Origin of the sequence: Pseudomonas sp. H3(2019) (genome assembly GCF_007713465.1) — a bacterium.
GTDB lineage: Bacteria > Pseudomonadota > Gammaproteobacteria > Pseudomonadales > Pseudomonadaceae > Aquipseudomonas.
In genome coordinates, this window is the sequence record NZ_VMSG01000006.1 from 115,344 (window position 1) to 227,672 (window position 112,329).

Below are 112,329 nucleotides of genomic sequence, written 5' to 3' on the forward strand. Positions count from 1 at the left end.
AAAAGCGTTTTGAAGACGAAGTTGATCTGCGTGTGGAAATCAATCGCCACACCGGTGCTTATGAAACTTTCCGTCGCTGGACGGTAGTCGAAGAAGCAGACCTGGATGATCCGGCTGTTGAAACCTGGCCGAGCAAGGTCCAGGAAACGCATCCTGGCGCGAAGGTCGGTGATGTTGTCGAAGAAAAAATCGAGTCCATCGAGTTCGGCCGTATCGCTGCGCAGACTGCCAAGCAAGTTATCGTGCAGAAAGTCCGTGAAGCCGAGCGTGCTCAAGTCGTTGATGCCTACCGCGAGCGTCTGGGAGAAATCATCTCCGGCACCGTGAAGAAAGTAACCCGCGACAACGTGATCGTTGATCTGGGTAACAACGCTGAAGCGCTGCTGGCTCGAGAAGACATCATTTCTCGCGAAACTTTCCGGGTGGGTGTGCGCCTGCGTGCACTGCTCAAGGAAATCCGCACCGAGAACCGCGGCCCGCAGCTGATTCTGTCGCGTACTGCGCCGGAAATGCTGATCGAGTTGTTCCGCATCGAAGTGCCGGAAATTGCTGAAGGCCTGATCGAAGTAATGGCTGCCTCCCGTGACCCGGGTTCGCGTGCCAAGATCGCGGTCCGCTCCAAAGACAAACGCATCGACCCGCAAGGTGCTTGCATTGGTATGCGCGGTTCGCGCGTCCAGGCAGTGTCGGGTGAGTTGGGCGGTGAGCGTGTGGATATCGTCCTGTGGGACGATAATCCTGCGCAGTTCGTAATCAACGCCATGTCCCCGGCTGAGGTTGCGGCAATTATCGTTGACGAAGATGCCCATGCAATGGACATCGCCGTTGGCGCAGACAATCTGGCTCAGGCCATCGGTCGCGGTGGTCAGAACGTGCGTCTGGCTAGCCAGTTGACTGGCTGGACCCTGAACGTGATGACCGAATCGGACATCCAGGCTAAGCAGCAAGCAGAAACCGGCGACATCCTGCGCAACTTCATCGACGAGCTGGAAGTCGACGAAGATCTGGCGCAGGTGCTGGTTGATGAAGGCTTTACCAGCCTGGAAGAGATTGCCTACGTACCGTTGGAAGAAATGCTCAACATCGATGGCTTTGACGAAGACACCGTCAACGAGCTTCGCGCTCGGGCCAAGGATCGTTTGTTGACTAAAGCCATCGCTACTGAGGAAAAGCTGGCAGACGCCCATCCGGCCGAAGACCTGCTCTCGCTTGAGGGTATGGACAAGGATTTGGCGATGGAACTGGCGGTGCGCGGCGTAATTACCCGCGAAGACCTGGCCGAGCAGTCTATTGACGACCTGCTCGACATCGACGGCATTGACGATGATCGTGCCGGCAAGTTGATCATGGCCGCCCGAGCCCATTGGTTCGAGTAATAGGCGCGGCCTGAGGAGAGAAGTGCATGACGCAAGTCACGGTGAAACAACTGGCCGATGAGGTCAAAACACCGGTAGAGCGCCTGCTGCAGCAGATGCGTGAGGCAGGTCTGCCGCACACCGCCGCCGAGGAACATGTGACCGACAGTGAGAAGCAATCTTTGCTGACTCACTTGAAAAGCAGCCACAAGGCGAAAGTGGAAGAACCGCGCAAAATCACGTTGCAGCGTAAAACCACCAGCACCCTGCGTGTTGCTGGCAGCAAAAGCATCAGCGTTGAAGTACGCAAGAAGAAAGTCTTCGTACAGCGCAGCCCGGAAGAAATCGAAGCCGAGCGCAAACGCGAACTGGAAGAACGTCGCGCAGTAGAAAATGCTGCACGTCAGAAGGCTGAAGAAGAAGCCAAGCGTCGCGCCGAAGAAGAAGCGCGTCGCCAGCCTGCTGCTGCGCAACCTGCTACTGAAGCTGTTGCAGCACCTGCTGCAGTTGCCGAGCCAGTGCGTGAAGCACCGGTTGTAGCAGCTGCGCCAGCGGCTGACACTCGCAAACGCGACGAACAGCGTCGTCCGGACAAACCACGTGCTGACGATAACAATCGTCGTGGCGCGGGTGATGGTGAGCGCAAAAACGCTCCACATCGCGCTTCGGTCAAGGAAAAGGCGCCAGCTCCACGTGTTGCGCCACGCACTACCGACGAAGAAAGCGATGGCTTCCGTCGTGGTGGTCGCGGCAAGGCCAAGCTGAAGAAACGCAACGCCCACGGTTTCCAGAGCCCAACAGGCCCTGTCGTGCGCGAAGTGAAGATCGGCGAGACCATCACTGTTGGCGATCTCGCTCAGCAGATGTCGGTCAAGGCTGCTGAAATCATCAAGTTCATGTTCAAACTGGGTACTCCAGCGACCATCAACCAGGTACTTGATCAGGAAACTGCTCAACTGGTTGCTGAAGAGCTGGGCCACAAAGTGACCCTGGTCAGCGACACCGCCCTGGAAGATTCCCTGGCCGAGTCCCTGAAGTTTGAAGGTGAGGCCTTCTCCCGTGCGCCAGTCGTGACCGTAATGGGCCACGTTGACCATGGTAAGACCTCGCTGCTCGACTATATCCGTCGTGCCAAGGTAGCGGCTGGCGAAGCCGGCGGTATCACCCAGCACATCGGTGCGTACCACGTTGAAACCGAACGCGGCATGGTCACCTTCCTCGATACCCCGGGTCACGCCGCGTTTACCGCCATGCGTGCTCGTGGTGCCAAGGCGACCGACATCGTGATCCTGGTGGTTGCAGCGGACGACGGCGTGATGCCGCAGACCATTGAAGCCGTACAGCACGCCAAGGCTGCCGGTGTTCCACTGGTTGTTGCAGTGAACAAAATCGACAAGCCGGGCGCCGATCTCGATCGCATCCGTAGCGAACTGTCGGTTCACGGTGTGACCTCGGAAGAGTGGGGCGGCGACACTCCGTTCGTATCGGTTTCGGCGAAAGTCGGTACCGGTGTAGACGAGTTGCTCGAAGCTGTTCTGCTGCAAGCTGAAGTTCTCGAACTGAAAGCGACCCCTTCGGCTCCTGGCCGTGGTGTCGTGGTTGAATCGCGTCTCGACAAAGGTCGTGGCCCGGTTGCAACCGTTCTGGTTCAGGACGGCACCCTGCGCCAAGGCGACATGGTGCTGGTCGGTTCGAACTATGGCCGCGTTCGCGCCATGCTCGACGAGAACGGCAAGCCAATCAAGGAAGCCGGTCCTTCCATCCCTGTCGAGATTCTCGGCCTGGACGGTACCCCGGACGCTGGCGACGAGATGAGCGTGGTTGCCGACGAGAAGAAAGCCCGTGAAGTGGCTCTGTTCCGTCAAGGCAAGTTCCGTGAAGTCAAACTGGCTCGTGCTCACGCAGGCAAGCTGGAAAACATCTTCGAGAACATGGGCCAGGAAGAGAAGAAGACGCTTAACATCGTCCTCAAATCCGACGTCCGTGGTTCGCTGGAAGCGTTGAACGGCGCCTTGAACGGCCTGGGTAACGACGAAGTGCAAGTGCGTGTAGTCGGTGGCGGTGTCGGTGGTATCACCGAGAGCGACGCCAACCTGGCACTGGCCTCCAACGCTGTACTGTTCGGCTTCAACGTGCGTGCCGATGCCGGCGCTCGCAAGATCGTCGAGCAGGAAGGTCTGGATATGCGTTACTACAACGTGATCTACGACATCATCGAAGACGTCAAGAAAGCCCTGACCGGTATGCTTGGCAGCGACGTTCGGGAGAACATCCTGGGTATCGCTGAAGTCCGCGACGTGTTCCGTTCGCCGAAGTTTGGCGCGATCGCCGGTTGCATGGTTATCGAAGGTGTTGTGCACCGTAACCGTCCAATCCGTGTACTGCGTGAAGACATCGTTATCTTCGAAGGCGAGCTGGAATCCCTGCGCCGCTTCAAGGATGACGCTTCCGAAGTACGTGCCGGCATGGAGTGCGGTATCGGCGTGAAGAGCTACAACGACGTCAAAGTCGGTGACAAGATCGAAGTCTTCGAGAAGGTTCAGGTTGCTCGCAGCCTCTAACTCGCGCACTTCAAGAGCCGTGATGGGCAGCCGCATGCAAATGCACAGCGCATCACCCGGACTCTAAACGCAACGCCCGGTCTGGCTTTTGTCAGGCCGGGCGTTTGCCGCTTTCAGACCACACGGGTTTCACCGTGAGGCAGTAACAGGTAACAAGACATGGCAAAAGAATACAGCCGTACCCAACGTATCGGCGATCAGATGCAGCGTGAGCTGGCACAGCTGATCCGTCGTGAAGTCAAAGACCCGCGCGTCGGCCTGGTCACCATTACCGCTGTTGAAGTCAGCCGTGACGTCGGTCACGCCAAGATCTTCATCACCGTAATGGGGCAGGACAGCGCAGACGATATTGCTCAAAGCATCAAGGTGCTGAACTCGGCTGCCGGTTTCCTGCGCATGCAGTTGGCTCGCGAGATGAAGCTGCGCAGCGTTCCTCAGCTGCACTTCCACTACGACGAAAGCGTCGTGCGTGGCGCTCATCTGTCGGCATTGATCGAACGCGCCGTGGCTGAAGACAATCAGCACCCGGTTGCGGCAGAACCCGTAGACACCAAGGAGTAATCGGTGGCTCAGGTCAAACGTATCCGTCGTAACGTCAGCGGTATCATCCTGCTCGACAAGCCGCTGGGGTTCACCTCCAACGCGGCGTTGCAGAAGGTTCGCTGGCTGCTCAATGCCGAGAAGGCCGGGCACACCGGCAGTCTTGATCCGTTGGCCACCGGCGTGTTGCCGCTGTGCTTCGGTGAGGCGACCAAGTTCTCGCAATACCTGCTCGACTCCGACAAGGGCTATGAAACCCTGGCGCAACTGGGCAAGACCACCACCACGGCAGACGCTGAAGGTGAAGTTTTGCAGGAACGCCCGGTGACCGTTGGTCGCGCCGATATCGAAGCGGTTTTGCCGAAATTTCGTGGGCAAATCAGTCAGATACCGCCGATGTACTCAGCCCTCAAGCGTGACGGTCAGCCGTTGTACAAGTTGGCTCGTGCAGGTGAAGTGGTGGAGCGCGAACCGCGTTCTGTTACTATTGCGCGCTTGGAATTGCTCGCCTTTGAAGGTGATACTGCGCGCTTCGCCGTAGATTGCAGCAAAGGCACCTATATCCGCACCCTCGTGGAGGATATTGGTGAAGCACTCGGTTGTGGCGCTTACGTTGCGCAGTTGCGACGTACCCAGGCCGGTCCGTTCAGCCTGGCCCAGACGGTCACGCTGGAAGAGTTGGAAGCAGTACATGCCGAAGGCGGCAACGAAGCGGTTGATCGCTTCCTGATGCCATCGGACAGCGGCCTGCTGGATTGGCCACTGTTGCAGTTCTCGGAGCACAGCTCGTTCTACTGGCTCAACGGCCAGCCGGTACGCGCCCCGGATGCACCGAAATTCGGTATGGTACGTGTACAGGATCACAATGGTCGCTTCATCGGTATCGGTGAAGTGAGCGAAGACGGGCGCATCGCGCCACGTCGACTGATTCGGTCAGAATGACCGGACGAGGGTGGCTGTTAACAGGCACGGTCACTACTCATTTTTAGATACAGGGATTTGTCCCTGGCCTGTTGAAACTGTTTCTTTGAAACAGTTTCCTGATAAAAGGATTGCCTCATGGCTCTCGACGTTCAAGAAAAAGCTCAAATCGTAGCTGACTACCAGCAAGCTGTTGGTGACACTGGTTCGCCAGAAGTGCAAGTTGCACTGCTGACCCACAACATCAACAAACTGCAAGGTCACTTCAAGGCCAACGGTAAAGATCACCACTCCCGTCGTGGTCTGATCCGCATGGTAAACCAGCGTCGCAAGCTGCTGGACTACCTGAAAGGCAAGGACGTGAGCCGTTACAGCGCTCTGATCGCTCGCCTGGGTCTGCGTCGCTAATAAGCGATTGCGCTAGAGGTTGGTTGTCTGTCGTGCGTCAGCGGGTTTCCCGCCGGCGCATGGCAGGCTCCCAGCCTCAAGTTTTATCTGGACAACAGTTTTATCTGGACAATCAAAGTCGGGCCGATTCCCGGCATTGCCCAAGAATTTCGCAAGAAAACCAGTTCCCCCAAGAGCCACAAAGAAGGTAGGACACCGTGAACCCGGTAATCAAAAAATTCCAGTTCGGTCAGTCGACCGTTACCCTCGAGACTGGCCGTATCGCCCGTCAGGCCTCCGGCGCAGTATTGGTCACCGTTGACGACGACGTCAGCGTATTGGTGACCGTAGTCGGTGCCAAACAAGCCGATCCAGGCAAGGGCTTCTTCCCTCTGTCTGTTCACTACCAGGAAAAAACTTACGCTGCCGGTAAGATCCCTGGCGGTTTCTTCAAGCGCGAAGGCCGTCCTTCCGAGAAAGAAACCCTGACTTCCCGACTGATCGACCGTCCGATCCGTCCGCTGTTCCCGGAAGGTTTCATGAACGAAGTGCAGGTTGTCTGCACCGTCGTTTCCACCAGCAAGAAGACCGATCCGGACATCGCTGCGATGATCGGTACCTCGGCTGCGCTGGCGATCTCCGGCATTCCTTTCGATGGCCCGATCGGCGCTGCCCGCGTTGCATTCCACGAAAGTACCGGCTACCTGCTGAACCCGACTTACGAGCAACTGAAAGCTTCGAGCCTGGACATGGTCGTTGCCGGTACTTCGGAAGCGGTATTGATGGTTGAATCGGAAGCCAAAGAGCTGACCGAAGACCAGATGCTGGGCGCGGTACTATTTGCTCACGACGAGTTCCAGGTTGTGATCAACGCTGTTAAAGAACTGGCTGCCGAAGCTGCCAAGCCAACCTGGACCTGGGCTCCTCAGCCTGAAGCCACCGCACTGCTGGGCGCTATCCGTGCCGAGTTCGGCGACGCGATCTCCCAGGCTTACACCATCACCGTCAAGGCCGACCGTTACGCTCGCCTGGGCGAACTGAAAGACCAGGTTGTTGCCAAGCTGTCCGGTGAAGAAGGCCAGCCTTCGTCCAGCGAAGTCAAAGCAGCTTTCGGTGAAATCGAATACCGCACCGTTCGCGAAAACATCGTTAACGGCAAGCCACGTATCGACGGCCGCGACACCCGTACCGTACGTCCGCTGAACATCGAAGTCGGCGTTCTGCCGAAGACCCACGGTTCGGCATTGTTCACCCGTGGCGAAACCCAGGCTCTGGTCGTTGCGACTCTGGGCACCGCCCGTGACGCACAACTGCTGGACACCCTGGAAGGCGAGAAAAAAGACCCGTTCATGCTGCACTACAACTTCCCTCCGTTCTCGGTGGGCGAGTGTGGTCGCATGGGTGGCGCTGGTCGTCGTGAAATCGGTCACGGCCGTTTGGCCCGTCGTTCGGTTCAGGCCATGCTGCCTGCTGCCGACGTGTTCCCGTACACCATCCGTGTGGTATCGGAAATCACCGAATCCAACGGTTCCAGCTCGATGGCATCGGTCTGCGGTGCTTCCCTGGCGCTGATGGACGCTGGTGTGCCAATGAAGGCGCCGGTTGCCGGTATCGCCATGGGCCTGGTTAAAGAAGGCGAGAAGTTCGCCGTCCTGACCGACATCCTGGGTGACGAAGACCACCTGGGCGACATGGACTTCAAGGTAGCCGGTACCTCCAAAGGTGTTACCGCGCTGCAGATGGACATCAAGATCAAAGGCATCACCGAAGAAATCATGGAAATCGCTCTGGGCCAAGCCCTGGAAGCGCGCCTGAACATCCTCGGCCAGATGAACCAGATCATTGCCCAGTCGCGTACCGAGCTGTCGGAAAACGCTCCGACCATGATTGCGATGAAAATCGACACCGACAAAATCCGTGATGTCATCGGTAAAGGCGGCGCAACCATTCGTGCGATCTGTGAAGAGACCAAGGCTTCGATCGACATCGAAGACGACGGCTCGATCAAGATCTTCGGCGAAACCAAGGAAGCAGCTGAAGCCGCTCGTCAGCGCGTCCTGGGCATCACCGCTGAAGCTGAAATCGGCAAGATCTACGTCGGTAAAGTGGAACGCATCGTCGACTTCGGCGCATTCGTCAACATCCTGCCGGGCAAGGACGGTCTGGTTCACATCTCCATGCTGAGCGACGCTCGCGTTGAGAAAGTGACCGACATCCTGAAAGAAGGCCAGGAAGTGGAAGTACTGGTACTGGACGTGGACAACCGCGGCCGTATCAAGCTGTCCATCAAAGACGTAGCAGCAGCCAAGGCTTCGGGCGTTTAATTACCCCGCAGCTTAAGCGCTGAACAAGCAAACGCCCCGACTGGTTCGGGGCGTTTTGCTGTGTGCTGTTAAATCAAAAGATCGTCTGAAGCAAATTGAGGGGCTTACCAAGTTGCCCGACCCCAAAGTCAGTGCTAGGTTTAGCCCACCGCCCGTGTAGCTCAGCCGGTAGAGCAGCGCACTCGTAACGCGAAGGTCGCAGGTTCGATTCCTGTCTCGGGCACCACTTCCCCTTATTTCACCTTACGGCTCAATTCCTCGACGGTGCGTTTGAGCTGATCCATCGCACGATCCTGATCGCTGATGGTCCGTTTCAGGTTCGAGATCTCGCTGCTGTTCGAGCTGGAGCTGGAGCCGCTGTTGCGATTGAGATCTTCCACCTGCCGACCAAGCTTATCCAGATCACGTTCCTGCTCTTTGACCTTGCTCTTGAGGTCGTCGATCTCCTTGCTGCTGGAGTTTGAGCTGGAACCGCTGCTGCGCTTGAGTTCTTCGATCTGGCGCGTCTGGTTGCTGATGGTTTCCTGCATCTTTTTCAGTTCGTCGATGCGCAAATCGCTTTTGACCAGAACGTCCTTGCCGTATTCATTATGGATGGCGGAGAGTTTGTCATCGTAGGACGGACTGCCGTTGCTCAGCTCAATGCCGGCCATTGCGGTGCCCGGCAGAGCCAGGACACCCAGCAGGGCGGTCATTGCGGTGGCGGACAGAACAGAGGAAAGCTTCGAAAAACTGCGCATCACTGAGGTTCCTTGTGAAGTACCGATATGGCACATTGCTATGACTTTGGATTTGAAATTATGTTCCCGAGGCTCTTGATGCACCCTGCATGAAACTTTTTGTGGGATAGATGTAAAGAGCCGTGTAAATCGTGGGCCAAACGTCCTATATTCGGTGCCTGCATGAGCACCGCCCAGCAGTTTTCAGATGATCCCGAATGGTTCTGAAGGCCAGATAAACCGGGCTTCAAACGGTTTTCTGCGTCAGAGAGATCCTTGATGATCCAGATCCATCTTCCATTCCCATGATCAGCGAGAACGCCATGACCGTGAACGAAATGACTCAAGAGCAAAGACACGAAGAGGCCCTCAAGAAGTACATGCTTGATGCGCCGGAATTGATGGAAGAGATCAAGAACCTGAGCGCCGACGATCAGAAAGATCAGATTCAGTGGGCGTTCGAGGACGAGGCAGAAGCGCAGGGCTTGCAGCCTTGGGAGCTGACGCTCAAGTACACCTCAACGCCGGAAGAGTACGAAGCGACGCGCCTTGCGTTGCACAAGGAAGCCGCCGAAGTGCTGGGCGTCGAGTGGGAAGAATATTGCGAGATGAACAATCTGGTGGTTTGAAAGCAGCTTCAAGCTACAAGCTACAAGCTACAAGCTACAAGCCAAGCGCGGAACCGCTTGAGGTTTGCAGCTTGCAGCTTGCAGCTCCTCAGATACTGAGGCGCATCGACAGGTCTACAGCCTTCACATCCTTGGTCATCGCCCCAATCGAGATGTAATCCACGCCCGTCTCGGCGATTGGCCGCAAGGTGCTTTCGTTGACGCCACCGCTGGCTTCGAGTTTCGCCTTGCCGGCATTCAGCCGCACGGCTTCGCGCATGTCGTCCAGGCTCAGTTCATCAAGCATGATGATGTCGGCGCCCGCCGCCAGGGCCTCCTTGAGCTCCTCCAGGCTTTCCACTTCAACCTCCACCGGTTTGCCCGGCGCGATCTTGTGCGCGGCGGCGATGGCTTGAGGGATACCACCGCAGGCAGCGATATGGTTTTCCTTGATCAGAAACGCGTCGTAAAGACCGATGCGGTGGTTGTGGCAACTGCCGCAGGTCACGGCGTACTTTTGCGCCAACCGCAGCCCAGGCAGGGTTTTTCGGGTATCCAGCAGTTTCACCTGAGTATCGGCAACGAAGTCGGCCAGGTACTGCGCGCGAGTGGCGACACCGGAAAGCAGTTGCAGGAAGTTCAGCGCACTACGCTCGCCGGTCAGCAGCGAACGGGCGGGGCCTTCGAGGTGAAACAACGCCTGATTGGGGCTCACGCGTTCACCGTCGCGCACTTGCCAGTGCACCGCGACCCGAGGGTCCAGCTGGCGAAACACCGCGTCGACCCAGGCGGTGCCGCTGATGACGGCCGCATCACGGGTAATGATCGTGGCTTTGGCCAGGCGTTCGGCGGGGATCAGTTGTGCGGTGATGTCGCCGCTGCCGATATCTTCAAGCAACGCACGGCGCACGTTGGCTTCGATTTCGGCGGTCAAATCGGCGAGGCGTAGATTCGGCATAACGGGCTCCACAAACAAAGTGCTCCGATTATAGGGCCATGCTGCAAGCGAACCCAAGGCGCCCACTACTTTCAGCGGGTTCTAAAACCTGCATTTGGTCGACTCGCCAGCATTATTCCTCCTGCGTGCTGGTCTGTGACCCTCGAAGCCAGCGCCCAGAGCCAGCCGTCGCAGCGGGCTGGCCCTGGAGTTTCGCCGTGGCGCGGTGCGCACGCTCGACGACACCTGATTGTTCGATCGGGCGCTGGAGTCGGTGATTGGCAACCTGCATCGACTCAATTGCGGCAAGTGATCGCAACCTGAGGGGTGATCACGGCATACTGGAGCCCATCAGAGCCGTCATTGAAGGAGCCTGTATGCAGTTGGACCCCGCGAGCGGTTGGTTTGAAGGCGTGCGCCATTGCCCGTCCCCCAACTTCAATGCGCGCCCCACGGGCGAAATCTCCTTGCTGGTGATCCACAACATCAGCCTGCCACCGGCGCAGTTCGCGACGGGCAAGGTGCAGGAATTTTTTCAGAACCGCCTGGATGTCACCGAGCACCCTTACTTTGAAGGGATTGCCGACTTGCGTGTGTCTGCACATTTTCTGATCGAGCGTGACGGCGCGATCACACAGTTTGTCTCTTGTCTTGATCGGGCGTGGCACGCAGGCGTTTCCCGGTTTGAGGGACGCGAAGGCTGTAACGATTTCTCCCTTGGCATCGAGCTTGAAGGCACTGATGATCTGCCGTTCACCGAGGCTCAATATCACGCGCTGATTGCCTTGACCCGCCAATTGCAGTCTACGTTTACAGCCATCACCCATTCACGTATCCAGGGGCATAGCGATATCGCACCCGGGCGCAAGACGGATCCGGGGCCGGCGTTCGACTGGGCACGCTATCGCGGGGCTCTGGAAAAAGGGGAAGCACAATGAGTTTTCTGGTGTTACTGCTGGCGGTCTGGATCGAGAAGTTTTCGGCCTTGCGTCATCAAGTTCAGCGCGACAGTGGATGGCTGCGGGAGCTGGCCAACTATGAAGCCAGCCCAAAGCTTGCGAATCGGCCTTGGCTGGTACTGGCATTGCTGGTGCTGTTCCCAGTGGCGTTACTCGGCCTTTTGTTGCTGGTACTGGAGCCGGTGGCCTATGGCTTGTTGGCCTTGCCGGTGCATTTGCTGGTGGTGATTTATAGCTTGGGCCGTGGTGATTTGCTCGGTGGCCTGGGACCGTTTCGTGATGCCTGGCGCCGGGAAGACCTGCAAGCGGCGGCGCTTGTCGCCAAACGTGACCTGGATATTTGCGCCGACAGCGGCGAGCAGTTGCTGCAGAAGGTTCAAGCCCATTTGCTGTGGCAGGCTTATCAGAGTTTTTTTGCAGTGATTTTCTGGTACTTCCTGCTCGGTCCGGTGGCGGCCTTGAGTTATCGCTTGCTGGCCCTGGCGGCCGAACATGGCAAGAACCCGACGGTGGTCGAGCGCGCCGCACACTTGCGACATGCCTTTGACTGGCTGCCGGTGCGTTTGTTGGCCGCGAGTTTTGCTTTGGTCGGCAACTTCGTCGCGGTCAGCCGGGTGATGCTCCATGAATTGTTGAACTGGAATATCAGCGCTGCGCAGCTGATCGAGAACGTCGGCGTGGTGGCGGGGGAGATTCCGGCACCTGTGGCGGGGCCTGAAGGGGTTCAAAACCTGGATCAGATCTGGGAACTGCTGCTGCGGGCGGCGGTGGTCTGGTATGCCGGATTTGCCATTTGGACCGTGCTGCCCTGATTTCTGTATAACCCCGAAAAGATCGCAGCCTTGTAGCAGCCTTCGGCGGCTGCTACAGGTGCGCGTGCGCTCTAGCTGTTAACCTTAAGTTACAAAACCTCCTTTCGATTTGAGCTATACAGAAGCAGCACGCCATAGTGGCTATCTGCTGCATCTGCGTGCCTGCCCAAAAAAATAAGAAATGAAAGGGGGACGTCCGTGAAGAGTTTGCTCTATCCCGCCGTTGCGCTGATGAATCGCCTGAACTTCGGCATGAAGTTCAGCCTGATCAGCGTGCTGTTTTTCTTCCCCATGCTGGTGACCAATTTCTATCTGGTTCGCGATTCGTATCGCGAATTCCAGGGCACCCAGGTCGAGTTGCAAAGCCTCGACCTGTTGGGCAGTGGGCAGACGCTACGGCGGGATCTGGAAACCCTGAACAACCTGGTACAGATCAACGCGACCCTCGGCCAGTCTGGCAAGGCGGGAGATACCGAGTCGAAAATCAGCGCCCTTGAGCGGAGCGTGCTAGCGCGCCTGCAAAGCCTGACCGCGACGACCATCGATCCTGAGCAGGTCAGCGTTTTTGATGGCAAGCGCGATGAAATGATTACCGCGTTCAAGGCTCAACAAGCGGAGACGTCCCTGCAGAGCAAAAGCGCGCTGATCGGCAAGCTGCTCGGCAATGCGCAGATTTTCAGTCAGATCATCGCCAGCCAGGCTGGCCTGAGTCGTGACAACCAGAGTGATTTGCGCCAATTGAGTGAGTTGATCACCAACGTTACCCCGCGTGTGACGCAAACCCTCGGCGAAGGCCGGGCGATGGGGGCCTACTCGCTGGGGCAGGGGTTTATCAATTCCGCTTCGAGCACCCGGTTCGATGAGCTGCTGGTGCAGATCGACAAGCTTCAGGCCGAATACGCCCTGAAGTTGCAGGACGCGCTGGCTGCCGGCAAAGCGGCGCGTGAGGTGCTGGAACCCTCGGCCAATGTCAGCAAAGCCACACTCAAGCAAGCCAGCGAGCTGTTTGAAGAGCAAGTGGTGGTGGCCGATACCCTCGATAAACCCTGGCAGGGTTTTTACGATCAGGTCACCGGGCTGATGGACAAGACCTATCAACTGAATGACGCGACGCTTAAGTTTCTCGGCGTTCAATTGCAGCAACGTCTGGAACAGAACCGCACGCACATGGTGCTGCGGGCGGTGGCACTGTCGGTAGTGTTCGTGCTGATTTTTTACCTCTACGGCGGTTTCTATGCCTCCACCCGCACCACCCTCAAGCGTCTCGGCGGAGTCATGGACAAGGTGGCGGCCGGTGACATGACCATCACGTTTACCGCCCACAGCCGTGATGAGTTGGGTGAGTTGGGCAACGTCTTCAATGGCACCGTGGCCAAGATCCATGACCTGATCGAGTTGGTTGGCAAGACCGTCAACGAGGTGGAGCGTCAGGCGAGTCAGGTGGAAACGGTGTCGGCCCGGAGCAATCAGGCGGTGGCTGGTCAGCGTACGCAGATCGAGCAAGTCGCTACGGCGATGAACCAGATGTCGGCCACCGCTCAGGAAGTTGCGCGCAGTGCGGCGGCTGCCGTCAGCAGCGCCCACAGTGTCAACGATGAAACCATTAGCGGGCGCGGGTTGGTCGAGTCGCAACAAGGCAGCATTGCGCAACTGGCCAGCGAGATCGACTCGTCAGTGCTGGTAATCAATCAACTGGCCAGCGACAGCCAGTCCATCAGTCGCGTGCTGGAAGTGATCAAGAGCATCGCCGAGCAGACCAACCTGCTGGCGCTCAACGCGGCCATCGAGGCCGCCCGTGCGGGTGAGCAGGGACGGGGCTTTGCGGTGGTGGCCGATGAGGTCCGCACCCTGGCCAAACGTACCCAGCAATCGACCGAAGAAATCGAGCAGATGATTACCAGGCTGCACGGTGGCGTTGGCGCCGCGGTGAAGGCCATGGGCGTCAGTCACCAGATGGCCAGTGGCACGGTCGGTCAGTCGGAAAAGGTCCAGCAAGCCCTGGAAAACATCCTCGGCGCGGTGGGCATGATCGTCGATCAGAATCAGCAAATTGCTGCGGCAGTCGAGCAGCAAACCGCGGTGGCCCACGATATCGACCAGAACATTGTCGAGATCAACCGGGCCGGCGAACGCACTGCCGAAGGTGCGCACCAGACCGAAAACGCCAGCCGTGCACTGTCGGCCCAAGTGGTGCAGTTGAAGCACTTGATCAGCGCGTTCAGGGTTTGACGATTACCGGCCGCCGCAAACCGACGGATTACCAGTTGAACAGCTCGCAGGCGTTGGCGGTGCTGGCGGCGGCCAGTTGTTCGGGGCTGATGGCCATGATCTGCGCCAGTGCCGCGCAAATCGCCGGCAGGTGAGCAGGGCTGTTGCGTTGTCCGGGGTACATGGCGGGCGCCATGTCCGGTGAATCGGTTTCCAGCACGACCGACTCCAGTGGCAAACCGGCGATCACTTTGTGCATGCGCAAGGCTTGTGGCCAGGTTGCCGCACCGCCCAATCCCAGTTTGAAACCGAGCTTGAGGTATTCGCGGGCCTCTTCCTGGCTGCCGGCAAAGGCGTGGATGATGCCGGCGCGTTTTAGCCTGAAGCGTTTCAAGGTCGCAATCACCGCCGCATGGCTGCGCCGCACATGCAGCAGGGCCGGCAACTGGAAGTCGGCCGCCAGTTGCAGTTGTGCGTCAAACAGCGCTTGCTGGCGTTCGCGGTCCAGGTCCTCAAGAAAGTAATCCAGGCCAATTTCGCCCACGGCGCACAGTTGCCGATGGCCGGCCAGACGCGTCAGCCAGTCCGCCAGCTCAGTCAGGTCAGCGGGACGATGCTCATCGACATAGACCGGGTGCAGGCCAAACGCGGCATGCAGGTCAGGATCGCTTTGCACCAGATCCCAGACCCGCTGCCAATTGCGCTGATAAACCCCCAGCACCACCATCCGCTTCACACCCAAGGCGCGGCTTTGAGCCAGCAGCGCCTGGCGGTCCGGGTCGAAATCCGGAAAGTCCAGATGAGTGTGGCTGTCGATCAGCTCCACGTTTCAGTCCTGGCGAATACGCTGTTTGAAGGTCCGCGCGATGGCCTGCACGCCGGGTTGGTAATGGTCTTCTTCAATCGCCGCGAGCGCCAGTTGCAGGACTTTATCGGCGATCAATTGATGCTGCTGGGCCATGGCGTTGACCGGCAGCGGCAGGAAGTCCAGCAACTGCGTGTCACCAAACGTGCCGAGGCGCAACGGGCGGGTTTTCAACGGGAAGTCGTGCAAGGCATCGAACACGCCTTGAAGCAGCACGTAGGACGTCGTCACCAACGCATCCGGCAAATGGCCGAGGCGTTGCAGCAATTCTTTCATCAGTTGTCGACCGCAGTCGCGGCTGAACGCCTCGCCGTGTTCGATCAGGACTTCGCCCTTGAAGTCGATCAGAGCCTGTTTGAAGCCGGCGGTACGCTCCTGGCTGATGCTCAGTTCGGGTCGCGCACCGATCAGTGCAATCTGCTTGGGCTGTGGCTGCAACAGGCTGCGGGTGAGGTTCAGGCTGGCTTCGCAATCATCGCTGATCACCGAGCAGAAATATTCAGGCTCCATGACCCGGTCAATGGCAATGATCGGCAAGCCCTTGGCTTGCAACTGGCGATAGCTGTCATCGCCGGCCGGCAGGCAGCTGGCGACGATCAATGCATCGCAACGCCGTGCGCGAAACAGCTTGAGCAACTGGCGCTCGCTCTCCGGCGCATCGTCGGAGCTGGCAATCAGCAACTGATAGCCACGTGCCCGGGCACCCTGTTCGAGGAGCTTGGCGATCCGCGCGTAACTGGGGTTTTCCAGGTCCGGCAGAATGAAGCCCAGGGTGCGGGTGTGCCGACTGCGCAACCCGGCCGCTTGAGGGTTAGGCGTAAAGCCATGTTGTTCGACCACCGCGCGCACGCGCTCGACGGTGGCGTTGCTGATGCGCTGTTGTTCGGCCTTGCCATTGATGACATAGCTGGCGGTGGTGACAGACACACCGGCCAACTGGGCGATATCACTGAGTTTCAACCGGGATTTCCTTGTTTTTTCGAGCTTGCCCCGACATTTTGTCCAATCCTACCCGATTACGGCAGGCGCCCCATGTCACAACGCATCCGACAAGTTGGACTTCAAGGTTGGGAGATTATCGAGTAACGTGCCAACTCATCTAGATTAAACGTTTCAGCAAGCGTATTTTCTTCGCTATTGGCTCTTTTTGCCGGTTCTGCCGCGAAACCGACGAAGGATGCTCTGAAAAAGAGTGCTCTGAATAAAGCCTAAACTGATTCAATCAAAACAATACCTGGCGCGACTCCGCGCCAAAAAGGAGAAAGCATGCTCGAGCTCACTATAGAGCAGATATCCATGGGCCAGTCGGCTGTGGATAAAGCCGCCGCATTGCGTTTGTTGGCCGACCAACTGGTCTCCGATGGCCTGGTGGCCGAGGGTTACCTCAGCGGCTTGCAGGCGCGTGAAGCCCAGGGTTCGACCTTTCTCGGCCAAGGTATTGCGATCCCCCACGGAACCCCCGATACCCGCGATCTGGTGCACACCACCGGCGTGCGTTTGCTGCAATTCCCCGAAGGGGTGGATTGGGGCGACGGTCACATCGTCTATCTGGCGATCGGTATCGCCGCCAAATCCGACGAGCATTTGCGCCTGCTGCAATTGCTGACCCGGGCCCTCGGCGAAACCGATCTGGGCCAGGCCTTGCGCCGCGCCAGTAGCGCCGAAGCCTTGCTGAAACTGCTGCAAGGCGCGCCGCAAGAGCTGGCGCTGGATGCGCAAATGATCGGCCTGGGTGTCTCCGCCGACGACTTCGAAGAGCTGGTCTGGCGTGGCGCACGGTTGTTGCGTCAGGCCGACTGCGTGAGCAATGGTTTTTCTGCAGTCTTGCAGCAGGTTGAAGCGCTGCCGCTGGGTGATGGCCTGTGGTGGCTGCACAGCGAACAAACGGTCAAGCGCCCGGGTCTGGCCTTCGTCACCCCGGACAAACCGATTCGTTACCTTGGCCAGCCACTGAGCGGGCTGTTTTGTCTGGCCAGCCTTGGCGAGGCGCATCAGGCCTTGCTTGAACGCCTTTGCGCCTTGCTGATTGAAGGCCGTGGTCACGAACTCGGTCGCGCCACCAGCCGTCGTGCGGTGCTGGAAGTACTGGGCGGCGAATTGCCGGCCGATTGGCCGAGTGCCCGTATTGCCTTGGCCAACGCCCACGGTTTGCACGCGCGGCCAGCGAAGATCCTTGCGCAATTGGCGAAGAGTTTTGAAGGCGAGATCCGCATCCGCATCGTCGACGGCCAGGACAGCGCCGTGTCGGCGAAGAGCTTGAGCAAACTGCTCAGCCTCGGCGCCCGTCGCGGCCAGGTGTTGGAGTTGATTGCCGAGCCGAGCATCGCCGCCGATGTGTTGCCGGCGCTGCTGAGGGCTATCGAAGAAGGCCTGGGCGAAGACATCGAACCGTTGCCGACGGTGAGTGCAAAGAGCGAGGTCATCGACGAAATCTCTGACGTCGTGGTTGCCCCCGCCTCCGGCAGCGTGATTCAGGCCATCGCTGCTGCGCCGGGGATTGCCATCGGGCCAGCGCATATTCAGGTGCAGCAAGCGATCGAATACCCGTTGCGCGGCGAGTCCACGGCGATCGAACGCGAGCGTCTGAAAACCTCCCTGGCCGATGTTCGCCGCGATATCGAAGGGCTGATCCAGCGCAGCAAGGCCAAAGCCATTCGCGAGATTTTCATCACCCACCAGGAAATGCTCGATGACCCGGAACTGACCGACGAAGTCGACACTCGCCTCAAGCAAGGCGAAAGCGCTGAAGCGGCGTGGATGGCGGTGATCGACGCGGCAGCCAGACAACAGGAATCCTTGCAGGACGCCTTGCTCGCCGAACGCGCAGCGGACTTGCGTGATATTGGTCGGCGGGTGCTGGCGCAACTGTGCGGCATCGAGACCCCGAGCGAACCTGATCAGCCATACATTCTGGTGATGGATGAAGTCGGACCTTCGGATGTCGCACGTCTTGATCCGACGCGGGTGGCCGGCATTCTTACCGCGCGCGGCGGTGCCACTGCCCACAGCGCGATCGTCGCTCGGGCCTTGGGTATTCCGGCGCTGGTCGGTGCTGGCGCGGCGGTGTTGCGGCTAGCGTCGGGCACGCCATTGCTGCTCGATGGCCAGCGTGGTCGGCTGCATGTCGACGCCGATGCGGCGACGTTGCAGCGTGCCTTTGAGGAACGTGACAACCGCGAACAACGCCTGCAAGCGGCCGCGGCCCAGCGTCACCAACCGGCGCTGACCACTGACGGCCATGCGGTCGAAGTATTCGCCAACGTCGGCGAAAGCGCCGGTGTGGTCAGCGCGGTCGAGCAGGGCGCTGAAGGGATTGGCCTGCTGCGCACCGAACTGATTTTCATGGCCCATCCGCAAGCGCCGGACGAAGCCACTCAAGAAGTCGAATACCGTCGGGTGCTCGATGGCCTGGCCGGGCGGCCGCTGGTGGTGCGGACTTTGGATGTTGGCGGTGACAAGCCGTTGCCGTACTGGCCGATTGCCAAGGAGGAAAACCCGTTCCTCGGCGTACGTGGCATTCGCCTGACGTTGCAACGTCCGCAGATCATGGAAGCGCAGTTGCGTGCCTTGCTGCGCGCCGCCGACAACCGCCCGTTGCGGATCATGTTTCCGATGGTCGGCAGTGTTGACGAATGGCGTCAGGCGCGGGACATGACCGAGCGCCTGCGTCTGGAAATCCCGGTGGCGGACCTGCAACTGGGGATCATGATCGAAGTGCCGTCGGCGGCCTTGCTGGCGCCTGTTCTGGCCAAGGAAGTCGACTTCTTCAGCGTCGGTACCAATGACCTGACCCAATACACCCTGGCCATCGACCGCGGTCATCCGACCCTGTCGGCCCAGGCCGATGGCTTGCACCCGGCGGTGTTGCAACTGATTGACATCACGGTGCGTGCCGCCCATGCCCATGGCAAATGGGTTGGCGTGTGTGGCGAACTGGCGGCAGACCCGCTGGCGGTACCGGTGTTGGTCGGCCTGGGTGTGGATGAGTTGAGCGTTTCGGCGCGCAGCATCGGCGAGGTCAAGGCACGGGTTCGTGAGCTGAGTCTTGCGCAGGTAAAACATCTGGCCCAACAGGCTCTGGCCGTGGGCAGCGCGAATGAAGTGCGCGCATTAGTGGAGGCTCTGTAATGGCCAAAATCCTAACCCTGACCCTAAACCCGGCGCTGGACCTCACCGTTCAGTTGCCGCGTCTGGAACCTGGTCAGGTCAATCGCAGCGACGCCATGCACACGCACGCCGCCGGCAAGGGCATCAATGTGGCGCAGGTGCTTGCAGACCTCGGGCATCAGCTGACGGTCAGCGGTTTTCTCGGTGAGGACAATCTTCAGGCGTTCGAAGCGCTGTTCGCCAAACGCGGGTTTGTCGACGCCTTCATCCGCGTTCCCGGCGAGACTCGCAGTAACATCAAACTGGCGGAAGCGGACGGACGCATCACTGACCTCAATGGTCCGGGGCCGGTGGTCAGTTCGGCCGCGCAGCAGGCGTTGCTCGATCGTCTGGATCAGATCACCATCGGCCATGATGCAGTGGTGGTCGCCGGCAGTTTGCCACGTGGTGTCAGCGCGCAGTGGTTGCACGGGTTGTTGCTGCGCCTCAAGTCGCGGGGTTTGAAAGTCGCCCTCGACACCAGCGGCGAAGCCTTGCGTGCCGGGCTGTCGGCGGGACCGTGGCTGATCAAACCGAACACCGAAGAGCTGTCCGAGGCGCTGGACCGCGAGGTGGTTTCGGTGGGGGCACAAGCCGAAGCGGCGAGTCGTTTGCACGCTCATGGTATCGAACACGTGGTGATTTCCCACGGTGCCGAGGGCGTCAACTGGTTCAGTGTCGGCTCGGCGATGCACGCCACGCCACCCAGGGTCAGTGTTGTCAGTACGGTGGGCGCAGGCGATTCGTTGCTGGCAGGCATGCTCCACGGATTGCTCAGTGCCGATACGCCTGAACAGACCTTGCGCACCGCCACCGCGATTGCCGCCATGGCCGTCACGCAGATCGGTTTCGGTTTCGGTATCGGTGACGCTGCGCAACTGGCGCAGCTCGAACAGGGGGTGCGCGTGCGCCCCCTGACAGAACAATAAGAGGGTTGGTCATGAAGTTAGCCATTGTTACTGCCTGCCCGAATGGCATGGTTACCAGTGTGCTGTGCGCGCGTTTGCTCGATGCCGCCGCGCAGCGTCAGGGCTGGATGACCTGCGTTGAAGTGCATGATGCCGCGCACCCGGAACGCCAGCTGTCCGCCGCGACCCTGGAAGACGCCGAGTGGGTGTTGCTGGTCAGCACCGGGACTGTGGATATGTCGCGGTTTGTCGGCAAGCGGGTGTTCCAGAGCACGCCGTCCCAAGCCCTGCAAGACGTCGATGCAGTGCTGCGCCGTGGTGCTGAAGCAGCCCAAATCTACGTCGCCCCGCAAGCCGTCGTCGAACCCGCAACTGTCAGCAAAACTGCGCCGCGTCTGGTGGCGGTCACTGCGTGCCCGACCGGTGTCGCCCATACCTTTATGGCGGCCGAAGCCTTGCAGCAGGCGGCCAAGCGTCTGGGTTATGACTTGCAGGTGGAAACCCAGGGCTCGGTCGGCGCCCGCAATCCGTTGAGCGCGCAAGCCATCGCGGATGCCGATGTGGTGCTGTTGGCGGCAGACATCGAAGTCGCCACCGAGCGCTTTGCCGGCAAGAAGATTTACCGCTGCGGCACCGGCATCGCCCTGAAACAGGCCGAGGCCACGCTCAACAAAGCGTTGGCCGAAGGCACGCAGGAAACCGCGTCGAGCGGCGCCCAAGGCCCGGCCAAGAAAGAGAAAACCGGGGTCTACAAACACCTGCTGACGGGCGTCTCGTTCATGCTGCCGATGGTCGTGGCCGGGGGGTTGATGATCGCGTTGTCGTTTGTCTTCGGCATCACCGCGTTCAAGGAACCGGGCACGCTGGCGGCGGCACTGATGCAGATCGGTGGCGATACCGCGTTCAAGTTGATGGTGCCGTTGCTGGCGGGTTACATCGCCTACTCGATTGCTGACCGTCCTGGCCTGGCGCCAGGGATGATCGGTGGCCTGTTGGCGAGTACCTTGGGCGCCGGTTTTATCGGCGGGATCATTGCCGGTTTCATCGCCGGCTATGCGGCGCAGGCGATCAACCGTTATGCACGCCTGCCGCAAAGTCTGGAAGCGCTGAAACCGATTCTGATCATCCCGTTGCTGGCGAGTCTGTTCACCGGCCTGGTGATGATCTATGTGGTCGGTAAACCGGTCGCCGGACTGCTGGAAAGCCTGACGCATTTCCTCGACAGCATGGGCACTACCAACGCGATCCTGCTGGGGGTATTGCTCGGCGGTATGATGTGCGTCGACCTCGGCGGGCCGATCAACAAGGCCGCTTATGCGTTCTCGGTGGGGCTGCTGGCATCGCAAAGTTATGCACCGATGGCCGCGACCATGGCCGCTGGCATGGTGCCGCCGATTGGCCTGGGTATCGCCACGTTCATCGCCCGGCGCAAGTTTGCCCAGACCGAGCGCGAAGCGGGTAAAGCTGCCTTGGTGCTGGGGCTGTGCTTTATCTCTGAAGGGGCGATTCCGTTCGCCGCCAAGGACCCGCTGCGAGTGATCCCGGCGAGCATCGCCGGCGGTGCACTGGCTGGTGCGCTGTCGATGTATTTCGGCTGCAAACTGATGGCGCCTCACGGTGGGCTGTTCGTGATGCTGATCCCGAATGCGATCAACCATGCGCTGCTGTACTTGCTGGCGATTGTTGCCGGGAGTTTGCTGACAGCGGTGGTCTATGCAGTGGTCAAGCGCCCGGAAGTCGCCGAGTTGGCGTTGGAACCGGCCAACGCATAGATCAAAAGATCGTCCGAACGCGGCCCGAACCTTCGGCAGCTCAAAGTACCCCTCAAGGAGCTGCCGCAGGTTCGGGCTGTCAGTAGACGTCGCGCCGATATCTGCCTTGCTCGATCAATCGCTCGACTTCATCAACACCGAGCACTTCGTTGAGCACTTGATCCACGCCTGACGCCATCCCTTGCAGGCTGCCGCAGATGTAGAGCGATGCACCGTCGGCCAGCCATTTTTTCAGCTCGATGGCGCGTTGGCGCAGGCGATCCTGAACGTAGATTTTCTCGGCCTGATCCCGCGAAAACGCCAGGTCCAGCCGCTCCAGATCACCTTCGATCAACCATCCCTCAAGCTCATCGCGACAGAGGAAGTCATGCTCGCGATTGCGTTCGCCAAACAGCAGCCAGTTGCGTGTCTGGCCATCGGCAATTCGTGCCTTGAGCAAGCTGCGCAGGCCAGCCAACCCAGTGCCATTGCCCAGCAGAATCATTGGCACGGGCGTGGCCGGCAGATGGAAGCCGCTGTTGCGCCGTACTCGCAGGCTGATGGCAGAGCCCAATGGCGCGTATTCGGTCAGCCAACCGGAGCCGACGCCCAGACGCCCATCCGTATGGCACTCCTGACGAACCAGCAGTTCGAGCACGCCGTCGGCGGCAATCGAGGCGATCGAGTATTCGCGCATGGCCAATGGCACCAGCGCGTCGACCAACGCCTGGGCATGCAGCCCGACCAGGTGCACGCGATTCTCCGGCAACTGACGGCTGGCCAAGGCGTGTTCAAGGGTTTCCTGCACGCCATTGATTTGCACCCGACTGTTGCCGGCGATGCCCAGTCCTTCAAGGAACTGTTCAATCGCGCCCCGGCAGTTGCGCGGTAACACTTCAACCAGGTCTCCGGCCAGCCAACTGCTGGTGTCAGGTGCCGTCAGGCCCAGCAGGTAAACGTCGGCGCCGCTGCTGTCGGGGTTGAGCAGTTCGCGCTTGCTCAAGGTCCAGTTGTTGTAGCTCGGGGCTTTCCAGGTATCGACTGGTGGCTGTCCGGTCAGTTGACAGAGTTGCTGCTGCCAATGACGCAGGGCGTACGGGTCGCCGCTGTCGACTTCCACCGGGGCGAACAGCGTGGTGCCACCGTGTTCCGCCAGCCAGCTGTGCAGGCGTTTGGCGAAGCCGCAGAAGTGTTGGTACTGTCGATCACCGAGGCCAAGCACGGCGTAGTTCAGGCGCGAAAGGCTCAGCGCCCGACCGAGTACCTTGCGCTCGAAACCACGGGCGCTGTCCGGTGCTTCGCCGTCGCCAAAGGTGCTGACCACGAACAGCGCATGGCTTGAATCGCGCAGGTCCTGCTCGCTGACGGCCGCCAGCGGTTGCACCTTTACCGGCAGCCCGGCGGCCTGCAATTGGCTGGCGGTCTGCCAGGCCAACTGTTCGGCAAAACCGCTCTGACTGGCAAAGCCGATCAGCCATGCCGGTACATCGCTGGTGGTTTGCACCAGGTCTTTACGGGCGTTTTTGATCTGACGTTTCTTGCGCCGACGGTCCAGGTACAACAACCAGCCAGTGATGAAGAACAGCGGCATGGTCAACGAAGCCAGGGTCAGCACAATTCGCCCAACGAGACCGAAGTAACTGCCAACGTGCAGCGCATAGAGGCTGGTCAACAGTTGTGCCTTGAAGCTCTTGTCGCCGTAGCGATCATGACGGCTGATAACACCGGTGGCCGGGTCGAGAGTGATCTGGTTCAGTGCCCGGTCATGGGGTGAGTTTTTCAACAGATAGAACACGGTGGCCGGTTGTCCGGCCACCGGTGGCATGCGCACGTTATAGGCGCTCAGGCCCGGCCCGGCGGCGCTGTAGATGCTGCTCCAGATTGCATTGTAATCGGCGGTCGGCGCGGGGCCGGCCGGTAGCGGTGCACCACGCCCCGGTCTGGCGCGTTCGTTTTGCGGTGCGTCGGACAGCAGTTTGCTCAGGCCCTTGTTGTACCACTCATAGGACCAGGACAGCCCGGTCAGCGCGGCCAACAAATAAACCAGCAAGCACCAGGTGCCCGCGACCGAGTGCAGGTCCCAGTTGAAGCTGCGACCTTTTTTCGCCCAGTCGAGGGTCAGCCAGGCACGCCAGCTCGCCACCTGACGGGGCCAGCGCAGGTAGAGCCCGGACAGGCAGAAGAAAATCAGAATCAGTGTGCAGGCACCGGTAATTTGTCGGCCGGTGTCGCCCATCGCCAGGAAACGATGCAGTTGCAGCATCAGGCCAAAAAAGTCCTGGCCGACGGCATCGCCCATGTAGTCGCCGGTATACGGGTCGACGTAGCGCATCTGGCCACGGCGCTCGCCCGGCGGCGGGGTGAAGAACACGCGTGCCGCAAAGCCGCTCTCGGTTTCGACCCAAAGCATCGCGACTTTCTTGCCCTCGGCAGCCTCGACCCTGGCCACCAGATCCGCCGGCGGCAGTACGCCGGCCACCTGCTTCTCGACCTGCAGGACCTGTGGGTTCAGTGCCCGCAGGATCTCATCCTGAAACGACACCGCCGCACCGGTAATGCCCATCAAGGCCAGCACCAGACCCGCACTGATGCCGAAGAACCAGTGCAGCTGGAACAGGGTTTTCTTCAACACGTCGACCGCCTTGTTCGTCTAAAACTGTTTGTTCAATAAGAAACGTCACGGCGCGCATTATGCCGTGAGTTGTCGAGAAACATTCTTTTTTACACGCAAAAGCCCCGCTCATTGTGATGGGCGGGGCTTGACGACTTCGTTCTTTGTCAGAAGTGGAAGTTGGTGGTGAGCAAGGCGGTACGGCCTGCCGCCTGGTTGGCGAAATGCGCCGCGTAGGCTTTGTCGTAGTACGTCACGTCCGTCAGGTTCTGCACGTTCAGCTGCAGGTCGACGTTTTTGGTCAGCTTGTAACTGGCCATGGCGTCGTATCGGGTATAGGACGGTACGTACACGGTGTTGGCGGTATCGCCGTAAACCTCGTCGACGTAGAAGGCGCCGCCACCGACGGTCAGCTTCGGCATTACTTCATAGGTGGTCCAGAGGCTGAAACTGTTCTTCGGCGTGTTCGGCATTTCGTTGCCTTTGGCCGATGCCGCGCCAGCCGTGATTGCACCGTTACGTCCGGTCAGACCTGGGTCGACCAACTCGCTCTTCAGGTAGCTGTAACCGGCGAACACTTGCCACTTGTCAGTGATCTTGCCGCTGGCCGACAGCTCAAGGCCGTCAACGCGTGAAGTACCGGCGTTTTCATAGGTGTTGTTGGACACCAGAACACGGGAGTTTTCTTTCTCGGTGCGGAAGATCGCAGCGGTCAGCGAGACACGGTTGTGGAAGACATCCCACTTGGTGCCCAACTCGTAGTTTTTGGTGGTTTCCGGTTCCAGGTCGCTTTGAAGGGTGCTGTTGCCAGCGGTCAGCGGGTTACCGTCGGAGCCTTCGTTGAGCATCGCACCTGGCGGTGTTGCGGAAGTGGCGTAGGACGCGTAGACACTGCCGTTTTCCAGTGGATTCCAGACCAGGCCCGCCTGCCAGTTCCAGAACTGGCTGTCGTTGCTGGTTTTACCGGTGGTGGTGTTCTTGGCCTGGGTGTCGAATGTGTCGTAACGCGCGCCGAGGTTCACCAGCCATTGCGGGTCGAGCTCGATGGTGTCGAACACATAGGCCGCACGAGTGTTGGCGCTGGTATCGGTGCCGGCGTAGTTGCGCGCAACAGTACCGGTCCAGCCGTCATTCGGGTTCGGATTACTCAGCGAAGTGCAGCTGCCGTTACCGGTACCGACCATGCCTGGTTTGCAGCCGCCCGCCGGGTTGCTGTTCGGGCTGACGGTGTAGCCTGAAACCGAGCTTGTTTCACGGGTGATTTCAAGACCGGTGGAGTAGTTGTTCTTGAAGCCCAGTGCCTGGAACTCACCGAACAGGTCGGTCTGGTTGGTAGTGGTCGAAGTATTGGACACGCGGGAGTTGGCGCGACGCCAGACAGTCCCGAACTGATTGACGTTGTGCTGGCTGTCGTCCGGCTGGGTGAGGACATAATCCTGGCCGGTATTGCCATGACGCAGAGTATTTTTCAGCGTCATGTTGTCGTTGAGGTCGTGTTCGATGGAGAGTGTGCTGATGTCCGCACGGGTCTTGCGAAAGTCCCGGTTTTTGAGACCGTAGAAGTTGCTGCTGTCGCCGCCATCGTCAGGCTTGTCGTGGACGTGCGGTGTTTTAGCACCGTTGTTGCTGTAACCGTAGGGAATACCCGAGTCCGGCAGGTCATTGCTTTCCATGTGGTAGTAGCTGAGGTTGACGCGGGTCGGCGTACCGAGACCAAAGGTCAGCGACGGCGCCACACCCCAACGGTCGTAGTTGATCGCGTCACGACCGGCGACGTTCTGCTCGTGGCTCATCAGGTTCAAACGGAACGCCGCGTTGTCGAGGAACTGACGGTTCACGTCGAGTACATAACGGCGGGTCTGGTCAGAGCCGTAGGTGAAGCCGCCGTTGGTGAAGTCTTGCTGCTTGGGCGTCTTGCTCACCAGGTTCAGGCTACCGCCGGCCGAGCCGCGACCACCGAACGTGGAGTTGGGGCCTTTGCTGACTTCGATCGATTCGATGTCGAAGATCTCGCGGGTCTGTCCGCCAGTATCGCGAACGCCGTCCAGATAGGTATCGCCCTGGGCATCGAAGCCGCGAATGAACGGGCGATCGCCCTGCGGGTTGCCGCCTTCACCGGCACCAAAGGTGATGCCTGGTACGGTGCGCAGCGCATCTTGCAGCGAAGTGGCTGCGGTGTCTTTGAGCACTTGCTGCGGAACCACAGTGACCGAGCGCGGGGTATCGACCAACGGCGCGGTGTACTTCTGTGAGGAGGCTTTTTCGACCTGGTAAGAGGTGGAGTCCTGAGCTTCGCCGGTAACGCTGGTGGCATCGAGGGAAATCGCATTGCGCGGCGCTTTATCGTCGGTCTTTTCTGTCGCGTAAGCCATGTGCGCTGCAGAGCTGGCAGTGATCGCCACGCCAATTGCAGAGGCGAGTAAACGCGGTGAGCTGACCGGTGATTGTGGTAGTTGGCGTGACATTGTGAATTCCCCTCCCCAGGGTTTGAGGCGGCGGAATATAGGCTAAACAGGTATTTGTATCAATTGCGATATATTGCTATTTGCATTGAATTTACATTCTTTACGGCTTTTCCTTACGGGTTTTGCGGACTCATTCGTCAGAGCGATTTTACATTGCTAATAAGAATCAATACCATTGACGTCCCTTTGCCCTCAGGTATCGACCCATGCTGCTGCATATTCCCGGCTTGTTCTCCCGCGAAGAGGTGCAGCGCATTCGCGAGGCTCTGGAGCAGGCTGACTGGGCGGACGGCAAGATCACCGCTGGTTTTCAGTCGGCCAAGGCCAAGCACAACCTGCAACTGTCGCAAGGTCACCCGCTGGCCCAGGAAATTGGTGCGGCGATGCTTGAACGGTTGTGGAAACATCCGCGATTCATGTCAGCGGCGTTACCGCACAAAGTCTTCCCACCGCTGCTCAACTGCTACACGGCGGGGGGCAGTTTTGACTTTCATATCGACAACGCGGTGCGTCAGCCCAAGGGCAGCATCGAGCGCGTTCGCACCGACCTGTCGTCGACATTGTTCTTCAGCGACCCGGACGAGTACGACGGCGGCGAGCTGGAAATCCAGGACACCTTCGGTACCCAACGAGTGAAATTACCGGCCGGTGACCTGGTGCTCTATCCGGGCACCAGCCTGCACAAGGTCAACGCGGTGACTCGCGGCACACGCTATGCCTCATTCTTCTGGACCCAAAGCCTGGTTCGCGAAGACAGCCAGCGCGCCTTGCTGTTCGAGATGGACGAGGCGATCCAGCAACTGACCCGGGACATGCCGGATCACCCATCACTGATTCGCCTGACCGGCACCTATCACAACCTGCTGCGCCGCTGGGTCGAGGTGTAACCGTGAGCTATCGACTGCGCCGCGAGGAAGTCCTCGACGGCGATCAACTCAGCGTGATGCTCGCCGAAAGTCCGGCCCGTGCCGCTCAGGCAATCCTGATTGCCGCGAAGGCCGGGATCCTCGACGCCCAGGCCTTGCTCGGTCAAATCCTGCTCGAAGGGCAGGGGATCGCCAAGGACCAGGCGCTGGCCTTGCGCTGGTTCGAGATCGCCGCCAACGGCGGGCATCTGATGGCGCGCAACATGCTCGGTCGCTGTCATGAACATGGCTGGGGCTGTAATGCCGACGCCACGGTCGCAGCGGGGCATTATCGCTGCGCCGCCGACGCCGGGCTGGACTGGGCGATGTACAACTACGCCAACCTGCTGGCCACCGGACGCGGTGTAATCGAGGATCAGGCGCAAGCCCTGAATCTTTATCGCCGCGCCGCTGAACTGGGCCACGTCAAGTCGATGAACCTGCTGGGGCGCTATCTGGAAGAGGGACGATTCTGCCCGGCAGACCCTGTCGCCGCGATGGACTGGTATCGGCATTCGGCCGAGGGCGGGGACTTTCGGGGGCAGTTCAGTTATGCGGCGGTGCTGGCCGACCAAGGGCAAATCGAGGAAGCGCTGACTTGGTTGCGCAAGGCGTTGGCGGGTGGAAATTTGAAGTTCTTGGGAGTGGCAGGCACGGCGCTGTTGAGTGCGAGCGATCCACAAATCCGGGCGTTGGCCACGGATTATCAGCGACGGGCGACCGAGTTGACGGACTAAGGTATGGATTGTTCCCACGCTCCGCGTGGTAACGATCATTCAGGCACAAAAAAGCCCATGACGAGTCATGGGCTTTTTGCTTACAGCGATCTGCGCTTAAACGTAGAACGACTTCAGTGGCGGGAAGCCATTGAACTCAACGGCGCTGTAGCTGGTGGTGTACGCGCCGGTGGACAGCCAGTACAGGCGGTCACCGATGGCCAGGTTCAGTGGCAGGCCGTACTTGTAGTTTTCGTACATGATGTCGGCGCTGTCGCAGGTCGGGCCGGCGATGACCACTTCTTCCATCTCGCCTTTCTTCTCGGTCCAGATCGGGAACTTGATGGCTTCGTCCATGGTTTCGATCAGGCCGGAGAACTTGCCCACATCCGTGTACACCCAACGCTCGACGGCGGTACGGGATTTACGTGCGACCAACACCACTTCGCTGACCAGGATGCCGGCGTTGGCGATCAGCGAACGGCCCGGCTCGAGGATGATTTCCGGCAGGTCGTCACCGAAGTCTTCCTTGAGGAAACGGATGATTTCTTCGGCGTAGGTTTCCAGGCTGTTGGTGCGGGTAATGTAGTTGGCCGGGAAGCCGCCGCCCATGTTGATCAGCTTCAGGTGGATGCCGTCTTCTTCTTTCAGACGTTCGAAGATCACTTTGACCTTGGCGATCGCCGCGTCCCAGACACTGATGTCGCGCTGCTGCGAGCCAACGTGGAAGGAGATGCCGTAAGGCACCAGGCCCAGGTCGCGAGCGAGGATCAGCAGGTCCATGGCCATGTCGGTCTGGCAGCCGAATTTGCGCGACAAAGGCCAGTCAGCGGTGGTCGAGCCTTCGGTCAGGATACGCACATAGACTTTCGAGCCCGGTGCCGCCTTGGCGATGTTGCGCAGGTCGGCTTCGGAGTCGGTGGCATACAGACGCACGCCCTTCTCGAAGAAGTAGCGAATGTCCTTGGATTTCTTGATGGTGTTGCCGTAGCTGATGCGGTCCGGGGTTACGCCGCGGCCCAGCACTTTGTCCAGCTCGTAGATCGAGGCGATGTCGAAGCTCGACCCTTTCTCTTTCAGCAGGTCGATGATCTCGACGGCCGGGTTGGCCTTGACCGCGTAGTAAACCTTGGCAAATTCGAAACCGGCGCGCAGGTCGTCATAGGCCTGGGCGATCATCGCGGTGTCGATCACCACGAACGGGGTTTCTTGTTTGTCGGCGAAGGCCTTCATTTTCTGAAAGGTTTCGCGCGCGAAATAGTCTTCGACCTGAATCGACATACTTGGGAGCTCCTACTGGCAAACAGCGTAAATAAATGGGTGCAAATGAACGTCCTCCGTATCCCCACTTTGGTTCGCCTACTTCCCAAGGCATGTCGCCGAAAGCAAAAAGGCCATGGGAAATGGTGCTTCCCTTGGCCTTGCTGTCTCGTCGTCAGTACTTGAGCCGGATGGATCGTTTCCAGCATGGACGTTCGGCGCGAACTTTAGGGCGTGAGGGCCTTGAGATCAACAAAAAATGTCGCGTTTTTGCACGCATCCGTCGTGCGGTCCTGGTCAGCTATTGATGTAACTGACCTGCATGACAATGTGATGTTCCCCGTAAAGGGACATTTGAGGTGTTTCTGAAGCATTTGTGGTGCCCCAATCGCGAGCAAGCTCGCTCCCACAGGACGGTGGAGATTCCTGTGGGAGCGAGCTTGCTCGCGATGGCGTCCGTCAGGCCAACGCAACCTCGGCAGGCGAAACAATGCTGGTCTTGCCACCCCGCGAGCGTCCGGAGCTCAGGTACTCGGCAATCGACTCCTGCGTCACTTCACCGAGGAATACCCGCTCGGCGTCCATCACCGGCAGCCACGAGCGGTTGAACTCGTACATGCGCGACAACAGGATTCGCAGGTGCTCGTCATAGGCGGCCGTAGCGTTGAACTCGCGCAGGTATTGCGCGCAATTGCCGGTCTGACGGTGCAGGTCGCGGCGACGCACGTAGCCCAGGGCCTTGTTGTCGGCGCAGGTGACCACCACGTAGCGGCGGTCGAGTTCGTCCATCAGTTCCAGCGCTTCGGCCACCGGGGTTTGCGGGCTGACCGACGGCGCGTTGTCCGCCGCGTCTTCGGCCTTGACCAGCAACAGACGCTTGAGCGTGCTGTCCTGGCCGACGAAGTTGCTGACGAAGTCATCCGCCGGGTGCGCGAGCAGGGTGTCCGGGTGATCGACCTGGATCAACTTGCCGCCACGGAAGATCGCGATCTTGTCGCCGAGCTTGATCGCTTCGTCGATGTCGTGGCTGACCATGATCACGGTCTTGCCCAGCGCCCGCTGCATCTCGAAGAACTCGTTCTGGATCATCTCGCGGTTGATCGGATCGACTGCGCCGAACGGTTCATCCATCAACAGCAGCGGGGCGTCAGCGGCGAGGGCGCGGATCACGCCGATCCGCTGTTGCTGGCCACCGGACAGTTCACGCGGGTAGCGGCTCAGATACTGCTTGGGTTCGAGCTTGATCATGCTCATCAACTCGCGGGCTCGGTTGTGGCATTGCTGTTTGTCCCAACCGAGCAGACGCGGCACGATGGTGATGTTTTCCTCGATGGTCATGTTCGGGAACAGGCCGATCTGCTGGATCACATAACCGATGTTGCGGCGCAGCGTCACTGCGTCGAGGTCGGTGGTGTCTTCGCCGTTGATCAGGATTTTGCCCGAAGTCGGTTTGATCAACCGGTTGATCATTTTCAACGTAGTGCTTTTGCCGCAACCCGATGGGCCGAGGAACACGCAAATCTCGCCTTCATTGACGATCAGGCTTACCGAGTCCACGGCTTTCACATCTTTGCCGTTGCTGTGAAAGGTTTTGCTGAGGTTTTGAAGTTCGATCATTTGAGGAGTCCTTTTGGAGTCAGCGAACGTTGCAGCCTTTGCAGAAGCAAGTCGGCGAAGATCGCCAGTAGACTGACCAGCACTGCGCCGACGATCAGCATCGACATGTCGCTGCGGCTGATGGCAGCGAGGATCAGTACGCCCAGACCACCGGCGCCGATGGTGGCGGCGATAGTCATGACGCCGATGTTCATGACCACGGCGGTGCGCACGCCGGCGAGGATCACCGGCACCGCAATCGGTAACTCGACCATGCGCAGGCGTTGGCCGAAGGTCATGCCGATGCCCCGGGCTGCTTCGCGAATGCCGGGTTCGACGCCGGTCAGCGCCAGGTAGGTGTTACGCATGATCGGCAGCAGGGAATACAGAAACACTGCGGTGATGGCCGGCATCGGCCCCAGGCCCTGGCCGAATTTCGAGTAGAACGGCAGCAGCAGACCAAACAGCGCAATCGACGGAATGGTTAGCAGCACCGTGGCGCTGGCTTGCAAGGGACCGGCCAGCGTCGGGAAGCGCGTCATCAGAATGCCCAGCGGCACGCCGACCACAATCGCCAGGGTCACGGCGATGCCGACCAGGGCGATGTGTTGCCAGGTCAGGTGCAGGACGAGTGGCCAGTCCAGGTGGGAAAAGGCGTTGAGAAATTCCATGGCTTTTCCTCAGTTGATGGGGTGCTGGCGCAAGAAATCTGCGGCCACGGCGGAAGGGCTTTCATGATCGACATCGACCTGGGCGTTGAGCTGACGCATGGTTTGGTCGTCGAACAGTTCGGCCAGTGGTTTGAGTTGTTCCGCCAGTTGCGGGTGAGCATCGAGGTACACCTGTCGCACAACCGGCGCGGCGGTGTAGTCGGGGAAGTAATGCTTGTCGTCTTCCAGCAGTTTCAGTTTGAAAGCGTTCAAGCGTCCGTCAGTGGTGTAGACCAGGCCGGCAAATACCTGGCCATTGCGCAGCGCGGTGTAGACCAGCCCGGCGTCCATCTGCCGGATGTTGTTGCGGGTCAGGTTCATGCCGTAGAGCTGGACCATGCCTTTGAGGCCGTCGGAACGGTTGGCGAACTCGGTGTCCAGCGCTACCAGGTGGTTGCTCTTCACATCGCGCTGCAACACGCTATTCAAGTCGCTGATGCTGTTGATCTGCGGGTATTCATCGGCCACGTTCTTTGGCAGTGCGAGGGCGTAGGTGTTGCTGAATTTCGACGGAGTGAGCCAGACCAGACCCTTTTTCGCGTCGAGTTCCTTAACCCGCGCGTAGGACTGTTCGCTGTCGAGCTTCTCGGTGACATGGTTGTAAGCCACCAGCGACACGCCGGTGTATTCCCACATCAGGTCGAGTTGGCCGTTTTCATGGGCGCTGCGGGCCAGGCTGCTGCCTAGGCCGCCGATCACCTGGACCTCATAACCCTTGGTCCGCAGGTATTGCGAGGTGATTTCCGCGAGCAGGGTTTGTTCGGTAAACACCCGGGCGCCGATGCGGATTATCGGTTTGTCGGCGGCGTTGGCAAATCCTGCGCACAGCAGAACGCCGCCTAGTAATAAGCTCAATGTCTTCATGATTATTCCTTCGCTCAGCCGAATTCAGGACTGGGGTAAACCGCGTTCCAGCCAGAGGCGGCTGGCCAGTGTCACCAGACCGTCGAGCAGTAATGCCAGCAGGGCGGTGCAGGCTGCGCCGAGGAGCAGTTGCGGCTGATTGTTCAAGGCAATGCCGGGGAAAATCAGGCTGCCCAGGCTGTTGGCACCGATCAGGAACGCCAGCGGTGCGGTGCCGACATTGATCGCCAATGCCACGCGCACGCCGCCGATGATGATCGGCACGGCATTTGGCAACTCGACCTGCCAGAGCACCTGAGTCGGGGTCATGCCGATGCCGACGGCTGCTTCCTTGAGTGAGCCCTGAACGTTTTTCAGGCCTTCGTAGGTGTTGCGCACGATGGGCAACAGGGATGCAAGGAACAGCGCGAAGATCGCAGGGCCGCTGCCGATCCCGAGAATCCCCAGGGCGATGGCCAGTACGGCGAGAGGTGGGACGGTGTTACCGATGTTGAAGAGCTGCATGAAGCGTTCGGCGCGTCCGACCATGGTCGGGCGGCTGAGGAAGATACCAGCGGGGATGCCCACAACGAGGGCGGCCAGCATGGAAGCGAGGACGAGAGTCAGATGAACTTGCAGGTAAAACAACAAATCGTCGCGGTACAGGTCGATCGTGTTGATGCCGATCCAGTGGATCAGCAGGGCCAGAAGGGCGACGACAACCGCTCCTCCTGTCAGCCCTTTGCCATAGCGGATAGCCACAGGCGGACTCCTTTATTTCAGTCGGCGGACAGTTCTTCGTGTGGCAACGCCATACTTGGCTGCCGAAGACACTGTTCGCGAAAAGCAGCTCGTTCGATGCCGGAAAAGCGGCATGAGATCGAGCCATAAGCGCAGCCTCGTCAGGCTGACTTGCTGATATTTCAGCCCCTGATGACAGGTCGTAACAGGGGAGTGGACGCCTCCACTCTTTAAAAGGTTCCACAATTAGCAGCATTTAGCCACCCCGATCGCCTCATATCCCGTAGCAGCCTCGCAAGCTCGACAGCTGCTACAGGGCGAACGGTGGTCCGTAGATGTCGTTTTGAGCTATACTCGCCGCCCTTTTTTGAATCACCTGCCAGGCGATTTCCCATGACCAAACAGGCCGCCGAAGTCGCGAAACGCCGCACTTTCGCCATTATTTCCCACCCCGATGCGGGTAAAACCACCATCACCGAGAAGCTCTTGCTGATGGGCAAGGCGATTGCGATTGCCGGTACGGTGAAATCCCGAAAGTCGGACCGCCATGCCACCTCCGACTGGATGGAAATGGAAAAGCAGCGTGGTATTTCCATTACCACGTCGGTCATGCAGTTCCCGTATCGCGATCACATGATCAACCTGCTCGACACCCCGGGCCACGAAGACTTCTCCGAAGACACCTACCGCACCCTGACGGCGGTCGACTCGGCATTGATGGTCCTCGACGGCGGTAAGGGTGTAGAGCCACGGACCATCGCCCTGATGGACGTTTGCCGTCTGCGTGACACGCCGATTGTCAGCTTCATCAACAAACTCGACCGCGACATTCGTGACCCGATCGAACTGCTCGACGAAATCGAAGCCGTCCTGAAGATCAAGGCTGCGCCGATCACCTGGCCGATCGGTTGCTATCGCGATTTCAAAGGCGTCTATCACCTCGCAGACGACTACATCATCGTCTACACCGCTGGCCACGGCCACGAGCGGACCGAGGTGAAAATCATCGAGAAGCTCGACTCCGATGAAGCTCGCGCCCACTTGGGTGACGAGTACGAGCGCTTCATCGAACAGCTGGAGCTGGTGCAAGGCGCCTGCCACGAATTCAATCAACAGGAATTCCTGGACGGCCAACTGACCCCGGTGTTCTTCGGTACCGCGCTGGGCAACTTCGGGGTCGATCACGTGCTCGACGCCGTGGTCAACTGGGCGCCGAAGCCGCTGGCCCGTGTCGCCAATGAACGTACTGTCGAGCCGGTTGAAGAGAAGTTTTCAGGCTTCGTGTTCAAGATCCAGGCGAACATGGACCCGAAACACCGCGACCGCATTGCCTTCATGCGTATCTGCTCCGGCAAGTACGAAAAAGGCATGAAGATGCGCCACGTGCGTACCGGCAAGGACGTACGGATCGGCGACGCGCTGACCTTCTTCTCCTCCGAGCGTGAGCAGCTGGAAGAAGCGTTTGCCGGCGACATCATCGGTTTGCACAACCACGGCACCATCCAGATCGGCGACACCTTCACTGAAGGCGAAACCCTGGGCTTCACCGGCATCCCGCACTTCGCCCCGGAACTGTTCCGTCGCGTACGCCTGAAGGATCCGCTGAAATCCAAGCAACTTCGCCAGGGCTTGCAGCAGCTGGCCGAAGAGGGCGCGACCCAGGTGTTCTTCCCGGAACGCAGCAACGACATCATCCTCGGCGCCGTCGGTGTGCTGCAGTTCGATGTGGTCGCCAGCCGCCTGAAAGAGGAATACAAGGTCGAATGCGCCTACGAGCCGATCACCGTGTGGTCCGCGCGCTGGATCGATTGCAGCGATAAGAAGAAGCTCGAAGAATTCAGCGTCAAGGCCGTGGAAAACCTCGCCCTCGACGGCGGCGGCCACCTGACCTACCTGGCCCCGACCCGGGTCAATCTGGCGCTGATGGAAGAGCGCTGGCCGGACGTGAAATTCCGTGCGACGCGTGAGCATCATTAAGCGCTGAACCGCTACGCTCAAAGCCCCGACGCGAAAGCCTCGGGGTTTTTTTATTTGGAAATGCTCGTTCCCACGCTCCAGCGCGGAAACGAGCAATAACCTTTCGCAATAGCAATTATTCCAAACCTGTCTTTTGGCAAAAGGCAATTGGCGACCATCGTTAGTGTCCTATCTGGTCAATCCGGTCTATCCAGACTAGATTTCAGACAGCGCTGCGGTCGTTGGAAATACGATCCGTAGCTACTCGTGATTCACCTACGAAAGGATGGAATCAGCTATGAGCATTTTTCAACGCATGGTTTTACTGATCAAAGTGCTGGTGCTGCTGTCGGTGGGCACTTCGGCAGCGTGGGCGAGCAGCGGCGCGGTGCAGGACCAGGGTTTTTCGGCAGCAAACAGTGTGCAGGGCAGTGGCTTGATGGTTGCCACTGGTGATCAGAGTCAAAGTGACACTAAAGGCGATGAGGACCCATCCTCCGACGATTCCGAAGACGATACCCAGGGTTAAGGCTTAAGGATTCAGGCAAAAGAACCCTCCTCCTGTCGGACTGATGCGCAGTCCGACAGGAGGAGGGTTGGTCAACGCGTTTCAAAAAGCGCCCCGAGAGGGCGCTTTTTCATGCTCGGCCTAGACGACGAATTGCTCGGCGTAATGGCACGCCACCTGGCGGCTGTCGAGCTGGCGCAGGGCTGGCTCTTCGGTGCTGCAGCGTTCGGTGGCGTACGGGCAGCGCTTATGGAAAGCGCAGCCGGACGGCGGGTTCAGCGGGTTCGGCAGTTCGCCGACGATCTTGATTTTCGGCTTGGTCGGATCCGGATGGATCGTCGGCGTGGCCGACAGCAGGGCCTGGGTGTACGGGTGCAGAGGACGGGTGTAGATGTCCTCTTTCGGGCCCATTTCCACCGGACGGCCGAGGTACATCACCAACACCTGATCGGCGACGTGACGCACCACCGCCAGGTTGTGGGAGATGAACACGTACGCGGTGTTGAACTCTTGTTGAAGGTCCATGAACAGGTTCAGTACCTGGGCCTGGATCGACACGTCCAGTGCCGAGGTCGGTTCGTCCGCGACCAGCACTTTGGGTTGCAGCATCATGGCGCGCGCCAGGGCGATCCGTTGGCGCTGGCCGCCTGAGAACATGTGGGGATAACGCTGATAGTGCTCAGGACGCAAGCCGACCTGCTTCATCATCGCCTGGACCTTTTCACGGCGTTCAGCTGCGGAAAGTTTGGTGTTGATCAGCAAGGGTTCGGCCAGTTGATCGCCGATTTTCTGCCGTGGGTTCAACGAGGCGTAAGGGCTCTGAAAGACCATCTGCACGTCTTTGCGCAGCTGTTTGCGTTCGGCCTTGTTGGCGCCGGTGACTTCTTGCCCGGCGATTTTCAACGAGCCCGAAGACGGTTCTTCGATCAGCGTCAGGGCGCGGGCCAGGGTCGACTTGCCGCAGCCGGATTCGCCTACGACAGCGAGGGTCTTGCCGGCTTCGAGTTCGAACGACACGCCATTGAGTGCGCGTACCAGCGCGGTGCCTTTGAACAGGCCGCGGGAGACTTCGTAGTGACGGGTCAGGTCACGGGCGGTGAGAACGACGGCCATTACGCCACCTCCTGATTCAAAGGATAGAAGCAGCGGGCGAGGCTGTTGCTTTTCGGGTCCAGGCCTGGACGTTGTTGACGGCAGCTGTCCTGCACGTACGGGCAGCGCGGCGACAGCAGGCAGCCTTGCGGACGGTCATAACGGCCGGGAACGATGCCCGGCAACGTGGCCAGGCGCGAGGAACCCAGGCTGTGCTCGGGAATCGCCTTGAGCAGCGCTTCGCTGTACGGGTGTGCAGGGATGTCGAACAACTGCGGCACCTGACCGACTTCTACCGCTTGGCCGGCGTACATCACGCATACGCGCTGAGCGGTTTCGGCAACCACGGCGAGGTCGTGAGTGATCAGCACCAGACCCATGTTCTGCTCTTTTTGCAGCGCCAGCAGCAGGTCCATGATCTGCGCCTGAATCGTCACGTCCAGCGCGGTGGTCGGTTCGTCGGCGATCAGCAGTTTCGGCTCGCCGGCAATCGCCATGGCAATCGCCACGCGTTGGCTCATACCGCCGGACAGTTGATGCGGATAGGCGTCCATACGGCTCGCGGCGCCCGGGATTTCGACTTTTTCCAGCAGCTCGATGGCGCGCTTGCGGGCGTCCCTACTGGACATTTTCAGGTGCAGGCGCAGCACTTCTTCGATCTGGAAGCCGACGGTGTAGCTTGGGTTCAGCGCGGTCATCGGGTCCTGGAAGACCATGGCCAGGTCTTTGCCGACGATTTGCCGACGCTGACGATTGCTGAGCTTGAGCATGTTCTTGCCGTCGAAATTCAGGGCGTCAGCGGTGACGATGCCCGGATGTTCGATCAGGCCCATCAGCGCCATCATGGTCACGGACTTGCCGGACCCCGACTCGCCAACGATGGCCAGGACTTCGCCCTTGTCCACGGAAATGTCGAGACCGTCGACCACCGGAACGGCGTTCTTGTCGCCGAAGCGAACGTTGAGATTCTTGATTTCCAACAGTGACATTTGAATCTCCTCAGGCGGCGTTCTTGAGTTTCGGGTCCAGCGCATCGCGCAGGCCGTCGCCCATCAGGTTGATTGCCAGCACGCTGAGCAAAATGGTCAAGCCAGGCAGGCTGACGACCCACCAGGCGCGTTCGATGTAGTCGCGAGCCGACGCCAGCATGGTGCCCCACTCAGGGGTTGGCGGTTGTACGCCAAGGCCGAGGAAGCCCAGTGCCGCGGCATCGAGAATCGCCGAGGAGAAGCTCAGGGTCGCCTGAACGATCAGCGGCGCCATGCAGTTGGGCAGCACGGTGATGAACATCAGGCGTGGCAGACCGGCACCGGCCAGGCGCGCGGCGGTCACGTAGTCGCGGTTCAGTTCGCCCATGACCGCAGCGCGGGTCAGACGAACATAGGCCGGCAGGGACACTACGGCGATAGCGATCACGGTGTTGATCAGGCCAGGGCCGAGGATGGCGACGATCGCCACAGCCAGCAGCAAGGATGGCAGGGCCAGCATGATGTCCATCAGACGCATGATGGTCGGGCCCAGCAGGCGCGGGAAGAACCCGGCGAACAGACCCAGCAGGATCCCCGGAATCAGCGACATGACCACCGACGACAGGCCGATCATCAAGGACAGGCGCGAACCGTGGATCAGACGCGACAGCAGGTCGCGACCCAGTTCATCGGTGCCGAGCAGGAACTGCATCTGCCCATTTGCCAGCCAGGCCGGCGGGGTCAGCAGGAAGTCGCGGAACTGCTCGCTCGGGTTATGCGGAGCAACCCATGGGGCGAAAATCGCGCAAAAAATAACCAGCAGCATGAACAACAGGCCGGCGACGGCGCCCTTGTTCTTGGAGAAGGCTTGCCAGAACTCTTTGTACGGGGACGGATACAGCAGACTTTGATCGACTGCTACGGAAGACGTTGGAGTACTCATTCGTAGGGTCTCAGCGCTGGTGACGGATGCGTGGGTTTGCGAAGCCATAAAGAATATCCACTACAAAGTTGACCAGAATCACCAGGCAGGCGATTAACAGAATTCCGTTTTGCACCACGGGATAGTCCCGGGCGCCAATGGCTTCGATCAGCCATTTGCCGATACCGGGCCACGAGAAGATGGTTTCGGTCAGCACCGCTCCGGCCAGCAATGTGCCGACTTGCAGGCCGACCACGGTCAGGACCGGGATCAAGGCGTTGCGCAGGCCGTGAACGAACACCACGCGCGACGGCGACAGGCCTTTGGCCCGGGCGGTGCGGATGTAGTCTTCACGCAGGACTTCGAGCATCGAGGAACGGGTCATCCGGGCGATCACCGCCAGCGGGATGGTGCCGAGCACGATGGCCGGAAGAATCAGGTGGTGCAGGGCGTCGAAGAATGCGCCGGTGTCATTGGCCAGCAGGGTGTCGATGAGCATGAAGCCGGTTCTTGGCTCAATGTCATACAGCAGGTCGATCCGCCCGGACACCGGGGTCAGGCCCAGGGAGACCGAGAAGAACATGATGAGGATCAGGCCCCACCAGAAAATCGGCATCGAATACCCGGCAAGGGAGATACCCATCACCCCATGGTCGAACAGGGACCCTCGCTTCAGCGCCGCGATCACCCCGGCCAACAGGCCGAGAACGCCGGCGAACAGCAGGGCTGCCATGGACAGTTCCAGAGTGGCGGGGAACAGCGAGGTGAATTCAGTCCATACGCTTTCACGGGTCCGCAGGGATTCACCCAGGTCGCCGTGGGCCAGTTTGCCGATGTAGTCCAGATACTGGGCATACAGCGGTTTGTTCAGACCAAGGCGTTCCATTGCCTGAGCATGCATTTCGGGATCGACCCGACGTTCGCCCATCATGACTTCCACGGGGTCGCCGGGAATCATGCGAATCAACGCGAAAGTCAGCAAGGTGATGCCGAAGAACGTGGGGATCAATAATCCCAATCGGCGGGCAATAAAACTAAACATCTTCTGGTGTACCTCATCAGCCGGTTAGGCGTTCCCGGCAGCGTTGGAGTCAACGTTGCCGGGCGTTTTCTTATCTACTTCACTTGGGTGGTAGCGAAGTTGTTAGTGGTCAGGGGGCTAATGTGATAACCCTCGACGTTCTTGCGCATGGCCGTAAACATTCGGGTGTGTGCCATGCTGATCCATGGCTGGTCCTGATTGAAAATGACCTGCGCCTGTTCATAGAGCGCTGTGCGTTCGGCCGGGTTTACTTTGGCCCGGGCTTCATCGATCAGCGTCTGGAACTTCTCATTGCACCAGCGGGCGTAGTTTTCGCCGTTCTTGGCCGCCTCACAACTGAGCATAGGCGTCAGGAAGTTATCCGGGTCGCCGTTATCGCCCGCCCATCCGGCAGACACCATGTCGTGTTCGCCGTTTTTTGCGCGCTTGAGCATCTCGCCCCATTCCATGACGCGAATGTCGACCTTGATTCCGACCTTGGCCAGGTCAGCTTGCATCATCTGTGCGCCGAGCATCGGGTTCGGGTTGGTCGGGCCGCCACCATTGCGGGTGAACAGGGTGAACACGGTGCCTGCCGGAACGCCGGCTTCCTTGAGCAGGGCACGCGCCTTGTCCAGGTCACGTTTGGGGTTTTTCAGGGTCTTGTTGTAACCCAGCAGGGTCGGTGGGTACGGGTTCACAGCTACCGAGGCATTGCCTTTGCCAAACAGCGCGTTGACGTAGGCTTCCTTGTCGAACGCGATATCGATGGCTTTGCGGACCCGCACGTCGCTCATGTACTTGTGGGTGGTGTTCATGGCGATGTACGAGACGGTCATCGCGTCCAGTTCATCGACGCTCAGGTTGGTGTCTTTCTTGATGCTCGGGATGTCGTCCGGTTTCGGATACAGCGCGACCTGGCACTCGTTGGCCTTGAGCTTTTGCAGGCGTACGTTGTTGTCGGTGGCGATGGCCAGAATCAGTGCGTCAGCTGGCGGCTTGCCACGGAAGTACTCCGGGTTGGCCTTGAAGCGAACCTGAGCATCCTTGGCGTAACGCTGGAAGATGAACGGGCCGGTACCGACCGGTTTGTTGTTCAGGTCGCCGGTCTTGCCGGCCTTGAGCAACTGGTCGGCGTACTCGGCGGAGTAGATCGAAGAGAAGGCCATCGCGATGTCTGCGAGGAACGGCGCTTCGCGGCGGGTCAGGGTGAATTTGACCGTATTGTCGTCGACCTTCTCGACACTTTTGAGCAGCTCTTTGAAGCCCATGCTTTCAAAGTACGGGAAGCCCACGCTCGACTTGGAGTGCCACGGGTGGTTCGGGTCCAGTTGACGCTGGAAACTCCAGACCACGTCGTCGGCATTCATGTCGCGGGTCGGCTTGAAGTATTCGGTGGTATGAAACTTGACGCCTTTGCGCAAGTGGAACGTGTAGGTCAGACCGTCCTCGCTGATGTCCCAGGAGTCGGCCAGTGCCGGAATCACTTCAGTGGTGCCGGGCTTGAAGTCCGCCAGACGGTTGAAGATGGTTTCGGCCACCGCATCGGCTGTGACTGCAGTCGTGTACTGGACCATATCGAAGCCTTCCGGGCTGGCTTCGGTACAGACCACCAAGGGTTTGGCCGAGGCGCCGATAGCGACACTCAGCAACGTGGCGGCGATGGCCGCTCGTAAAGGAAGCATTTTCATCAAGAGCCCTCTGCAATCGGTTAAAGGACAAAAACCGAACGGCCGATTCTTCACTGAATCAGCCGTTCGGCAGGTGCATTACAAAATGTTGAACGGGATAGTGGTCACGAGACGGAACTCGTTGAGGCTGCCGTCAGCCTGGTTTTCGGAGGCACGGTGCGCGGTGTAGGTCGCGCGAATGGTGGTGGCTTTCAGTGGGCCACTTTGTACGGCGTAGGAAGTACCGATGCCGTATTCATAGTGGTGCTCGCCATCCATGTTTTTCACGTCATAGGCGGTGCCGGTGTAGTGCGTACCGTCGATGCCCCAGCCGCGAGCCTGGTAGATGTTGAACTTCAGACCAGGCACGCCGTATTCAGCCATGTTCAGGCCATAGGCGATCTGGAAGGACTTCTCGTTCGGGCCGTTGAAGTCCGAGAGCAGGGAGTTGGCCAGGTAGATGCCGTTGGTTTCGTGCAGGTAGTCGAAGTACTCGTCACCGACAATTTGCTGCCAGGAGAATGTCAGGCTATGGGCCTGGTGGGTCAGGCCGAACGACACGGAGTAGGCATCGTTGTTGATGTTGCCCATTTCCTTTTTGCCGGTGTCGAGGGTCTTGTAGTAGTTCAGGCCGGTGGTCAGGCCCAGCACCGAGCTATCGCCCAGTTCGTGGGTGGCGCCGAAGTAGTACTGATTCCAGAAGTCCTCGACATTCGCGACGTACAGGCTGGTCTTCAGGCTTTTGAACGGCTGATAGTTCAGGCCGGCGGTGTTCACGCGATTGGTTTCGGCCTTGTTGTTGGTGTACTCGGAGCGAAATTTCGACAGGCTCTCTTCGGTCCGCGGGGATACGCGGTCGAAGGAACCAGCGTCGAACGACAGATTGTTCAGCTCTTCGCTGTGCAGGCTCACGCCCTCAAAGCTCGAAGGCAACGCACGGTTGCCGATGGTGTCGACAATCGGGGTGCTGAAGTTCTGGCGGCCGGCGGTCAGGGTCGTGTTCGATACGCGGAACTTGACGTTGGCCAAGCCCAGTTTGCTCCACTGGCCTTGGGCATCGCCGCCTTCTTTGGTCAGGGTACGGTTGTTGCCTGCGCCTGGACGAGAGCCCGGTGCACCACCGTTGTTGGACGCCAGATCCTTGTGATCACGATCCAGTGCAACGGCGTTGTAGGCAGCCACTTCAGTGCTGACACCGATGGTGCCCTGAGTGAAGCCGGAGTTGTATTTGACGATCGTGCCTTGAACCCAGTTGATACGGCGGTCGGTTGGCGTCGCCACACCGTCTTTGAGGTAGGTGAACTTGCCGCCACGTTTCAGTTGTTCGTTGGCGTACCAGTTACGCGTGGAGCCGTCGATCTTCTGGCCTTCGATAAAGCCGGTTGCGTCGGCTTGTGCGCTGCTGGTGTTGACCGTAACCGGGGTGAATTCCTGGCTCTGGGTTTCTGCGTAAGCCGTGGCGGTTACGCTGCTGATGGCCAAGGCCAATAACGCGGTGCTGCTCAGTTTCATGGGTGAAGCTCCTTTCTTTCTTTTTTTAATGCCGGTCTTTTTTGGTGATCCGGCTATTTGGTTTTTAACTCATTCACGTATCGCAAACGTTTGTATTTGGCGTGTTCGCCGAATTCTGGCAACACCTTTGCGTGAGGGCGAAAAACGCCCTCAGGTTTTTGGCTAATCAGTTATTGGTCGATGCTGACACCCGAGAAGACGTTACGGCCGAAGGGACTGACCTTGAATCCTTCGACTTTGGCGCTCAACGGCTGGTTGACCGTCGAGTGGGCGACAGGGGTGATCGGCACTTGCTGCTTGAGCAATTGCTGAGCCTGTTTATAGAGCACCGAGCGTTGCTCGCGGTCGGTGACAATCTTGGCTTGCTTGATCAGCTTGTCGTATTGCGGGTCACACCACATGGAGTAGTTGTTGCCGCCAATCGCGTCGCAGCTGTACAGGGTGCCCAGCCAGTTGTCCGGGTCCCCGTTGTCGCCGGTCCAGCCGATCAGGCTGATGTCGTGTTCGCCATTCTTGGTGCGCTTGATGTACTCGCCCCATTCGTAGCTGACGATCTTCACTTTCAGGCCGATTTTCGCCCAGTCCGACTGAAGCATCTCAGCCATCAGCTTGGCGTTCGGGTTGTAGGGGCGCTGTACCGGCATGGCCCAGAGCGTGATCTCGGTGCCTTCCTTGACCCCGGCAGCCTTGAGCAATTCTTTGGCTTTTTCCGGGTTGTAGGCGGCGTCTTTGATCGTTTCGTCGTAGGACCACTGGGTCGGTGGCATGGCGTTGACCGCCAGTTGGCCTGCGCCCTGGTAAACCGCCTTGAGAATCCCCTGCTTGTTCACCGCCATGTCCAGCGCCTGGCGTACTTCGAGCTGGTCGAAGGGTTTATGCTGCACGTTGTAGGCGATGTAGCCAAGGTTGAAACCGGGCTTCTCGATCAGTTGCAACTTGGGGTCGTTTTTCAGCGCGTCGACATCGGCCGGACGTGGATGCAGGGTGATCTGGCACTCGTTTTTCTTGAGCTTCTGCACACGCACCGACGCATCGGTGTTGATGGCGAAAATCAGCTGGTCGAGCTTGACCCGGCTCGGGTCCCAGTACTGCTTGTTGCCGGTGTAACGGATGTTGGAGTCTTTCTGGTAGCTCTTGAACACGAACGGCCCGGTGCCGATTGGCTTCTGGTTGATGTCGCTCGGCTTGCCGGACGCGAGCAACTGGTCGGCGTATTCGGCGGAGAGAATCGAGGCGAAACTCATGGCGATGTTTTGAATGAACGCGGCGTCTACCGAGTTCAGGGTCATGTCCACGGTCAACGGCCCGGTCTTCTCGACCTTGGCGATGTTCTTGTTCAGGCTCATCCCGTTGAAGTACGGAAACTCGGTCGGGTAAGCCTTGCGGAATGGGTGCTCGATATCGAGCATGCGATTAAAGGTGAACAACACATCGTCAGCGTTGAAGTCGCGGCTCGGTGTGAAGTACTGGGTGGTGTGAAATTTCACCCCTTCGCGCAGGTGGAACGTGTACTTGAGACCATCCTCGGAAATATCCCAACGTGTGGCCAGGCCCGGTACGACATTGGTGGAGCCTTTTTCGAACTCGGCCAGCCGGTTGTACAACGGTTCGGCGGCGTCGTTGTCGGTCGCAGTGGTGTACTGCGCGGTGTCGAAGCCCGCCGGGCTGCCTTCAGAGCAAAACACCAGGCTGTTGTTGGCTGCCTGGCTGAATGACGTGGCGGCCAACAGACCGGTGCCCAGCAATGCGGATAAAACCAAGGTATGGCGCATAACGCTGCCTCTCTTTTTAGGTGTCAAACAGTGAGTCGTTGTCCCGTCCTGGAACGTGCAGACATCACTGATCCAAAGCCATGGGTTCAGCAGTTGCCAGCCGCAGCGATAGCACGACCGGACCTCGACGGTAGGGGGCGGAGGTCAGGCGGTAAATGCGTAGAGCCTGAAAAACAGGTAGGAAAAGGCGACACGTCCTAAACCTGCTGCAGTAGTCCGCAATGGTTTGGGAAGTAGGCGAATTCCAGCTGTTTTGGCAGATAGAGCAACGGCGACGTCAAGAACGTCGCCGTTGCAAAACCTTATTTGCTGACGCTGACGCCGTAGAAGGAGTTCAAGCCAAACGGGCTGATCTTGAAGTCCTGCACGGTGTTGCGCATGGGTTGATACACCGTCGAGTGCGCGATAGGTGTCATCGGGACTGCATCTTTGAGGAGGTGTTGCGCCTGCTTGTACAGCTCGGTGCGTTTAGCCACGTCCGGGGTGGATTTGGCTTGTTTGATCAGTGCGTCGTAAGGCTTGTCGCACCATTTCGAGAAGTTGTTACCGTTCATGGCATCGCAGCCGAACAGGGTGCCGAGCCAGTTGTCCGGGTCACCATTGTCACCGCTCCAGCCGATGATCATCGCCTGGTTCTCGCCGCCTTTGGAGCGCTTGATGTACTCGCCCCACTCGTAGCTGACGATGTTCACTTTCAGACCGATCTTGGCCCAGTCCGACTGCAGCATTTCAGCCATCAGCTTGGCGTTCGGGTTGTACGGACGCTGAACTGGCATGGCCCACAGGGTGATCTCGGTGCCAGGCTTGATGCCGGCTTCCTTGAGCAGTTCCTTGGCTTTTTCAGGATCGTACTTGGCATCCTTGATGGTGGTGTCGTAGGACCACTGGGTCGGCGGCATGGCGTTGACCGCCAATTGACCAGCGCCCTGGTAAACCGAGTCGATGATCTGCGGCTTGTTCACCGCCATGTCCAACGCTTGACGGACCTTGAGGTTGGCCAGCGGGTTGGCGTCGGTACGGCCCTTGAGCACTGGCATCACGTTGTAGGCGATGTAGCCCAGGTTGAAACCGGCCTGGTGCGGCAGCTTCAGGTCTTTGTCTTCACCCAGGGCCTTGAGGTCGGCCGGACGCGGGAAGAGGGTGACCTGGCATTCGTTTTTCTTGAGCTTCTGGATGCGCACCGACGGGTCGGTGGTGATGGCGAAGATCAGGTTGTCGATCTTGACGTCTTCAGGCTTCCAGTAGTCCTTGTTACCCGTGTAACGGATGTTGGAGTCTTTCTGGTAGCTCTTGAACACGAACGGGCCAGTGCCGATCGGCTTCTGGTTGATGTCGCCCGGTTTGCCTTCCTTGAGCAGCTTGTCGGCGTACTCGGCGGACTGGATCGAGGCGAAGCTCATGGCCAGGTTCTGGATGAACGCCGCGTCTACGGTTTTCAGGGTGAACTTGACGGTCTTGTCGTCGACTTTCTCGACCTTGGTGATGTTGGTGTCCATCCCCATGTCGGTGAAGTACGGGAATTCGGTCGGGTAGGCTTTACGGAACGGCATGTCCTTGTCGAGCATGCGGTCGAAGGTGAACAGCACGTCGTCGGCGTTGAAGTTACGGGTCGGCGTGAAATACGGCGTGGTGTGGAACTTCACCCCATCGCGCAGATGGAAGGTGTAAGTCAGGCCATCCGGGGAAATGTCCCAGCTGGTGGCCAGGCCAGGAACAACGGCGGTGCCGCCACGTTCGAACTGGCTCAAACGGTTGAACATGGTTTCTGCTGAGGCGTCGAAGTCGGTTCCGGTGGTGTACTGACCAGGATCAAAACCGGCCGGGCTCCCTTCGGAGCAGAACACCAGGTTAGTCGCCGCATGGGCGAAAGGTGCGCTAGCTAACAAGCTTGCGCCGACTAAAAACGGAATGACCGCGTGTTTAAGCATGGTGGCCTCATGATTTGTTGTCATTTTTGGAATTAGAGGACGACCTCGTGAGTCGACCTGCGGATACTTATGCAGGGCCCATACCCAATGCAAGATGCCGGGGAGCTACAAGCCTTAAACAGTGGCACGAACGTACCTAAATGTCGCATATGTATAAAAGTTGACGCATTTGACCGTTTGCGGTCGTATTTCTCGGTGCAAACGACGCACCATTGAGGTGCGGCCAGGGCGCCTGGCGCACCCGGCCGGAGCGCGGTGTTACTTATTTATACCCACGCCATAAAAGGGTGTGAGGCCGAACGGGCTGATCTTGAAGTCGGAAACTTCCTTGCGCATAGGCTGAAAAACCGTCGAGTTGGCGATCGGTGTGATAGGCACTTGTTGCTTAAGGATTTTTTGTGCCTGTTGATAGAGCTTGACCCGCTCGTCACGGTCAGTGGAAACCTTGGCCTGCTGAACCAGCTTGTCGTACGCCGGGTCGCACCACTTGGCGTAGTTGCTACCTTTCACGGCGGCGCAGCTGTAGAGCACGCCGAGCCAGTTGTCCGGGTCTCCGTTGTCGCCGGTCCAGCCGTAGATCATCGCGTCGTGCTCGCCGTTCTTGGCGCGCTTGATGTACTCGCCCCATTCATAGCTGACGATGTTGGCCGTGATGCCGACCTTGGCCCAGTCCTGCTGGATCATCTGCGCCGACATCCGCGCGTTCGGATTGGACGCCCGCTGCACGGTCATTGCCCATAAATTGATAGTGGTACCGGGTGCAACACCTGCTTCTTTTAGTAGCGCCTTTGCCTTGGTCGGGTCGTAGGGCGCGTCCTTGATGGTCGGGTCATACGACCATTGCGCTGGCGGCAGGGCGTTCTGCGCCAGTTGCCCGGCGCTTTGGTAGACGGCTTTGATGATCGCGGGCTTGTCGATGGCCATGTCCAGCGCCTGGCGAACCTTGAGCTGGTCCAGTGGCGGGTGGGATACGTTGTAGGCCAGGAAGCCAAGGTTGAAACCGGCTTGCTTGAGCACCCGCAGGTTCGGGTCCTGTTCCATTACTTCGATGTCGGCCGGTCGTGGATAACCGCTGACCTGGCACTCGCCGGTCTTGAGCTTTTGCAGGCGCACGGCGGCGTCCGGGGTGATCGAGAAAATCAGGTTGTCGAGTTTCACATCCTCGGGTTTCCAGTAGGCGCGGTTGGCGCTGTAGCGGATCTGCGAGTCCTTCTGATAACGCTTGAACACAAAGGGTCCGGTGCCGACCGGCCTCTGATTGAGGTCAGCGGCTTTGCCTTCCTTGAGTAACTGCGCGGCGTACTCGGCGGACTGGATCGACGCGAAGCTCATCGCCAGGTTCTGCACAAACGCGGCGTCGATGTTGTTCAGGCTGAAGCGCACCGTGTGCTCGTCGACCTTATCGACACTTTTGATCGTGGTGTTCAGGTCCATGTCGGTGAAGTACGGCGATTCGGTGGGGTAGGCCTTGCGAAACGGGTTTTCAGGGTCGAGCAAGCGCTGGAAGGTGAACAGCACATCGTCCGCGTTGAAATCGCGGCTCGGCGTGAAGTAGTCGGTGGTATGAAACTTCACCCCGTCACGCAGGTGGAAAGTGTAGGTCAGGCCGTCTTCGGAGACGTCCCAACTCGTCGCCAGCCCCGGCTCGACTTCGGTGCCACCGCGTTTGAACTGGGTCAGACGGTTGAAGACTGTTTCAGCCGAGGCATCGAAATCCGTGCCGCTGGTGTACTGGCTCGGGTCGAACCCGGCAGGACTGGCTTCGGAGCAGTAGACCAGGGTCGTTGCGGCTTGGGCGAATGGGGCGATGGTGGCGAGGGTGAGGGCAAGCAGAAGCGGTTTGACGGTGGTTCTATCCATGGAGTCCCCGAGGGCTTGGCGGCGGCTTTTTCTGGAGAGTAGCGTCGTTGACGGGGGGCGCGGAAATATCAGTTTGTTAGGGGGACCCCTCTGTTGTGGCATACACAGCGGGTTGTTGGCCTGACAGCCGATCAATCTCTCGAGATGTACGCGATTGATCGTTCCCACGCTCCGCGTGGGAACGATCAGGCGAGCACTTTCGGCGTTACGGCATCAACACTTCAATCGAGCCATCGGCGGTCATGCTGACCTGGCTGGTGCCGGCTTCGATATCCGGAGTTACCGGTGCCGAGTCCATGCCCGCAGCTTTCATCATCATCGGCGCGCGCAGGTAAGGCTGTGGATAACCGTTGCTGTTGAGGTTCAGGTTGACGATTTTGTAACCCTTGCCACCCAGTGCATCGGTGGCCAGTTGGGCGCGGGCCTTGAAGGCACCGACAGCTTCTTTGAGCAGCGCATCTTCGCTGGCCTTGCGGGTCGGGGTGGCGATGGCGAAGTCCATGCCGCCCATTTTCAGGTCGATCAGCAGTTCGCCGGTGAGCTTGGACAACGCAGCGAAGTTCGAGCTTTCCAGGCGCAGTTCGGCGCGTTCACGCCAGCCGGTGATTTTCTGACCCTTGGTGTCGTAGATCGGGTGGCTGTTACGACTGCCCTGACGCAGGGTGACGTCCTTGACCTGTTTGGCCTGGCCGAGCGCCTTGTTCATGGTGGTGCTAACGTCGGCGGCGAGTTTCGCCGGGTCGGTGTTTTGTTCTTCGGTGTAGAGGGTCACGATCATCAGGTCGCGAGCCACTTCCTGACTGACTTCGGCGCGCAGGGAAATCTGGTTGTAGTGAAGTTCATCGGCGGCCAATGCCGGCAGGCTGGCGACGGTGCTGACACTGAGGGCGAGAAGGGCGGCGCTGCGGCGCAATGTGTTCATGAAGTCTCCTTGGGCGGTGCGCAGGGGTAAGGGTCCAAGCCTGCGTGAAACCATCAGACTTTAGCTTTTATTGTCGGGTTCACCCGGTTACAACTTCTATACAGATCGACATCGCGCCGTGTGGCGCTTTGCCGCACTTTTGCCTGTCGGAGCCCTCGCTTGGTTATACTCGACGCGATCCGCCTGGAGCGCTCATCAGGAGAGCTCATGCTCGCCCCCGTACAACTGCTTTCCGCGACTCGCCAGAACCTCTGGCGACTGACCTTTATCCGCACCTTGGTGCTGGCCGCTCAGGCCGGTTCGGTGGGGCTCGCCTACTGGTTCAACCTGCTGCCGCTGCCGTGGTTTCAACTGGCGGCGACCCTCGGTTGCTCGATGCTGCTGTGTGCCTTTACCGCGATCCGCTTGCGCACTTCGTGGCCGGTCACCGAGCTCGAATACGCCGTGCAACTGGCCTGCGACCTGTTTATCCACAGTGCACTGCTGTATTTCTCCGGCGGTTCGACCAACCCGTTCGTTTCCTATTACCTGGTACCGCTGACCATCGCCGCCGTCACGCTGCCGTGGCGTTATTCGGTGATTCTCTCGGGCATCGCGCTGGCGATGTACACCTTGTTGCTGGCACAGTTTTACCCGCTGGAAACATTCCCGATGTACCGGGAAAAGATGCAGATCTACGGCATGTGGCTGAGTTTTGCCTTGGCCGCTGCGGTGATTACCTTCTTTGCTGCACGGATGGCCGAAGAGTTGCGCCGTCAGGAAGAACTGCGGGCGATTCGCCGTGAAGAGGGCCTGCGCGACCAGCAACTGCTGGCCGTGGCGACCCAGGCCGCTGGCGCTGCTCACGAATTGGGCACGCCACTGGCGACCATGAGCGTGCTGCTCAAGGAAATGCAGCAAGATCATCACGACCCGCTGCTGCAAGATGACTTGAGAGTGCTGCAGGATCAGGTGAAGCTGTGCAAAGAGACCTTGCAGCAGCTGGTTCGCGCCGCCGAAGCCAATCGTCGGCTGGCGGTAGAGATGCAGGGCGTCAGCGTCTGGCTCGATGAAGCGCTTAACCGCTGGCACCTGATGCGTCCCGAAGCGACCTACCGTTTGCGGCGCCTGGGGCTTGGCGATGAACCGCGTCTGGCGCCGCCGCCAGACTTGACCCAAGCCTTGCTGAACTTACTGAACAACGCCGCCGATGCCTGCCCCGAAGGGCTGGAAGTGACGCTGAACTGGGATTCCGTCGAGCTGACCATCAGCATTCGCGACCATGGCGCCGGTGTGCCGCTGGCGATTGCCGAACAGATCGGCAAACCGTTTTTTACCACCAAGGGCAAAGGTTTCGGCCTGGGCCTGTTTTTGAGCAAGGCCAGCGTGACACGCGCTGGCGGCTCAGTGAAACTCTACAGTCATGAGGACGGCGGTACGCTCACCGAGCTGCGCCTGCCCCGTGTCGCCCGAGGAGACGAACATGAGTGACGAGATCCAAGTCGAAGGCGAAGACCTGCCGCATTTGTTGCTGGTAGACGACGACGCAACGTTCACCCGCGTCATGGCCCGCGCCATGAACCGTCGCGGTTTTCGCGTCAGCACCGCAGGTTCCGCCGAAGAGGGCCTGATCATCGCCCAGCAGGATCTGCCGGACTATGCTGCGCTGGACCTGAAAATGGACGGCGATTCGGGCCTGGTGCTGCTGCCCAAGCTGCTCGAACTCGACCCGGAAATGCGCGTGGTGATCCTCACCGGTTACTCGAGCATTGCCACCGCCGTCGAGGCGATCAAACGCGGTGCCTGCAACTACCTGTGCAAACCGGCCGACGCCGATGACGTGCTGGCCGCCTTGCTCTCAGAGCACGCCGACCTCGACACCCTGGTGCCGGAAAACCCGATGTCGGTGGACCGCCTGCAATGGGAGCATATCCAGCGCGTGCTGACCGAGCATGAAGGCAACATCTCCGCCACTGCCCGCGCCCTGGGTATGCACCGGCGCACCCTGCAGCGCAAACTGCAGAAGCGTCCCGTTCGGCGCTGAACCGGCGCTGAACGGTTATCGCCAGGCCTCGCGACAACCCGAGCCGATCATCTATGATCGGCTTGTGCCTGTTCTTTTCTTTATCGAGTCTGAACCATGAATCAGAACGCTGAATATTCCGCGGTCAACGACACTGTGCGCGGGCAGTTTTTTCGCCGTGTCTGGCAGATGATCACGCCGTACTGGCGCAGTGAAGAGAAGGGTACCGCCTGGGCACTGCTGATCGCGGTGATCGTGCTGTCGCTGATCAGCGTGGGGATCTCGGTGTGGTTCAACACCTGGTACAAGGACTTCTACAACGCCCTGCAAAAGAAGGACGAAACAGCGTTCTGGCAACTGATCCTGTATTTCTGCGCGATTGCGGCGGTGGCGATTGTCGGTGGGGTGTACCGGCAGTACCTGACGCAGATGCTGACCATCCGCTGGCGGGCCTGGCTCACCGAAAAACACTTCGCCCGCTGGCTCGGGCACAAGAATTATTACCAGCTGGAGCAGGGCGGTTACACCGATAACCCGGACCAGCGGATTTCCGAAGACCTCAACAGATTCACCACCAACACCTTGAGCCTGGGCATTGGGCTGATGACCAACGTCGTGAACCTGGTGTCGTTCTCGATCATCCTGTGGGGCGTGTCGGGCAGCATTGAAGTGTTCGGCTTTACCATTCCCGGCTACATGTTCTGGTGTGTGCTGATCTATGCGGTGGTCGGTAGCTGGTTGACGCATTTGATCGGTCGTCGCTTGATCGGTCTGAACAACCAACAACAACGCTTCGAAGCTGACCTGCGTTTTTCCATGGTGCGGGTTCGCGAGAATGCCGAAAGTATCGCGCTATACAACGGTGAGCCCAACGAGAACCAACGCCTGAGCGCGCGCTTCGGAATGGTCTGGCACAATTTTTGGGACATCATGAGGGTGTCCAAGCGTCTGACTTTCTTCACCCGCGGCTACAACCAGATCGCCATCATCTTCCCGTTCATGGTTGCCGCACCGCGTTACTTTTCCGGCAAGATCGAACTCGGCGAACTGATGCAGATCAGTTCGGCCTTCGGCAACGTCCAGGAGAGCTTCAGCTGGTTTATCAGTGCATACCAGGACCTCGCCGAGTGGCGCGCCACCTGCGATCGTCTGCTGAGTTTCCGTCAGGCCATGAGCGAAAATGAAGAGCGCCAGCCGGCCATTGATGTGCAGAATCAGGGCTCGGAGCTGAAGATCCACAACCTGGGTCTGGACCTGGCCGACGGTCGTCACTTGCTGACCAATGCCGACATGACGGTAGAGGCAGGCGAGCGGGTCATGCTCAGCGGTCGTTCCGGCAGTGGCAAATCCACCTTGCTGCGGGCGATGGGGCACCTTTGGCCTGCGGGTCACGGCAACATCCGACTGCCGGCTGCGCGTTATCTGTTCCTCCCGCAAAAGCCGTATCTGCCGATTGGCAGCCTGCGTGACGCCCTGAGTTATCCACAGGCCGGCGACACCTACCTGCACGAGCACTACGTGCGCGTGCTGGAAACCTGCCGTTTGCCGCATCTGGTTTCCCGCCTCGACGAAGCCAATCACTGGCAGCGAATGCTCTCACCGGGTGAGCAGCAACGTCTGGCGTTTGCCCGAGCGCTGCTCTACGCGCCGCAATGGCTGTACATGGACGAAGCGACCTCGGCGATGGACGAAGAAGATGAAGCGTCGCTGTATCAGGCACTGATCGATCACTTGCCAGGCCTGAGCATCGTCAGCGTCGGCCATCGCAGCAGCCTGAAACGCTTCCATCCACGGCATGTGCGCATCGACAGCGGCCATCTGCTGGAGCAGACAGTCACGGCCTGAACACGATCTCGCCTTGCTCCTGCGGGGCGAAGTTCACCAGCAGTGATCGTACAACTGCGCTGCGCTATGATGCGTTCACCACCGTTTGCCTGAGACTGATGTTCACCATGGAAAACCCGATCGACGCCCCTCGTCTTCCGCGCAAGCGCCGCAGCCTCGCGCAGGAGCTGGTCACGGTGCTGTCCGAGCAGATTCGCGACGGCCTGCTCAAGCGTGGCGACAAGTTGCCCACCGAGTCGGCGATCATGGCAGCCCATGGCGTCAGCCGCACCGTGGTGCGTGAAGCGATATCGCGTTTGCAGGCGGCGGGGCAGGTTGAAACCCGTCACGGCATCGGCACGTTTGTGCTCGACACGCCGAGCCCAAGCGGCTTTCGCATCGATCCGGCGACCGTGGTGACCTTGCGTGATGTGCTGGCGATTCTGGAGTTGCGCATCAGTCTGGAAGTGGAGTCCGCAGGCTTGGCCGCGCAACGCCGCAGCCCTGAACAGTTGGCCTTGATGCGCGCGGCACTGGATGCCCTGAACGAAAGCGCAGCCCATGCCGGCGATGCGGTGGCATCGGACTTCCAGTTCCATTTGCAGATTGCCCTGGCCACTGGCAACCGCTACTTCACCGACATCATGACCCACCTGGGCATCAGCATCATTCCGCGTACCCGGCTCAATTCTGCGCGGCTGGCCCACGATGACCAGCAGCACTACATGAATCGTCTGGCGCGTGAACACGAAGAAATCTACGACGCCATCGCCCGCCAGGATTCGGACGCCGCCCGCGCAGCCATGCGCCTGCACCTGACTAACAGCCGTGAACGACTGCGCCACGCTCATGAAGAGGCAGAGGCGCAGCGTTGATAGCGGGGCCGAGCAGGGTGAGCGCTTAGTCTTCGATACGAAGCCGTACGGGTTCCGAGCTCGGAGTCAGGCTGGACTCGTCCGAGAATTTGTAACGCAGTTCGATTGTTCCGTTCTTGTGCTTTTCCAGCTCTGCTTTAGGCACTTCCAGTTCAAGGCCCGTAACTTTTATCGGTTCGCCGCAGACGTCGTCCCAGACTCCGGTGGGCTTTTCAGGGCCGGCCCAGTCAGGGTTATCAACATCCGCCCCGAGGATCAAATAAACGTCCCAATTTGCAGGGATTTCATCCGAGTCAGGAATCTGGACCTTCAGGGCACCACTCAGGCTCGATAAGGTGACCGTCGCTACCTTTACAGGCGTACCGACAGGGGATTGGATTAGCACCGGGATCGAAAAACTCATGATAAATCATCACTCCATGTGAAGCCGTCCATGACCATTCAGGGGCGGCGACACACTGTAGAGCGCGCTTTCACGACGTACTGGAAGCAATCATGACCAAGCGTTGCAAGGCTGGTGCAGTGGCGGTGGGCTTAACCGGTCTTGAGGATCGAACGATCCACCCTCACCGCCAATTGTCCGGCTCCGGGCTTGGCATCAAACGCCACGTGCCCCTTGTCATCCACAGTCGCCCGAGCCACTGGCACGCCGTTGGCCAGCAGTTCCAGCGGTGCGCCGTTGAGGGATTGGCCCGAGGCCAGTTCGAGTGTCAGGTTGATAGTCATCGGTGATGTCCTTATCAGGCGTTGCGGTCAATGAAGGTGTTGGCTTGGGCGTTGATTGAGCCGATCAGCTCCGGTGAGCCGCCGCGGAACTGGCGGAAAATGTTGCGTGAGGCGCCGTTGCCCGGCACGTTCAGCGTCGGCTGGAAGCGCTCACTCAACTCCGCGTAATTCGACCAGGGGCCGATGTAGGACTCATTCAAGCCGTTGATGTAGCTGAAGGCGTAACGCACGGCGTTGCCCGGTAACCAGTTGGGTTCGCCAGGCGTCTGGCTCTGCCAGCCATCGGCCTTGATTGTTGGTGCGACGGCTGGGGATTCCAGGTAGCCGGCCGGTTTGTTCGGTGTGTAATCCTTGAGCAGCAAGTAGGTGCTCCAGCCCCACCAGTTGTCGATCCGGTTGCTGTCGTTGAGGTTGTTGACGTCGCTGCGGCGCAATACCTTGTTGCCGTCCAGAACAAATAACCCGGAGAAGTTACCCGCCGGTTTTTTCACGGCGTTGAGGTCAGGCAGGTACTTCAGCGCAACGTAGCTGGATGGCGCGGGCAGTGAACCGCTGAGGAAGGTCTCGAAGACTTCGTCGGCCGAGCGCTGGACCGCGAGTTTGACCTGTTTGCGGTTGGCGCTGTCGACCGAGTCGAAGTAGCGTTTGTCGCCGTAGGCATGCCACTGATCACCGTTGGCGTTGTTCACGTTGAGGCCGTATTTGCTGTCTTCGTCGTGCATGAAGCGGGTGATCAGCGAGCCCAGGTCACTCGGCGTCACCACCGCCGCCAGTTGTTTGCGCGGGATCCGCAGATGACCGGCAGAGAACAGGTCGGTCAGATAATGATCGGCAAAAGCGTTCATCGCGTAGGCCAGTTCCAACTGCTTTTCATCGCCACTGTTATGAGCCAGAACAGCCTGTTGCAGGGCAGCGGTGTGCCCGGCGATGTACGCCAGCAACGCCCATTCGCCGAAGTGGTCGGCGTTGTCCGCCGCCAGTTTCAGGTAGCGCCCCAAGGGGAACAATGCCGAGACGAAGCTGCCGCCGCCGGTAATCTTGTTCCACTCTTCGGACAACGTATCACCGAGAGCGTCGTAGACCTCGTGGGGTTGTTTGCCGTCTCTGATCGCCTGATTGGCGGCGGCAATTTCCTTCTGCATCACGCCGAGAATCAACCCGGCTTCTGCTCGTGACGCCGGCAGTACGGCCAGTGAGTTGAACGCGGTAGTAAAACGCTGGATGCGATCAACCGGAGTCGCGCCATCGCAGATTGGCTGGTCGGGAATGCCGTAGAAATCACCGCCTAGCGAAACGATTTGGCCGTAGCTCAGTGCCAGGCCATTGGGCAGGTGCAATGGCACTTGCCAGGCTGTAACTGCCGGCGCGTCCTTGACGAAGCGCAGCAGGGTGGCATCGCCGATGGCGGTGTGTTCGCCGCCTTCGAAACGGGGTGCTGGCTCGGTGTTTAGCGAGTTTCCAGCCAGACCCGGTGTGTGATGTTTGGGGCTGTGTTGACTGTGAGTCAGCAGTATCAGGTGATCGCCGTCACCGGAAATGGCAATGCCACGTTCGCTGAACAGCTGATCCAGATCGGCAATGATCCGGTCGTCGTGATTGAGGTTTTCCTGCGATTGGCTGTGTAGACCTGACATTTCTAGCTCCTTGATATGTCGTAGGTTGCATCTGAAGTAACTGTATATATATACAGTTGTTGTCGAGCATAGCTGCAAACTCTCCTACGTCAAGGAAGTGCTTTTTCTTGCCCGGATTTTCCATCTGGCGATGAAATGCAGTTGACGGTTATAGTTTAAGTTGTACGATGACCTACAACTTCGGCGAGAGCTGAACAGTTTTTCTCATCACAACGTGCGTCCAGGGTGTTCGAATAATGAATCCACAAGAACTGAAGTCCATCCTCTCTTCCGGCTTGCTGTCCTTCCCGGTCACCGACTTCAATGCTCAGGGCGATTTCCATCGCGTGGGCTACATCAAACGTCTCGAATGGCTGGCCCCGTATGGCGCCTCGGCCTTGTTCGCCGCAGGCGGCACCGGTGAGTTCTTTTCCCTGGCGGCCAGCGAATATTCGGAAATCATCAAGACCGCGGTCGACACCTGCGCCAGCAGCGTGCCGATTCTGGCCGGTGTCGGTGGTTCTACCCGTCAGGCCATCGAATACGCTCAAGAAGCCGAGCGTCTGGGCGCCAAAGGCTTGCTGCTGCTGCCGCACTACTTGACTGAAGCCAGCCAGGACGGCGTTGCCGCTCACGTTGAAGCCGTGTGCAAATCGGTGAAGATCGGCGTGGTGGTTTACAACCGCAACGTCTGCCGCCTGACCGCGCCGCTGCTGGAACGCCTGGCTGAACGCTGCCCGAACCTGATCGGCTACAAGGATGGCCTGGGCGATATCGAGTTGATGGTGTCGATCCGTCGCCGTCTCGGTGATCGCTTCAGCTACCTGGGTGGCCTGCCGACTGCCGAAGTCTATGCCGCGGCGTATAAGGCACTGGGCGTTCCGGTCTATTCCTCGGCGGTGTTCAACTTCCTGCCGAAAATGGCGATGGATTTCTACCACGCCATTGCACGTGACGATCACGCTAGCGTCGGCAAACTGATCGATGACTTCTTTCTGCCTTATCTGGACATCCGTAACCGCAAGTCGGGTTACGCGGTGAGCATCGTCAAGGCGGGCGCGAAAATCGCCGGCTACGATGCAGGCCCCGTACGGACCCCGCTGACTGACTTGACGCCAGAAGAGTTCGAAATGCTCGCGGCGTTGATGGACAAGCAAGGTGCGCAATAACCCGCTGAATCAACCAGGGCCGCTGAGCAATCGGCGGCTTTTTGTGTAAGAACTTCTGTTAAGGGGAAAGCGCTGTGGCAGACGTAAAACGATTCGACAACTACATCGGCGGCCAATGGGTCGCGGGTGTCGAGTACTCGACCAATATCAACCCGTCCGAGTTGTCCGATGTCATTGGCGAATACGCCAAGGCGGACCTGGCTCAGGTGAACGCCGCCATCGACGCCGCTCGTGCGGCATTTCCGGCCTGGTCGACCTCAGGCATTCAGGCACGCAGCGATGCGCTGGATAAAGTCGGCAGCGAAATCCTCGCGCGTCGCGAAGAACTCGGCACCTTGCTGGCGCGGGAAGAGGGCAAGACCCTGCCAGAGGCCATCGGTGAAGTGTCTCGTGCCGGCAACATCTTCAAGTTCTTCGCGGGTGAATGCCTGCGTTTGTCCGGCGATTACCTGCCGTCGGTGCGTCCTGGCGTCAACGTTGAAGTCACTCGCGAAGCCCTCGGTGTGGTCGGCTTGATCACCCCGTGGAACTTCCCGATTGCGATCCCGGCGTGGAAGATTGCCCCGGCATTGGCCTATGGCAACTGCGTGGTGCTGAAACCGGCGGAACTGGTACCAGGTTGCGCCTGGGCCCTGGCCGAAATCATTGCCCGTGCCGGTTTCCCGGCCGGGGTGTTCAACCTGGTGATGGGCAGCGGTCGAGTGATCGGCGACGCGATGGTCAACAGCCCGAAAGTCGACGGCATCAGCTTCACCGGTTCCGTTGGTGTAGGGCGGCAGATCGCGGTCAACTGCGTGTCGCGTCAGGCCAAGGTGCAGTTGGAAATGGGCGGCAAGAACCCGCAGATCATTCTCGACGACGCCGACCTCAAGCAAGCCGTCGAACTGTCGGTGCAGAGTGCGTTTTATTCCACCGGCCAACGTTGCACGGCGTCGAGCCGCTTGATCGTCACCGCCGGGATTCACGACAAATTCGTCGAGGCCATGGCTGAGCGGATGAAGTCGATCAAGGTCGGGCATGCCTTGACGAGCGGCACCGACATCGGTCCGGTGGTCTCGCAAGCGCAGCTGGAACAGGACCTGAAGTACATCGACATCGGCCAGAGCGAAGGTGCGCGACTGGTCAGCGGCGGAGGCCTGGTGACCTGCGACACCGAAGGCTATTACCTGGCGCCAACGCTGTTTGCCGACAGTGAGGCAGCCATGCGTATTAGCCGCGAAGAGATCTTCGGCCCGGTGGCGAACATTGTTCGGGTGGCCGATTACGACGCGGCGCTGGCGATGGCCAACGACACCGAATTCGGTTTGTCGGCGGGTATTGCCACCACCTCGTTGAAGTATGCCAACCACTTCAAACGCCACTCCCAGGCCGGGATGGTGATGGTCAATCTGCCGACCGCCGGTGTGGATTACCACGTGCCTTTTGGTGGCCGAAAAGGTTCATCCTATGGATCGCGGGAGCAAGGTCGCTACGCGCAGGAGTTCTACACCGTGGTGAAGACTTCCTATGTAGGTTCGTAACACGCAACACCGCGGTATCCGGTTTTACCGGATACCGCCAAAAAAAATTCACCCGCGCATAAAAATAATCAGTGGGAGTACATCTACATGCAAGCGACCAAGCCGACCCACGTCCGCTATTTAATCCTGCTCATGCTGTTTCTGGTGACCACGATCAACTACGCCGACCGTGCCACCATTGCCATTGCGGGCTCCAGCCTGCAAAAGGACCTGGGCATCGACGCCGTTACCCTCGGCTACATTTTCTCTGCATTCGGTTGGGCTTACGTCGCCGGTCAGATCCCCGGCGGCTGGCTGCTCGACCGCTTCGGTTCGAAAAAAGTCTATGCCCTGAGCATCTTCACCTGGTCGCTGTTCACCGTGCTGCAAGGCTATGTCGGTGAGTTCGGCGTCTCCACTGCCGTCGTCGCGCTGTTCATGTTGCGCTTTCTGGTGGGCCTGGCCGAAGCGCCATCCTTCCCCGGTAACGCACGCATCGTTGCGGCCTGGTTTCCAACCGCCGAACGGGGCACCGCTTCGGCGATCTTCAACTCGGCGCAATACTTCGCCACGGTGATCTTTGCGCCGCTGATGGGCTGGATCGTCTACACCTTCGGCTGGCAGCACGTGTTTATGGTGATGGGCGGGATTGGCATCGTGTTCTCGCTGATCTGGTTGAAAATTATCCACAGCCCGCGCCAGCACCCGATGATCAACGACGCCGAGTTCAAGCACATCGCCGACAACGGCGGCCTGGTCGACATGGATCAGGACCAGGGCAAACGCAGCGACGGGCCGAAGTGGGATTACGTGCGCCAACTGCTGAGCAACCGCATGATGCTCGGCGTGTACCTGAGCCAGTACTGCATCAACGGCATCACCTATTTTTTCCTGACCTGGTTCCCGGTGTACCTGGTGCAGGAACGCGGCATGACCATTCTAAAGGCCGGTTTCATTGCCTCGCTGCCGGCCATCTGCGGGTTTATCGGTGGGGTGCTGGGCGGACTCATTTCCGACTATCTGCTGCGCAAGGGCCACTCGCTGACCTTCGCCCGCAAGGCGCCGATTATCGGTGGGCTGTTGCTGTCGACCAGCATCGTGGCCTGCAACTATGTGGACATCGAATGGATCGTCGTGGGCTTCATGGCCCTGGCCTTCTTCGGTAAAGGCGTGGGCGCATTGGGGTGGGCGGTGGTTTCCGACACCTCGCCAAAACAGATCGCGGGCTTGAGTGGCGGGCTGTTCAACATGTTCGGCAATATCGCGTCGATCACTACACCGATCGTGATTGGCTACATCATCAGTACCACCGGTTCGTTCAAATGGGCGCTGGTGTTTGTCGGCTGCAATGCGCTGGTCGCGGTGTTCAGCTACCTGGTGATCGTCGGCCCGATCAAGCGCGTGGTACTCAAGGAACCACCCGCCAATGGCTCCGAACTGACTAACAAATTGTCTCAAGCGCATTCCTGAGGAGCGGCGTCATGCAGTTGATTGAACATTCCGACTCGCCGCGCTACATCCGGCTGCACGAGCGCGACAACGTGGTGATTGTGGTCAATGACCAGGGGGTACCGGCCGGCACTGAATTCCCGGACGGCTTGGTGACGTTGGAGTTCGTACCGCAGAGCCACAAAGTAACGCTGGAGGATATCCCCGAGGGCGGCCAGGTGATCCGTTATGGTCAGACCATCGGTTACGCCTTGCAACCGATCCCGCGTGGCAGCTGGGTCAAGGAAGATCAACTGCGCATGCCCACCGCGCCGCCGTTGGACAGCCTGCCGTTGTCCACCGAGGTGCCGGCCGCACAAGCGCCGCTGGAAGGCTTCACCTTCGAGGGTTATCGCAACGCCGACGGCACTGTCGGTACGCGCAACATTCTCGGGATCACCACCACCGTGCAATGCGTGACCGGGGTGCTCGACCATGCGGTCAAGCGCATCAAGGATGAGTTGCTGCCCAAGTACCCGCACGTCGATGACGTGATCGCGTTGACCCACAGTTACGGCTGCGGCGTGGCGATTACCGCCACCGACGCCTACATCCCGATCCGCACCGTGCGTAACCTGGCGCGCAACCCGAACCTGGGCGGCGAAGCATTGGTGATCAGTCTGGGCTGCGAGAAATTGCAGGCCGGGCAGGTGATGCACGAGAACGACAGCTCGGTCGACCTCAGCGAGCCATGGTTGTATCGCTTGCAGGATGCCAGTCACGGTTTCAGCGAGATGATCGAACAGATCATGGCGTTGGCCGAAGTCCGTCTGAAGAAGCTTGACCAGCGTCGCCGCGAAACCGTGCCGGCGTCCGAGTTGATCCTCGGCATGCAGTGCGGTGGCAGTGATGCGTTTTCCGGAATCACCGCCAACCCGGCGCTGGGTTATGCCTCGGATTTGTTGCTAAGGGCCGGGGCGACGGTGATGTTTTCCGAAGTCACTGAAGTGCGCGACGCGATCTATCTGCTGACTTCGCGGGCACAAACCAAGGAGGTCGCCCAGGAACTGGTGCGCGAAATGGATTGGTACGACCGCTACCTGGCCAAGGGCGAAGCGGATCGCAGCGCCAACACCACGCCGGGTAACAAGAAGGGCGGGTTGTCGAACATCGTGGAGAAATCCCTGGGCTCGATCGTCAAGTCCGGCAACAGCGCGATCAACGGCGTGCTCGGCCCGGGCGAACGGTTCAAGCGCAAAGGGCTGATTTTTTGCGCGACGCCGGCCAGTGATTTTGTCTGCGGCACCTTGCAGTTGGCGGCCGGCATGAACCTGCATGTATTCACCACCGGGCGCGGCACACCTTATGGCCTGGCGATGGCGCCGGTGGTCAAGGTCTCGACCCGAACCGAACTGGCCCAGCGCTGGCCGGACCTGATCGACATCGATGCCGGGCGGATTGCCACGGGGCGCGCATCCATCGAAGAGTTGGGCTGGGAGTTGTTTCACTTCTATCTGGACGTGGCCAGCGGCAGGAAGCACACGTGGGCGGAGCAGCACAAACTGCACAATGACATTACCCTGTTCAACCCGGCGCCTATCACCTGACCGCTGGTGATCGTTCCCACGCAGAGCGTGGGAACGATCGGGTACGGAGTTGGTGGGAAAGTGGCTTATCATTAGCCTCCTAACGACGCCCCTCAAGGTTCACCCGGCATGCTGGCAATCTTTTTCGAAACGCTGACCATCACCGCGCCAGTCTTTGCCATGTTGTTCTTGGGCGTTCTGCTCAAGCGCATCAACTGGATCAACGACAACTTTATCCACACCGCCTCGGCACTGGTGTTCAACGTCACCATGCCGGCGCTGCTGTTTCTCGGGATCGTGCACGCCGACCTGCACGCGGCCTTGAAGCCGGCGCTGCTGATCTATTTCTCGCTGGCGACGTTGGCGTGTTTCGCCATTGCCTGGGGCTGGGCGATCTGGCGTTGCCCGCGCGAGGATCGCGGGATCTACACCCAAGGCGCGTTTCGCGGCAATAACGGGGTCATCGGCCTGGCGCTGGCGGCGAGCATGTACGGCGCCTACGGGATTTCCCTCGGGGCGATTCTCGCGGCCCTGGTGATCCTGTTCTACAACACGCTGTCGACCATCGTGCTGGCGGTGTACAGCCCGGTGATCAAGTCCGATCCATGGAGCATCTGCAAAAGCGTACTCAGCAATCCGTTGATCATCAGTGTGATATCTGCCGCGCCGTTCGCCTATTTCAAGATCGGCCTGCCCGGCTGGCTGGAGACGTCCGGCAACTACCTGGCGCAGATGACCCTGCCACTGGCGTTGATCTGCATTGGCGGCACGCTGTCGCTGGCGGCGTTGCGCAAGAGCGGTGACCTGGCGTTGAGTTCAAGTCTGCTGAAGATGGTCGGCTTGCCGATTTTGGCCACGCTGGGGGCCTGGCTCTGGGGTTTTCGCGGTCCCGAGTTGGGGATTTTGTTCCTGTACTTCGGCAGTCCGACCGCCGCCGCCAGTTTTGTCATGGCCCGGGCGGCCAATGGCAACCATGAACTGGCGGCAGCGATCATCGTCATCACCACGTTGATGGCGGCGGTCACCACCAACCTCGGGATCTTTGTGTTGCAGTGGGGTGGGTGGATCTAGGTTTGGGAATTGCAGTGTGCTTCGAGGCCACTCGGTTTGCTGGCGTCGGGTCTGTCGGTCATGGCGATTCCCTCTTGTTGTGTTGGCGGCGCCAGGCGCGCAGTGACGTAAACAGCAAAAACGCCACCAGCGCCGGCAGGACGAAAAACAGCATCAGGTGTTCAAGCTTGCCGGCCAGTGGCATGCCTGTGGTAAACGACACGACATGCAGCCCATACGCCAGGTACAAGGCCAGAAACAGCAGGCCTTCGGCGCGGGTGATTCGATAGCCTGAATAGAACATCGGCAAACACAGCACGCTGACCGCCAGCAGCACCGGCAAGTCGAAATCCAGTGCGTTGGGCGATACCGACAGCGGCGTCGGCGCGACCAGGGCGGTGACGCCCAGCACACCCAGCAAGTTGAACAGATTGCTGCCGACCACGTTGCCCACGGCGATGTCGCGCTGACCACGCAGGGCGGCGATCAGCGAGGTGGCCAGTTCCGGCAGCGACGTGCTGACGGCAATGATGGTCAAACCGATGATGCGTTCTGACAGGCCGAGGTTCGTCGCCACTTCGACCGCTGCGCTGAGCAGTAGATGCCCGGCAAACACCAGCAGTGCCAGCCCCGAGAGCATCAGCAACAGGCTGCTCAACCACGGCGCGCCGGAGGTGTTGTCGCCGTCCGCCGAAGTGGTGTGCGGGCGCACCGAGTGCCGTGACTGATGCAGCAACAACCCGAGGTAAAGCGCCAGAGCGGCTAACAGGATCGTGCCGTCGAGCGGCGTCAGTCGTTCATTCCAGGCGAGGGCGAACACCAGCAGGCTGGCGCCGATCATCACCGGGATATCCATGCGCACCAATTGCCGAGAGACCCGCAACGGGATGATCAGCGCCGAGAGTCCGAGGGTGACCAGGATGTTGAAGATGTTGCTGCCAATCACGCTACCGACGGCGATGTCGGTGTTTTGCATCAGGGTCGCTTGCAGGCTGACCGCCATTTGCGGCGCGCTGCTGCCGAGGGCCACGACGGTCAGGCCGATAATCAGCGGGCGCACCTTCAAGCGTGCGGCCAGGCGCACGGCGGCGCGGACCAGTAACTCGGCGCCGGCGATCAGCAGTACCAGGCCACCGAACAGTTGAATCATGCTGAGCAGTGGTAAATCGGCAAGTCCGAAAATAATCGGTGCTCCGTCTGTCAGTCGTCGAGGGATTGCACGCGAACCCGCGCAGTGCCACTACCCAGCATGCCCAACCGCTGGGCCGCTTCGCGAGACAGATCGATCAGGCGTCCACGGGTGTGCGGTCCGCGATCGTTGATACGCACGACACAGGATTTGTCGTTGTTCAGGTTGGTGACCTTCACCCGGGTGCCAAATGGTAACTGGCGATGGGCAGCGGTCAGGGAATTGGCGTTGAAACGCTCGCCACTGGCGGTGCGTTTACCCTGGTGTTTGGCACCGTAGTACGAGGCCACGCCGGTCTTGTCGTAGCCGTGTGGATCGATGACATCCGTGCTGGCGCAACCGGCCAGCAGAGAGAGCAGGGCGCAGGCGCCAAGTAAACGTTTCATTAATGGTGTCCCCGTAACAAATGTGGGAGCGAGCTTGCTCGCGATAGCGTCCTGACAGTCAACTCGTTGTTGAATGCCGAGCCGCTATCGCGAGCAAGCTCGCTCCCACAGGGATTTGAGCCAGGTTTGAATGCTGGCTCCATTGCAATCAGCCTTCGAGCTTGCTTTTCAGCAGTTCGTTGACCTGTTGCGGGTTGGCTTTGCCTTTGGAGGCTTTCATCGCCTGGCCGACAAAGAAGCCGAACATCTTGCCGCGTTTGGCTTCGTCTGCCGCGCGGTACTGTTCAACCTGTTCGGCGTTGGCCGCGAGCATTTCGTCGAGTACGGCCGAGATTGCGCCGCTGTCGGTGACCTGCTTCAAGCCGCGCTTGTCGATGATCTCGTCCGCGCTGCCTTCGCCGTTGGCCATGGCTTCGAACACGGTCTTGGCGATTTTGCCGGAGATGGTGTTGTCCTTGATGCGCAGCAGCATGCCGCCCAACTGCTCGGCCGAGACTGGTGCTTCGTCGATTTCCAGGCCTTGTTTGTTCAGCAGGCTGCCCAGCTCGACCATGACCCAGTTGGCCGCCAGTTTGGCGTCACCGGCGATGCTCACGACTTTTTCGAAGTAGTCCGCTTGCTCACGGCTCGACGCCAATACGCTGGCATCGTAGACCGACAGGCCGAACTGCTCCTGGAAGCGCTCGCGTTTTTGCGGTGGCAGTTCCGGCAGGGTGGCGCGGATGTCATTGAGGAACGAGTCTTCGATGACCACCGGCAACAGGTCCGGATCGGGGAAGTAACGGTAGTCGTTGGCTTCCTCTTTGCTGCGCATGGCGCGGGTTTCGTCTTTGTTCGGGTCGTACAGGCGCGTCTGCTGGATCACCTTGCCGCCGTCTTCGATCAGTTCGATCTGGCGACGCACTTCGGTGTTGATCGCCTTCTCGATGAAGCGGAACGAGTTGACGTTCTTGATCTCGCAGCGTGTGCCGAACTCGACCTGACCTTTTGGACGGATCGACACGTTGCAGTCGCAACGTAGCGAACCTTCGGCCATGTTGCCGTCGCAGATGCCGAGGTAGCGCACCAACGCGTGGATCGCCTTGACGTAGGCCACGGCTTCCTTGGCGCTGCGCATGTCCGGCTCGGAAACGATCTCGAGCAGTGGCGTGCCGGCACGGTTCAGGTCGATGCCGGTGGCACCGTTGAATTCTTCGTGCAGGCTTTTACCGGCGTCTTCTTCCAGGTGCGCGCGGGTGATGCCGACGCGTTTGACCGTGCCGTCTTCCAGCGGGATGTCCAGGTGGCCCTTGCCGACGATCGGCAGTTCCATCTGGCTGATCTGGTAGCCCTTCGGCAGGTCCGGATAGAAGTAGTTCTTGCGGGCGAACACATTGTGCTGACCGATTTCGGCGTCAATTGCCAGGCCGAACATCACCGCCATGCGCACCGCTTCCTGGTTCAGCACCGGCAGTACGCCGGGCATGCCCAGGTCCACCAGGCTGGCCTGGGTATTCGGTTCAGAGCCGAATGTGGTGGCGCTGCCGGAGAAAATCTTCGATTGGGTGGCGAGCTGGGTATGAATCTCCAGCCCGATCACGACTTCCCATTGCATGTGTTTCTCCTCAGAAGCCTGTCGGGGTGCGGGTGTGCCAGTCAGTGTTGAGCTGATACTGGTGGGCGACGTTCAACAGACGGCCTTCCTGGAAATACGGGGCGAGCAGTTGCACGCCGACCGGCAGACCATCGACGAAACCGGCTGGCATCGACAGGCCCGGCAGGCCCGCGAGGTTGGCGGTGATGGTGTAGACGTCTTCCAGGTACGCAGCGACCGGGTCGCTGTTCTTGGCGCCAAGTTTCCAGGCCGGGTTCGGCGTGGTTGGGCCGAGGATGATGTCGACTTCATTAAAGGCTGCCATGAAATCGTTTTTCACCAGGCGACGGATTTTTTGCGCCTTCAGGTAGTAGGCATCGTAGTAACCGGCCGACAGCGCGTAGGCGCCGACCATGATCCGGCGCTGCACTTCCGGGCCGAAACCTTCGCCGCGCGAACGCTTGTACAGGTCGGTCAGGTCTTTCGGGTTTTCGCAGCGATAGCCGAAACGCACGCCGTCGAAACGCGACAGGTTGGACGAGGCTTCCGCCGGGGCGATCACGTAGTACGCAGGAATCGCGTGCTGCATGTTCGGCAGGCTGATTTCCTTGACTACCGCGCCGAGCTTTTCCAGCTCCTTGACGCTGTTGTGGATCAATTCGGCGATGCGTGGGTCGAGACCTGCGCCGAAGTACTCCTTTGGTACGCCGATGCGCAGGCCTTGCAGCGAACCGTTGAGGCTGGCGCTGTAATCCGGTACGGGTTCGTCGATGCAGGTGGAGTCTTTCGGATCGAAACCGGCCATGCCTTGCAGCAGGATCGCGCAGTCTTCAGCGGTGCGCGCCAACGGGCCGCCCTGATCGAGGCTGGAGGCATAAGCGATCATGCCCCAGCGCGAAACACGACCGTACGTCGGTTTCAGGCCTGTGAGGTTGGTAAAAGCTGCCGGCTGTCGGATAGAGCCGCCAGTGTCGGTGGCTGTCGCTGCAGGTAACAGACGAGCGGCAACGGCTGCCGCCGAACCGCCGGACGAGCCGCCGGGTACGTGCTCCAGATTCCACGGGTTTTTCACCGCGCCGTAGTAGCTCGATTCGTTGGCCGAGCCCATGGCGAATTCGTCCATGTTGGTCTTGCCCAGGGTCACGGCCCCGGCAGCGGCCAGCTTGGCGACTACGGTGGCGTCATACGGCGCCTTGAAGTTGTCGAGCATCTTCGAGCCGCAACTGGTGCGGATGCCCAAGGTGCAGAACAGGTCTTTGTGAGCGATCGGCGCACCGAGCAGGGCGCCGCTCTCACCATTGGCCCGGCGTGCGTCAGCGGCTTTCGCCTGCTGGAGCGCCAGGTCTTCGGTGAGGCTGATGAAACTGTTGAGCTGAGGGTCGAGCTGGGCGATACGCGCCAGCAGCACTTTGGTCAGCTCTTCGGAAGAAAACTTTTTGTCGGCGAGTCCGCGGGCGATCTCGGCCAGAGTCAATTGATGCATTGCAGGCTCTTTCCCTTTAGTCGATGACTTTCGGAACCAGATACAGGCCGTTTTCGACCGCTGGTGCGATGGACTGATAGGCCTCGCGGTGATTAGACTCGGTCACGACGTCTGCACGCAGGCGCTGGCTGGCTTCCAGCGGGTGGGCCAGAGGCTCGATACCGTCGGTATTGACAGCCTGCATTTCGTCGACCAGCCCGAGAATGCTGTTCAGGGCCGAAGTGATGTGTGGAAGATCGGCATCATTAAGGCCAAGGCTGGCCAGATGAGCGATTTTTTCCACGTCGGAGCGTTCAAGCGCCATGGGATTCTCCAGTGGAAAACAGAACGGACGCTGTCCGTGTGTTAGATTGTCGGAACACTACCGCATTTCTACGGTCATAAGGCCGCGATTGTGGGGTTTGGTGCACAGAAAAGCGGTCAATTTAACATATTGGCGCCTTGCCCAAAATCCCTGTCGTTGTTAGAGTTTGCCGCACTTTTTTACCCACGCGTTGCCTAGGGTCCCTTTCCCATGTTCAAGAAACTGCGTGGCATGTTTTCCAGCGATCTTTCCATTGACCTGGGCACTGCCAACACCCTTATTTACGTGCGCGAGCGCGGTATCGTCCTGAATGAACCATCGGTTGTGGCCATTCGGACCCACGGTAATCAGAAAAGTGTCGTTGCTGTCGGCACCGAGGCCAAGCGCATGCTCGGCCGTACACCGGGCAACATTGCTGCCATTCGTCCGATGAAGGACGGCGTTATTGCCGACTTCAGCGTCTGCGAAAAGATGCTGCAGTACTTTATCAACAAGGTTCACGAAAACAGCTTTTTGCAGCCTAGCCCTCGTGTGCTGATCTGCGTTCCATGCAAATCCACTCAGGTCGAGCGTCGTGCCATCCGTGAATCGGCGCTGGGTGCCGGTGCCCGTGAAGTGTTCCTGATCGAAGAGCCGATGGCTGCTGCGATCGGTGCCGGCCTGCCGGTTGAAGAAGCGCGCGGTTCGATGGTCGTCGATATCGGTGGCGGTACCACTGAAATCGCACTGATCTCCCTGAACGGTGTGGTTTACGCCGAATCCGTACGGGTTGGCGGCGACCGCTTCGACGAAGCGATCATCACTTACGTGCGTCGCAACTACGGCAGCCTGATCGGCGAATCCACCGCCGAGCGCATCAAACAGGAAATCGGTACTGCCTACCCGGGCGGTGAAGTTCGCGAAGTCGACGTTCGCGGCCGTAACCTGGCTGAAGGCGTTCCACGTGCATTCACCCTGAACTCCAATGAAGTGCTGGAAGCTCTGCAAGAGTCCCTGGCAACCATCGTTCAGGCCGTGAAAAGCGCACTGGAGCAATCGCCGCCGGAACTGGCGTCGGATATCGCCGAGCGTGGCCTGGTACTGACCGGTGGTGGCGCCTTGCTGCGTGACCTCGACAAGTTGCTGGCCCAGGAAACCGGTCTGCCGGTGATCGTCGCCGAAGACCCGCTGACCTGCGTTGCTCGCGGCGGTGGCCGTGCATTGGAAATGATGGATAAACACACCATGGACCTGCTCTCCAGCGAATAATTTCGCCGGAGGCTTCTATGCTGTTCCGCGCGCAGGCAGCACTTTGCAGTGCTGCCTGTTGGCGTTTATCTTCTGTCAGTCTGCATCCAGGCCGGTTTGATGGCGTATGAATAAAGAGAACATTTGCCTGGGAGGAGCGGCTTATTAAACCGCTTTTCGCCAAAGGCCCCTCAATGGGCGTGCGCTTTCTGGTGCTGGCCGTGCTATCGGTCGCGCTGATGGTGGTCGATGCCCGCTTTGAAGTGCTCAAGCCTGCGCGCAGTCAGATGTCGCTGGTCTTGATGGACGCCTATTGGATCACCGACCTGCCGGAGCGGTTGTGGCAGGGTGTGAGCAGTCAATTTGGCAGCCGCACCGAACTGGTCGCCGAAAACGAAAAACTCAAGACTGAAAACCTGCTGCTGCAGGGGCGCATGCAAAAGCTTGCGGCCTTGACCGAGCAGAACGTTCGGCTGCGCGAGTTGCTCAACTCGTCGGCCCTGGTCAACGAGAAGGTCGAAGTGGCCGAGTTGATCGGCGTCGATCCCAACCCCTTCACCCATCGCATCATCATCAACAAAGGTGAGCGCGACGGCGTGGTGCTCGGCCAACCGGTGCTCGATGCCCGTGGGCTGATGGGGCAGGTGGTCGAGTTGATGCCTTACACCTCGCGGGTGTTGCTGCTGACTGACACCACCCACAGCATTCCCGTGCAAGTGAACCGTAACGGTTTGCGGGCGATTGCCAGCGGCACCGGTAACCCGGAACGTCTGGAATTGCGTCACGTGGCGGACACGGCTGACATTAAAGAAGGCGACCTGCTGGTCAGCTCCGGTCTCGGCCAGCGCTTCCCGGCCGGTTACCCGGTGGCGACTGTCAAGGAAGTGATCCACGATTCCGGCCAGCCGTTCGCCATCGTGCGTGCGGTGCCGACCGCAGCGCTTAACCGCAGTCGATACATGTTGCTGGTGTTCAGCGATAGCCGCACCCCGGAAGAGCGCGCCAACGAAGCCGCTCAGGCCCAGGACGCAGATCAGCATCCTGGCGGTGCGGCATTTGTGCCAGCCACCGTGCCAAAACCTGCCGCCGCAGTTGCCCCGGCGCCAGCCGCCACGGCAGTTGCGCCTGCAACGGCAACACCCGCGGCGGCCAAGCCTGCGAGCAAACCTTCGACCCCGGCCAAGCCTGCTGCGCATTCCGCAGCGGTCAAACCGGCAGCGGTCGCCAAGCCGGCGGCCAAACCGCCTGCCGCAGCGCCTGAAGCCGCCACTCAGGGTAGAGAATAATGGCCAGTACCCGTTCTCGTAATGGCTGGATGATCTGGCTGACGTTTGTCATCGGCTTGTTGCTCAGTATCGTACCGTTCCCGCACGTCGAGATTTTGCGTCCGATGTTCCTCGCGCTACCGTTGGCGTATTGGGCATTGGAAGTGCCGCAGAAAGTCGGGATGCTCACGGCCTGGTGCCTGGGCATGGCGCAAGACGTGCTGTTTGGTACTTTGCTGGGACACAATGCGCTGATTCTGACCCTGATCACCTTTTTGATCATGACGCTGCGACCGCGTTTGCGGATATTTCCGATGTGGCAGCAAAGCCTGGTGATCCTGGTGATCCTGGGGCTCGCGCAACTGCTGCAACTGTGGCTTAGCGCGTTGACCGGTAACCGACAGACGCTGGCGGTGCTTTTACCTGCACTGATCAGCGCCTTGCTCTGGCCTTGGGTCAGCTTCGGATTGCGTGGGTTGAGCCGCCGCTACAAAATCAATTAATTTATTCGGTCAGGCTTAGGGTCTGTTGACGCTTGGTGACGACCGCGACGGCGACCCATTTGGCGCAGGGCAAGGCGCGAGGAACGCAGTTTGGTTGTTCCAAATCAGTTCCGAGCAACGCAGCCCTGCGCCAAATGGGTCCCGTCCCTTCGGGTTGCGCGCCAACGTGCGCGAGGCTGCGTTGCGGGATTTGCCAAGGGAACAACCATTAGCGGCATCCCGCGCCTTGCCTCGCACACGTTGGCACAGCAACGCGGCTCGTCACCAAGCGTCAACAGACCCTACCCGCACCTCGACAGGGAGATGTCTTGATGAATCCGCTATACCTCGCCTCAGGCTCGCCGCGTCGGCGTGAACTGCTCACGCAGATCGGCGTGCCGTTCACCGCCATCAGCGCGGACATCGATGAAACCCCTTTGACTAACGAGTCCCCTGCGGCCTATGTCGAGCGTCTGGCGCGCGACAAGGCCGAGGCCGGTCGTGCACTGCTGGCGCTCAACCAGCCGGGTGCGCCGATTTGTGTGTTGGGTGCCGATACGGCCGTGGTGCTCGATGGGCAGATTCTTGGCAAACCGCTCGACGAGGCCGAAGGGCTGAGCATGTTGATGAACCTGTCGGGGCGTGAACATGAAGTGCTGACCGCTATCGCCGTGCTTGATGGCCAATATTGCGAATCACGCGTGGTGCGCAGTCTGGTGCGTTTTCGTTTCATCAGTCATAAAGAGGCAGCGGCCTACTGGGCCAGCGGCGAGCCACAGGACAAGGCTGGCGGCTATGGCATTCAGGGCCTTGGCGCGGTGTTTGTCGCGGCACTCAATGGCAGTTATTCCGCCGTGGTTGGTCTGCCGCTGTGCGAAACCGCGGAACTGCTCGGCCATTTCGGCATACCCTGTTGGCAAAACCTTGTCGCGCGCCAAGCGCCGTACTGATTTGATGCGGCCATAATCGTGAATATGCCTGAACGAGACCTTGCCATGAGTGAAGAGATTCTGATCAACATCACGCCGATGGAATCGCGCGTGGCGGTGGTCGAAAACGGTGTCCTGCAAGAGGTTCATGTCGAGCGCACCCAGCGTCGCGGAATTGTCGGCAACATTTATAAAGGCAAGGTCGTTCGCGTTCTGCCAGGTATGCAGGCGGCATTCGTTGATATCGGTCTGGACCGGGCAGCCTTTATCCACGCCTCGGAAATCTCCCTGCGTGAAGGCCCGGCGGTGGAAAGCATCAGCGCCCTGGTGCATGAAGGCCAGAGTCTGGTGGTGCAGGTCACCAAGGATCCGATCGGCTCCAAGGGCGCGCGCCTGACGACCCAACTGTCTATTCCCTCGCGCTATCTGGTGTATATGCCGCGCACGGCTCACGTCGGTATTTCGCTGAAAATAGAGGATGAAACCGAGCGCGAACGCCTCAAGCAGGTGGTCACCGATTGCGTCGCGAAGGAGGGGATCAAGGAGGCCGGTGGTTTTATTCTGCGCACCGCGGCTGAAGGCGCCGGTGCCGATGAGATCCTGATGGACATTCGTTACCTGCGCCGCCTCTGGGATCAGATTGGCACGCAGATCAAGACCGTCAGCGCGCCGAACGTCATCTACGAAGACCTCGGCCTGGCCCTGCGCACCTTGCGCGATCTGGTCAGCCCGAAGATCGAGAAAATTCGTATCGACTCGCGGGAAACCTTCCAGAAAACCACGCAGTTCGTTGCCGAGCTGATGCCGGAAATCGCCGACCGCCTGGAGCACTATCCGGGCGAGCGGCCGATTTTCGATCTGTATGGCGTCGAGGATGAAATTCAAAAGGCCCTTGAGCGCAAAGTGCCGCTCAAGTCCGGCGGCTATCTGGTGGTCGACCCGGCAGAAGCCATGAGCACCATCGATGTGAACACCGGCGCTTTCGTCGGGCACCGCAATCTTGAAGAAACCATCTTCAAAACCAATCTGGAAGCGGCCACTGCGATTGCTCGGCAACTGCGCCTGCGCAATCTGGGCGGGATTATCATCATCGACTTCATCGACATGGAAGATGAGGAGCATCAGCGCCAGGTGCTGCGTACGCTTGAGAAACAGCTGGAGCGCGATCACGCCAAGACCAACATCATCGGGATTACCGAGTTGGGCCTGGTGCAGATGACGCGCAAGCGCACGCGCGAAAGCCTCGAGCAAGTGCTCTGCGAACCGTGCAGCAGTTGCCAGGGCCGTGGCAAGCTCAAGACCCCGGAAACCGTGTGTTATGAAATCTTCCGGGAGATCCTGCGTGAAGCTCGCGCCTATCAGGCTGAAGGCTATCGTGTACTGGCTAACCAGAAAGTGGTTGACCGGTTGCTTGACGAAGAGTCGGGTAATGTCGCGGAACTTGAAGGTTTTATCGGGCGAACCATTCGTTTTCAGGTAGAAACCATGTACTCCCAGGAACAATACGACGTGGTGCTGCTCTGATCCGCTGTGTTTCATTACTGACGGCCGGCCTCAGCTTGCTGCACGATTTCGCCATGGGAGCCAACTGACATGGATCGTCTGATCCGCATTTTGACCACATTGACCCGCTGGGGGCTGGGGCTTTGTGCGTTATTGCTGGTGCTGGCGGCGCTTTACGGCAGCCTCGGTCGTGAGTTCATTCCGCTGGTGGCCGAGTATCGCGCGGATGTTGAAGCCAAGGCTCGTGAAGCGCTGGGCATGCCGTTGCACATCGGCAGCCTGGAAGGTCGCTGGAGTGGCATGGCGCCAATTTTGCTGGCGCATGACGTGGTGGTCGGTGACGGTGCCAATGCCTTGCACCTGGATCAGGTGCGGGTGGTACCGAATGTCTGGGCCAGCTTGCTGGCGCGTGCGGTGCGGATCGGACACCTGGAACTCCACGGTCTGAAGATCAGCCTCAAGCAGGGCCCGCAGGGGCAATGGGCGCTCGAAGGCTTGCCGGTGCAGGAGAATCAGCCGCTGGACCCCGAGCAACTGCTCAACCGCATGCAGATGGTGGAGCAATTGTCGGTGCTCGACAGCCAGATCACCTTGCTGCCGATCGACCACGTGCCGCTGACCCTGACCTACGTCGGCCTGAACCTTAAAACCGGTATCAGCCAGCAGCGCCTCGATGCCCGGTTGACCTTGCCTGACGGCCAGCCGCTGGCCATGAGTCTGAGCAGCCGGACTCAAGCCAGTCAGTGGAAAGAGGCTGAAATCGATGCCTACCTGAGCTTGCCGCAAAGTGATTGGTCTAAATGGTTGCCCGAGAGTCTGACCGGGAAATGGAATTTTTCCGAGATCAAGGCCGGTGGCGAGCTTTGGGTTAACTGGAGCAAGGGGGCCCTGCAGCGTGCTGCGATTCGTCTCAATGCACCGCAACTCAACGGTGCCTACGCCGAACGCAAGCCGATCCAGATCAACAATCTGGCGCTCAATGGGTATTTCCAGCGCAATACCGAAGGTTTTCAGGTGTCGTTCGATTCCCTGGCCATGACCCTGGAGGACATCCGCTGGGAAACCCGTCTGCAACTTCAGCAGACCGCGACCACTAAAACGACCTCCGAGCTCTGGCACCTGCAAGCCGATCGCGTCGACCTCACCCCGATCACTCCGTTACTGAATGCACTGGGGCCACTGCCCAAGGACTTTGCCACGGTGGTCGAACGGCTGAAGGTCACCGGAGCGTTGCGCAACGTGTTGATCGATGTCCGGCCCGAGGCGACCGATGACAGCAAATTCAGCTTTGCCGCCAATCTGGAACGTGTCGGGTTTGATGCTTATCACGGTGCTCCGGCGGCGCGTAATGTTTCCGGGAGCATCAGCGGTGACCTCGGCAAGGGTGAGCTGCGCATGGACAGCAAGGATTTTTCCCTGCACCTGGACCCGATCTTTGCCAAGCCATGGCAGTACATTCAGGCGAATGCCCGGCTGACCTGGAAACTCGATCAACAAGGTTTCACCCTGATTGCGCCGTACCTGAAGGTGCTGGGCGAGGAGGGCAAGATCGCTGGCGACTTCCTGATTCGCCTGCATTTCGATCACACCCAGGAAGACTACATGGATCTGCGGGTCGGTCTGCTGGAAGGTGATGGACGCTACACCGCCAAGTACCTGCCCAAGGTCTTGAGCCCGGCGCTGGATGAATGGCTGCGCACGGCGATCCTCAAAGGCGCGGTGGATGAAGGTTTCTTCCAGTACCAGGGTTCGCTGAACCACGATGCTGTCGCCGCGGCGCGCAGCATCAGCCTGTTTTTCAAAGTGCATGACGCCGAACTGGCCTTCCAGCCGGGTTGGCCGCATGTCGGCAAGGTCAGCGGCGATGTGTTCATCGAGGACAGTGGGGTGCGCATTCTGGCCAGCAAGGGGCAGTTGCTCGACACTCAGGTTCACGATATTTACGTCAACATCCCCCATGCGCCTGCCGGACAGAACCCGCACCTGTTCCTCGATGGCACTTTCGACGGTGGTCTGGGCGATGGCCTGAAGATTCTTCAGGACGCACCGATCGGTACCGGTACGACCTTCGCCGGTTGGCAGGGCGAGGGTGAACTGCAGGGCAGTCTGAAACTGGATATCCCCTTGGCCAAGGGCGAAGAGCCGAAGATTCTGGTCGACTTCAAAACCGCCAAGTCGCGTCTGAAACTGAGCGATCCTGTGCTTGAACTGACGCAGCTCAAAGGTGATTTCCGCTTTGACAGTGTCAAGGGGCTCAGTGGCCAGAACATTACGGCACAGGCCTTTGAACGACCGATCAGTGCACAGATTTATGCCGAAGGCAGCCCCGGAAAATTCAACACCCGGGTCACTGCCAGCGGCCAGGTGGCGGTGAAAAAGCTCACCGATTGGCTGAACGTCACTCAACCGCTGCCAGTTTCCGGAACTATCCCTTATCAGCTGCAGCTCAACCTCGGCGGCGCCGACAGCCAGTTGAGGGTCAGTTCAAGCCTCAAGGGCGTAGCCGTCGATTTGCCGGCACCGTTCGGCATGTCCGCCGCGCAAGGTCGCGACACGGTGTTCCGCATGACCCTGCAAGGGCCGGAACGGCGTTACTGGCTCGACTATGGTGATCTGGCGGACTTCACTTACGCGGCGCCCAGCGGCAATTTTGCCGATGGCCGTGGCGAGTTGTTCCTGGGTAACGGCAACGCACTGTTGCCGGGCGATAAAGGCCTGCGTATACGGGGCGTGCTGTCGGAGCTGGATGTCGAACCGTGGAAAGCCCTGATTGATCGGTACGCCGGGCAGGATCCGGGCGGTAACGCCAAGCAATTGCTCAGTGGTGCAGACTTCAAGGTCGACAAGCTCACGGGATTTGGTACCACGCTGGATCAGGCCCGCCTGCAGCTGGATCGCAAGCCGGCCGCCTGGGCATTGCAACTCGATAGCCAGCAGGCCAAAGGCACTGTAGGGATTCCCGATGCCAAGTCCGCACCGGTTGCGATCAACCTGCAATACGTGCGGTTGCCGGCGCCTGATCCGAAGGTGCAGGCCGACGAGAATGCACCGGACCCGCTGGCGTCGGTCGACCCAACGAAAATTCCTGCACTGGATATCAAGATTGACGAGCTGTATCAGGGCACTGACCTGGTTGGCGCCTGGTCGCTGAAGGTCCGGCCGATCGTCAAGGGTATTGCCTTCAACAGCATGAATCTGGGCCTCAAGGGCATGCAGTTGCAGGGCACGGGTGGCTGGGAAGGTGTGCCCGGATCCACCAGCAGTTGGTACAAGGGACGCATTGAGGGCAAGAACCTCGGTGATGTGCTCAAGGGCTGGGGGTTCGCGCCGACAGTGACCAGCGAAGAGTTTCATATGGACATCGATGGCCGTTGGCCTGGCTCGCCGGCCTGGGTCGGACCCAAGCGTTACTCCGGTAGTCTGGATGCGATGCTACGCAAAGGTCAGTTCGTCGAAGTCGAAGGTGGTGCGCAGGCGTTGCGGGTGTTTGGCCTGCTCAACTTCAACTCGATCGGCCGTCGCTTGCGCCTGGACTTCTCCGACCTGTTCGGCAAAGGCCTGAGTTACGACCGGGTCAAGGGCCTGCTGGTGGCCAGCAACGGTGTTTACGTCACTCGTGAGCCGATCATCATGACTGGCCCGTCGAGCAACCTGGAACTCAACGGTACGCTGGACCTGGTGGGTGACAGGGTCGATGCGAATCTGTTGGTGACCTTGCCGTTGACCAACAACCTGCCGATTGCCGCGCTGATCGTTGGTGCGCCAGCGGTAGGCGGTGCGCTGTTTCTGATCGACAAACTGATCGGTGATCGCGTGGCGCGCTTTGCCAGCGTCAAATACACCATTAAAGGTCCGTGGAAAGAGCCGAAAATCTCTTACGACAAACCTTTTTGACATCTTTTTTGAAAAGCCACGGTTCGTCCTATGGAGTAGCATGGCCGCATACCTGATACGGAGTGCGCCATGTCTCTTGCGGTGATTCAAATGGTCAGCCAGAGCGATGTGCCGACCAACCTGATCCAGGCTCGGCACCTGCTCGAGCAAGCGGCGGCGGGCGGTGCGCGACTGGCGGTATTGCCGGAAAACTTTGCGGCCATGGGCCGTCGCGACATCGCCGACATCGGTCGCGCCGAAGCCATGGGCGAAGGCCCGATCCTGCCCTGGTTGAAACAGACCGCTCGTGACCTCAAGTTATGGATAGTGGCCGGCACCTTGCCGTTACCGCCGGTGGATCAACCGCAGGCGAAGTCCAATGCCTGCTCGTTACTGATCGATGAGCACGGTGAAGCGGTGGCGCGCTATGACAAGCTGCATTTGTTCGATGTCGATGTGGCGGACAATCGCGGACGCTACCGTGAATCCGATGACTATGCTCATGGCAGTAAGGTGGTGGTGGCCGATACGCCGGTCGGTCGGGTTGGCCTGACGGTTTGCTATGACTTGCGCTTTCCGGAGCTGTACAGCGAATTGCGCGCCGCCGGGGCAGAACTGATTACTGCACCGTCAGCGTTTACGGCGGTGACAGGCGCGGCCCATTGGGAAGTGTTGATTCGCGCACGCGCCATCGAAACCCAGTGTTACGTGTTGGCGGCCGCCCAGGGTGGCACTCATCCGGGGCCGCGTGAAACCTTTGGCCATGCGGCGATTGTTGACCCGTGGGGGCGCGTGCTGGCGGAACAGGATCAAGGCGAGGCCGTGCTGCTGGCCGAACGCGATAGCAGTGAACAGGCGTCCATCCGGGCGCGGATGCCGGTGTCCAGTCACCGGCGCTTTTTCTCGCAGGGCGCGCAGCGACCTGCCTCAGAACGTGGAATTAAGGCGTAAAACCTATGAGCGAGTTGTTGTCCTCAGTCAGTGAACATCTGCTTGCGCCGGGCGGCGTGACGATCGAGAACCTGCAAAGCGTGTTGGGTGACTTGGCCGGCCCGGGCATCGATGCGGCCGACCTGTATTTCCAGGGACAGATCTCCGAGTCCTGGGCGCTTGAAGACGGTATCGTCAAGGAAGGCAGCTTCAACCTTGATCAGGGTGTCGGCGTGCGTGCGCAATCGGGTGAAAAAACCGGTTTTGCCTACAGCAATGCGATCACTCTGGAGGCCTTGGGTCTGGCGGCCCGTGCCGCTCGTTCGATCTCTCGTGCCGGGCAAAACGGTACGGTGCAGGCGTTCAGTACCCAGGACGTTGCCCGATTGTACGGGCCCGACAACCCGTTGGAAGTGATGACTCGCGCCGAGAAAGTCGAGCTGCTCAAGCGTATCGACGTGGCCACTCGCGCGCTCGATCCGCGTATCCAGCAAGTCACCGTGAGCATGGCTGGCGTTTGGGAGCGGATTCTGGTGGCCTCCACCGACGGTGGTCTGGCGGCGGATGTACGACCGCTGGTGCGCTTCAATGTCAGCGTGATCGTCGAGCAGAACGGTCGCCGCGAACGCGGTGGTCATGGCGGCGGCGGGCGTACCGATTACCGCTATTTCCTCGCTGAAGACCGTGCCATGAGCTACGCCCGTGAGGCATTGCGCCAGGCGCTGGTCAATCTGGAAGCCATTCCGGCACCGGCCGGCACCTTGCCGGTGGTTCTGGGTTCGGGTTGGTCCGGCGTATTGCTGCACGAAGCAGTTGGCCACGGCCTGGAAGGCGATTTCAATCGCAAAGGCAGTTCGGCCTACAGCGGCCGCATGGGTGAAATGGTTGCCTCCAAACTCTGCACCATCGTTGATGACGGCACACTGGCCGGTCGCCGTGGATCGCTGAGTATCGACGACGAAGGCACCCCGACCGAGTGCACCACGCTGATCGAAAACGGCGTGCTCAAGGGCTACATGCAGGACAAACTCAATGCTCGCCTGATGGGATTGGCGCGCACTGGTAACGGTCGTCGCGAGTCTTATGCGCACCTGCCGATGCCGCGCATGACCAACACGTACATGCTGGGTGGCGAAAGCGATCCGGCAGAAATCATTGCTTCGGTAAAGAAGGGTATCTACTGCGCCAACCTGGGCGGTGGTCAGGTCGACATCACCAGCGGCAAGTTCGTGTTCTCCACCAGCGAGGCGTACCTGATCGAGGACGGCAAGATTACTGCACCGGTCAAAGGCGCAACGTTGATCGGTAACGGTCCGGAAGCCATGAGCCGGGTGTCGATGGTTGGTAACGATCTGGCGCTGGACAGTGGGGTAGGGACGTGCGGCAAGGATGGTCAGTCGGTGCCGGTGGGTGTCGGCCAGCCAACCTTGAAAATCGACGCGATTACCGTGGGTGGCACGGGCGCGTAAGGGATGGAGCCTGGGGTGCGCGGCATGGCCGAACACCCCGGACGAGGACTAACGCAGACCGCGTTGAGTCTCGTCCAGCTCACGGATGTACTTGAAGATTTTTCGGCTGGAAGCAGGAGGCTTGCTTTGGGCGAGCTCGTGCTGGGCCTGACGGATCATGGAACGCAGTTGCTGGCGATCCGCTTCCGGGTAGTCGACGACGAACTTTTCCAGTACGGCATCGTCACCGGCAATCAAGCGATCCCGCCAGCGTTCCAGACCGTGGAAACGTTCGTTGTACTGGCGAGTGGAGGCATCGAGTTGGTCAAGCAGCACCAAAATGGCGCTGGTGTCCTGATCGCGCATCAGCTTGCCGATGAACTGCAGGTGCCGTTTACGCGCGATGTTCGCGGTGTGCTTGGGCGCATCGGCCAGGGCCCGGCGCAAGGCGTCGGTCAACGGCAGTTTTGCCAGCAAGTCAGGCTTGAGTGTTGTAAGGCGCTCGCCAAGGTCAACCAGAGCATGCAGCTCGCGTTTGACCTGGGATTTGCTTTTTTCTCCCCCGTCGAGGGAGTCGTCGTAAGAATCAACCATGGTGGCAGTCCGCAAAGAAACGCCGCCATGATAACCAGTCGGGGGCCGCTTGTCCGGCCCGGTCGCTCGATGACCTTAACCGAAAGCAGAATTTGAGTGGAGAACAGCATGAGTGCAGTTGAAAGCGTCGGCCCACAAGCGTTGCCGGCACTGCAAGAGCAAGTCGAGCAGATCATCGCCGAAGCCAGGCGTCAGGGTGCCAGCGCCTGCGAAGTGGCTGTGTCTCTGGAGCAAGGCCTGTCGACCACGGTGCGTCAGCGGGAAGTTGAAACCGTTGAGTTCAACCGTGATCAGGGTTTTGGCATTACCTTGTATGTTGGCCAGCGCAAAGGCTCGGCCAGCACCTCGGCCAGTGGCCCCGAGGCTATTCGCGAAACCGTCGCCGCTGCCTTGGCCATCGCCAGGCACACCTCTGAAGACGAGCACTCGGGCCTGGCCGACGCCGCGCTGATGGCCAAGGACTTGCCGGACTTCGACCTGTTCCATGAATGGGATATCACCCCTGAGCAAGCGATCGAGCGGGCGCTGGCCTGTGAAGCGGCGGCATTCGCCACCGACAGCCGGATCAAGAACGCCGATGGCACCACCTTGAGCACTCACCAGGGCTGCCGCGTCTATGGCAACAGCCATGGCTTTATCGGTGGTTATGCGTCGACGCGTCACAGCCTGAGCTGCGTGATGATCGCCGAAGCCGACGGCCAGATGCAGCGCGACTATTGGTATGACGTCAATCGTCAGGGCAACTTGCTGGCCGATCCGACAAGCATCGGTCAACGTGCGGCGCAACGTGCAGCCAGCCGCTTGGGCGCGCGTCCGGTACCGACCTGCGAAGTGCCGGTGCTGTTTTCCGCGGAACTGGCGGGTGGTTTGTTCGGCAGTTTCCTCGGCGCAATTTCGGGCGGCAATCTGTACCGCAAGTCGTCGTTCCTCGAAGGTGCACTGGGCCAGAAACTGTTCCCTGAATGGCTGACTATCGATGAGCGTCCACACCTGATGCGCGCCTTGGGCAGTTCGGCATTCGATGGCGATGGTCTGGCGACGTACGCCAAACCGTTCGTCGAGAAGGGTGAATTGGTGTCTTATGTGCTCGGTACGTATTCCGGACGCAAACTTGGCATGCCAAGCACTGCCAACGCCGGTGGCGTGCACAATCTGTTCGTTACCCACGGTGATGAAGATCAGGCGGCGTTGCTACGGCGCATGGGGCGTGGCTTGCTGGTGACCGAATTGATGGGCCAGGGCTTGAACATGGTCACCGGTGACTACTCTCGCGGCGCTGCGGGTTTTTGGGTCGAGAACGGTGAAATCCAGTTTGCGGTCCAGGAAGTGACTATCGCCGGCAACATGCGCGATATGTTCAAGCAGATTATTGCGGTGGGTAATGACCTGGAACTGCGCAGCAACATTCGCACAGGCTCGGTGTTGATCGAGCGGATGACCGTAGCGGGTAGTTAAGCGTTAGGCGCTGTATGGAGATCGTTTCCACGCTCTGCGTGGGAACGCCGCCCCGGACGCTCTGCGTCCGCTGTTGTCAAAAGCGCGTCACCCATTGGGTGGCGCGCTTTTTTAATGGCTGTGATTCTTTACTCGCCTTCGTCGAAGAAGTTGTTGATCAGCGCCACCAATGCATCCATCGCTTCCTGCTCCTGCTCACCTTCAGTGCTCAGGTGGATCTTGGTGCCTTTGCCAGCCGCGAGCATCATCATGGCCATGATGCTTTTGCCGTCGACCATGGATTGCGGGGTGCGTCCGGCTCTGATCTGGCAGGGAAACTGACCCGCGACGCCAACGAATTTGGCTGAAGCACGGGCATGTAGACCCAGTTTGTTGATGATTTCAATTTCCAGAGCAGGCATCGCGGTGTGAATCCTTTAGCTAAGGTCGCGGTGGCGAACCTGGACGTTCTTCAGGGATTGTTGCAGAGCCTGACCCAGGCGTTCGGTCAGGTAGACGGAGCGGTGATGCCCGCCGGTGCAGCCAATGGCGATGGTGACGTAAGCGCGGTTGCTGGCGGCAAAGCGCGGCAGCCATTTGAGCAGGTAAGTGGAGATATCCTGGAACATCTCTTCGACATCCGGTTGAGCTGCCAGATACTCGGCAACCGGCTGGTCCAGCCCGGACTGAGCGCGCAGTTCCGGCTTCCAGTATGGGTTCGGCAAGCAACGTACGTCGAACACCAGATCGGCATCCACCGGCATGCCTCGCTTGAAGCCGAAGGATTCCACCAGAAACGCAGTGCCCGGCTCTGGCTGGTTCAAGAGGCGCAACTTGATGGTATCGCGCAACTGATACAGGTTCAGATTGGTGGTGTTGACCTTGAGGTCCGCCAGGTCGGCAATCGGCCCCAGCAGATTGGTTTCGTCATCGATGGCTTCGGCCAGCGAGCGGTTGGCGCTGCTCAGCGGGTGGCGGCGACGGGTTTCCGAGAAACGCTTGAGCAAGGTTTCTTCGTCGGCGTCCAGATACAGCACATCGCATTGAATGTGCCGGCTGCGCACTTCTTCCAGGAGTTCCGGGAAGCGTGACAGGTGGCTCGGCAGGTTGCGCGCATCGATGGAAACCGCAACCAGCGGTTGCGCCAGTTCGGTGTGAATCAGTGCGCGCTCGGCCAGTTCCGGTAACAGGCCGGCCGGCAGGTTGTCGATGCAGTAGTAACCGTTGTCCTCCAGTACATCGAGGGCGGTACTTTTACCCGAGCCAGAACGGCCGCTGACGATGATCAAGCGCATGATTAGTGACCGTTCTGCTCGTCGAGGACAACCTGATACAAGGCTTCATTACTTTTTGCGCTGCGCAGGCGATCACGGACTTCTTTACGATCGAGCATGCTGGCGATCTGGCGCAGCAGTTCCAGGTGCGCATCGGTAGCGGCTTGCGGGACCAGCAGAACGAATAGCAGGTCGACCGGAGCACCGTCGATGGCGTCGAAATCTATAGGAGCGTCCAGGTGCATCAAGGCACTGATGGGCGACTCGCAACCTTTGAGGCGGCAGTGGGGGATGGCGATGCCGTTGCCAAAACCGGTGGAGCCGAGTTTTTCACGGGCGACCAGACTCTCAAAGACATCCTGCATGGCCAGACCCGGCACTTCGCGGGCGATCAGGTTGGCAATTTGTTCGAGGGCTTTCTTTTTACTGCCGCCCGGCACGTTCACCAAAGAACGGCCGGGGGTCAGGATGTTTTCAAGTCGGATCATGGGTTGGGAGTGTTAACGACCGGTCGCGCCCTGGAGGAGGCTCTGGGTCTTTTCCTTATGCTTTTTGAGTTGTTTATCCAGCTTGTCGGTCAGGGCGTCGATCGCGGCATACATGTCGTTATGCTCAGCGTTGGCGACCACTTCTCCACCGGGGATATGCAGCGTGGCTTCGATTTTCTGCAGCAGCTTCTCGACGGTCAACGTGACCTGCACATTGGTGATCTTGTCGAAATGCCTTTCTAATCGGTCGAGCTTTTCGCCGATGTAGATGCGCAGGGGTTCGGTCACTTCCAGTTGGTGTCCACTGATGTTGACTTGCATACAGCTTCTCCTTCGTTGCCAGTGCATAAGGCGGCAGGCTGGCTTGCCTGCCACTAGAGCGTGTCCGAAAAGCTTTCGAACACGCCCTGGAACGCTATGGCGTAGCCCGTCACATCAACCGCTTGCGTTCGCTCGAAGGCGCGATCCCCAGGGACTCGCGGTACTTGGCGACGGTGCGGCGGGCCACCTGAATGCCTTGTGCCTCCAGTAAACCAGCGATCTTGCTGTCACTCAACGGCTTTTTCTGATTTTCCGCAGCAACCAGTTTTTTGATGATCGCGCGGATCGCTGTGGACGAGCATTCACCGCCTTCGGAGGTGCTGACATGGCTGGAGAAAAAATATTTCAGTTCATAAATACCGCGTGGGGTATGCATGAATTTTTGCGTGGTCACCCGTGAAATCGTCGACTCGTGCATGCCGACCGCTTCGGCGATGTCATGCAGGACCAACGGCTTCATGGCCTCATCACCGTACTCAAGGAAGCCGCGCTGGTGCTCGACGATCTGGGTGGCGACTTTCATCAGGGTTTCGTTGCGGCTTTGCAGGCTCTTGATGAACCAGCGCGCTTCCTGCAACTGATTGCGCATGAAGGTGTTGTCGGCGCTGGTGTCGGCGCGACGGACGAAGCCGGCGTATTGCGGGTTGACGCGCAGACGCGGAACCGACTCCTGGTTCAACTCCACCAGCCAGCGCTCGTTGTCTTTGCGCACGATGACGTCGGGAACGACGTACTCGGCTTCGCTGGACTCGATCTGCGAGCCTGGACGGGGGTTGAGGCTCTGCACCAGTTCGATGACCTGGCGCAGCTCATCTTCCTTGAGCTTCATGCGGCGCATCAGCTGGCTGTAGTCGCGGCTGCCCAGCAGGTCGATGTAATCGATGACGAGGCGCTTGGCCTCAGCCAGCCAAAGGGTATTGGCAGGCAATTGGCGCAGTTGCAGCAACAGGCATTCGCTGAGGTTGCGTGCGCCGATACCGGCCGGCTCGAATTGCTGGATGCGATGCAGGACGGCTTCGATCTCGTCGAGCTCGATGTCCAGTTCCGGATCGAAGGCTTCGAGGATTTCCTCGAGAGTTTCGTCCAGGTAGCCCTGATTGTTGATGCAATCGATCAGGGTCACCGCGATCAGTCGATCGGTGTCGGACATCGGCGCCAGGTTCAATTGCCAGAGCAGATGACTCTGCAGGCTTTCGCCGGCGGAAGTGCGAGTGGTGAAGTCCCATTCGTCGTCATCGTTGCTCGGCAGGCTGCTGGCGCTGGTCTGGTAAACGTCTTCCCAGGCGGTGTCGACCGGCAGTTCGTTAGGGATGCGCTCATTCCAGTCGCCTTCCTCGAGGTTATCTACCGTCGGCGCGGTTTCCTGGTAGGAGGGTTCCTGGATGTCGGTGTTGGGTTTCTGCTCGATGTTGTCCGCCATCGGGTCGGCGTTATCGAAGTCGTCGCCTTCTTCCTGGCGTTCGAGCATTGGATTGGACTCCAGTGCCTCCTGGATTTCCTGTTGCAGGTCCAGGGTCGACAATTGGAGCAGGCGGATGGCCTGTTGCAGCTGCGGTGTCATCGTCAGCTGCTGGCCCATTCTCAAGACTAGCGATGGTTTCATGGCAGGGGCTTAACACCTTATTCGCCGGCGCACATGCGCCATCCACTACAGGGCGCCGGAGCGCCAAACATAAGCAAATTATATGCCTGAAACTAAAGTGTTTGCCTAGAGCGCTGTAACAATAAAAACATGCAAAGTTCTATTGACGCGGCGCCCTGACGACTGGCTGAACACCTGAGAGCACGTGTTTGCCTAGAGCGCTGTAACAATAAAAACATGCAAAGTTCTATTGGCGCGGCGCCCTGACGACTGGCTGAACACCTGAGAGCACGTGTTTACCTAGAGCGCTGTAACAATAAATACGTATAGTTTTATTGGGGCAAGCGCTCCGGCGACTGACCGGACACCTCAGTGCTTACAGACGGAACTCATGGCCCAGATACACTTCCTTGACCAGGTCGTTGGCCAGGATGGTTTCGGCGTCGCCTTCGGCGATCAGTTGACCGTCGTTGACGATGTAGGCGGTTTCGCAGATGTCCAGGGTTTCACGAACGTTGTGGTCCGTGATCAGCACGCCGATACCCTTGGCCTTGAGGTGATGAATGATCTGCTTGATGTCGCCCACCGAAATCGGGTCCACGCCGGCGAAAGGTTCGTCGAGCAGGATGAATTTCGGTGCCGTGGCCAGGGCGCGAGCGATTTCCACACGGCGACGTTCGCCACCGGAAAGGCTCATGCCGAGGTTGTCGCGGATGTGATTGATGTGGAATTCCTGCAGCAGGCTTTCCAGCTCTTTGCGACGACCGGTCTTGTCGAGTTCCTTGCGGGTCTCGAGGATGGCCATGATGTTGTCGGCAACCGAGAGTTTGCGGAAGATCGACGCTTCTTGTGGCAGATAGCCGATCCCCGCTCGTGCACGACCGTGCATTGGCTGGTGGCTGACGTCGAGGTCGTCGATCAGTACGCGACCCTGATCGGCCTGGACCAGGCCCACGATCATGTAGAAGCAGGTCGTCTTGCCGGCACCGTTCGGGCCAAGCAGGCCGACGATCTGGCCGCTGTCGATCGACAGGCTGACGTCACGCACGACCTGGCGGCTCTTGTAGCTCTTGGCCAGATGCTGGGCTTTCAGAGTTGCCATTACTGGGCCTTCTGCTCGTCGGTTTTCTTTTTCGGCTGGATAACCATATCGACCCGTGGGCGCGGTGCGGTGACCGAGGCACCGGTAGCGCGGCCTGCATTAGCAACCTGCTTGACGGTGTCGTAGACGATTTTCTCGCCTTCGGTGGTGTTGCCTTCGTTGATCACTTTGGCGCGGTCGATCAGTACGATGCGGTTTTGCGCAGCATGGTACTGGATAGTCACCCCGTAGCCCTGGACGGGTTTCGTATCGGTCGGCTTTTGCAGCTGCTCGAAATACGCCAGGTTGCCCACCGAGGTCACGACATCGATATCGCCGGCCTTGGTGCGGGTGATGGTCACGGTGTTGCCTTTGATGATCATCGAGCCCTGGGTAATGATCACGTCGCCCTTGTAGGTGGCCACGCCATTCTTGTCGTCCAGCTGAGCATCGTCAGCCTGAATGCGAATGGGTTGCTGGCTATCGTTCGGCAGAGCCCAGGCGCTCACGCTTCCCAGTGCTGCGCCCAGACTGAGCAAAATAGGGAGAGTTTTAACGAGCCTCATACTGTCCTCTTACGTTCGATAGCAGGTGTATCCTGCTGTCTTTCAAATACGCTTTCATTCCGTTACCCGTCGATACACCACCAGCGCCGTCGATTCTAACGGCTTGCTGGGTCTGCGCATATTGCTGTTGCGGGAATACAGTCATACGACTACTGGTAATCAGCATCGGGCGGTTCTGCTCGTCGGTGCGTGCAATACGTACCGAGTCGATCAATTCAACTTCAGTGCCGCCTGAATTGACCTCGCCACGCTCGCTCTGGACGTGCCAAGGGAACGCGGTGCCCCGATACATGTTCAGGTCGGGGTTGGTCAGCAGGGTGATGTCGGTCGCTTTGACGTGCTCGACCTTGTCGGACGTCATGTCGTACTGCAATTTGCCATCGGGCAGGTACTGCACGCTGTGGGCGTTGATGGCGTAGTAGTCGATCTGGCTCTCGTCGACGTGCACTACCGGCTTGTCGAGAAAGCGTTCCGGGCTGATATTCCAGTAGCCAACGGCCGCGAGCAACGCGGCAATGACCCCGAAAAACAGTATGTTACGAATCTTCTTGCTCAGCATAAGTGGCTCACAGGTACGCGGCATTAGCCGCTTCAAGGTTGCCCTGGGCGCGCAGGATCAGTTCACAGAACTCGCGAGCGGCACCTTCGCCGCCACGGGCCTGAGTGATGCCGTGAGCGTGTTCGCGGACGAAGCTGGCGGCATTGGCCACTGCCATGCCCAGGCCAACGCGGCGAATCACCGGCAGATCCGGCAGGTCGTCACCCAGGTAGGCAACCTGTTCATAGCTTAGGCCCAGTTGTGCCAGAAGCTCGTCGAGCACCACCAGTTTGTCCTCGCGACCCTGATACAGGTGAGGAATGCCGAGGTTTTTGGCGCGTCGCTCGACCACCGGGGTCTTGCGTCCGCTGATGATGGCAGTCGTCACGCCGGAGGCCATCAGCATCTTGATGCCCTGGCCGTCGAGGGTGTTGAAGGTCTTGAATTCGCTGCCGTCTTCGAGAAAGTACAGGCGACCGTCGGTCAGCACGCCATCGACGTCGAAAACCGCAAGCTTGATGTTTTTGCCGCGCTGCAGCAGGTCCGCACTCATTACATTACTCCTGCACGCAGCAAATCGTGCATGTTCAAGGCGCCCACCGGACGGTCCTCGCTGTCGACCACCACCAGTGCGTTGATTTTGTGGTCTTCCATGATTTTCAGGGCTTCGGCAGCGAGCATTTCGGCGCGTGCAGTCTTGCCATGAGGGGTCATGACGTCGTCGATGGTGGCTTGATGGATGTCGATGGTCCGGTCCAGTGTGCGGCGCAGGTCGCCGTCCGTGAAAATGCCGGCGAGTTTACCGTCAGCTTCCAGTACCACGGTCATGCCCAGACCCTTGCGGGTCATTTCTATCAGCGCGTCTTTGAGCGGCGTGCCGCGCATGACTTGCGGCAATTCCTGGCCCGCGTGCATGACGTTTTCGACCTTTAGCAATAACCGGCGACCCAGAGCGCCGCCGGGGTGTGAAAACGCGAAATCTTCGGCAGTGAAGCCGCGGGCTTCCAGCAAGGCGACGGCCAGTGCATCACCCATTACCAGCGCCGCCGTGGTGGAGGAGGTCGGTGCCAGGTTCAGCGGGCAGGCTTCGTGCTCGACATGAACATTGAGGTTCACTTCGGCGGCCTTGGCCAGCGGCGAATCAGGATTGCCGGTCAGGCTGATCAGCTTGATGCCCAGACGCTTGATCAGTGGCAGCAGCGTGACGATTTCGTTGGTGGAGCCGGAGTTCGACAGCGCGAGGATGATGTCATCGCGAGTGATCATGCCCATGTCGCCGTGACTGGCTTCGGCCGGATGTACGAAAAAAGCCGTGGTACCGGTGCTGGCGAGGGTGGCGGCAATCTTGTTGCCGATGTGCCCGGATTTGCCCATGCCGACCACGACTACGCGGCCTTTGCTGGCCAGAATCATCTCGCAAGCGCGTACGAAATCTGCGTCGATGTGGGCTAGCAAGCCTTCCACGGCTTCAAGCTCGAGGCGGATGGTGCGTTGTGCTGATTGAATCAGGTCGCTGGATTGGCTCATGTCAGAAATCGTATAGCCTGATGAAAAGGCGGCGATTATAGCGGTAATGAGCAAATCCCTCACGTTAGTTCGTCGTGCTTTATTCAGGCGACTCCCGCAAATGCTGAAACTTGGTTTTTTTTGCCTGTCTTGATGCTGAACGCCGCAGGCTTCGGCCTTGGGCGCTTTGCATTAGCAGTGATATAGTTCGTCGCCAGTTCGGCCTGCCCAGGATGTTGTGTGCTCTCGGCAGGGAGCACGGCGTCCGAGTGAGAGGCTTGCATCGCAAGGAGTTTAGATGAGTGCCGATAACGCCTACGCGGTCGAGCTGAAGGGAGTGTCCTTCAAGCGCGGCGCGCGCAGCATTTTCAATAATGTCGATATTCGCATTCCGCGCGGCAAGGTTACCGGCATCATGGGACCTTCCGGTTGCGGAAAAACCACGCTGCTACGCTTGATGGGCGCGCAGTTACGCCCTTCAGGTGGCGAAGTGTGGGTCAACGGGCAAAATTTGCCCACGCTGTCTCGTAGCGACCTGTTCGATGCGCGCAAGCATATGGGCGTGCTGTTTCAGAGCGGTGCGCTGTTTACGGACCTCGATGTTTTCGAAAACATCGCCTTTCCGCTGCGTGTTCATACCCAGCTTCCGGATGAAATGATCCGTGACATCGTCTTGCTCAAATTGCAGGCGGTAGGGTTGCGCGGTGCCATCGACCTGATGCCCGATGAGTTGTCCGGCGGCATGAAGCGCCGTGTTGCGCTGGCACGGGCGATTGCGCTCGATCCGCAGATTCTGATGTACGACGAGCCTTTTGTGGGGCAGGACCCAATCGCTATGGGCGTTCTGGTGCGCCTGATCCGCCTGCTCAACGACGCCTTGGGCATCACCAGTATCGTGGTCTCCCATGATCTGGCCGAAACTGCGAGTATTGCCGACTACCTGTACGTCGTAGGCGATGGGCAGGTGTTGGGGCAGGGGACTCCCGATGAACTGATGAATTCCGATAATCCGCGGATTCACCAATTCATGAAGGGTGATCCAGACGGGCCGGTACCGTTCCACTTTCCAGCGACGGATTACCGCGCAGATCTTCTGGGGAAGCGCTGATGCGCAAGACTTCACTAATAGAGAGAGTTCGTCGATTCGGCCAGGCCGGCATCGACAGCGTCGCGGTGCTCGGCCGTTCATCACTGTTCCTGTTTCACGCCCTGCTGGGGCGTGGTGGCGTCAGTGGTGCATTTGGCTTGCTGGTCAAACAGTTGCACTCGGTCGGCGTGATGTCCCTGGTGATCATCGTGGTCTCCGGGATATTCATCGGGATGGTGCTGGCGCTGCAAGGCTTCAACATTTTGTCCAGTTACGGTTCGGAGCAGGCGGTCGGGCAGATGGTTGCGCTGACGCTGTTGCGTGAACTCGGGCCGGTGGTGACCGCGTTGCTGTTCGCCGGGCGTGCCGGTTCTGCATTGACTGCCGAGATCGGCAACATGAAGTCCACCGAGCAGTTGTCCAGTCTGGAAATGATTGGCGTCGACCCGCTCAAGTACATTATTGCCCCTCGTCTGTGGGCGGGCTTCATCTCCCTTCCAGTGCTGGCGATGATTTTCAGTGTGGTCGGGATCTGGGGTGGCTCCTGGGTGGCCGTCGACTGGTTGGGTGTGTATGAAGGTTCCTACTGGTCGAACATGCAAAACAGCGTGACGTTCGATGGAGACGTGTTCAATGGCATTATTAAAAGCATCGTCTTTGCCTTTGTCGTGACCTGGATTGCCGTATTCCAAGGCTATGACTGCGAGCCCACTTCCGAAGGGATCAGTCGTGCCACCACCAAAACCGTGGTGTATGCCTCATTGGCCATTCTCGGCCTGGACTTTATTTTGACTGCCTTGATGTTTGGAGATTTCTGATGCAAAACCGCACCCTGGAAATCGGTGTCGGCCTTTTCTTGCTGGCTGGCATCCTGGCTTTAGTGTTGCTTGCCCTGCGGGTCAGTGGACTGTCCCCTGTTTCGAGCACCGACAGCTATAAACTTTATGCGTATTTCGACAATATCGCCGGTTTGACGGTCAGATCAAAAGTGACCATGGCCGGTGTGACTATCGGCAAGGTCACGGCAATCGATCTGGATCGCGACAGCTTCACCGGACGAGTGACCATGCAGCTGGAAAAACGGGTAGATAATCTGCCGACCGACTCCACTGCATCTATCCTCACGGCAGGCCTGTTGGGTGAGAAATACATCGGTATCAGCGTGGGCGGGGAACAGGCCCTGCTCAAGGATGGCGGGACCATCCATGACACGCAGTCGTCGCTGGTGCTCGAAGACCTGATCGGTAAATTCCTGCTCAATACCGTTAGCAAAGACGCCAAATAAGGAGTTTTTTCATGATCTCAACCTTGCGACGTGGCCTGTTGGTATTACTGGCGGTCCTGCCGTTCATGGATAACGCCGTGGCTGCGCAGTCCGCGCACGATATCGTGCAGGACACCACCAATCGGTTGCTCGCCGATCTGTCGGCCAATAAAGCGAAGTACAAGCAGGATCCGAACGGTTTCTACGATGCCTTGAACACCATCGTCGGGCCCGTGGTGGATGCCGAGGGCATCTCCAAGAGCATCATGACGGTCAAGTACTCGCGCAATGCCACACCTGCGCAAATGAAAACCTTTGAGGATAACTTCAAGCGCGGCCTGTTCCAGTTCTATGGCAATGCTTTGCTTGAGTACAACAATCAGGGCATTACCGTTGATGCGGCCAAGGATGAATCGGGAGACCGTACCAGCGTTGGCATGACGGTCAAAGGCAGCAATGGCGCGATCTATCCTGTGTCCTACACACTGGAAAAGATCAATGGCGAGTGGAAGCTGCGTAACGTGATCATCAACGGCATCAACATTGGCAAGCTGTTCCGTGATCAGTTCAGCGACGCGATGCAGCGCAATGGCAATAACCTGGACGCGACCATCAATGGTTGGGCCGGTGAAGTCGCCAAAGCCAAGGAAAAGACCGACGCAGAAACGACTCAGAAGAAGCCCGCCCAATGAGTGAGTCGGCTGTCAGCATGGGCGAGGCCGGTGAGCTGATGCTCAGCGGCGTACTCGATTACCGTACCGGGCCGGCCCTGCGCAAGCAGGGCCAGGCCTTGATCAAGTCGAGCACGGCGTCAGCCCTGGTAGTTGATTGCTCGGGTGTGCAAAAGTCCAGCAGCGTCGGTTTGTCGTTGTTGCTGTGTTTCATGCGTGACGCGCAAGCGGCGGGCAAGGCGCTGAGTATCCGTGCCTTGCCTGACGACATGCGTGAAATCGCTCAGGTCAGCGAATTGACCGAGCTGTTGGCACACCCCTAACTATCATCTATAAAGAAGCCCCCCGTCAGAGTCCTGCTATGCGGGGTTCGCAGGCGCGGGGCTTTTTTGTATGATGTCCGACCCGCGCGCACAGGGCGCCGATTGAGGTTGAGCATGCAGGCCAACGAAGTGAAGAGCTTTCTTGAAGGAAAGCTGTCCGAGACTCTTTTATCAGTACAGGTAGAAGTTGAGGGCGAAGGCTGCAACTTTCAGCTGAACGTGATTAGCGATGAACTGGCGGCATTGAGCCCGGTCAAGCGTCAGCAGCAGATCTATGCCCATTTGAACCCATGGATCACCGATGGCAGCATCCATGCGGTCACTATGAAATTTTTCAGCAGCGCGGCCTGGGCCGAGCGCACCTGAGCCCAAGGGCGTCGAGATTCTTATGGATAAACTGATTATTACCGGCGGTGTTCGTCTTGATGGCGAAATCCGCATTTCCGGGGCAAAGAACTCTGCCCTGCCGATTCTGGCTGCAACACTGCTGTGCGATGGCCCGGTTACGGTCGCCAACCTGCCGCACCTGCATGACATCACCACCATGATCGAACTGTTCGGTCGCATGGGCATCGAGCCGGTGATCGACGAAAAACTCAGCGTCGAAATCGACCCGCGGACCATCAAGACCCTGATCGCTCCGTACGAACTGGTTAAAACCATGCGTGCGTCGATTCTGGTTCTGGGCCCGATGGTTGCGCGTTTCGGTGAGGCTGAAGTCGCACTGCCTGGCGGTTGCGCCATCGGCTCGCGTCCGGTCGACCTGCACATCCGTGGCCTTGAAGCCATGGGTGCAACCATTGACGTGGAAGGCGGTTACATCAAGGCGAAGGCGCCAGAAGGCGGCCTGCGCGGTGCACACTTCTTCTTCGATACCGTCAGCGTGACCGGTACCGAGAACATCATGATGGCGGCCGCCCTGGCCAAGGGCCGCAGCGTTCTGGCTAACGCCGCTCGCGAACCTGAAGTCGTCGACCTGGCGAACTTCCTGAACGCCATGGGCGCGAAGGTTTCCGGTGCCGGCACCGACACCATCACCATCGACGGCGTCGAACGTCTGCACACCACCACTTACAAAGTGATGCCGGACCGTATCGAAACCGGTACTTACCTGGTGGCTGCTGCCGTGACTGGCGGCCGCGTAAAGGTCAAGGACACCGATCCGACCATCCTTGAAGCCGTTCTGGAAAAACTCAAGGAAGCCGGCGCTGAAATCACTACCGGTGACGACTGGATCGAGCTGAACATGCATGGCAAGCGGCCAAAAGCCGTCAACGTGCGTACCGCTCCGTACCCGGCGTTCCCGACCGACATGCAAGCACAGTTCATCTCCCTCAACGCGATTGCCGAAGGCACGGGCGCTGTGATCGAGACGATCTTCGAAAACCGCTTCATGCACGTCTACGAGCTGCACCGCATGGGCGCTCACATCCAGGTCGAAGGCAACACTGCGATCGTCACCGGCATCGAAAAGCTCAAGGGCGCGCCAGTCATGGCCACCGACCTGCGGGCTTCGGCCAGCCTGGTGATTTCGGCGCTGATCGCCGAAGGCGACACGCTGATCGATCGCATCTACCACATCGACCGTGGTTACGAGTGCATCGAAGAGAAACTGCAGATGCTCGGCGCGAAAATCCGCCGCGTACCGGGCTAGTTTCTGCTTCATGGGCGCAGGGACGTGCCCGTTGATTTGTTGAGATCGAGCCCGTTACGGCTCGATGTGTGTCCGGCGCCATTTGCGACCGGGCATGAGTACCTTGATAAGGACTGACGTTTCCCATGTTGACCATCGCACTGTCCAAGGGCCGCATCCTTGACGACACCCTGCCGCTTCTGGCTGAAGCGGGCATCGTGCCGACCGAGAATCCGGACAAGAGCCGCAAGCTGATCATCCCCACGACCCAGGCCGATGTGCGCTTGCTGATCGTGCGCGCCACCGATGTGCCGACCTACGTCGAGCATGGTGCCGCTGACCTGGGCGTCGCCGGTAAAGATGTGCTGATGGAATACGGCGGCCAGGGCCTGTACGAGCCACTGGACCTGCAGATTGCCCAGTGCAAGCTGATGACCGCGGGCAAAGTCGGCGCAATCGAGCCCAAGGGCCGTCTGCGCATCGCCACCAAGTTCGTCAACGTTGCCAAGCGTTATTACGCCGAGCAGGGTCGTCAGGTCGACATCATCAAGCTTTATGGCTCGATGGAGCTGGCACCGCTGATCGGTCTGGCGGACAAGATCATCGACGTGGTCGATACCGGTAACACGCTGCGGGCCAACGGCCTGGAGCCACAGGATTTCATTGCTGCCATCAGCTCCCGGCTGATCGTCAACAAAGCTTCGATGAAAATGCAGCACGCCCGTATCCAGGCGTTGATCGACACCCTGCGCAAGGCAGTGGAGTCTCGACACCGCGGCTGATTCACCTGCGCGACGTTAAGTCGCGCCCGTCTATCCGCCTCATAGCCAGAATTCTCAGGTGCCCAAGCGGATCGAATGGTAGCTTCGGGCGCCTGAGTTTTTGCCAACCTATGAGGCTCTCGCTATGACCGCACCGACTGCAATTCGCCGACTCAACGCTGCTGACCCGGATTTCGCGCATCATCTGGATCATCTGCTGAGCTGGGAAAGTGTGTCTGACGACTCGGTCAATCAGCGGGTGCTGGACATCATCAAGGCTGTGCGTGAGCGCGGCGACGCGGCGCTGGTTGAATTCACCCAGAAGTTCGACGGCCTGCAAGTGGCGTCGATGGCCGACCTGATCCTGCCGCGCGAGCGCCTGGAACTGGCACTGACCCGGATCACCGTGCCGCAGCGCGAAGCGCTGGAAAAAGCCGCGGCGCGGGTGCGCAGCTACCACGAAAAACAGAAGCAGGACTCCTGGAGCTACACCGAAGCCGACGGCACGGTGCTGGGCCAGAAGGTCACGCCGCTGGATCGCGCTGGTCTGTATGTCCCGGGTGGCAAGGCGTCTTATCCGTCTTCGGTGTTGATGAATGCGATTCCGGCCAAGGTGGCCGGCGTGACCGAAGTGGTCATGGTCGTACCGACGCCACGCGGTGAAGTCAACGAACTGGTGCTGGCGGCGGCGTGCATCGCTGGCGTCGACCGGGTGTTCACCATCGGCGGCGCGCAAGCCGTTGCCGCGCTGGCCTATGGCACCGAAAGCGTGCCAAAGGTCGACAAGGTCGTCGGCCCGGGCAACATCTATGTCGCCACCGCCAAGCGCCACGTGTTCGGCCAGGTCGGTATCGACATGATTGCCGGCCCTTCGGAAATCCTCGTGGTGTGCGATGGCCAGACCGATCCTGACTGGATCGCCATGGACCTGTTCTCCCAGGCCGAGCACGACGAAGACGCCCAGGCGATTCTGGTCAGCCCCGACGCCGGGTTCCTCGACAAGGTCGCGGCAAGCATTGCCAAACTGCTGCCGACCATGGAGCGCGCCGAAATCATCAACACCTCGATCAATGGCCGTGGTGCGCTGATTCAGGTTCGCGACATGCAGCAAGCCATCGATGTGGCCAACCGCATTGCGCCGGAACACCTGGAGCTGTCGGTGGCCGATCCGCAAGCCTGGTTGCCGCAGATCCGCCACGCCGGTGCGATCTTCATGGGCCGCCACACGTCCGAGGCTTTGGGCGATTACTGCGCCGGTCCCAACCACGTGCTGCCGACTTCCGGCACCGCGCGTTTCTCCTCGCCGCTGGGTGTGTATGACTTCCAGAAACGTTCGTCGATCATCTTCTGCTCCGAGCAGGGTGCCTCCGAACTGGGCAAGACCGCTTCCGTGCTGGCCCGTGGCGAGTCGCTGACCGCTCACGCCCGCAGCGCCGAATACCGCATCGTTGACGACAAGCAGGGGAACTGAACATGAGCAAATTCTGGAGCCCGTTCGTCAAGAACCTGGTGCCTTACGTACCGGGCGAGCAGCCGAAACTGGCGAAGCTGGTCAAGCTCAACACCAACGAAAACCCTTACGGCCCATCGCCTAAAGCACTGGCGGCGATGCAGACCGAACTGAACGACAACCTGCGTCTGTACCCGGACCCCAACAGCGACCTGCTCAAGCAGACAGTGGCTGAGTATTACGGCGTACAGAGCAATCAGGTGTTCCTCGGCAATGGTTCCGATGAAGTCCTGGCGCACATCTTTCACGGTTTGCTGCAACACGATAAACCGCTGCTGTTCCCGGACATCAGCTACAGCTTTTATCCGGTGTATTGCGGCTTGTATGGCATTCCATTCGACGCGGTGCCGCTGGACGAGCAGTTCCAGATCCGCGTTGCGGACTATGCCAAGCCGAACGGCGGGATCATTTTCCCCAACCCGAATGCACCGACCGGTTGCCTGTTGGCGCTGGACGCCGTAGAGCAAATCCTCAACGCCAGCCCTGATTCGGTGGTGGTGGTCGACGAAGCCTACATCGACTTCGGCGGCGAAACCGCAATCAGCCTGGTCGACCGTTACCCGAACCTGCTGGTGACTCAGACCCTCTCCAAGTCGCGTTCGCTGGCCGGTTTGCGCGTGGGCCTTGCGGTGGGGCATCCGGATCTGATCGAGGCACTGGAGCGGATCAAGAACAGCTTCAACTCCTATCCTCTGGATCGCCTGGCGATTGTCGGTGCGGCAGCGGCGTTTGCCGATCGCGAGCACTTCGACAAGACCTGTCAGTTGGTGATCGACAGTCGCGAGTGGGTGGTCAAGCAATTGCAGGAGAAGGGCTTTGAGGTGTTGCCGTCGGCGGCGAACTTCATCTTCGCCCGTCACCCGCAGCATGACGCGTCCGGCCTGGCAGCGAAGTTGCGCGAGCAAGGCGTGATCGTCCGGCACTTCAAGCAGGAACGGATTGCCCAGTTCCTGCGCATCACCATCGGTACGCCAGAGCAGAACCAGGCGTTGATCGATGGCCTCGGCGACTTGTAACACCCCCCAGACTGATCATTCCCGCGCTCTGCGTGGGAATGCCGCCATGGACGCTCTGCGTCCGCCTCGGGATGTGACGCGGAGCGTCACGGGATGCATTCCCACGCAGAGCGTGGGAACGATCATTAGCCAACGCTTACTGTTCTTCTTTGACAGGGGCCGGTGGCGGACGCAGACCGATTTCCGCGGTCAGCTTCAGTTCCTTGCCGTTACGCATGACCTGAACAGTGACTTTGTCGGTGGGTTTGATCCGCGCCACCTGGTTCATCGAACGGCGGCCATCGCCGGCTGGTTCGCCGTCAATGCTGAGGATCACATCGCCCAATTGCAGGCCGGCTTTTTGTGCCGGGCCGTCACGGAAAATCCCCGCGACGACAATCCCCGGACGCCCGGACAAGCCATACGATTCCGCCAGTTCCTGGCTCAATGGCTGCACTTCAATCCCCAGCCAGCCGCGAATCACCTGACCGTGTTCGATGATCGACTTCATGACTTCCATCGCCAGCTTGATCGGAATCGCGAAACCAATGCCTTGTGAGCCGCCGGACTTGGAGAAAATCGCGGTGTTGATCCCGGTGAGGTTGCCGTTGGCGTCTACCAGCGCACCGCCGGAGTTGCCCGGGTTGATCGCGGCGTCGGTCTGGATGAAGTCTTCGTAGTTGTTCAGGCCCAACTGATTGCGCCCGGTGGCGCTGATGATGCCCATGGTCACGGTCTGGCCGACGCCAAACGGGTTGCCGATGGCCAGCGCGACATCGCCGACGCGGATGTTTTCCGAGCGGCCGACGGTGATCGACGGCAGGTTCTTCAAATCGATTTTCAGCACCGCGAGGTCGGTTTCCGGGTCGCTGCCGATCACCCGGGCGAGGGTTTCACGACCATCCTTGAGCGCGACGACGATCTGGTCGGCGCCGGTGGTCACGTGGTTGTTGGTCAGCAAATAACCTTCCGGACTCATGATCACCCCGGAACCGAGGCTCGACTCCATGCGTTTCTGCTTGGGCGCGTTGTCGCCGAAGAACCGCCGGAATTGCGGGTCTTCAAACAGCGGATGGCTGGTTTTGTTGACCACTTTGGTGGTGTAGAGGTTGACCACTGCCGGTGCGGCAATGACCACGGCGTCGGCGTAAGACACCGGTCCCTGTTGGGTCTGAGTGGTTTGTGGAGCTTGTTGCAGGTTCACATCCAGGCTTGGCAGTCCGACCCATTGCGGGTAACGCTGGATGATCAATAACGCGATAAGCACGCCGGCCAGCAGCGGCCAGCCAAAAAAACGCAGACCCTTGAACATTGAACAAATCCTGGGAGGTTACGGAGGGCCGCCTGTGGCCCATAATGTCGCGCATTATACGAGGCCGCGCGCGCCTCTGAACGGGATATTTAGGAGTCTTTTATGGCCGTCGCCCTGAGCACCCTGGTAGAAGAAGCGGATCGTTACCTTGCCAGTTCGCGGATTGCCGACTATTGCCCCAATGGCCTGCAAGTCGAAGGTCGGCCGCAGGTCATGCGTATCATCAGCGGCGTCACGGCCAGCCAGGCGTTGCTCGATGCAGCAGTCGAAGCCAAGGCCGATCTGGTGCTGGTACACCACGGCTACTTCTGGAAAGGCGAAAACCCCTGCATCACCGGTATGAAGCAGCGTAGGCTCAAAACCCTGCTCAAGCACGATATCAGCCTGCTGGCCTATCACTTGCCGCTGGATTTGCACCCGGAAGTGGGCAACAACGTACAACTGGCTCGCCAACTGGACATTACCGTCGAAGGCCCGCTGGACCCGGAAAACCTCAAAGTGGTCGGGCTGGTCGGTTCGCTCGCCGAACCGATGACCGCGCGCGACTTTGCCCGTCATGTGCAAGAGGTCATGGGCCGCGAGCCGTTGCTGATCGAGGGCAGCAAAATGGTCCGGCGCGTCGGCTGGTGCACGGGCGGTGGCCAGGGCTATATAGATCAGGCGGTGCAGGCGGGTGTCGACCTGTACCTGAGCGGTGAAGCGTCCGAGCAAACCTTCCATAGCGCCCGGGAAAACGACATCAGCTTCATCGCCGCCGGTCATCACGCCACCGAACGCTTTGGCGTACAGGCGCTGGGGGATTATCTGGCTCGACGGTTTGCCCTTGAACACATCTTCATCGACTGCCCGAATCCGATTTGATAACCGAAAATCAACGATGGGAGCGGGCCTGCGGCGCCCGAACGAGCAGGTATATTCATATGCTCTTTCGATCTAGTCGGCGTCCTGATTAGAAGAGGTCGCTGTGCTAGCATTCGCCGCTCGAACACGGCCCGCTGGCCGTTCATAAGAAAGCTTTCGTGAGTAGCCATGGTCGACAAACTGACGCATCTGAAACAGCTGGAGGCGGAAAGCATCCACATCATCCGCGAGGTGGCCGCCGAGTTCGACAACCCGGTGATGCTGTACTCCATCGGTAAAGACTCCGCCGTGATGCTGCATCTGGCACGCAAGGCGTTCTTCCCTGGCAAGCTGCCGTTTCCGGTGATGCACGTCGACACCCAATGGAAATTTCAGGAGATGTACAGCTTCCGCGACAAGATGGTCGCAGAGCTGGGTCTTGACCTGATTACCTACGTCAACCCGGAAGGCGTGGCTCAAGGGATCAACCCCTTCACCCACGGCAGTGCCAAGCACACTGACATCATGAAGACCGAAGGCCTGAAACAGGCTTTGGACAAGTACGGTTTCGACGCAGCCTTCGGTGGTGCGCGCCGTGATGAAGAGAAATCCCGCGCCAAAGAGCGCGTGTACTCGTTCCGCGACAGCAAGCACCGCTGGGATCCGAAAAACCAGCGCCCGGAGCTGTGGAACGTCTACAACGGCAAGGTCAACAAAGGCGAATCGATCCGCGTATTCCCGCTGTCGAACTGGACCGAGCTGGACATCTGGCAGTACATCTACCTTGAAGGCATCCCGATCGTCCCGCTGTACTTCGCCGCCGAGCGCGAGGTCATCGAGAAGAACGGCACGCTGATCATGATCGACGACGAACGCATCCTCGAGCACCTGAGCGACGAAGACAAAGCCCGCATCGTCAAAAAGAAAGTGCGTTTCCGTACCCTTGGCTGCTACCCGTTGACGGGCGCGGTGGAGTCCGAGGCCGAAAGCCTCACGGACATCATTCAGGAAATGCTCCTGACGCGAACTTCCGAGCGCCAGGGCCGGGTCATCGATCACGATGGCGCCGGCTCGATGGAAGACAAAAAACGTCAAGGTTATTTCTAAGGGGCTGTCATGTCGCATCAATCTGATTTGATCAGCGAGGACATCCTCGCCTACCTGGGCCAGCACGAACGTAAAGAGCTGCTGCGCTTTCTGACCTGCGGTAACGTCGACGACGGCAAGAGCACCCTGATCGGGCGCCTGCTGCACGATTCCAAGATGATCTACGAAGACCATCTGGAAGCCATTACCCGCGACTCGAAAAAAGTCGGCACCACCGGTGACGACATCGACCTGGCGTTGCTGGTTGACGGCCTGCAGGCCGAGCGTGAACAAGGCATCACCATCGATGTCGCGTACCGCTATTTCTCCACCGCCAAGCGCAAATTCATCATTGCCGACACCCCTGGCCATGAGCAGTACACCCGCAACATGGCCACCGGTGCATCCACCTGTGACCTGGCGATCATCCTGGTCGACGCCCGTTACGGCGTGCAGACCCAGACCCGTCGCCACAGCTTCATTGCCTCGTTGCTGGGCATCAAGCACATCGTCGTCGCCATCAACAAGATGGACCTCAAGGACTTCGATCAGGGCGTGTTCGAGTCGATCAAGGCCGATTACCTGAAGTTCGCTGAAGGCTTGAAGATGAAGCCCACCAGCATGCACTTCGTGCCGATGTCGGCGCTGAAGGGCGACAACGTGGTGAACAAGTCCGAGCGCTCGCCGTGGTACACCGGCCAGTCGCTGATGGAGATCCTTGAAACCGTGGAAGTCGCGGGTGACCGTAACTTCACCGACCTGCGTTTCCCGGTGCAGTACGTCAACCGGCCGAACCTGAACTTCCGCGGTTTCGCCGGCACCCTGGCCAGCGGCATCGTCAAGAAGGGTGACGAAGTCGTGGTGCTGCCTTCGGGCAAGAGCAGCCGCGTGAAATCCATCGTCACTTTTGAAGGTGAACTGGAACATGCAGGTCCGGGTCAGGCGGTAACGCTGACCATGGAAGACGAAATCGACATCTCCCGCGGCGACCTGCTGGTGCATGCCGACAACGTGCCGCCGGTCACCGACAGCTTCGAAGCGATGCTGGTGTGGATGGCTGAAGAGCCGATGCTGCCGGGCAAGAAATACGACATCAAACGCGCCACCAGTTACGTGCCGGGCTCGATTGCCAGCATCGTCAACAAGGTCGACGTGAACACCCTGGAAGAAGGCCCGGCCAGCGCCTTGCAGCTGAACGAGATCGGCAAGGTCAAGATCAGCCTCGACGCGCCGATTGCCCTCGACGGGTATGAAAGCAATCGCACCACCGGTTCGTTCATCATCATTGACCGCTTGACCAACGGCACCGTCGGCGCCGGCATGATCGTCGCCCAGCCGTTGGTTCACGGCAGCTCCACGCACCATGGAAAATTGGCCCATGTAGCCACCGAAGAGCGTGCCCAGCGCTTCGGCCAGCAACCGGCTACCGTGCTGTTCAGCGGCCTCTCGGGCGCGGGCAAAAGCACCTTGGCCTATGCGGTTGAACGCAAGCTGTTCGACATGGGCCGTGCAGTGTTTGTGCTCGATGGGCAGAACCTGCGTCACGACCTGAACAAAGGTCTGCCGCAGGATCGTGCCGGGCGTACCGAGAACTGGCGTCGTGCGGCTCACGTCGCACGTCAGTTCAACGAAGCCGGTTTGCTGACCCTGGCGGCGTTCGTCGCACCGGACGCCGAAGGCCGTGAACAGGCCAAGGCGCTGATCGGCGGTGACCGTTTGCTGACCGTTTACGTGCAAGCGTCGCCGATGGTTTGCGCCGCGCGTGATCCACAAGGGCTGTACGCTGCGGGTGGCGACAACATCCCGGGTGATTCCTTCCCGTACGACGTGCCGCTGGACGCCGACCTTGTGGTCGACACCCAGACGCTGTCGCTGGAAGAAAGCGTCAAGCAAGTGCTGGACCTGCTGCGTAAGCGTGGCGCGATCTAAGCGTTAGACGGTCATAAAAAACCGCAGATGAGTAATCATCTGCGGTTTTTTTATGTGCGGTGTGATCGTTCCCATGCTCCGCGTGGGAATGCCTCAATGGACGCTCTGCGTCCGCTTCAGCGTGTGACGCGGAGCGTCACGGGCTACATCCCCACGCAGAGCGTGGGGACGATCATTAGCGAGCGGGATACTCGCGATGCATCTGCTCAAGCAGTGCATCCTTGTCTTCCCACAACTGGTTGATCCAGCCCTGGAACTCCAGGCGGTACACACCATCCTGGTCGTAGTTCTTGCCGATGAACTGCGGCGGGATCTTCAGTTCCTGAAAGTGCACCACCACGTCTTTCACCTTGCCGCACAGCAAGTCCCAGTAACCGAGGCGTCCGGCCGGGTAGTGAATGGTCACGTTGACGATGGACTCCAGCTGCTCGCCCATGGCATCCAGCACAAACGCGATACCGCCAGCCTTGGGCTTGAGCAGGTAGCGGAACGGTGATTGCTGCTGAGCATGCTTGGCTTCGGTGAAGCGTGTGCCTTCGACGAAGTTGAAGATGCCGACCGGGTTACTGCGGAACTTGTCGCAGGTCTTGCGGGTGGTTTCCAGGTCTTTGCCTTTCTTCTCCGGGTGCTTTTCCAGATAGGCCTTGGAGTAGCGCTTCATGAACGGGAAACCCAGCGCCCACCACGCCAGACCAATCACCGGAACCCAGATCAGCTCTTGCTTGAGGAAGAACTTCAGCGGGCGAATCTTCCGGTTCAGCACGTATTGCAACACCATGATGTCGACCCAGCTCTGGTGGTTGCTGGTGATCAGGTACGAGTGCTGATAGTCCAGACCTTCGAGCCCGCTGAGCGTCCAGCGCGTGTGCCCGAGCAAGTCCATCCAGGCTTTGTTATTGCAGATCCAGGCTTCATGGATGTGGCTCATCAACCAGTCGGTGAAGCGCTGTGCGATGGGGAAGGGCAGCAACAACTTGAAAATCGCCACGACGAACAGCGGTGTACAGCAGACGATAGTGTTCAGCGCCAACAACAGCGAGGCGATCACGCCCCGCAAGGGTGCAGGTAGAAAGTCCAGCATTTAAACATCCATAGGTCGGTTGGCGGCTTGAATCGCAGTCAGGGCAATGGTGTAGACGATGTCGTCGACCTGAGCGCCGCGCGGCAAATCATTTACCGGTTTGCGCAGACCTTGCAGCATCGGTCCGAGACTGACGCAGTCGGCGCTGCGTTGCACGGCTTTGTGAGTGGTGTTGCCAGTGTTCAGGTCGGGGAAAATGAATACGGTGGCCCGACCGGCTACCTGACTGTTCGGCGCCAGTTGCCGAGCCACGTCTTCGTTGGCCGCGGCGTCGTACTGCAACGGCCCGTCGATCAGCAGCGCGTTCTGCGCTTCGTGGGCGAGCAAAGTGGCCTCGCGGACTTTCTCGACTTCTTCGCCGCTGGCCGATTCGCCGCTGGAGTAACTGAGCATCGCCACCCGTGGCGTGATCCCGAACGCGGCGGCAGAGTCGGCGCTTTGCAGGGCAATCTCGGCCAGTTCGCTGGCGCTCGGGTGCGGGTTCATGATGCAGTCGCCGTAGACCAGCACTTCCTCCGGGAACAGCATGAAAAACACCGACGACACCAACGTGCAGCCGGGTGCGGTCTTGATCAGTTGCAAGGCCGGGCGAATGGTATTGGCGGTGGAGTGGATGACCCCGGACACCAGCCCGTCGACTTCATCCAGCGCGAGCATCATGGTGCCGATCACCACAGTGTCTTCCAGCTGCTGCTCGGCCATTGGGGCGTTGAGGCTTTTGGTCTTGCGCAGCGCGACCATCGGCTCGACATAGCGCTGACGGATCAGGTCCGGATCGAGAACTTCCAGCCCTTCAGGCAACTCGATGCCTTGGGCGCGCGCGACCGCTTGCACGTCTTCGGGTTTGGCCAGCAACACGCAACGAGCAATGCCGCGCGCCTGGCAGATCGCTGCCGCCTGCACGGTCAACGGTTCGCTGCCTTCGGGCAGGACGATGCGTTTGTTGGCAGCCTGCGCGCGCTGGATCAGTTGATAGCGGAATACCGCCGGCGACAGGCGCATTTCACGCGGCGTGCCGCAGCGCTGGTGCAGCCAGTTGGCGTCGAGGTGGCTGGCGACGAAATCGGTGATGATCTCTGCACGCTCGCGGTCGTCGATCGGGATTTCCTTGTTCAAACCGTTCAACTGGTTCGCGGTTTCGTAGGAGCCAGTACTCACCGACAACACGGGCAGACCGGCCTGCAAGGCGCCTCGGCAGAGGTCCATGATCCGTGGGTCGGGCAGGGTGCCGCTGGTCAGCAGCAGCCCGGCCAGCGGCACGCCATTGATCGCCGCGAGGCTGACGGCGAGGATGATGTCGTCGCGATCGCCGGGGGTTACCACCAGCACGCCGGGCTTGAGCAGTTCGACCGTGTTGCGCATGGTGCGGGCGCAAATGATGATCTTGCTCATGCGTCGGGTTTCATAGTCGCCGGCATTGAGCACCTGAGCGCCCATCAGGTCCGCGACGTCACGGGTACGCGGGGCGTTCAGCTCCGGCTGGAACGGGATGCAGCCGAGCAGCCGGAAGTCGCCGCTGCGCAGCAAGGGCGAGTGTTCCTTCAGGCGTGCGGCGAAAGCCTCCATGCTTTCATCGGTTTTAACCTTGTTGAGGATCACGCCGAGCACTTTCGGGTCTTTCGGACCACCAAACAATTGCGCTTGCAACTCGACCCGGCCGGACAGTTCGGTGAGCACTTCGTTTTCTGGTGCCGAGACCAGAATCACCTCGGCATCCAGGCTTTTCGCCAGGTGCAGATTGACCCGTGCGGCGTAGCTGGCGCTGCGGGTCGGGACCATGCCTTCGACGATCAGCACGTCTTTGCCAATAGCGGCTTGCTGGTACAGGGTGATGATTTCTTCCAGCAGCTCATCCAGCTGACCGTCGCCAAGCATCCGCTCGACGTGGGCCAGGCCTAGCGGCTGCGGCGGCTTCAGGCCGTGGGTGCGGGCCACCAGTTCGGTGGAGCGTTCAGGGCCGGTGTCGCCAGGGTGCGGCTGGGCAATCGGTTTGAAGAAACCGACTTTCAGCCCGGCTCGCTCAAGGGTGCGCACCAGCCCGAGGCTGATGGAGGTCAGACCCACACCAAAATCGGTGGGCGCGATAAAAAAAGTTTGCATGCGGATTCTCTGGAGGTGCATGGCAATGGCGACGGCGTATATCTGGCTGTCTGCCGAAATCAGACGTCAAGGTTATCGCTAACCGAGCCCTGAGCGCACCAACCGCAATCAAAGGGTTGGCCTATTTTTTCAGTGCGTTTGGCAGGGTTCTGCACCCAGGCTCGTGATTGCCACGGTGGCTGGTGGCGCAGATGCTGGGTATGGCCGCAGGAAAGCTCGACAACCCAGTGTCCATCCTCGTCCAGATGGAAGCCCTGGATCGTCGACCCTGTCGAAGCGACCCGTCCGTCCGGGTTCTGTTCGCTTTCGGGCGATTGCTTCGCTAAACTTGGTCTTTCTATATTCTTATGCAAAAGGTCTCGCCCCATGCTGATCGCCGCCAATAAGGCTGTCTCCATCGACTATACCCTGACCAACGACGCTGGTGAGGTCATCGACAGCTCTGCCGGCGGCGCACCGCTGGTTTACCTGCAAGGCGCAGGTAACATCATCCCGGGCCTGGAAAAAGCCCTGGAAGGTAAAGCAGTCGGTGAAGAACTGAAAGTCTCCGTAGAACCTGAAGATGCCTACGGCGAATACGCTGCCGAACTGGTCAGTACCCTGAGCCGCAGCATGTTCGAAGGCGTCGACGAACTGGAAGTGGGCATGCAGTTCCATGCTTCCGCGCCAGACGGCCAGATGCAAATCGTCACCATCCGTGATCTGGACGGCGACGACGTGACCGTTGACGGCAACCACCCGTTGGCCGGCCAGCGTTTGACCTTCCAGGTCAAAATCGTCGACATCCGTGATGCCAGCCAGGAAGAAATCGCTCATGGTCACGTCCATGGCGAAGGTGGCCATCACCACTGATTTTCTGCGCTAAGCTTTCGAGAACTGGAGAGGCGCCCGAAGGGCGCCTTTTTAGTCCGCGGCTGTCCTTGACGATATCGCCAAGTGGCTGTTTCGAGAAGAACACGGGAAATTTGGAGTCCGTCATGAGTGCTTTTCACGACCTTACATTGAAAGCTTTGGATGGCCAGGAGTTGCCTCTGGCGCCCTTCAAAGGGCACGTCGTGCTGGTGGTCAACGTCGCCTCCAAGTGTGGATTGACCCCACAGTACGCCGCTCTGGAAAACCTCTACCAGCAATACAAGGGCAAAGGTTTCAGTGTGCTGGGTTTGCCGTGCAACCAGTTCGCCGGGCAAGAACCGGGCACTGAAAACGAGATCAAAGAGTTCTGCAGCCTCAACTATGGCGTGACCTTCCCGCTGTCCAGCAAGCTGGAAGTCAACGGTCATGATCGCCATCAACTGTACCGGTTGTTGGCAGGTGAGGGCGCGGAATTCCCGGGTGACATCACCTGGAACTTCGAGAAATTCCTCCTCGGTAAAGATGGTCGCGTGCTGGCGCGTTTCTCGCCACGTACTGCGCCGGATGATCCGACGATTGTTCAAGCGATCGAAAAAGCCCTGAGCTGACCTGTCTCCCGTAGGAGCACGGCTTGCCGGCGATAGCGATCTCAAGGACGCCATCGCCGGCAAGCCGTACTCCTACAGACCCCCTCCGTCTTTTGAACCTTAATCACCCAAATCAATAGTGTTTCGCAAATCCTTGCGCACTCCATATTGTTCGGCATGGGTTCCGAGCTGAACCTGGCAGGCTGGACCCGCAAACTGACGGGCAAGCCGACCATCACCGTGGGCAGCGTGGGGCTGGACGGTGAGTTCCTGCAGTTCATGGTCAACACCGACAAAGTCGCGCAGCCGGCCAGTCTGGAGAACCTGCAGGAACGTTTGAACAACGAAGAGTTCGATCTGGTGGCCGTGGGTCGCGCCTTGCTGGTCGACCCGGACTGGGCACAGAAAGTTCGCGAAGGTTGCGAGCAGGACCTCTTGCCGTTCAGTCGTGAGGCGTTGATGACACTGGTTTGATCGAATGGTGCATGGCCATCAAAGGCTGTGCCCCGGTTTGCACCTCACAAGCCCGGCGCAATTGCCCTTCAAATTGCTCGATGATTGTTCCCCAATCTTGCCGACTGGCGTGCTGACGCGCGTTGAGTCGTATGCAGCGCAAGGTTTCTGCTTCTTCCAGCAGCCAACGGGCGGCATCGCAAAACGCCTCTTCGTCCCCCGGCATCGCCAACACGCCGTTGTAACCATGGCGTATGTGTTGAGCCGCAGCGGCCTGATCGTAGGCCACCACACCCAAGCCGGAGGCCAACGCTTCCAGTACCACATTGCCGAAGGTTTCGGTCAGGCTCGGAAACAGAAACAGATCCCCGGATGCATAGTGACAAGCCAGGGCTTCGCCGCGTTGTGAACCACAGAAGATCGCGCCGGGCAGTTCTTTTTCCAGCAGCGCACGCAGCGGGCCATCACCGACCACAACCAGCTTTATTCGTCGTTGTGGATACGTTGACTGCAAGGTCTGGTAACTACGCTTGAGCAGACCGAGGTTTTTTTCCTGAGCGAGCCGGCCGACATGAATCAGCGCGATGTCATCGTTATCCAGCCCCCAGCTTTCACGTAGCGAACCCAGCCGTTTGGCCGGGTGGAACAGTTGACTGTCGACGCCACGGGACAGCAGCGCCAGGCGCTCGAAATGCCGACGTTCCAACTCCATTCGCTGGCTGGCGCTGGGCACGAGGGTCAGCTTGGAGCGGTTATGGAACCAGCGCAGGTAATGCGTCAGTAGGCGCGTCAACAGTCCGAGACCGTACTGGTTGGAGTACTGCTGGAAGTTGGTGTGAAAACCGCTTACCACCGAAATGCCCAACCGCCGCGCCGCGCGCAAGGCCGATAACCCCAGCGGCCCTTCGGTGGCGATGTAGAGCACGTCCGGGCGATGACGCTTCCAGCGGCGCAGCAATTTGTGCATCGACGACTGACCCCATTGCAGTCCCGGATAACCCGGCAGCGGCCAGCCGCGGCAGAGCAGCAGCTCATTGTCGCTGAGGCGGGTTTGATCGCAGCCCTGGCGCGGTCGCACCAGTTCTACCAGGTGCCCGCGCGCGCGCAGACCCTCGCACAAGCGGCCAAGGGTATTGGCCACGCCATTGATTTCCGGAGGGAAGGTTTCGGTGATCAGAGTGATATGCAGAGCTGTTGTCATGACCTCAGTGTCGGCTGAGGCCATGTCGTCATTGTGTCGGCGCGATGATGGATTTGTGACGATGCAAGCTTGCGCTCATCAGGCTGGGATCAGCATCGCGCGAATGCTGATGACCTGTTACCAGGGCACAGGCGGTGGATGAGCGACGGCACGTGCAATCAGCGACAGGGATTTATAGTCAGGGGCGGCGTTCGGCGAATCCCAGGTGCGCTGTCCCAATGGCAACATCCACAGTTTCAGGTGTTCCCAGACCTCTTCAGGTGTGCGGTAGTTCGGCTCATCGGCCCAGACCTGAATCCCTGCGCCTGCCATATAGGGGCTGTCCGCAGGAATCTCCGTTATCGCAGCTCCCGCTTTGTCCATGAAGTGGTTGGCTCGCCAGACATCGTAGATACCGTGAGGCGAGTGTTTGGGGTCGAAGAGATTGTCCCAGTTATTGCGAATGATGAAGTAGTAGTCACCGTTGGCGTTTTTCACGGTATAGCCGGCATCGACCAGCTCTTGTACGTTCATCTCGTGGCTACGTCCCCAGATACTCCAACACTCAATTTGAGTTTTTTTATCCAGAGCGATGAGCGGATTTCGTTGAACGGCGCCATCGTTCCAGACCCGCGCGATCTTGCCTCTCTTCTGTACGAGCGTCGCCAGGTCATTGACGAAGTACCTCACAGCATCCTCGGAAGTGGCATTCGGCAAGTCGGACTCATCGCGTGCGTACTGAGCCAGTTGTGGCGTGTTGCTCTGGCTGATTGGATCGAGAAAGTATTCGTCGGCGCCCAAGTGGACATGTCGGCTCGCCGGAAACATATCGAGTAGGTCGCTGACCAGCATCTTGAGATACTTTCGAGCGGCCGGGATGCTGAAATCCAGTGCTTTCGATACACTCTGGCCAGTGCTGAGCTTTAGTTGAAACTGTGGCCGGTTGCGCAAAATCCAGTCCATATGTCCGGGTGTTTCAATCTCCGGAATGACCTCAATGTGATAGGCGGCGGCGGTGTCGAGAATGTCCTTGAGTTGCGCTGCGCTCCAGGCGTCGTCGCTGGCGATGTACTGGGCGGAAGGGAAGATGACCCGAACCCCCTCATTGTCGGTGAGGTGCAGATGCAGGGTGTTGAGCTGATTCCAGGCCATCTCACGTAGCAGGTTTTTCATCCATTCAGGGCTGTAATACTTGCGCCCCACATCGATCAGCACCGATCGCTCGGCATAGGCGGGGGCATCAATCACCACCCCTGGTTCAAGGATGGTAGAAACCAGTGCCGCTTTGTGCAGGGTCGTCAGTGCTCGAGCCATGGCCTCCAGGGTCTGCGCGGTGACGCGGAGGGCGTTGGTGATATCGATTCGATAGGTCTCGCGTGCACCTTTGACGGGAATCGGAACATCAGCGGTATCCGGCGCTGACAGTTTCAACTCGACATCGCCTTTATCCCGCTGAGGGTTACCCCCTGACACGAGCACAATGGCGGGCGGCTTTGCGAGTCCGGCAGCACCGGTGAAGCCGAATGCCAAGCGTGTCGCCAAAGGACGCAGGCCCTCATGGTCGATGAGGATGCGCGTACTCGCGCTAATGGCGTAGACGAACCCGGCATAAGGTTCAGCGTGCAGTACGGCCGGACTCATGTGGGTCCAGGGAAAGCGCACGTTTTGACTTTCGTTACTGAGATTTTCGGGGGCCGTCATGAGAGCGGCGGCGGGGCTTTGGGTAGACGTTGTCATTGAACCGGATCTCCATACGTTGAGGTCGTGACTCATCCCTGAATGCTTGAAGGTTCTCGACATGGGTGAGCCCCGCGACTCATTGGATACCTGATGCTTGAGGCTGGCTACTGTAAGAAATACCAGTTTTGGCTAAAAAATCGCTATGGGGGTTATCAGCGGTGCTTGCGTGGTCTGGGTACTGATAGCCGTTCGTCTGAACTGTCAGTTCTTACAGGTGGTTTTATGCGTGTATCGGCGATAGAAACTCCCCGGAAGCCGCAGGCAATTGTGCCGGGTGACAGGAGTATCGAGATCATGACTTCCAGAGAACAAGTGCCTAAAAAATCCAAGTCCAACAAACCAGCAACCAGCCTCACTGACATCGGAGAGGGAGCGGTCGCGTCGGCCCCCGTGCCGCCGACGATTACTTTTCCGTTGGAATTAAGCAAACACATCGTCGGCCGTGTGTTTCTTGAGGGGACGTGCTTGCAGGGCGCCAGGGTTGAAGTGTGGAACTTTGACAATAGCAAGTTGGCCAATGCCACTGTCACAGGCACGCGCTGGATTTATAGCCGCAAATGGGATGCTGGCGACAAGCATTTCAAGGTCGTGCAATTCGTGGCGGGAGTGCCTTCTGCGCCAAGTCCGCAGCGTGAGTTCCGAGTCACCGTGGGGCGCTGTGCACCGCTGATTAAGAGTCCGGTGGATGGACAGTCCTTCAAAGAAGGGCTGATTCGGATCAGCGGAACCTGTTGGACGGAGGCGATGGAGATTCAAGTGCTGAGTCATGACAATAGTCAATTGGGCATCGCCACGATGCAGCCAAAGAGTGGCACCTGGTATTTCGACTATAGCTTCGATGTCGGCTCTGGCATAAAGCACATTAAGGTGAGACAAATCATTCCCGGTGAAACGTCTGACACCAGCGGCATGGTTGAGTTTCGTGTCACGAAGTAGCTCTCGGTTCATTGCGGGCAGCACGGCAGATTGATGGTCTGCCGTTTCCCTTCGTCTGCATCATTGCGCAGTGGCGAAGCTGCATTTTAACTCGCTCGTTTACACAACATCCGGAACACGCCTCTGCGTGCAATCACCCGGAGCTGCTTTGGCCTGCCCGTTCATACCTGACCATCAAGCGCTCCTCACCGCTGGTCGGAAACTGCTGCCGACCTGTTATTTCTGACAGTGGTCAGCGCCTCGGGGCGAGGTGTTAGATGAG

97 protein-coding genes, 1 tRNA gene and 2 pseudogenes (1 of these 100 cut by a window edge) are annotated in these 112,329 nt (G+C 59.3%); 54 read left to right on the top strand and 46 right to left on the bottom strand.

Going from position 1 to position 112,329, the window contains the following annotated elements:
* The 7 genes from nusA to FPT12_RS08570 all read left to right on the top strand — a co-directional run.
* On the top strand, window positions 1–1,376 hold the 3' portion of the coding sequence (nusA, locus tag FPT12_RS08540; protein WP_019691793.1) for a transcription termination factor NusA. Its footprint begins 106 nt before the window's first position; 1,376 of the gene's 1,482 nt are visible here — the last part of the coding sequence; its start codon lies beyond the left edge, outside the window; the stop codon is at window positions 1,374–1,376.
* Window positions 1,377–1,402: 26 nt separating this feature from the next.
* Complete coding sequence (gene infB / locus FPT12_RS08545; protein WP_145015705.1) at window positions 1,403–3,916, top strand: translation initiation factor IF-2; 2,514 nt, start codon at window positions 1,403–1,405, stop codon at window positions 3,914–3,916.
* Between the two features lie 159 nt (window positions 3,917–4,075).
* Window positions 4,076–4,477 carry a 30S ribosome-binding factor RbfA gene (rbfA, locus tag FPT12_RS08550; protein ID WP_019691795.1) on the top strand — a complete coding sequence of 134 codons (402 nt, stop codon included), beginning with the start codon at window positions 4,076–4,078 and terminating at the stop codon, window positions 4,475–4,477.
* A 3-nt stretch (window positions 4,478–4,480) separates the two neighbouring features.
* Entirely contained in the window at window positions 4,481–5,398 is a 918-nt protein-coding gene (gene truB / locus FPT12_RS08555; RefSeq protein ID WP_019691796.1) for a tRNA pseudouridine(55) synthase TruB, read from the top strand.
* A 117-nt stretch (window positions 5,399–5,515) separates the two neighbouring features.
* Window positions 5,516–5,785: a 30S ribosomal protein S15 gene (gene rpsO / locus FPT12_RS08560; RefSeq protein WP_003197723.1), complete on the top strand. Its 270-nt coding sequence runs from the start codon at window positions 5,516–5,518 to the stop codon at window positions 5,783–5,785.
* A gap of 197 nt (window positions 5,786–5,982) precedes the next feature.
* Window positions 5,983–8,088 carry a polyribonucleotide nucleotidyltransferase gene (gene pnp / locus FPT12_RS08565; protein ID WP_103318613.1) on the top strand — a complete coding sequence of 702 codons (2,106 nt, stop codon included), beginning with the start codon at window positions 5,983–5,985 and terminating at the stop codon, window positions 8,086–8,088.
* Between the two features lie 150 nt (window positions 8,089–8,238).
* Window positions 8,239–8,314: transfer RNA gene (locus FPT12_RS08570), tRNA-Thr, on the top strand.
* Between the two features lie 7 nt (window positions 8,315–8,321).
* Here FPT12_RS08570 and FPT12_RS08575 read toward each other — a convergent pair.
* Window positions 8,322–8,828, bottom strand: a complete 507-nt coding sequence (locus FPT12_RS08575; protein WP_145015707.1) for a hypothetical protein — start codon at window positions 8,826–8,828, stop codon at window positions 8,322–8,324.
* Window positions 8,829–9,130: 302 nt separating this feature from the next.
* Between FPT12_RS08575 and FPT12_RS08580 the strand changes: the two genes are divergently transcribed.
* Window positions 9,131–9,436, top strand: a complete 306-nt coding sequence (locus FPT12_RS08580) for a DUF6388 family protein (RefSeq protein ID WP_054598178.1) — start codon at window positions 9,131–9,133, stop codon at window positions 9,434–9,436.
* Window positions 9,437–9,524: 88 nt separating this feature from the next.
* Here FPT12_RS08580 and nadC read toward each other — a convergent pair whose 3' ends face one another.
* Window positions 9,525–10,373, bottom strand: a complete 849-nt coding sequence (gene nadC / locus FPT12_RS08585; protein ID WP_145015709.1) for a carboxylating nicotinate-nucleotide diphosphorylase — start codon at window positions 10,371–10,373, stop codon at window positions 9,525–9,527.
* Between the two features lie 169 nt (window positions 10,374–10,542).
* Here nadC and FPT12_RS28300 point away from each other — a divergent pair.
* From FPT12_RS28300 to FPT12_RS08605, 4 genes and pseudogenes are all read left to right on the top strand, one after another.
* A pseudogene (locus FPT12_RS28300) lies at window positions 10,543–10,665 on the top strand (hypothetical protein); the annotation flags it as partial.
* Between the two features lie 64 nt (window positions 10,666–10,729).
* Entirely contained in the window at window positions 10,730–11,290 is a 561-nt protein-coding gene (gene ampD, locus FPT12_RS08595) for a 1,6-anhydro-N-acetylmuramyl-L-alanine amidase AmpD (RefSeq protein ID WP_054594054.1), read from the top strand.
* Window positions 11,287–12,123 (top strand): regulatory signaling modulator protein AmpE, encoded by an 837-nt coding sequence (gene ampE / locus FPT12_RS08600; RefSeq protein WP_145015711.1) that lies wholly within the window; start codon window positions 11,287–11,289, stop codon window positions 12,121–12,123. Before ampD ends, ampE begins: the two co-directional genes overlap by 4 nt.
* 198 nt (window positions 12,124–12,321) lie before the next feature.
* On the top strand, window positions 12,322–14,352 hold the full coding sequence (locus FPT12_RS08605; RefSeq protein ID WP_145015713.1) for a methyl-accepting chemotaxis protein: 2,031 nt from the start codon (window positions 12,322–12,324) through the stop codon (window positions 14,350–14,352).
* 28 nt (window positions 14,353–14,380) lie between these two features.
* Here the strand turns inward: FPT12_RS08605 and FPT12_RS08610 are convergent, their stop codons facing one another.
* Together FPT12_RS08610 and cra are read right to left on the bottom strand one after the other, a co-directional pair.
* Entirely contained in the window at window positions 14,381–15,157 is a 777-nt protein-coding gene (locus FPT12_RS08610) for a TatD family hydrolase (RefSeq protein ID WP_145015715.1), read from the bottom strand.
* 3 nt (window positions 15,158–15,160) lie between these two features.
* Window positions 15,161–16,156, bottom strand: a complete 996-nt coding sequence (cra, locus tag FPT12_RS08615) for a catabolite repressor/activator (RefSeq protein WP_145015717.1) — start codon at window positions 16,154–16,156, stop codon at window positions 15,161–15,163.
* Between the two features lie 306 nt (window positions 16,157–16,462).
* Between cra and ptsP the strand changes: the two genes are divergently transcribed.
* Genes ptsP through FPT12_RS08630 form a run of 3 tightly spaced genes read left to right on the top strand, consistent with a single transcriptional unit; the run spans window position 16,463 to window position 22,022 of the window.
* A complete protein-coding gene (gene ptsP, locus FPT12_RS08620; protein ID WP_145015719.1) occupies window positions 16,463–19,324 on the top strand; it encodes a phosphoenolpyruvate--protein phosphotransferase in 2,862 nt (953 codons plus the stop codon).
* The gene (gene pfkB, locus FPT12_RS08625) at window positions 19,324–20,271 is read left to right on the top strand and encodes a 1-phosphofructokinase (protein WP_145015721.1); all 948 of its coding nucleotides are present in this window, start codon (window positions 19,324–19,326) and stop codon (window positions 20,269–20,271) included. The genes ptsP and pfkB overlap by 1 nt, the downstream gene beginning before the upstream one ends.
* 11 nt (window positions 20,272–20,282) lie before the next feature.
* The gene (locus tag FPT12_RS08630) at window positions 20,283–22,022 is read left to right on the top strand and encodes a PTS fructose-like transporter subunit IIB (protein ID WP_145015723.1); all 1,740 of its coding nucleotides are present in this window, start codon (window positions 20,283–20,285) and stop codon (window positions 22,020–22,022) included.
* Window positions 22,023–22,101: 79 nt separating this feature from the next.
* Here FPT12_RS08630 and FPT12_RS08635 read toward each other — a convergent pair whose 3' ends face one another.
* Window positions 22,102–24,633, bottom strand: coding sequence for a sulfite reductase flavoprotein subunit alpha (locus FPT12_RS08635; protein ID WP_145015725.1), 2,532 nt, complete (start codon window positions 24,631–24,633; stop codon window positions 22,102–22,104).
* A 146-nt stretch (window positions 24,634–24,779) separates the two neighbouring features.
* Window positions 24,780–27,077, bottom strand: coding sequence for a TonB-dependent siderophore receptor (locus tag FPT12_RS08640; RefSeq protein ID WP_145015727.1), 2,298 nt, complete (start codon window positions 27,075–27,077; stop codon window positions 24,780–24,782).
* Window positions 27,078–27,283: 206 nt separating this feature from the next.
* Between FPT12_RS08640 and FPT12_RS08645 the strand changes: the two genes are divergently transcribed.
* Both FPT12_RS08645 and FPT12_RS08650 read left to right on the top strand, forming a co-directional pair.
* Window positions 27,284–27,964 carry a Fe2+-dependent dioxygenase gene (locus FPT12_RS08645; RefSeq protein ID WP_145015729.1) on the top strand — a complete coding sequence of 227 codons (681 nt, stop codon included), beginning with the start codon at window positions 27,284–27,286 and terminating at the stop codon, window positions 27,962–27,964.
* 2 nt (window positions 27,965–27,966) lie between these two features.
* Entirely contained in the window at window positions 27,967–28,719 is a 753-nt protein-coding gene (locus tag FPT12_RS08650; protein WP_145015731.1) for a tetratricopeptide repeat protein, read from the top strand.
* A 96-nt stretch (window positions 28,720–28,815) separates the two neighbouring features.
* Here the strand turns inward: FPT12_RS08650 and FPT12_RS08655 are convergent, their stop codons facing one another.
* The 5 genes from FPT12_RS08655 to FPT12_RS08675 all read right to left on the bottom strand — a co-directional run bounded on the left by FPT12_RS08655 (window position 28,816) and on the right by FPT12_RS08675 (window position 33,869).
* Window positions 28,816–29,979, bottom strand: coding sequence for a type III PLP-dependent enzyme (locus FPT12_RS08655; RefSeq protein ID WP_145015733.1), 1,164 nt, complete (start codon window positions 29,977–29,979; stop codon window positions 28,816–28,818).
* 438 nt (window positions 29,980–30,417) lie between these two features.
* Window positions 30,418–31,575 carry a betaine/proline/choline family ABC transporter ATP-binding protein gene (locus FPT12_RS08660; RefSeq protein ID WP_145015735.1) on the bottom strand — a complete coding sequence of 386 codons (1,158 nt, stop codon included), beginning with the start codon at window positions 31,573–31,575 and terminating at the stop codon, window positions 30,418–30,420.
* Entirely contained in the window at window positions 31,572–32,225 is a 654-nt protein-coding gene (locus tag FPT12_RS08665; RefSeq protein WP_145015737.1) for an ABC transporter permease, read from the bottom strand. The genes FPT12_RS08660 and FPT12_RS08665 overlap by 4 nt, the downstream gene beginning before the upstream one ends.
* A gap of 9 nt (window positions 32,226–32,234) precedes the next feature.
* On the bottom strand, window positions 32,235–33,128 hold the full coding sequence (locus tag FPT12_RS08670; protein WP_145015738.1) for a glycine betaine ABC transporter substrate-binding protein: 894 nt from the start codon (window positions 33,126–33,128) through the stop codon (window positions 32,235–32,237).
* Window positions 33,129–33,152: 24 nt separating this feature from the next.
* The gene (locus tag FPT12_RS08675; RefSeq protein ID WP_145015740.1) at window positions 33,153–33,869 is read right to left on the bottom strand and encodes an ABC transporter permease; all 717 of its coding nucleotides are present in this window, start codon (window positions 33,867–33,869) and stop codon (window positions 33,153–33,155) included.
* A 372-nt stretch (window positions 33,870–34,241) separates the two neighbouring features.
* On the opposite strand from FPT12_RS08675, the gene FPT12_RS08680 reads away from it, so the two are divergent.
* Window positions 34,242–35,825, top strand: coding sequence for a peptide chain release factor 3 (locus FPT12_RS08680; RefSeq protein WP_145015742.1), 1,584 nt, complete (start codon window positions 34,242–34,244; stop codon window positions 35,823–35,825).
* A gap of 277 nt (window positions 35,826–36,102) precedes the next feature.
* On the top strand, window positions 36,103–36,333 hold the full coding sequence (locus FPT12_RS08685) for a hypothetical protein (RefSeq protein ID WP_178098655.1): 231 nt from the start codon (window positions 36,103–36,105) through the stop codon (window positions 36,331–36,333).
* 120 nt (window positions 36,334–36,453) lie between these two features.
* On the opposite strand, the gene FPT12_RS08690 is transcribed toward FPT12_RS08685, so the two are convergent.
* From FPT12_RS08690 to FPT12_RS08735, 10 genes are all read right to left on the bottom strand, one after another.
* Entirely contained in the window at window positions 36,454–37,425 is a 972-nt protein-coding gene (locus tag FPT12_RS08690; RefSeq protein WP_145015745.1) for a peptide ABC transporter ATP-binding protein, read from the bottom strand.
* Window positions 37,425–38,393, bottom strand: a complete 969-nt coding sequence (locus tag FPT12_RS08695; protein ID WP_145015747.1) for an ABC transporter ATP-binding protein — start codon at window positions 38,391–38,393, stop codon at window positions 37,425–37,427. Before FPT12_RS08695 ends, FPT12_RS08690 begins: the two co-directional genes overlap by 1 nt.
* Before the next feature lie 10 nt (window positions 38,394–38,403).
* Window positions 38,404–39,315 carry an ABC transporter permease subunit gene (locus tag FPT12_RS08700; RefSeq protein WP_145015749.1) on the bottom strand — a complete coding sequence of 304 codons (912 nt, stop codon included), beginning with the start codon at window positions 39,313–39,315 and terminating at the stop codon, window positions 38,404–38,406.
* Window positions 39,316–39,325: 10 nt separating this feature from the next.
* Complete coding sequence (locus tag FPT12_RS08705) at window positions 39,326–40,336, bottom strand: ABC transporter permease subunit (RefSeq protein ID WP_054594031.1); 1,011 nt, start codon at window positions 40,334–40,336, stop codon at window positions 39,326–39,328.
* 74 nt (window positions 40,337–40,410) lie between these two features.
* On the bottom strand, window positions 40,411–42,006 hold the full coding sequence (locus tag FPT12_RS08710) for an ABC transporter substrate-binding protein (RefSeq protein WP_145015752.1): 1,596 nt from the start codon (window positions 42,004–42,006) through the stop codon (window positions 40,411–40,413).
* 78 nt (window positions 42,007–42,084) lie between these two features.
* Window positions 42,085–43,497, bottom strand: a complete 1,413-nt coding sequence (locus FPT12_RS08715) for an OprD family porin (protein WP_145015754.1) — start codon at window positions 43,495–43,497, stop codon at window positions 42,085–42,087.
* A gap of 170 nt (window positions 43,498–43,667) precedes the next feature.
* Window positions 43,668–45,269: an ABC transporter substrate-binding protein gene (locus FPT12_RS08720; RefSeq protein WP_145015756.1), complete on the bottom strand. Its 1,602-nt coding sequence runs from the start codon at window positions 45,267–45,269 to the stop codon at window positions 43,668–43,670.
* A gap of 302 nt (window positions 45,270–45,571) precedes the next feature.
* Window positions 45,572–47,197 carry an ABC transporter substrate-binding protein gene (locus tag FPT12_RS08725; RefSeq protein ID WP_145015758.1) on the bottom strand — a complete coding sequence of 542 codons (1,626 nt, stop codon included), beginning with the start codon at window positions 47,195–47,197 and terminating at the stop codon, window positions 45,572–45,574.
* Window positions 47,198–47,455: 258 nt separating this feature from the next.
* Complete coding sequence (locus FPT12_RS08730) at window positions 47,456–49,057, bottom strand: ABC transporter substrate-binding protein (RefSeq protein WP_145015760.1); 1,602 nt, start codon at window positions 49,055–49,057, stop codon at window positions 47,456–47,458.
* 205 nt (window positions 49,058–49,262) lie between these two features.
* On the bottom strand, window positions 49,263–49,979 hold the full coding sequence (locus FPT12_RS08735) for an SIMPL domain-containing protein (RefSeq protein WP_145015762.1): 717 nt from the start codon (window positions 49,977–49,979) through the stop codon (window positions 49,263–49,265).
* Between the two features lie 207 nt (window positions 49,980–50,186).
* Here FPT12_RS08735 and FPT12_RS08740 point away from each other — a divergent pair, with 207 nt between their 5' ends.
* From FPT12_RS08740 to FPT12_RS08755, 4 genes are all read left to right on the top strand, one after another.
* Window positions 50,187–51,449, top strand: a complete 1,263-nt coding sequence (locus FPT12_RS08740; protein WP_145015764.1) for an ATP-binding protein — start codon at window positions 50,187–50,189, stop codon at window positions 51,447–51,449.
* Window positions 51,442–52,002, top strand: a complete 561-nt coding sequence (locus FPT12_RS08745) for a response regulator transcription factor (protein ID WP_019691866.1) — start codon at window positions 51,442–51,444, stop codon at window positions 52,000–52,002. Before FPT12_RS08740 ends, FPT12_RS08745 begins: the two co-directional genes overlap by 8 nt.
* Before the next feature lie 96 nt (window positions 52,003–52,098).
* Window positions 52,099–53,826 carry an ABC transporter ATP-binding protein/permease gene (locus FPT12_RS08750; RefSeq protein WP_145015766.1) on the top strand — a complete coding sequence of 576 codons (1,728 nt, stop codon included), beginning with the start codon at window positions 52,099–52,101 and terminating at the stop codon, window positions 53,824–53,826.
* A gap of 107 nt (window positions 53,827–53,933) precedes the next feature.
* Entirely contained in the window at window positions 53,934–54,680 is a 747-nt protein-coding gene (locus FPT12_RS08755) for a FadR/GntR family transcriptional regulator (RefSeq protein WP_178098657.1), read from the top strand.
* 25 nt (window positions 54,681–54,705) lie between these two features.
* On the opposite strand, the gene FPT12_RS08760 is transcribed toward FPT12_RS08755, so the two are convergent.
* The 3 genes from FPT12_RS08760 to FPT12_RS08770 form a co-directional block, all read right to left on the bottom strand.
* On the bottom strand, window positions 54,706–55,083 hold the full coding sequence (locus FPT12_RS08760; protein ID WP_145015769.1) for a hypothetical protein: 378 nt from the start codon (window positions 55,081–55,083) through the stop codon (window positions 54,706–54,708).
* Between the two features lie 131 nt (window positions 55,084–55,214).
* Window positions 55,215–55,406, bottom strand: a complete 192-nt coding sequence (locus FPT12_RS08765) for a hypothetical protein (protein ID WP_145015771.1) — start codon at window positions 55,404–55,406, stop codon at window positions 55,215–55,217.
* Between the two features lie 14 nt (window positions 55,407–55,420).
* Window positions 55,421–57,040 carry a phospholipase gene (locus tag FPT12_RS08770; RefSeq protein ID WP_145015773.1) on the bottom strand — a complete coding sequence of 540 codons (1,620 nt, stop codon included), beginning with the start codon at window positions 57,038–57,040 and terminating at the stop codon, window positions 55,421–55,423.
* Window positions 57,041–57,276: 236 nt separating this feature from the next.
* On the opposite strand from FPT12_RS08770, the gene kdgD reads away from it, so the two are divergent.
* The 5 genes from kdgD to FPT12_RS08795 all read left to right on the top strand — a co-directional run bounded on the left by kdgD (window position 57,277) and on the right by FPT12_RS08795 (window position 63,772).
* The gene (gene kdgD / locus FPT12_RS08775) at window positions 57,277–58,188 is read left to right on the top strand and encodes a 5-dehydro-4-deoxyglucarate dehydratase (protein ID WP_145015775.1); all 912 of its coding nucleotides are present in this window, start codon (window positions 57,277–57,279) and stop codon (window positions 58,186–58,188) included.
* Between the two features lie 74 nt (window positions 58,189–58,262).
* Window positions 58,263–59,708, top strand: a complete 1,446-nt coding sequence (locus FPT12_RS08780; RefSeq protein ID WP_145015777.1) for an aldehyde dehydrogenase family protein — start codon at window positions 58,263–58,265, stop codon at window positions 59,706–59,708.
* Window positions 59,709–59,795: 87 nt separating this feature from the next.
* On the top strand, window positions 59,796–61,157 hold the full coding sequence (locus FPT12_RS08785) for an MFS transporter (protein ID WP_145015779.1): 1,362 nt from the start codon (window positions 59,796–59,798) through the stop codon (window positions 61,155–61,157).
* Window positions 61,158–61,168: 11 nt separating this feature from the next.
* The gene (gene garD, locus FPT12_RS08790) at window positions 61,169–62,722 is read left to right on the top strand and encodes a galactarate dehydratase (protein WP_145015781.1); all 1,554 of its coding nucleotides are present in this window, start codon (window positions 61,169–61,171) and stop codon (window positions 62,720–62,722) included.
* Window positions 62,723–62,830: 108 nt separating this feature from the next.
* Window positions 62,831–63,772, top strand: a complete 942-nt coding sequence (locus FPT12_RS08795; RefSeq protein ID WP_145015783.1) for an AEC family transporter — start codon at window positions 62,831–62,833, stop codon at window positions 63,770–63,772.
* A gap of 58 nt (window positions 63,773–63,830) precedes the next feature.
* Here the strand turns inward: FPT12_RS08795 and FPT12_RS08800 are convergent, their stop codons facing one another.
* From FPT12_RS08800 to gatC, 5 genes are all read right to left on the bottom strand, one after another.
* Entirely contained in the window at window positions 63,831–64,901 is a 1,071-nt protein-coding gene (locus tag FPT12_RS08800) for a calcium/sodium antiporter (RefSeq protein ID WP_145015785.1), read from the bottom strand.
* 50 nt (window positions 64,902–64,951) lie between these two features.
* Window positions 64,952–65,326 (bottom strand): septal ring lytic transglycosylase RlpA family protein, encoded by a 375-nt coding sequence (locus FPT12_RS08805; RefSeq protein WP_145015787.1) that lies wholly within the window; start codon window positions 65,324–65,326, stop codon window positions 64,952–64,954.
* A 148-nt stretch (window positions 65,327–65,474) separates the two neighbouring features.
* Window positions 65,475–66,920 (bottom strand): Asp-tRNA(Asn)/Glu-tRNA(Gln) amidotransferase subunit GatB, encoded by a 1,446-nt coding sequence (gene gatB, locus FPT12_RS08810; protein ID WP_054594007.1) that lies wholly within the window; start codon window positions 66,918–66,920, stop codon window positions 65,475–65,477.
* A 10-nt stretch (window positions 66,921–66,930) separates the two neighbouring features.
* Window positions 66,931–68,382, bottom strand: a complete 1,452-nt coding sequence (gatA, locus tag FPT12_RS08815; protein ID WP_145015789.1) for an Asp-tRNA(Asn)/Glu-tRNA(Gln) amidotransferase subunit GatA — start codon at window positions 68,380–68,382, stop codon at window positions 66,931–66,933.
* 16 nt (window positions 68,383–68,398) lie between these two features.
* Complete coding sequence (gene gatC / locus FPT12_RS08820) at window positions 68,399–68,686, bottom strand: Asp-tRNA(Asn)/Glu-tRNA(Gln) amidotransferase subunit GatC (RefSeq protein ID WP_019691880.1); 288 nt, start codon at window positions 68,684–68,686, stop codon at window positions 68,399–68,401.
* A 210-nt stretch (window positions 68,687–68,896) separates the two neighbouring features.
* Here gatC and mreB point away from each other — a divergent pair, with 210 nt between their 5' ends.
* The 8 genes from mreB (at window position 68,897) to tldD (ending at window position 80,364) form a co-directional block, all read left to right on the top strand.
* Window positions 68,897–69,934: a rod shape-determining protein MreB gene (mreB, locus tag FPT12_RS08825; protein ID WP_002555108.1), complete on the top strand. Its 1,038-nt coding sequence runs from the start codon at window positions 68,897–68,899 to the stop codon at window positions 69,932–69,934.
* 143 nt (window positions 69,935–70,077) lie between these two features.
* A complete protein-coding gene (mreC, locus tag FPT12_RS08830) occupies window positions 70,078–71,199 on the top strand; it encodes a rod shape-determining protein MreC (RefSeq protein WP_256676668.1) in 1,122 nt (373 codons plus the stop codon).
* Window positions 71,199–71,681, top strand: a complete 483-nt coding sequence (gene mreD / locus FPT12_RS08835; protein ID WP_145015793.1) for a rod shape-determining protein MreD — start codon at window positions 71,199–71,201, stop codon at window positions 71,679–71,681. Before mreC ends, mreD begins: the two co-directional genes overlap by 1 nt.
* Window positions 71,682–71,992: 311 nt before the next feature.
* Window positions 71,993–72,610 (top strand): nucleoside triphosphate pyrophosphatase, encoded by a 618-nt coding sequence (locus FPT12_RS08845; RefSeq protein WP_145015797.1) that lies wholly within the window; start codon window positions 71,993–71,995, stop codon window positions 72,608–72,610.
* Between the two features lie 45 nt (window positions 72,611–72,655).
* Window positions 72,656–74,113, top strand: a complete 1,458-nt coding sequence (gene rng / locus FPT12_RS08850) for a ribonuclease G (RefSeq protein ID WP_054594003.1) — start codon at window positions 72,656–72,658, stop codon at window positions 74,111–74,113.
* Between the two features lie 69 nt (window positions 74,114–74,182).
* The gene (locus FPT12_RS08855) at window positions 74,183–77,986 is read left to right on the top strand and encodes a YhdP family protein (RefSeq protein ID WP_145015799.1); all 3,804 of its coding nucleotides are present in this window, start codon (window positions 74,183–74,185) and stop codon (window positions 77,984–77,986) included.
* A 69-nt stretch (window positions 77,987–78,055) separates the two neighbouring features.
* Window positions 78,056–78,916, top strand: coding sequence for a carbon-nitrogen hydrolase family protein (locus tag FPT12_RS08860; RefSeq protein WP_145015801.1), 861 nt, complete (start codon window positions 78,056–78,058; stop codon window positions 78,914–78,916).
* A 5-nt stretch (window positions 78,917–78,921) separates the two neighbouring features.
* Window positions 78,922–80,364, top strand: a complete 1,443-nt coding sequence (gene tldD, locus FPT12_RS08865) for a metalloprotease TldD (RefSeq protein ID WP_019691887.1) — start codon at window positions 78,922–78,924, stop codon at window positions 80,362–80,364.
* Window positions 80,365–80,412: 48 nt separating this feature from the next.
* On the opposite strand, the gene yjgA is transcribed toward tldD, so the two are convergent.
* The gene (gene yjgA / locus FPT12_RS08870) at window positions 80,413–80,937 is read right to left on the bottom strand and encodes a ribosome biogenesis factor YjgA (RefSeq protein ID WP_019691888.1); all 525 of its coding nucleotides are present in this window, start codon (window positions 80,935–80,937) and stop codon (window positions 80,413–80,415) included.
* A 108-nt stretch (window positions 80,938–81,045) separates the two neighbouring features.
* On the opposite strand from yjgA, the gene pmbA reads away from it, so the two are divergent.
* Window positions 81,046–82,392, top strand: coding sequence for a metalloprotease PmbA (gene pmbA, locus FPT12_RS08875; protein ID WP_145015803.1), 1,347 nt, complete (start codon window positions 81,046–81,048; stop codon window positions 82,390–82,392).
* Between the two features lie 128 nt (window positions 82,393–82,520).
* Here the strand turns inward: pmbA and FPT12_RS08880 are convergent, their stop codons facing one another.
* The 10 genes from FPT12_RS08880 to FPT12_RS08925 all read right to left on the bottom strand — a co-directional run bounded on the left by FPT12_RS08880 (window position 82,521) and on the right by FPT12_RS08925 (window position 89,748).
* Window positions 82,521–82,793: an HPr family phosphocarrier protein gene (locus FPT12_RS08880; protein ID WP_019691890.1), complete on the bottom strand. Its 273-nt coding sequence runs from the start codon at window positions 82,791–82,793 to the stop codon at window positions 82,521–82,523.
* A 15-nt stretch (window positions 82,794–82,808) separates the two neighbouring features.
* On the bottom strand, window positions 82,809–83,666 hold the full coding sequence (rapZ, locus tag FPT12_RS08885) for an RNase adapter RapZ (RefSeq protein ID WP_145015804.1): 858 nt from the start codon (window positions 83,664–83,666) through the stop codon (window positions 82,809–82,811).
* Between the two features lie 2 nt (window positions 83,667–83,668).
* The gene (gene ptsN / locus FPT12_RS08890; protein WP_054593995.1) at window positions 83,669–84,133 is read right to left on the bottom strand and encodes a PTS IIA-like nitrogen regulatory protein PtsN; all 465 of its coding nucleotides are present in this window, start codon (window positions 84,131–84,133) and stop codon (window positions 83,669–83,671) included.
* A gap of 12 nt (window positions 84,134–84,145) precedes the next feature.
* On the bottom strand, window positions 84,146–84,454 hold the full coding sequence (hpf, locus tag FPT12_RS08895; protein ID WP_054593994.1) for a ribosome hibernation-promoting factor, HPF/YfiA family: 309 nt from the start codon (window positions 84,452–84,454) through the stop codon (window positions 84,146–84,148).
* A gap of 109 nt (window positions 84,455–84,563) precedes the next feature.
* Window positions 84,564–86,057: an RNA polymerase factor sigma-54 gene (locus tag FPT12_RS08900; RefSeq protein ID WP_145015807.1), complete on the bottom strand. Its 1,494-nt coding sequence runs from the start codon at window positions 86,055–86,057 to the stop codon at window positions 84,564–84,566.
* Window positions 86,058–86,412: 355 nt separating this feature from the next.
* Window positions 86,413–87,138 carry an LPS export ABC transporter ATP-binding protein gene (gene lptB, locus FPT12_RS08905; protein WP_145015809.1) on the bottom strand — a complete coding sequence of 242 codons (726 nt, stop codon included), beginning with the start codon at window positions 87,136–87,138 and terminating at the stop codon, window positions 86,413–86,415.
* Entirely contained in the window at window positions 87,138–87,683 is a 546-nt protein-coding gene (lptA, locus tag FPT12_RS08910; protein WP_019691896.1) for a lipopolysaccharide transport periplasmic protein LptA, read from the bottom strand. Before lptA ends, lptB begins: the two co-directional genes overlap by 1 nt.
* Entirely contained in the window at window positions 87,670–88,242 is a 573-nt protein-coding gene (lptC, locus tag FPT12_RS08915; protein WP_145015811.1) for an LPS export ABC transporter periplasmic protein LptC, read from the bottom strand. Before lptC ends, lptA begins: the two co-directional genes overlap by 14 nt.
* Window positions 88,243–88,249: 7 nt before the next feature.
* Window positions 88,250–88,774, bottom strand: coding sequence for an HAD family hydrolase (locus FPT12_RS08920; RefSeq protein WP_145015813.1), 525 nt, complete (start codon window positions 88,772–88,774; stop codon window positions 88,250–88,252).
* A complete protein-coding gene (locus FPT12_RS08925) occupies window positions 88,774–89,748 on the bottom strand; it encodes a KpsF/GutQ family sugar-phosphate isomerase (protein ID WP_145015815.1) in 975 nt (324 codons plus the stop codon). The genes FPT12_RS08920 and FPT12_RS08925 overlap by 1 nt, the downstream gene beginning before the upstream one ends.
* A 277-nt stretch (window positions 89,749–90,025) precedes the next feature.
* On the opposite strand from FPT12_RS08925, the gene FPT12_RS08930 reads away from it, so the two are divergent.
* The 10 genes from FPT12_RS08930 to hisC all read left to right on the top strand — a co-directional run bounded on the left by FPT12_RS08930 (window position 90,026) and on the right by hisC (window position 97,992).
* Window positions 90,026–90,835, top strand: coding sequence for an ATP-binding cassette domain-containing protein (locus FPT12_RS08930; protein ID WP_145015817.1), 810 nt, complete (start codon window positions 90,026–90,028; stop codon window positions 90,833–90,835).
* A complete protein-coding gene (mlaE, locus tag FPT12_RS08935; RefSeq protein WP_145015819.1) occupies window positions 90,835–91,632 on the top strand; it encodes a lipid asymmetry maintenance ABC transporter permease subunit MlaE in 798 nt (265 codons plus the stop codon). The genes FPT12_RS08930 and mlaE overlap by 1 nt, the downstream gene beginning before the upstream one ends.
* Window positions 91,632–92,099, top strand: coding sequence for an outer membrane lipid asymmetry maintenance protein MlaD (mlaD, locus tag FPT12_RS08940; RefSeq protein WP_054593987.1), 468 nt, complete (start codon window positions 91,632–91,634; stop codon window positions 92,097–92,099). Before mlaE ends, mlaD begins: the two co-directional genes overlap by 1 nt.
* 11 nt (window positions 92,100–92,110) lie before the next feature.
* Entirely contained in the window at window positions 92,111–92,770 is a 660-nt protein-coding gene (locus FPT12_RS08945; protein WP_145015821.1) for a phospholipid-binding protein MlaC, read from the top strand.
* Window positions 92,767–93,072, top strand: coding sequence for a lipid asymmetry maintenance protein MlaB (locus FPT12_RS08950; protein WP_054593985.1), 306 nt, complete (start codon window positions 92,767–92,769; stop codon window positions 93,070–93,072). The genes FPT12_RS08945 and FPT12_RS08950 overlap by 4 nt, the downstream gene beginning before the upstream one ends.
* Before the next feature lie 114 nt (window positions 93,073–93,186).
* On the top strand, window positions 93,187–93,438 hold the full coding sequence (locus FPT12_RS08955; protein WP_019691904.1) for a BolA family protein: 252 nt from the start codon (window positions 93,187–93,189) through the stop codon (window positions 93,436–93,438).
* A 22-nt stretch (window positions 93,439–93,460) separates the two neighbouring features.
* On the top strand, window positions 93,461–94,726 hold the full coding sequence (murA, locus tag FPT12_RS08960) for a UDP-N-acetylglucosamine 1-carboxyvinyltransferase (protein WP_145015823.1): 1,266 nt from the start codon (window positions 93,461–93,463) through the stop codon (window positions 94,724–94,726).
* Window positions 94,727–94,851: 125 nt separating this feature from the next.
* A complete protein-coding gene (gene hisG / locus FPT12_RS08965) occupies window positions 94,852–95,487 on the top strand; it encodes an ATP phosphoribosyltransferase (RefSeq protein WP_095144983.1) in 636 nt (211 codons plus the stop codon).
* A 124-nt stretch (window positions 95,488–95,611) separates the two neighbouring features.
* Window positions 95,612–96,937, top strand: a complete 1,326-nt coding sequence (gene hisD, locus FPT12_RS08970) for a histidinol dehydrogenase (protein ID WP_145015825.1) — start codon at window positions 95,612–95,614, stop codon at window positions 96,935–96,937.
* 2 nt (window positions 96,938–96,939) lie between these two features.
* Window positions 96,940–97,992, top strand: coding sequence for a histidinol-phosphate transaminase (hisC, locus tag FPT12_RS08975; protein WP_145015827.1), 1,053 nt, complete (start codon window positions 96,940–96,942; stop codon window positions 97,990–97,992).
* Between the two features lie 136 nt (window positions 97,993–98,128).
* On the opposite strand, the gene algW is transcribed toward hisC, so the two are convergent.
* Window positions 98,129–99,283 (bottom strand): Do family serine endopeptidase AlgW, encoded by a 1,155-nt coding sequence (algW, locus tag FPT12_RS08980; RefSeq protein ID WP_145015829.1) that lies wholly within the window; start codon window positions 99,281–99,283, stop codon window positions 98,129–98,131.
* Between the two features lie 102 nt (window positions 99,284–99,385).
* On the opposite strand from algW, the gene FPT12_RS08985 reads away from it, so the two are divergent.
* From FPT12_RS08985 to cysN, 3 genes are all read left to right on the top strand, one after another.
* Window positions 99,386–100,144, top strand: coding sequence for a Nif3-like dinuclear metal center hexameric protein (locus FPT12_RS08985; RefSeq protein ID WP_145015831.1), 759 nt, complete (start codon window positions 99,386–99,388; stop codon window positions 100,142–100,144).
* A 168-nt stretch (window positions 100,145–100,312) separates the two neighbouring features.
* The gene (gene cysD / locus FPT12_RS08995) at window positions 100,313–101,230 is read left to right on the top strand and encodes a sulfate adenylyltransferase subunit CysD (protein WP_019691910.1); all 918 of its coding nucleotides are present in this window, start codon (window positions 100,313–100,315) and stop codon (window positions 101,228–101,230) included.
* 9 nt (window positions 101,231–101,239) lie between these two features.
* Window positions 101,240–103,138, top strand: coding sequence for a sulfate adenylyltransferase subunit CysN (cysN, locus tag FPT12_RS09000; protein ID WP_145015836.1), 1,899 nt, complete (start codon window positions 101,240–101,242; stop codon window positions 103,136–103,138).
* Between the two features lie 175 nt (window positions 103,139–103,313).
* Here the strand turns inward: cysN and FPT12_RS09005 are convergent, their stop codons facing one another.
* The 3 genes from FPT12_RS09005 to FPT12_RS09015 are packed head-to-tail and all read right to left on the bottom strand — an operon-like array spanning window position 103,314 to window position 106,717.
* Window positions 103,314–104,219 (bottom strand): acyltransferase, encoded by a 906-nt coding sequence (locus tag FPT12_RS09005; RefSeq protein WP_145015838.1) that lies wholly within the window; start codon window positions 104,217–104,219, stop codon window positions 103,314–103,316.
* Entirely contained in the window at window positions 104,220–106,319 is a 2,100-nt protein-coding gene (gene pta, locus FPT12_RS09010; RefSeq protein WP_145015840.1) for a phosphate acetyltransferase, read from the bottom strand.
* A 59-nt stretch (window positions 106,320–106,378) separates the two neighbouring features.
* Window positions 106,379–106,717 (bottom strand): DUF3565 domain-containing protein, encoded by a 339-nt coding sequence (locus tag FPT12_RS09015; protein ID WP_145015842.1) that lies wholly within the window; start codon window positions 106,715–106,717, stop codon window positions 106,379–106,381.
* Between FPT12_RS09015 and FPT12_RS09020 the strand changes: the two genes are divergently transcribed.
* From FPT12_RS09020 to FPT12_RS09030, 3 genes and pseudogenes are all read left to right on the top strand, one after another.
* Window positions 106,686–107,171, top strand: a complete 486-nt coding sequence (locus FPT12_RS09020; protein WP_123424295.1) for a peptidylprolyl isomerase — start codon at window positions 106,686–106,688, stop codon at window positions 107,169–107,171. The genes FPT12_RS09015 and FPT12_RS09020 overlap by 32 nt on opposite strands.
* 125 nt (window positions 107,172–107,296) lie before the next feature.
* Window positions 107,297–107,779 carry a glutathione peroxidase gene (locus FPT12_RS09025; RefSeq protein WP_145015844.1) on the top strand — a complete coding sequence of 161 codons (483 nt, stop codon included), beginning with the start codon at window positions 107,297–107,299 and terminating at the stop codon, window positions 107,777–107,779.
* Window positions 107,780–107,938: 159 nt separating this feature from the next.
* Window positions 107,939–108,232: pseudogene (locus FPT12_RS09030) on the top strand (12-oxophytodienoate reductase); the annotation flags it as partial.
* Here FPT12_RS09030 and FPT12_RS09035 read toward each other — a convergent pair.
* Together FPT12_RS09035 and FPT12_RS09040 are read right to left on the bottom strand one after the other, a co-directional pair.
* Entirely contained in the window at window positions 108,201–109,436 is a 1,236-nt protein-coding gene (locus FPT12_RS09035) for a glycosyltransferase family 4 protein (RefSeq protein ID WP_371922529.1), read from the bottom strand. The pseudogene FPT12_RS09030 and the gene FPT12_RS09035 sit on opposite strands and share 32 nt — an antisense overlap.
* A 93-nt stretch (window positions 109,437–109,529) precedes the next feature.
* Window positions 109,530–111,128: a family 20 glycosylhydrolase gene (locus FPT12_RS09040; RefSeq protein WP_145015848.1), complete on the bottom strand. Its 1,599-nt coding sequence runs from the start codon at window positions 111,126–111,128 to the stop codon at window positions 109,530–109,532.
* 93 nt (window positions 111,129–111,221) lie between these two features.
* On the opposite strand from FPT12_RS09040, the gene FPT12_RS09045 reads away from it, so the two are divergent.
* Window positions 111,222–112,067 carry a hypothetical protein gene (locus tag FPT12_RS09045; protein WP_145015850.1) on the top strand — a complete coding sequence of 282 codons (846 nt, stop codon included), beginning with the start codon at window positions 111,222–111,224 and terminating at the stop codon, window positions 112,065–112,067.
* Window positions 112,068–112,329 lie beyond the last annotated feature (262 nt).

Bases quoted from the DNA above. Each gene is read 5' to 3' on its own strand.
- FPT12_RS09045 (WP_145015850.1), top strand. From the start codon at position 111,222: ATGCTTGAGGCTGGCTACTGTAAGAAATACCAGTTTTGGCTAAAAAAT.
- FPT12_RS08880 (WP_019691890.1), bottom strand. From the start codon at position 82,793: ATGCCTGCTCTGGAAATTGAAATCATCAACAAACTGGGTCTACATGCC.
- hisG (WP_095144983.1), top strand. From the start codon at position 94,852: ATGTTGACCATCGCACTGTCCAAGGGCCGCATCCTTGACGACACCCTG.
- FPT12_RS09025 (WP_145015844.1), top strand. From the start codon at position 107,297: ATGAGTGCTTTTCACGACCTTACATTGAAAGCTTTGGATGGCCAGGAG.
- gatC (WP_019691880.1), bottom strand. From the start codon at position 68,686: ATGGCGCTTGAACGCTCCGACGTGGAAAAAATCGCTCATCTGGCCAGC.
- mlaD (WP_054593987.1), top strand. From the start codon at position 91,632: ATGCAAAACCGCACCCTGGAAATCGGTGTCGGCCTTTTCTTGCTGGCT.
- FPT12_RS08950 (WP_054593985.1), top strand. From the start codon at position 92,767: ATGAGTGAGTCGGCTGTCAGCATGGGCGAGGCCGGTGAGCTGATGCTC.
- FPT12_RS08955 (WP_019691904.1), top strand. From the start codon at position 93,187: ATGCAGGCCAACGAAGTGAAGAGCTTTCTTGAAGGAAAGCTGTCCGAG.
- FPT12_RS08770 (WP_145015773.1), bottom strand. From the start codon at position 57,040: ATGTCAGGTCTACACAGCCAATCGCAGGAAAACCTCAATCACGACGAC.
- FPT12_RS08630 (WP_145015723.1), top strand. From the start codon at position 20,283: ATGAAGTTAGCCATTGTTACTGCCTGCCCGAATGGCATGGTTACCAGT.
- FPT12_RS08640 (WP_145015727.1), bottom strand. From the start codon at position 27,077: ATGTCACGCCAACTACCACAATCACCGGTCAGCTCACCGCGTTTACTC.
- mlaE (WP_145015819.1), top strand. From the start codon at position 90,835: ATGCGCAAGACTTCACTAATAGAGAGAGTTCGTCGATTCGGCCAGGCC.
- FPT12_RS09040 (WP_145015848.1), bottom strand. From the start codon at position 111,128: ATGACAACGTCTACCCAAAGCCCCGCCGCCGCTCTCATGACGGCCCCC.
- ampE (WP_145015711.1), top strand. From the start codon at position 11,287: ATGAGTTTTCTGGTGTTACTGCTGGCGGTCTGGATCGAGAAGTTTTCG.
- FPT12_RS08580 (WP_054598178.1), top strand. From the start codon at position 9,131: ATGACCGTGAACGAAATGACTCAAGAGCAAAGACACGAAGAGGCCCTC.
- hisD (WP_145015825.1), top strand. From the start codon at position 95,612: ATGACCGCACCGACTGCAATTCGCCGACTCAACGCTGCTGACCCGGAT.
- infB (WP_145015705.1), top strand. From the start codon at position 1,403: ATGACGCAAGTCACGGTGAAACAACTGGCCGATGAGGTCAAAACACCG.
- yjgA (WP_019691888.1), bottom strand. From the start codon at position 80,937: ATGGTTGATTCTTACGACGACTCCCTCGACGGGGGAGAAAAAAGCAAA.
- kdgD (WP_145015775.1), top strand. From the start codon at position 57,277: ATGAATCCACAAGAACTGAAGTCCATCCTCTCTTCCGGCTTGCTGTCC.
- ampD (WP_054594054.1), top strand. From the start codon at position 10,730: ATGCAGTTGGACCCCGCGAGCGGTTGGTTTGAAGGCGTGCGCCATTGC.
- FPT12_RS08845 (WP_145015797.1), top strand. From the start codon at position 71,993: ATGAATCCGCTATACCTCGCCTCAGGCTCGCCGCGTCGGCGTGAACTG.
- FPT12_RS08745 (WP_019691866.1), top strand. From the start codon at position 51,442: ATGAGTGACGAGATCCAAGTCGAAGGCGAAGACCTGCCGCATTTGTTG.
- garD (WP_145015781.1), top strand. From the start codon at position 61,169: ATGCAGTTGATTGAACATTCCGACTCGCCGCGCTACATCCGGCTGCAC.
- FPT12_RS09005 (WP_145015838.1), bottom strand. From the start codon at position 104,219: ATGCTGGACTTTCTACCTGCACCCTTGCGGGGCGTGATCGCCTCGCTG.
- FPT12_RS08690 (WP_145015745.1), bottom strand. From the start codon at position 37,425: ATGGCCGTCGTTCTCACCGCCCGTGACCTGACCCGTCACTACGAAGTC.
- FPT12_RS08720 (WP_145015756.1), bottom strand. From the start codon at position 45,269: ATGCGCCATACCTTGGTTTTATCCGCATTGCTGGGCACCGGTCTGTTG.
- FPT12_RS08680 (WP_145015742.1), top strand. From the start codon at position 34,242: ATGACCAAACAGGCCGCCGAAGTCGCGAAACGCCGCACTTTCGCCATT.
- FPT12_RS08670 (WP_145015738.1), bottom strand. From the start codon at position 33,128: ATGAAGACATTGAGCTTATTACTAGGCGGCGTTCTGCTGTGCGCAGGA.
- FPT12_RS08985 (WP_145015831.1), top strand. From the start codon at position 99,386: ATGGCCGTCGCCCTGAGCACCCTGGTAGAAGAAGCGGATCGTTACCTT.
- FPT12_RS08705 (WP_054594031.1), bottom strand. From the start codon at position 40,336: ATGTTTAGTTTTATTGCCCGCCGATTGGGATTATTGATCCCCACGTTC.
- FPT12_RS08925 (WP_145015815.1), bottom strand. From the start codon at position 89,748: ATGAGCCAATCCAGCGACCTGATTCAATCAGCACAACGCACCATCCGC.
- rapZ (WP_145015804.1), bottom strand. From the start codon at position 83,666: ATGCGCTTGATCATCGTCAGCGGCCGTTCTGGCTCGGGTAAAAGTACC.
- cysN (WP_145015836.1), top strand. From the start codon at position 101,240: ATGTCGCATCAATCTGATTTGATCAGCGAGGACATCCTCGCCTACCTG.
- cysD (WP_019691910.1), top strand. From the start codon at position 100,313: ATGGTCGACAAACTGACGCATCTGAAACAGCTGGAGGCGGAAAGCATC.
- FPT12_RS08920 (WP_145015813.1), bottom strand. From the start codon at position 88,774: ATGAGTGCGGACCTGCTGCAGCGCGGCAAAAACATCAAGCTTGCGGTT.
- gatA (WP_145015789.1), bottom strand. From the start codon at position 68,382: ATGCATCAATTGACTCTGGCCGAGATCGCCCGCGGACTCGCCGACAAA.
- FPT12_RS08645 (WP_145015729.1), top strand. From the start codon at position 27,284: ATGCTGCTGCATATTCCCGGCTTGTTCTCCCGCGAAGAGGTGCAGCGC.
- FPT12_RS08740 (WP_145015764.1), top strand. From the start codon at position 50,187: ATGCTCGCCCCCGTACAACTGCTTTCCGCGACTCGCCAGAACCTCTGG.
- FPT12_RS08860 (WP_145015801.1), top strand. From the start codon at position 78,056: ATGTCTCTTGCGGTGATTCAAATGGTCAGCCAGAGCGATGTGCCGACC.
- gatB (WP_054594007.1), bottom strand. From the start codon at position 66,920: ATGCAATGGGAAGTCGTGATCGGGCTGGAGATTCATACCCAGCTCGCC.
- pmbA (WP_145015803.1), top strand. From the start codon at position 81,046: ATGAGTGCAGTTGAAAGCGTCGGCCCACAAGCGTTGCCGGCACTGCAA.
- FPT12_RS08730 (WP_145015760.1), bottom strand. From the start codon at position 49,057: ATGGATAGAACCACCGTCAAACCGCTTCTGCTTGCCCTCACCCTCGCC.
- lptB (WP_145015809.1), bottom strand. From the start codon at position 87,138: ATGGCAACTCTGAAAGCCCAGCATCTGGCCAAGAGCTACAAGAGCCGC.
- algW (WP_145015829.1), bottom strand. From the start codon at position 99,283: ATGTTCAAGGGTCTGCGTTTTTTTGGCTGGCCGCTGCTGGCCGGCGTG.
- FPT12_RS08755 (WP_178098657.1), top strand. From the start codon at position 53,934: ATGGAAAACCCGATCGACGCCCCTCGTCTTCCGCGCAAGCGCCGCAGC.
- FPT12_RS09015 (WP_145015842.1), bottom strand. From the start codon at position 106,717: ATGGAGACAGCCTTATTGGCGGCGATCAGCATGGGGCGAGACCTTTTG.
- FPT12_RS08900 (WP_145015807.1), bottom strand. From the start codon at position 86,057: ATGAAACCATCGCTAGTCTTGAGAATGGGCCAGCAGCTGACGATGACA.
- rbfA (WP_019691795.1), top strand. From the start codon at position 4,076: ATGGCAAAAGAATACAGCCGTACCCAACGTATCGGCGATCAGATGCAG.
- rng (WP_054594003.1), top strand. From the start codon at position 72,656: ATGAGTGAAGAGATTCTGATCAACATCACGCCGATGGAATCGCGCGTG.
- FPT12_RS08945 (WP_145015821.1), top strand. From the start codon at position 92,111: ATGATCTCAACCTTGCGACGTGGCCTGTTGGTATTACTGGCGGTCCTG.
- FPT12_RS09035 (WP_371922529.1), bottom strand. From the start codon at position 109,436: ATGGCCTCAGCCGACACTGAGGTCATGACAACAGCTCTGCATATCACT.
- FPT12_RS08715 (WP_145015754.1), bottom strand. From the start codon at position 43,497: ATGAAACTGAGCAGCACCGCGTTATTGGCCTTGGCCATCAGCAGCGTA.
- FPT12_RS08660 (WP_145015735.1), bottom strand. From the start codon at position 31,575: ATGATCGAACTTCAAAACCTCAGCAAAACCTTTCACAGCAACGGCAAA.
- hpf (WP_054593994.1), bottom strand. From the start codon at position 84,454: ATGCAAGTCAACATCAGTGGACACCAACTGGAAGTGACCGAACCCCTG.
- FPT12_RS08805 (WP_145015787.1), bottom strand. From the start codon at position 65,326: ATGAAACGTTTACTTGGCGCCTGCGCCCTGCTCTCTCTGCTGGCCGGT.
- FPT12_RS08685 (WP_178098655.1), top strand. From the start codon at position 36,103: ATGAGCATTTTTCAACGCATGGTTTTACTGATCAAAGTGCTGGTGCTG.
- pta (WP_145015840.1), bottom strand. From the start codon at position 106,319: ATGCAAACTTTTTTTATCGCGCCCACCGATTTTGGTGTGGGTCTGACC.
- FPT12_RS09020 (WP_123424295.1), top strand. From the start codon at position 106,686: ATGCTGATCGCCGCCAATAAGGCTGTCTCCATCGACTATACCCTGACC.
- FPT12_RS08765 (WP_145015771.1), bottom strand. From the start codon at position 55,406: ATGACTATCAACCTGACACTCGAACTGGCCTCGGGCCAATCCCTCAAC.
- FPT12_RS08725 (WP_145015758.1), bottom strand. From the start codon at position 47,197: ATGCTTAAACACGCGGTCATTCCGTTTTTAGTCGGCGCAAGCTTGTTA.
- FPT12_RS08700 (WP_145015749.1), bottom strand. From the start codon at position 39,315: ATGAGTACTCCAACGTCTTCCGTAGCAGTCGATCAAAGTCTGCTGTAT.
- murA (WP_145015823.1), top strand. From the start codon at position 93,461: ATGGATAAACTGATTATTACCGGCGGTGTTCGTCTTGATGGCGAAATC.
- FPT12_RS08795 (WP_145015783.1), top strand. From the start codon at position 62,831: ATGCTGGCAATCTTTTTCGAAACGCTGACCATCACCGCGCCAGTCTTT.
- FPT12_RS08800 (WP_145015785.1), bottom strand. From the start codon at position 64,901: ATGATTCAACTGTTCGGTGGCCTGGTACTGCTGATCGCCGGCGCCGAG.
- FPT12_RS08930 (WP_145015817.1), top strand. From the start codon at position 90,026: ATGAGTGCCGATAACGCCTACGCGGTCGAGCTGAAGGGAGTGTCCTTC.
- FPT12_RS08665 (WP_145015737.1), bottom strand. From the start codon at position 32,225: ATGGAATTTCTCAACGCCTTTTCCCACCTGGACTGGCCACTCGTCCTG.
- lptC (WP_145015811.1), bottom strand. From the start codon at position 88,242: ATGCTGAGCAAGAAGATTCGTAACATACTGTTTTTCGGGGTCATTGCC.
- FPT12_RS08855 (WP_145015799.1), top strand. From the start codon at position 74,183: ATGGATCGTCTGATCCGCATTTTGACCACATTGACCCGCTGGGGGCTG.
- FPT12_RS08760 (WP_145015769.1), bottom strand. From the start codon at position 55,083: ATGAGTTTTTCGATCCCGGTGCTAATCCAATCCCCTGTCGGTACGCCT.
- tldD (WP_019691887.1), top strand. From the start codon at position 78,922: ATGAGCGAGTTGTTGTCCTCAGTCAGTGAACATCTGCTTGCGCCGGGC.
- FPT12_RS08710 (WP_145015752.1), bottom strand. From the start codon at position 42,006: ATGAAAATGCTTCCTTTACGAGCGGCCATCGCCGCCACGTTGCTGAGT.
- nadC (WP_145015709.1), bottom strand. From the start codon at position 10,373: ATGCCGAATCTACGCCTCGCCGATTTGACCGCCGAAATCGAAGCCAAC.
- FPT12_RS08655 (WP_145015733.1), bottom strand. From the start codon at position 29,979: ATGTCGATTCAGGTCGAAGACTATTTCGCGCGCGAAACCTTTCAGAAA.
- mreB (WP_002555108.1), top strand. From the start codon at position 68,897: ATGTTCAAGAAACTGCGTGGCATGTTTTCCAGCGATCTTTCCATTGAC.
- ptsP (WP_145015719.1), top strand. From the start codon at position 16,463: ATGCTCGAGCTCACTATAGAGCAGATATCCATGGGCCAGTCGGCTGTG.
- rpsO (WP_003197723.1), top strand. From the start codon at position 5,516: ATGGCTCTCGACGTTCAAGAAAAAGCTCAAATCGTAGCTGACTACCAG.
- FPT12_RS08785 (WP_145015779.1), top strand. From the start codon at position 59,796: ATGCAAGCGACCAAGCCGACCCACGTCCGCTATTTAATCCTGCTCATG.
- hisC (WP_145015827.1), top strand. From the start codon at position 96,940: ATGAGCAAATTCTGGAGCCCGTTCGTCAAGAACCTGGTGCCTTACGTA.
- FPT12_RS08575 (WP_145015707.1), bottom strand. From the start codon at position 8,828: ATGCGCAGTTTTTCGAAGCTTTCCTCTGTTCTGTCCGCCACCGCAATG.
- lptA (WP_019691896.1), bottom strand. From the start codon at position 87,683: ATGAGGCTCGTTAAAACTCTCCCTATTTTGCTCAGTCTGGGCGCAGCA.
- FPT12_RS08750 (WP_145015766.1), top strand. From the start codon at position 52,099: ATGAATCAGAACGCTGAATATTCCGCGGTCAACGACACTGTGCGCGGG.
- ptsN (WP_054593995.1), bottom strand. From the start codon at position 84,133: ATGATCCGACTTGAAAACATCCTGACCCCCGGCCGTTCTTTGGTGAAC.
- FPT12_RS08735 (WP_145015762.1), bottom strand. From the start codon at position 49,979: ATGAACACATTGCGCCGCAGCGCCGCCCTTCTCGCCCTCAGTGTCAGC.
- FPT12_RS08695 (WP_145015747.1), bottom strand. From the start codon at position 38,393: ATGTCACTGTTGGAAATCAAGAATCTCAACGTTCGCTTCGGCGACAAG.
- pfkB (WP_145015721.1), top strand. From the start codon at position 19,324: ATGGCCAAAATCCTAACCCTGACCCTAAACCCGGCGCTGGACCTCACC.
- mreD (WP_145015793.1), top strand. From the start codon at position 71,199: ATGGCCAGTACCCGTTCTCGTAATGGCTGGATGATCTGGCTGACGTTT.